The organism is Ruegeria sp. AD11(2025) (assembly GCF_056542405.1).
In genome coordinates this window covers 1-112977 of the sequence record NZ_JBQFZU010000010.1, presented here as the reverse complement: position 1 = coordinate 112977, position 112977 = coordinate 1, and the positions used below count along the sequence as shown (strand labels likewise).

Annotated in this window: 114 protein-coding genes (1 of these 114 only partly in view); 45 read left to right on the top strand and 69 right to left on the bottom strand. The window is 58.8% G+C overall.

Features of this window, described 5'->3' with window-relative positions; translation table 11 throughout:
• A protein-coding gene (locus ACR1XY_RS11930) for an FkbM family methyltransferase (protein WP_480593506.1) crosses the window boundary here: on the top strand, positions 1-869 show its 3' portion. Its footprint begins 31 nt before the window's first position; only the last 869 of its 900 coding nucleotides appear in the window; its start codon lies off the left edge, out of view; its stop codon occupies positions 867-869.
• A 157-nt stretch (positions 870-1026) separates the two neighbouring features.
• Here ACR1XY_RS11930 and ispG read toward each other — a convergent pair whose 3' ends face one another.
• The 3 genes from ispG to hemA form a co-directional block, all read right to left on the bottom strand.
• The gene (gene ispG / locus ACR1XY_RS11925) at positions 1027-2148 is read right to left on the bottom strand and encodes a flavodoxin-dependent (E)-4-hydroxy-3-methylbut-2-enyl-diphosphate synthase (protein ID WP_480593504.1); all 1122 of its coding nucleotides are present in this window, start codon (positions 2146-2148) and stop codon (positions 1027-1029) included.
• Positions 2149-2218: 70 nt separating this feature from the next.
• Complete coding sequence (locus tag ACR1XY_RS11920) at positions 2219-3427, bottom strand: helix-turn-helix domain-containing protein (protein WP_480593502.1); 1209 nt, start codon at positions 3425-3427, stop codon at positions 2219-2221.
• Between the two features lie 128 nt (positions 3428-3555).
• Positions 3556-4779, bottom strand: coding sequence for a 5-aminolevulinate synthase (gene hemA, locus ACR1XY_RS11915; RefSeq protein WP_480593499.1), 1224 nt, complete (start codon positions 4777-4779; stop codon positions 3556-3558).
• Between the two features lie 323 nt (positions 4780-5102).
• Between hemA and ACR1XY_RS11910 the strand changes: the two genes are divergently transcribed.
• Positions 5103-6488 (top strand): M20/M25/M40 family metallo-hydrolase, encoded by a 1386-nt coding sequence (locus ACR1XY_RS11910; RefSeq protein WP_480593497.1) that lies wholly within the window; start codon positions 5103-5105, stop codon positions 6486-6488.
• A 55-nt stretch (positions 6489-6543) separates the two neighbouring features.
• Here ACR1XY_RS11910 and lpdA read toward each other — a convergent pair whose 3' ends face one another.
• Positions 6544-7938, bottom strand: a complete 1395-nt coding sequence (gene lpdA / locus ACR1XY_RS11905; protein WP_480593494.1) for a dihydrolipoyl dehydrogenase — start codon at positions 7936-7938, stop codon at positions 6544-6546.
• A 215-nt stretch (positions 7939-8153) separates the two neighbouring features.
• Here lpdA and ACR1XY_RS11900 point away from each other — a divergent pair, with 215 nt between their 5' ends.
• A complete protein-coding gene (locus ACR1XY_RS11900; protein ID WP_480593491.1) occupies positions 8154-8588 on the top strand; it encodes a hypothetical protein in 435 nt (144 codons plus the stop codon).
• Here the strand turns inward: ACR1XY_RS11900 and ACR1XY_RS11895 are convergent.
• The 4 genes from ACR1XY_RS11895 to ACR1XY_RS11880 all read right to left on the bottom strand — a co-directional run bounded on the left by ACR1XY_RS11895 (position 8585) and on the right by ACR1XY_RS11880 (position 15117).
• Positions 8585-9163 (bottom strand): DUF924 family protein, encoded by a 579-nt coding sequence (locus tag ACR1XY_RS11895; RefSeq protein WP_480593488.1) that lies wholly within the window; start codon positions 9161-9163, stop codon positions 8585-8587. The two genes, ACR1XY_RS11900 and ACR1XY_RS11895, sit on opposite strands and share 4 nt — an antisense overlap.
• A 109-nt stretch (positions 9164-9272) precedes the next feature.
• On the bottom strand, positions 9273-10544 hold the full coding sequence (locus tag ACR1XY_RS11890) for an MFS transporter (RefSeq protein ID WP_480593486.1): 1272 nt from the start codon (positions 10542-10544) through the stop codon (positions 9273-9275).
• Positions 10545-10658: 114 nt separating this feature from the next.
• Positions 10659-11705, bottom strand: a complete 1047-nt coding sequence (queA, locus tag ACR1XY_RS11885; RefSeq protein WP_480593588.1) for a tRNA preQ1(34) S-adenosylmethionine ribosyltransferase-isomerase QueA — start codon at positions 11703-11705, stop codon at positions 10659-10661.
• A gap of 31 nt (positions 11706-11736) precedes the next feature.
• Positions 11737-15117 carry a YhdP family protein gene (locus tag ACR1XY_RS11880; protein WP_480593484.1) on the bottom strand — a complete coding sequence of 1127 codons (3381 nt, stop codon included), beginning with the start codon at positions 15115-15117 and terminating at the stop codon, positions 11737-11739.
• Positions 15118-15185: 68 nt separating this feature from the next.
• Between ACR1XY_RS11880 and ACR1XY_RS11875 the strand changes: the two genes are divergently transcribed.
• From ACR1XY_RS11875 to aqpZ, 8 genes are all read left to right on the top strand, one after another.
• The gene (locus tag ACR1XY_RS11875) at positions 15186-15647 is read left to right on the top strand and encodes a peroxiredoxin (RefSeq protein WP_480593482.1); all 462 of its coding nucleotides are present in this window, start codon (positions 15186-15188) and stop codon (positions 15645-15647) included.
• 85 nt (positions 15648-15732) lie between these two features.
• Positions 15733-16548: a ferritin-like domain-containing protein gene (locus tag ACR1XY_RS11870; protein ID WP_480593586.1), complete on the top strand. Its 816-nt coding sequence runs from the start codon at positions 15733-15735 to the stop codon at positions 16546-16548.
• A 179-nt stretch (positions 16549-16727) separates the two neighbouring features.
• Positions 16728-18053 carry a DUF5930 domain-containing protein gene (locus ACR1XY_RS11865; protein WP_480593478.1) on the top strand — a complete coding sequence of 442 codons (1326 nt, stop codon included), beginning with the start codon at positions 16728-16730 and terminating at the stop codon, positions 18051-18053.
• Between the two features lie 67 nt (positions 18054-18120).
• Positions 18121-18825, top strand: coding sequence for an integrase arm-type DNA-binding domain-containing protein (locus tag ACR1XY_RS11860; protein WP_480593475.1), 705 nt, complete (start codon positions 18121-18123; stop codon positions 18823-18825).
• A gap of 240 nt (positions 18826-19065) precedes the next feature.
• Complete coding sequence (locus ACR1XY_RS11855) at positions 19066-19551, top strand: HNH endonuclease (protein WP_480593473.1); 486 nt, start codon at positions 19066-19068, stop codon at positions 19549-19551.
• 82 nt (positions 19552-19633) lie between these two features.
• On the top strand, positions 19634-20134 hold the full coding sequence (locus tag ACR1XY_RS11850) for a bactofilin family protein (protein WP_475209009.1): 501 nt from the start codon (positions 19634-19636) through the stop codon (positions 20132-20134).
• A 97-nt stretch (positions 20135-20231) separates the two neighbouring features.
• Positions 20232-21041: a M90 family metallopeptidase gene (locus ACR1XY_RS11845; RefSeq protein ID WP_480593469.1), complete on the top strand. Its 810-nt coding sequence runs from the start codon at positions 20232-20234 to the stop codon at positions 21039-21041.
• Between the two features lie 123 nt (positions 21042-21164).
• Positions 21165-21851, top strand: coding sequence for an aquaporin Z (aqpZ, locus tag ACR1XY_RS11840; RefSeq protein ID WP_480593467.1), 687 nt, complete (start codon positions 21165-21167; stop codon positions 21849-21851).
• Between the two features lie 41 nt (positions 21852-21892).
• On the opposite strand, the gene ACR1XY_RS11835 is transcribed toward aqpZ, so the two are convergent.
• Both ACR1XY_RS11835 and ACR1XY_RS11830 read right to left on the bottom strand, forming a co-directional pair.
• Positions 21893-22441: a peptidylprolyl isomerase gene (locus ACR1XY_RS11835; protein WP_480593463.1), complete on the bottom strand. Its 549-nt coding sequence runs from the start codon at positions 22439-22441 to the stop codon at positions 21893-21895.
• Positions 22434-22940 carry a peptidylprolyl isomerase gene (locus tag ACR1XY_RS11830; RefSeq protein WP_480593461.1) on the bottom strand — a complete coding sequence of 169 codons (507 nt, stop codon included), beginning with the start codon at positions 22938-22940 and terminating at the stop codon, positions 22434-22436. Before ACR1XY_RS11830 ends, ACR1XY_RS11835 begins: the two co-directional genes overlap by 8 nt.
• A 135-nt stretch (positions 22941-23075) precedes the next feature.
• On the opposite strand from ACR1XY_RS11830, the gene ACR1XY_RS11825 reads away from it, so the two are divergent.
• The 6 genes from ACR1XY_RS11825 (at position 23076) to ACR1XY_RS11800 (ending at position 28973) form a co-directional block, all read left to right on the top strand.
• Entirely contained in the window at positions 23076-24266 is a 1191-nt protein-coding gene (locus ACR1XY_RS11825; protein ID WP_480593583.1) for a phosphoglycerate kinase, read from the top strand.
• Positions 24267-24452: 186 nt separating this feature from the next.
• The gene (locus ACR1XY_RS11820) at positions 24453-24623 is read left to right on the top strand and encodes a lysozyme inhibitor LprI family protein (RefSeq protein ID WP_480593581.1); all 171 of its coding nucleotides are present in this window, start codon (positions 24453-24455) and stop codon (positions 24621-24623) included.
• Positions 24624-24810: 187 nt separating this feature from the next.
• Positions 24811-25110, top strand: a complete 300-nt coding sequence (locus ACR1XY_RS11815; protein ID WP_480593459.1) for an FtsB family cell division protein — start codon at positions 24811-24813, stop codon at positions 25108-25110.
• Positions 25111-25287: 177 nt separating this feature from the next.
• Positions 25288-26277 (top strand): pyruvate dehydrogenase (acetyl-transferring) E1 component subunit alpha, encoded by a 990-nt coding sequence (gene pdhA / locus ACR1XY_RS11810; protein ID WP_480593457.1) that lies wholly within the window; start codon positions 25288-25290, stop codon positions 26275-26277.
• A gap of 15 nt (positions 26278-26292) precedes the next feature.
• Positions 26293-27663 carry a pyruvate dehydrogenase complex E1 component subunit beta gene (locus ACR1XY_RS11805; protein WP_480593455.1) on the top strand — a complete coding sequence of 457 codons (1371 nt, stop codon included), beginning with the start codon at positions 26293-26295 and terminating at the stop codon, positions 27661-27663.
• Positions 27664-27677: 14 nt separating this feature from the next.
• Positions 27678-28973, top strand: a complete 1296-nt coding sequence (locus tag ACR1XY_RS11800) for a pyruvate dehydrogenase complex dihydrolipoamide acetyltransferase (RefSeq protein ID WP_480593453.1) — start codon at positions 27678-27680, stop codon at positions 28971-28973.
• A 63-nt stretch (positions 28974-29036) separates the two neighbouring features.
• Here ACR1XY_RS11800 and cysE read toward each other — a convergent pair whose 3' ends face one another.
• Positions 29037-29846 carry a serine O-acetyltransferase gene (gene cysE, locus ACR1XY_RS11795; RefSeq protein WP_480593451.1) on the bottom strand — a complete coding sequence of 270 codons (810 nt, stop codon included), beginning with the start codon at positions 29844-29846 and terminating at the stop codon, positions 29037-29039.
• A gap of 84 nt (positions 29847-29930) precedes the next feature.
• On the opposite strand from cysE, the gene ACR1XY_RS11790 reads away from it, so the two are divergent.
• The gene (locus ACR1XY_RS11790; protein ID WP_480593449.1) at positions 29931-30269 is read left to right on the top strand and encodes a TraR/DksA family transcriptional regulator; all 339 of its coding nucleotides are present in this window, start codon (positions 29931-29933) and stop codon (positions 30267-30269) included.
• Here ACR1XY_RS11790 and ACR1XY_RS11785 read toward each other — a convergent pair.
• The 19 genes from ACR1XY_RS11785 to ACR1XY_RS11695 all read right to left on the bottom strand — a co-directional run bounded on the left by ACR1XY_RS11785 (position 30250) and on the right by ACR1XY_RS11695 (position 46607).
• Positions 30250-30546 carry a DUF7742 family protein gene (locus ACR1XY_RS11785; protein ID WP_480593447.1) on the bottom strand — a complete coding sequence of 99 codons (297 nt, stop codon included), beginning with the start codon at positions 30544-30546 and terminating at the stop codon, positions 30250-30252. The two genes, ACR1XY_RS11790 and ACR1XY_RS11785, sit on opposite strands and share 20 nt — an antisense overlap.
• 8 nt (positions 30547-30554) lie before the next feature.
• On the bottom strand, positions 30555-34526 hold the full coding sequence (locus tag ACR1XY_RS11780; RefSeq protein ID WP_480593445.1) for a baseplate multidomain protein megatron: 3972 nt from the start codon (positions 34524-34526) through the stop codon (positions 30555-30557).
• Positions 34527-34973: a C40 family peptidase gene (locus ACR1XY_RS11775; RefSeq protein ID WP_480593443.1), complete on the bottom strand. Its 447-nt coding sequence runs from the start codon at positions 34971-34973 to the stop codon at positions 34527-34529. It abuts the gene before it with no gap.
• Entirely contained in the window at positions 34970-35857 is an 888-nt protein-coding gene (locus ACR1XY_RS11770) for a DUF2163 domain-containing protein (protein WP_480593441.1), read from the bottom strand. Before ACR1XY_RS11770 ends, ACR1XY_RS11775 begins: the two co-directional genes overlap by 4 nt.
• A complete protein-coding gene (locus ACR1XY_RS11765) occupies positions 35857-36489 on the bottom strand; it encodes a phage distal tail protein, Rcc01695 family (RefSeq protein ID WP_480593438.1) in 633 nt (210 codons plus the stop codon). The genes ACR1XY_RS11770 and ACR1XY_RS11765 overlap by 1 nt, the downstream gene beginning before the upstream one ends.
• Before the next feature lie 16 nt (positions 36490-36505).
• On the bottom strand, positions 36506-37168 hold the full coding sequence (locus ACR1XY_RS11760) for a phage tail tape measure protein (RefSeq protein ID WP_480593436.1): 663 nt from the start codon (positions 37166-37168) through the stop codon (positions 36506-36508).
• Entirely contained in the window at positions 37155-37364 is a 210-nt protein-coding gene (locus ACR1XY_RS11755) for a rcc01693 family protein (RefSeq protein WP_480593434.1), read from the bottom strand. The genes ACR1XY_RS11760 and ACR1XY_RS11755 overlap by 14 nt, the downstream gene beginning before the upstream one ends.
• Positions 37361-37681 (bottom strand): gene transfer agent family protein, encoded by a 321-nt coding sequence (locus ACR1XY_RS11750; RefSeq protein WP_480593432.1) that lies wholly within the window; start codon positions 37679-37681, stop codon positions 37361-37363. Before ACR1XY_RS11750 ends, ACR1XY_RS11755 begins: the two co-directional genes overlap by 4 nt.
• Positions 37682-37685: 4 nt before the next feature.
• On the bottom strand, positions 37686-38099 hold the full coding sequence (locus ACR1XY_RS11745; protein ID WP_224889277.1) for a phage major tail protein, TP901-1 family: 414 nt from the start codon (positions 38097-38099) through the stop codon (positions 37686-37688).
• A gap of 20 nt (positions 38100-38119) precedes the next feature.
• On the bottom strand, positions 38120-38533 hold the full coding sequence (locus ACR1XY_RS11740) for a DUF3168 domain-containing protein (RefSeq protein ID WP_480593430.1): 414 nt from the start codon (positions 38531-38533) through the stop codon (positions 38120-38122).
• The gene (locus tag ACR1XY_RS11735; protein WP_480593427.1) at positions 38530-38868 is read right to left on the bottom strand and encodes a phage head closure protein; all 339 of its coding nucleotides are present in this window, start codon (positions 38866-38868) and stop codon (positions 38530-38532) included. Before ACR1XY_RS11735 ends, ACR1XY_RS11740 begins: the two co-directional genes overlap by 4 nt.
• Complete coding sequence (locus ACR1XY_RS11730; RefSeq protein WP_480593426.1) at positions 38865-39464, bottom strand: head-tail connector protein; 600 nt, start codon at positions 39462-39464, stop codon at positions 38865-38867. Before ACR1XY_RS11730 ends, ACR1XY_RS11735 begins: the two co-directional genes overlap by 4 nt.
• A 178-nt stretch (positions 39465-39642) precedes the next feature.
• Complete coding sequence (locus ACR1XY_RS11725) at positions 39643-40821, bottom strand: phage major capsid protein (protein WP_480593424.1); 1179 nt, start codon at positions 40819-40821, stop codon at positions 39643-39645.
• Between the two features lie 35 nt (positions 40822-40856).
• Positions 40857-41402: an HK97 family phage prohead protease gene (locus tag ACR1XY_RS11720; protein ID WP_480593422.1), complete on the bottom strand. Its 546-nt coding sequence runs from the start codon at positions 41400-41402 to the stop codon at positions 40857-40859.
• A gap of 26 nt (positions 41403-41428) precedes the next feature.
• Positions 41429-41647, bottom strand: coding sequence for a GTA head formation protein, RCAP_rcc01685 family (locus tag ACR1XY_RS11715; protein WP_480593420.1), 219 nt, complete (start codon positions 41645-41647; stop codon positions 41429-41431).
• A complete protein-coding gene (locus tag ACR1XY_RS11710) occupies positions 41640-42812 on the bottom strand; it encodes a phage portal protein (protein WP_480593418.1) in 1173 nt (390 codons plus the stop codon). Before ACR1XY_RS11710 ends, ACR1XY_RS11715 begins: the two co-directional genes overlap by 8 nt.
• A 181-nt stretch (positions 42813-42993) precedes the next feature.
• Positions 42994-43578: a hypothetical protein gene (locus tag ACR1XY_RS11705; RefSeq protein ID WP_480593417.1), complete on the bottom strand. Its 585-nt coding sequence runs from the start codon at positions 43576-43578 to the stop codon at positions 42994-42996.
• A 129-nt stretch (positions 43579-43707) separates the two neighbouring features.
• Positions 43708-45078 carry a DNA-packaging protein gene (locus ACR1XY_RS11700; protein WP_480593579.1) on the bottom strand — a complete coding sequence of 457 codons (1371 nt, stop codon included), beginning with the start codon at positions 45076-45078 and terminating at the stop codon, positions 43708-43710.
• Between the two features lie 488 nt (positions 45079-45566).
• On the bottom strand, positions 45567-46607 hold the full coding sequence (locus ACR1XY_RS11695) for a linear amide C-N hydrolase (protein ID WP_480593415.1): 1041 nt from the start codon (positions 46605-46607) through the stop codon (positions 45567-45569).
• Between the two features lie 447 nt (positions 46608-47054).
• On the opposite strand from ACR1XY_RS11695, the gene ACR1XY_RS11690 reads away from it, so the two are divergent.
• Positions 47055-48311 carry a DEAD/DEAH box helicase gene (locus tag ACR1XY_RS11690; RefSeq protein WP_480593414.1) on the top strand — a complete coding sequence of 419 codons (1257 nt, stop codon included), beginning with the start codon at positions 47055-47057 and terminating at the stop codon, positions 48309-48311.
• Positions 48312-48350: 39 nt separating this feature from the next.
• On the opposite strand, the gene mltG is transcribed toward ACR1XY_RS11690, so the two are convergent.
• The 7 genes from mltG to fabD all read right to left on the bottom strand — a co-directional run bounded on the left by mltG (position 48351) and on the right by fabD (position 54685).
• Positions 48351-49511, bottom strand: coding sequence for an endolytic transglycosylase MltG (gene mltG, locus ACR1XY_RS11685; RefSeq protein WP_480593412.1), 1161 nt, complete (start codon positions 49509-49511; stop codon positions 48351-48353).
• Positions 49512-50777 carry a beta-ketoacyl-ACP synthase II gene (gene fabF, locus ACR1XY_RS11680; RefSeq protein ID WP_480593410.1) on the bottom strand — a complete coding sequence of 422 codons (1266 nt, stop codon included), beginning with the start codon at positions 50775-50777 and terminating at the stop codon, positions 49512-49514. It abuts the gene before it with no gap.
• Positions 50778-50980: 203 nt separating this feature from the next.
• Complete coding sequence (locus tag ACR1XY_RS11675) at positions 50981-51724, bottom strand: 1-(5-phosphoribosyl)-5-[(5-phosphoribosylamino)methylideneamino]imidazole-4-carboxamide isomerase (RefSeq protein WP_480593408.1); 744 nt, start codon at positions 51722-51724, stop codon at positions 50981-50983.
• Positions 51725-51844: 120 nt separating this feature from the next.
• Positions 51845-52384 carry a GNAT family N-acetyltransferase gene (locus tag ACR1XY_RS11670; protein WP_480593406.1) on the bottom strand — a complete coding sequence of 180 codons (540 nt, stop codon included), beginning with the start codon at positions 52382-52384 and terminating at the stop codon, positions 51845-51847.
• A 140-nt stretch (positions 52385-52524) separates the two neighbouring features.
• Entirely contained in the window at positions 52525-52758 is a 234-nt protein-coding gene (locus ACR1XY_RS11665) for an acyl carrier protein (RefSeq protein ID WP_008756330.1), read from the bottom strand.
• A gap of 209 nt (positions 52759-52967) precedes the next feature.
• On the bottom strand, positions 52968-53705 hold the full coding sequence (gene fabG, locus ACR1XY_RS11660; protein WP_480593403.1) for a 3-oxoacyl-[acyl-carrier-protein] reductase: 738 nt from the start codon (positions 53703-53705) through the stop codon (positions 52968-52970).
• Positions 53706-53746: 41 nt separating this feature from the next.
• Positions 53747-54685, bottom strand: a complete 939-nt coding sequence (gene fabD / locus ACR1XY_RS11655) for an ACP S-malonyltransferase (protein WP_480593400.1) — start codon at positions 54683-54685, stop codon at positions 53747-53749.
• A 169-nt stretch (positions 54686-54854) separates the two neighbouring features.
• On the opposite strand from fabD, the gene ACR1XY_RS11650 reads away from it, so the two are divergent.
• Positions 54855-56081 (top strand): cytochrome b/b6 domain-containing protein, encoded by a 1227-nt coding sequence (locus tag ACR1XY_RS11650; protein ID WP_480593397.1) that lies wholly within the window; start codon positions 54855-54857, stop codon positions 56079-56081.
• 55 nt (positions 56082-56136) lie between these two features.
• Here the strand turns inward: ACR1XY_RS11650 and ACR1XY_RS11645 are convergent, their stop codons facing one another.
• Both ACR1XY_RS11645 and ACR1XY_RS11640 read right to left on the bottom strand, forming a co-directional pair.
• The gene (locus tag ACR1XY_RS11645) at positions 56137-56709 is read right to left on the bottom strand and encodes a YceI family protein (protein ID WP_480593394.1); all 573 of its coding nucleotides are present in this window, start codon (positions 56707-56709) and stop codon (positions 56137-56139) included.
• Positions 56710-56835: 126 nt separating this feature from the next.
• The gene (locus tag ACR1XY_RS11640; RefSeq protein WP_480593391.1) at positions 56836-57354 is read right to left on the bottom strand and encodes a hypothetical protein; all 519 of its coding nucleotides are present in this window, start codon (positions 57352-57354) and stop codon (positions 56836-56838) included.
• Between the two features lie 283 nt (positions 57355-57637).
• Between ACR1XY_RS11640 and rpsF the strand changes: the two genes are divergently transcribed.
• The 6 genes from rpsF to ACR1XY_RS11610 all read left to right on the top strand — a co-directional run bounded on the left by rpsF (position 57638) and on the right by ACR1XY_RS11610 (position 61394).
• Positions 57638-57991: a 30S ribosomal protein S6 gene (rpsF, locus tag ACR1XY_RS11635; RefSeq protein ID WP_039529890.1), complete on the top strand. Its 354-nt coding sequence runs from the start codon at positions 57638-57640 to the stop codon at positions 57989-57991.
• A gap of 27 nt (positions 57992-58018) precedes the next feature.
• Positions 58019-58246, top strand: coding sequence for a 30S ribosomal protein S18 (rpsR, locus tag ACR1XY_RS11630; RefSeq protein ID WP_005608650.1), 228 nt, complete (start codon positions 58019-58021; stop codon positions 58244-58246).
• 12 nt (positions 58247-58258) lie between these two features.
• Positions 58259-58879, top strand: coding sequence for a 50S ribosomal protein L9 (gene rplI / locus ACR1XY_RS11625; RefSeq protein WP_480593389.1), 621 nt, complete (start codon positions 58259-58261; stop codon positions 58877-58879).
• A gap of 153 nt (positions 58880-59032) precedes the next feature.
• Positions 59033-59509: a transglycosylase SLT domain-containing protein gene (locus ACR1XY_RS11620; RefSeq protein ID WP_480593386.1), complete on the top strand. Its 477-nt coding sequence runs from the start codon at positions 59033-59035 to the stop codon at positions 59507-59509.
• Positions 59510-59746: 237 nt separating this feature from the next.
• Positions 59747-60448 carry a helix-turn-helix transcriptional regulator gene (locus ACR1XY_RS11615; RefSeq protein WP_480593384.1) on the top strand — a complete coding sequence of 234 codons (702 nt, stop codon included), beginning with the start codon at positions 59747-59749 and terminating at the stop codon, positions 60446-60448.
• A 97-nt stretch (positions 60449-60545) separates the two neighbouring features.
• Entirely contained in the window at positions 60546-61394 is an 849-nt protein-coding gene (locus ACR1XY_RS11610) for an acyl-homoserine-lactone synthase (protein WP_480593382.1), read from the top strand.
• A gap of 99 nt (positions 61395-61493) precedes the next feature.
• Here the strand turns inward: ACR1XY_RS11610 and tig are convergent, their stop codons facing one another.
• The 3 genes from tig to ACR1XY_RS11595 all read right to left on the bottom strand — a co-directional run bounded on the left by tig (position 61494) and on the right by ACR1XY_RS11595 (position 65981).
• Positions 61494-62825, bottom strand: coding sequence for a trigger factor (tig, locus tag ACR1XY_RS11605; protein WP_480593380.1), 1332 nt, complete (start codon positions 62823-62825; stop codon positions 61494-61496).
• 182 nt (positions 62826-63007) lie between these two features.
• On the bottom strand, positions 63008-64132 hold the full coding sequence (locus tag ACR1XY_RS11600) for a porin (RefSeq protein WP_480593378.1): 1125 nt from the start codon (positions 64130-64132) through the stop codon (positions 63008-63010).
• A gap of 304 nt (positions 64133-64436) precedes the next feature.
• Positions 64437-65981 carry an NAD(P)H-hydrate dehydratase gene (locus ACR1XY_RS11595; protein WP_480593376.1) on the bottom strand — a complete coding sequence of 515 codons (1545 nt, stop codon included), beginning with the start codon at positions 65979-65981 and terminating at the stop codon, positions 64437-64439.
• Positions 65982-66150: 169 nt separating this feature from the next.
• On the opposite strand from ACR1XY_RS11595, the gene ACR1XY_RS11590 reads away from it, so the two are divergent.
• The 5 genes from ACR1XY_RS11590 (at position 66151) to ACR1XY_RS11570 (ending at position 70644) form a co-directional block, all read left to right on the top strand.
• Positions 66151-66489: a P-II family nitrogen regulator gene (locus tag ACR1XY_RS11590; RefSeq protein ID WP_170354532.1), complete on the top strand. Its 339-nt coding sequence runs from the start codon at positions 66151-66153 to the stop codon at positions 66487-66489.
• 32 nt (positions 66490-66521) lie between these two features.
• Complete coding sequence (glnA, locus tag ACR1XY_RS11585; protein ID WP_480593374.1) at positions 66522-67928, top strand: type I glutamate--ammonia ligase; 1407 nt, start codon at positions 66522-66524, stop codon at positions 67926-67928.
• 102 nt (positions 67929-68030) lie between these two features.
• Positions 68031-68675 (top strand): MSMEG_1061 family FMN-dependent PPOX-type flavoprotein, encoded by a 645-nt coding sequence (locus ACR1XY_RS11580; protein ID WP_480593372.1) that lies wholly within the window; start codon positions 68031-68033, stop codon positions 68673-68675.
• Positions 68676-68741: 66 nt separating this feature from the next.
• Complete coding sequence (locus tag ACR1XY_RS11575; RefSeq protein WP_480593370.1) at positions 68742-69530, top strand: lytic murein transglycosylase; 789 nt, start codon at positions 68742-68744, stop codon at positions 69528-69530.
• A 199-nt stretch (positions 69531-69729) separates the two neighbouring features.
• Positions 69730-70644: a hypothetical protein gene (locus ACR1XY_RS11570; protein WP_480593368.1), complete on the top strand. Its 915-nt coding sequence runs from the start codon at positions 69730-69732 to the stop codon at positions 70642-70644.
• A 36-nt stretch (positions 70645-70680) separates the two neighbouring features.
• Here the strand turns inward: ACR1XY_RS11570 and ACR1XY_RS11565 are convergent, their stop codons facing one another.
• Positions 70681-71421 carry a heme-dependent oxidative N-demethylase family protein gene (locus tag ACR1XY_RS11565; RefSeq protein WP_480593366.1) on the bottom strand — a complete coding sequence of 247 codons (741 nt, stop codon included), beginning with the start codon at positions 71419-71421 and terminating at the stop codon, positions 70681-70683.
• 122 nt (positions 71422-71543) lie between these two features.
• Here ACR1XY_RS11565 and dddP point away from each other — a divergent pair, with 122 nt between their 5' ends.
• Positions 71544-72887, top strand: coding sequence for a dimethylsulfonioproprionate lyase DddP (dddP, locus tag ACR1XY_RS11560; RefSeq protein WP_480593364.1), 1344 nt, complete (start codon positions 71544-71546; stop codon positions 72885-72887).
• A gap of 4 nt (positions 72888-72891) precedes the next feature.
• Here dddP and ACR1XY_RS11555 read toward each other — a convergent pair whose 3' ends face one another.
• Positions 72892-73080, bottom strand: coding sequence for a hypothetical protein (locus ACR1XY_RS11555; RefSeq protein WP_480593361.1), 189 nt, complete (start codon positions 73078-73080; stop codon positions 72892-72894).
• 236 nt (positions 73081-73316) lie between these two features.
• Here ACR1XY_RS11555 and ACR1XY_RS11550 point away from each other — a divergent pair, with 236 nt between their 5' ends.
• The gene (locus tag ACR1XY_RS11550) at positions 73317-74531 is read left to right on the top strand and encodes a bifunctional alpha/beta hydrolase/OsmC family protein (protein WP_480593359.1); all 1215 of its coding nucleotides are present in this window, start codon (positions 73317-73319) and stop codon (positions 74529-74531) included.
• A gap of 10 nt (positions 74532-74541) precedes the next feature.
• Here ACR1XY_RS11550 and ACR1XY_RS11545 read toward each other — a convergent pair whose 3' ends face one another.
• On the bottom strand, positions 74542-74865 hold the full coding sequence (locus tag ACR1XY_RS11545) for a hypothetical protein (RefSeq protein ID WP_480593357.1): 324 nt from the start codon (positions 74863-74865) through the stop codon (positions 74542-74544).
• A gap of 12 nt (positions 74866-74877) precedes the next feature.
• Positions 74878-75438, bottom strand: coding sequence for a hypothetical protein (locus ACR1XY_RS11540; protein ID WP_480593355.1), 561 nt, complete (start codon positions 75436-75438; stop codon positions 74878-74880).
• A gap of 350 nt (positions 75439-75788) precedes the next feature.
• Between ACR1XY_RS11540 and purB the strand changes: the two genes are divergently transcribed.
• The 4 genes from purB (at position 75789) to ACR1XY_RS11520 (ending at position 80191) form a co-directional block, all read left to right on the top strand.
• Positions 75789-77093: an adenylosuccinate lyase gene (gene purB, locus ACR1XY_RS11535; RefSeq protein WP_480593353.1), complete on the top strand. Its 1305-nt coding sequence runs from the start codon at positions 75789-75791 to the stop codon at positions 77091-77093.
• 379 nt (positions 77094-77472) lie between these two features.
• The gene (locus ACR1XY_RS11530; RefSeq protein ID WP_480593351.1) at positions 77473-78018 is read left to right on the top strand and encodes a tetratricopeptide repeat protein; all 546 of its coding nucleotides are present in this window, start codon (positions 77473-77475) and stop codon (positions 78016-78018) included.
• A 68-nt stretch (positions 78019-78086) separates the two neighbouring features.
• On the top strand, positions 78087-79175 hold the full coding sequence (locus ACR1XY_RS11525; RefSeq protein ID WP_480593349.1) for a flagellar motor switch protein FliG: 1089 nt from the start codon (positions 78087-78089) through the stop codon (positions 79173-79175).
• A gap of 92 nt (positions 79176-79267) precedes the next feature.
• The gene (locus tag ACR1XY_RS11520; RefSeq protein WP_480593347.1) at positions 79268-80191 is read left to right on the top strand and encodes a lysophospholipid acyltransferase family protein; all 924 of its coding nucleotides are present in this window, start codon (positions 79268-79270) and stop codon (positions 80189-80191) included.
• On the opposite strand, the gene ACR1XY_RS11515 is transcribed toward ACR1XY_RS11520, so the two are convergent.
• Positions 80192-80893, bottom strand: coding sequence for a DUF1223 domain-containing protein (locus ACR1XY_RS11515; RefSeq protein ID WP_480593345.1), 702 nt, complete (start codon positions 80891-80893; stop codon positions 80192-80194).
• 239 nt (positions 80894-81132) lie between these two features.
• Here ACR1XY_RS11515 and acnA point away from each other — a divergent pair, with 239 nt between their 5' ends.
• Positions 81133-83823, top strand: coding sequence for an aconitate hydratase AcnA (gene acnA / locus ACR1XY_RS11510; RefSeq protein WP_480593343.1), 2691 nt, complete (start codon positions 81133-81135; stop codon positions 83821-83823).
• Positions 83824-83938: 115 nt separating this feature from the next.
• Here acnA and ACR1XY_RS11505 read toward each other — a convergent pair whose 3' ends face one another.
• The 10 genes from ACR1XY_RS11505 to yajC all read right to left on the bottom strand — a co-directional run bounded on the left by ACR1XY_RS11505 (position 83939) and on the right by yajC (position 90846).
• On the bottom strand, positions 83939-84475 hold the full coding sequence (locus tag ACR1XY_RS11505) for a DsbE family thiol:disulfide interchange protein (protein ID WP_480593341.1): 537 nt from the start codon (positions 84473-84475) through the stop codon (positions 83939-83941).
• A complete protein-coding gene (gene ccmD / locus ACR1XY_RS11500) occupies positions 84468-84626 on the bottom strand; it encodes a heme exporter protein CcmD (RefSeq protein ID WP_480593339.1) in 159 nt (52 codons plus the stop codon). Before ccmD ends, ACR1XY_RS11505 begins: the two co-directional genes overlap by 8 nt.
• Positions 84623-85396 (bottom strand): heme ABC transporter permease, encoded by a 774-nt coding sequence (locus tag ACR1XY_RS11495; protein WP_480593337.1) that lies wholly within the window; start codon positions 85394-85396, stop codon positions 84623-84625. Before ACR1XY_RS11495 ends, ccmD begins: the two co-directional genes overlap by 4 nt.
• Before the next feature lie 61 nt (positions 85397-85457).
• Positions 85458-86114: a heme exporter protein CcmB gene (ccmB, locus tag ACR1XY_RS11490; RefSeq protein WP_170399925.1), complete on the bottom strand. Its 657-nt coding sequence runs from the start codon at positions 86112-86114 to the stop codon at positions 85458-85460.
• Complete coding sequence (gene ccmA / locus ACR1XY_RS11485; RefSeq protein WP_480593335.1) at positions 86111-86725, bottom strand: heme ABC exporter ATP-binding protein CcmA; 615 nt, start codon at positions 86723-86725, stop codon at positions 86111-86113. Before ccmA ends, ccmB begins: the two co-directional genes overlap by 4 nt.
• A gap of 66 nt (positions 86726-86791) precedes the next feature.
• Entirely contained in the window at positions 86792-87145 is a 354-nt protein-coding gene (locus ACR1XY_RS11480; RefSeq protein WP_480593333.1) for an Mth938-like domain-containing protein, read from the bottom strand.
• A 9-nt stretch (positions 87146-87154) separates the two neighbouring features.
• Entirely contained in the window at positions 87155-87913 is a 759-nt protein-coding gene (locus tag ACR1XY_RS11475) for a TSUP family transporter (protein WP_480593331.1), read from the bottom strand.
• Positions 87894-88862 (bottom strand): protein translocase subunit SecF, encoded by a 969-nt coding sequence (gene secF / locus ACR1XY_RS11470; RefSeq protein ID WP_480593329.1) that lies wholly within the window; start codon positions 88860-88862, stop codon positions 87894-87896. Before secF ends, ACR1XY_RS11475 begins: the two co-directional genes overlap by 20 nt.
• Before the next feature lies 1 nt (position 88863).
• Positions 88864-90525, bottom strand: coding sequence for a protein translocase subunit SecD (secD, locus tag ACR1XY_RS11465; protein WP_480593327.1), 1662 nt, complete (start codon positions 90523-90525; stop codon positions 88864-88866).
• A 33-nt stretch (positions 90526-90558) separates the two neighbouring features.
• On the bottom strand, positions 90559-90846 hold the full coding sequence (gene yajC, locus ACR1XY_RS11460; protein WP_170399935.1) for a preprotein translocase subunit YajC: 288 nt from the start codon (positions 90844-90846) through the stop codon (positions 90559-90561).
• 202 nt (positions 90847-91048) lie between these two features.
• On the opposite strand from yajC, the gene ACR1XY_RS11455 reads away from it, so the two are divergent.
• From ACR1XY_RS11455 to serS, 3 genes are all read left to right on the top strand, one after another.
• Positions 91049-91690: a hypothetical protein gene (locus ACR1XY_RS11455; protein WP_480593325.1), complete on the top strand. Its 642-nt coding sequence runs from the start codon at positions 91049-91051 to the stop codon at positions 91688-91690.
• A 42-nt stretch (positions 91691-91732) separates the two neighbouring features.
• Entirely contained in the window at positions 91733-92713 is a 981-nt protein-coding gene (locus tag ACR1XY_RS11450; protein WP_480593323.1) for a mechanosensitive ion channel family protein, read from the top strand.
• A 72-nt stretch (positions 92714-92785) separates the two neighbouring features.
• A complete protein-coding gene (gene serS, locus ACR1XY_RS11445; RefSeq protein WP_480593321.1) occupies positions 92786-94078 on the top strand; it encodes a serine--tRNA ligase in 1293 nt (430 codons plus the stop codon).
• A 54-nt stretch (positions 94079-94132) separates the two neighbouring features.
• Here serS and ACR1XY_RS11440 read toward each other — a convergent pair whose 3' ends face one another.
• The 5 genes from ACR1XY_RS11440 to ACR1XY_RS11420 all read right to left on the bottom strand — a co-directional run bounded on the left by ACR1XY_RS11440 (position 94133) and on the right by ACR1XY_RS11420 (position 99660).
• On the bottom strand, positions 94133-94870 hold the full coding sequence (locus tag ACR1XY_RS11440) for a helix-hairpin-helix domain-containing protein (protein ID WP_480593318.1): 738 nt from the start codon (positions 94868-94870) through the stop codon (positions 94133-94135).
• Between the two features lie 92 nt (positions 94871-94962).
• Positions 94963-95949: a fatty acid desaturase gene (locus tag ACR1XY_RS11435; protein WP_480593316.1), complete on the bottom strand. Its 987-nt coding sequence runs from the start codon at positions 95947-95949 to the stop codon at positions 94963-94965.
• 164 nt (positions 95950-96113) lie between these two features.
• A complete protein-coding gene (der, locus tag ACR1XY_RS11430; RefSeq protein ID WP_480593314.1) occupies positions 96114-97577 on the bottom strand; it encodes a ribosome biogenesis GTPase Der in 1464 nt (487 codons plus the stop codon).
• Between the two features lie 48 nt (positions 97578-97625).
• A complete protein-coding gene (locus ACR1XY_RS11425) occupies positions 97626-98948 on the bottom strand; it encodes a PQQ-like beta-propeller repeat protein (protein ID WP_480593312.1) in 1323 nt (440 codons plus the stop codon).
• A gap of 40 nt (positions 98949-98988) precedes the next feature.
• Positions 98989-99660 carry a hypothetical protein gene (locus tag ACR1XY_RS11420; protein ID WP_480593310.1) on the bottom strand — a complete coding sequence of 224 codons (672 nt, stop codon included), beginning with the start codon at positions 99658-99660 and terminating at the stop codon, positions 98989-98991.
• A 224-nt stretch (positions 99661-99884) separates the two neighbouring features.
• Between ACR1XY_RS11420 and ACR1XY_RS11415 the strand changes: the two genes are divergently transcribed.
• Together ACR1XY_RS11415 and ACR1XY_RS11410 are read left to right on the top strand one after the other, a co-directional pair.
• Positions 99885-101117 (top strand): efflux RND transporter periplasmic adaptor subunit, encoded by a 1233-nt coding sequence (locus ACR1XY_RS11415; protein WP_480593308.1) that lies wholly within the window; start codon positions 99885-99887, stop codon positions 101115-101117.
• Positions 101114-104959, top strand: a complete 3846-nt coding sequence (locus ACR1XY_RS11410; protein ID WP_480593307.1) for an efflux RND transporter permease subunit — start codon at positions 101114-101116, stop codon at positions 104957-104959. Before ACR1XY_RS11415 ends, ACR1XY_RS11410 begins: the two co-directional genes overlap by 4 nt.
• A 45-nt stretch (positions 104960-105004) precedes the next feature.
• On the opposite strand, the gene ACR1XY_RS11405 is transcribed toward ACR1XY_RS11410, so the two are convergent.
• From ACR1XY_RS11405 to ACR1XY_RS11390, 4 genes are all read right to left on the bottom strand, one after another.
• Entirely contained in the window at positions 105005-105328 is a 324-nt protein-coding gene (locus ACR1XY_RS11405) for a hypothetical protein (protein WP_480593305.1), read from the bottom strand.
• Positions 105329-105482: 154 nt separating this feature from the next.
• Positions 105483-105887 carry a DUF2147 domain-containing protein gene (locus ACR1XY_RS11400; RefSeq protein ID WP_480593303.1) on the bottom strand — a complete coding sequence of 135 codons (405 nt, stop codon included), beginning with the start codon at positions 105885-105887 and terminating at the stop codon, positions 105483-105485.
• Between the two features lie 54 nt (positions 105888-105941).
• Positions 105942-107747, bottom strand: a complete 1806-nt coding sequence (locus ACR1XY_RS11395; RefSeq protein WP_480593301.1) for an ABCB family ABC transporter ATP-binding protein/permease — start codon at positions 107745-107747, stop codon at positions 105942-105944.
• A gap of 79 nt (positions 107748-107826) precedes the next feature.
• On the bottom strand, positions 107827-109092 hold the full coding sequence (locus tag ACR1XY_RS11390) for a LysM peptidoglycan-binding domain-containing protein (RefSeq protein ID WP_480593297.1): 1266 nt from the start codon (positions 109090-109092) through the stop codon (positions 107827-107829).
• Positions 109093-109218: 126 nt separating this feature from the next.
• Here ACR1XY_RS11390 and ACR1XY_RS11385 point away from each other — a divergent pair, with 126 nt between their 5' ends.
• Positions 109219-109770: an LOG family protein gene (locus tag ACR1XY_RS11385; RefSeq protein WP_480593294.1), complete on the top strand. Its 552-nt coding sequence runs from the start codon at positions 109219-109221 to the stop codon at positions 109768-109770.
• 44 nt (positions 109771-109814) lie between these two features.
• Here the strand turns inward: ACR1XY_RS11385 and ACR1XY_RS11380 are convergent, their stop codons facing one another.
• From ACR1XY_RS11380 to ACR1XY_RS11370, 3 genes are all read right to left on the bottom strand, one after another.
• Complete coding sequence (locus ACR1XY_RS11380; protein WP_480593291.1) at positions 109815-110264, bottom strand: host attachment family protein; 450 nt, start codon at positions 110262-110264, stop codon at positions 109815-109817.
• Positions 110265-110473: 209 nt separating this feature from the next.
• Positions 110474-111352: a metallophosphoesterase gene (locus ACR1XY_RS11375; protein ID WP_480593288.1), complete on the bottom strand. Its 879-nt coding sequence runs from the start codon at positions 111350-111352 to the stop codon at positions 110474-110476.
• Between the two features lie 3 nt (positions 111353-111355).
• Positions 111356-111955 carry a superoxide dismutase gene (locus ACR1XY_RS11370; protein ID WP_480593284.1) on the bottom strand — a complete coding sequence of 200 codons (600 nt, stop codon included), beginning with the start codon at positions 111953-111955 and terminating at the stop codon, positions 111356-111358.
• Between the two features lie 100 nt (positions 111956-112055).
• On the opposite strand from ACR1XY_RS11370, the gene ACR1XY_RS11365 reads away from it, so the two are divergent.
• Entirely contained in the window at positions 112056-112817 is a 762-nt protein-coding gene (locus ACR1XY_RS11365) for an FkbM family methyltransferase (protein WP_480593281.1), read from the top strand.
• Positions 112818-112977 lie beyond the last annotated feature (160 nt).

Below are 112977 nucleotides of genomic sequence, written 5' to 3'. Positions count from 1 at the left end.
GAGCAGCCGCCAAAGTGCGTGAGGCTGGCCGTACTCTTCGCGGAAAAAACCAGACCTCTCGTAAAACCGCGCCCCTGAGCAAAGTACCCCAAGCCGAAACGGCCGCTGAAACGCCGTTTCCCGCCGCGGATCAGGGCATCATCGTCGATATCGGCATGAATGACGGGACGGATACGTTCTACTATCGCAAAAGGGGTTTCCACGTCATTGCCGTTGAAGCCATTCCCGATCTTTGCGCTGCCGTGTCGGAGAAATTTGAAGAGCTTGGCGTCGATGGCGTCGACATCAGAAACTTCGCGGTCACCGACGGCAGCACGGACGAGGTCACGTTCTATGTGAACAAATTCAACACGGCCTGGAGTTCCGTCGACGAAGAGATCGGAAGCCGGGCGGAAGGGTCCGAAAAGATCGTCGTTCCGGCGGTTGACCTTTCGAACGAACTTCGGGACGTTTCGAAACAGATCCGCTACGCCAAGATCGACATCGAAGGCTTTGACAGCGTTGCCCTTTCGCAGCTCATGTCGCTGGAAAACCTGCCGCCTTATATCTCGGTTGAGAACGGAAGCTCGGAGATGCTCCAGACGCTCTACGAGCACGGGTACGACAAGTTCAAGTTTTCCAATCAAAAATATGTGGAGTTTCAATCCATCCCGGCAAACTCGCAGCATGGGCAAGTGTCCGATCACCAGTTCGCATCAGGCGCGTCCGGTCTGTTCGGTGAAGACCTTCCGGGGGATTGGATTTCGTATGAGGATGCAATGAAGGTTCAAAAGGGCCTGAACTTTGCATCGCAGAGTGCACCGGACAACCTGTTTGCGGTTATCATCGGCTGGTTCGACCTGCACGCAAAGCACTCATCCGCCAAATAGCAAGGAATTCAGCCCTGCCCTTTGGGCGGGTGCTGCAGTCCCAGAGGTGTTGCGAAGTCTTTGGCGCCCAAGAAAAGATGCGCGATCCGCGGGTGAAACGGATCCACATCCACTGCAGATTTCGCAGCGAAGATGTTCCCTCAGACGCGCCAAGCACCTATTCGGCCGCTTCCTGCGCTGCGTCCAGTTCTGCCGCTTTTCTCTCGACCTCTTCGACGATGTGATCGATCATCTGGTCGTTGGACAACTTGTGGCTCGCCTTGCCCGCCAGATATACCATTCCCGACCCGGCCCCGCCGCCGGTAAAGCCGACATCGGTCATCAGAGCCTCACCCGGGCCGTTCACCACACAGCCGATGATGGAAAGGCTCATCGGCGTCTTGATGTGCTCAAGCCGTTGTTCAAGCGCCTCGACCGTCTTAATGACGTCGAATCCCTGCCGCGCGCAGGAGGGGCACGAGATGATGTTCACGCCGCGATGGCGCAAGCCCAGGGACTTCAGGATTTCATATCCGACCTTGACCTCTTCGACAGGATCGGCGGACAGGCTGACGCGGATCGTGTCGCCGATCCCCATCCACAGCAGGTTGCCCAAGCCGATGGACGATTTGATCGTACCTGACACCAGCCCTCCGGCCTCGGTGATGCCCAAATGGATGGGCGCGTCTGTGGCCTCGGCAATGCCCTGATAAGCGGCAGCCGACAGGAACACATCGCTGGCCTTCACGCTGATCTTGAAGTTGTGAAAGTCGTTGTCTTCCAGAATACGGATATGCTCCAACCCGCTTTCCACCATCGCTTCGGGGCACGGCTCACCGTATTTCTCAAGCAGGTGCTTTTCCAGAGAGCCCGCGTTCACGCCAATGCGGATCGAGCAGTTGTGGTCGCGTGCGGCCTTGATGACTTCTTTCACCCGCTTTTCATCACCGATATTGCCCGGATTGATCCGCAGACAGGCGGCACCGGCTTCGGCAGCCTCGATCCCTCGTTTGTAGTGAAAATGGATGTCGGCCACGATCGGCACCGGGCTTTCGCGCACGATGTCCTTCAAGGCTTTCGACGATGCCTCATCCGGGACCGAGACTCGCACGATATCTGCACCTGCCTCAGCGGCTGCCTGCACCTGCGCCACGGTCGCCGCCACATCGGTTGTCAGCGTGTTGGTCATCGTCTGGACCGCGATCGGGGCATCGCCCCCAATGGCAACGTCACCGACCATGACCTGACGGGATTTGCGGCGATAAATATTGCGCCACGGGCGAACGTGATTGAGCGACATGGGGACGGGTCCAAGACAGCCTGAGTTGGGTTTTAAATAGTCCGCCTACCGGGGCATCGCAATGGCTAGATCACTCGGCGGTGTCTTCGGTGCCCTGCGCCTGAAACTCGGCTACCAGCTGCGTGATGGTGCTGTTTTGATCGGCCGGAAGATCCGCGACGGCATAGGTCTCGGCCACGGCATCCTTGGAAAGGACCACGCCTTTGGCAACGGTCCCCGGCGCACCGGCCGGACCGAAATGTTCACCATTAATCGAGAAGAACACAGACCCCGACGCGCCCGCGCGCAGCAGCGGCGGCTCTTCGGTCAGAGGCACTTCATACACACTGCCCTGTTCGACTGTGCCAAGGGTGCCTTCGAAAATCACACTGCCATCAGCAGCGGTGACCCGCATCCAGGCAGGATTGACCGCGACGATCTTGAGCGTTGTGTCAATCTGTTCGACCACCTGCGGCAAGGCCGGGCGTTCAACGGTATGAACCTCGGCCACTTCAACCTTGGGCAGTTCCTGCGGCTGGAACGCGCCAACTGTGCGCGGATCAAGCGTGGATATCGGCGCGTCGCGGGCGACCAGAACCGGAACGTCCAAAGCCTGAGGGCGATACAGACGGTCCAGCGCCTCGGCACTGGGGGTATCGGCAACTGCAACCTCGGTATTCACCGTACCAGCGGTATCCAACGGATCGAGATCAGACAGAACCACCGGGGCTTGTTCAACCGGGCTGACCTGTACCTGTTGGATCTTGTTCAAAACCGACCAGCCACCATAGCCAATGCCGCAGATAACGGCGATCAGAACCAGAGAAGAACCAATCGCCCGCGGTTCAATCTGACTGACAAAAGATTCCTTGCCCGGAACGAAAGGCGTGTTGGGTGAGATGAAGGGATCGCGCCCCATCGGCCCCCGCGCGGGCAGGCCACCCGAAGGTTTGCGGACAACAGACGCCTCAGCAGACATGCCATGCGCAACCTCGAACCCGCTCTCCTTGCAGAAGGCGGCGAAAGTTTCATCCGGGTTCATCCCCAAGTAACGGGCATAAGAACGCACATACCCGGCGATGAAGCCGGGTGTGTCAAACGCCTCTGGGTTCGAGTCTTCGATGGCAGCGATGTAGTTGGCTTTGATCCGCAATTCCCGCTGCACATCCAGAAGAGACTTGCCCATGGTGGCGCGTTCGCCGCGCATCATGTCGCCAAGCCGTACCTCGTAATCGTCATAGCCCTTCGGCCTGACGTCGGTATCACCTTCGGAATCGCGCTGAGATCTGCGCCCAATCATCCCTGCTGCCCCATTCTGCCTGCGCGTGTTTCGCGCCAACGGCGAATCATCCCATTAACGATTCGTCCGCTAGTTTTGTTAGCCTAAGCTTAACACGCGGCAAACACGATGCACACTTTAGCGTGAGGTTAACCAGCAAGTTCGGCGCGATTTAGCGCACAATGTGACCAAAGTTCGTCCATAGCCTGCACCAGACGGTTCATTTCGTCAGGCCCATGAACCGGTGACGGGGTAAACCGCAGACGCTCGGTTCCGCGGGGTACGGTTGGGAAATTGATGGGCTGCACGTAAATACCGAAGTCATCTAGCAACCGATCGCTGAGGATTTTGGTGTGCACAGGGTTACCCACGATCACAGGAACAATGTGGCTGCCGTGGTCGATCAGTGGCAGACCCAGTCCCTTGAGCCGCAGCTTGAGGATCTTCGCCTGTGTCTGGTGCTGCTCGCGCAGTTCTGGCGAGACCTTGAGGTGAGCAACCGAGGCCACCGCCCCTGCAGCGACCGCCGGCGGCAGCGAGGTGGTAAAGATGAAGCCCGGCGCATAAGAGCGCACGGCGTCACACATTTTCTCGCTGGCAGCGATATAGCCCCCCATCACGCCAAAGGCTTTGGCCAGGGTGCCGTTGATGATGTCGATACGCTGCGCCAGACCATCACGCTCGGTCACGCCACCACCGCGCGGGCCGTACATGCCAACAGCATGAACCTCATCGATGTAAGTCAGAGCACCGAATTCATCCGCCAGATCGCAAATCGCTTCGATCGGACCGAAATCGCCATCCATCGAGTAAACGGATTCAAACGCGATCAGCTTGGGCGCCTTGGGATCGTCTGCCTCAAGCAGCTCACGCAGATGCTCAACGTCATTGTGACGGAAGATACGCTTGGCACCACCGTTGCGGCGCACACCTTCGATCATCGAGGCATGGTTCAGCGCGTCGGAATAAATGATCAGGCCGGGGAACAGTTTCGGCAGCGTGCTCAGCGTCGCGTCATTGGCGATATAGGCACTGGTGAACAGCAGCGCGGCCTCTTTGCCGTGCAGATCAGCCAGCTCGGCCTCAAGCTGTTTGTGGTAGACCGTAGTGCCCGAGATATTGCGCGTACCGCCCGAACCCGCACCGGCCGCATCAACAGCATCATGCATCGCGTTCAGTACAACCGGGTTTTGCCCCATGCCCAGATAATCATTGCCGCACCATACGGTGATGTTCTGCTGCGACCCGTCCGGGCGCGTCCGCACCGCGTGCGGGAAATGGCCATTCCGGCGTTCGATATCAATGAAAGTCCGGTAACGACCTTCATCATGCAGCCTGGCAATCGCTGTATCGAGCTGAGCAGTATAGTCCACCGGTATCTCCTTACGTGCCCGACCAATGCCTTCACCGGCCGGACGTCCTTTCTGACGCGTTGACCAGACGAATCCGGATTTGCGCCGATGCGTTCCCTTGTGCCCATCACGTATAAACGACATTGGGATCACACATTTGATTTGCATCAAATATCCCCTCACGGTCGTTCCGACAAGTAAAGTTACGGCCATCAGACGCGAGGAAACGACGCAGCCCCACGTAAGTGTTTCCGATATTATACCACATTCCCGACAATGCGCACTGGACGGCGCCGACGGCGCTGATAGGGTTCCGGCAAATCTCAAAAAAGCAGGAGAACCCCATGTCGCTGGACGCCGTTCTGAATCGCATCGACACTGATCTGCAAACCTCGATCGACCGCCTGATGGAACTGCTGCGCATTCCGTCCATTTCCACCGACCCCGCCTATAACGCGCAGGTAGATCAGGCCGCCGACTGGTTGGTTGCCGACTTGCAAAGTATTGGCATCGCAGCCGAAAAGCGCCAGACATCCGGCCACCCGATGGTTGTTGGCCATGTCGGAGAAGACGGCAACACGCCACATGTCCTGTTCTACGGGCATTATGACGTACAGCCGGTCGACCCGCTGGAACTGTGGAATCGCGACCCTTTCGACCCGGCCATCGAAGACACCGACAAAGGCCCCGTCATTCGCGGTCGCGGTTCATCGGATGACAAAGGCCAGTTGATGACTTTTGTCGAAGCCTGCCGGGCGTGGAAAGCGGTGCACGGCACCCTGCCTTGCCGCATCACCTTTTTCTTCGAAGGCGAAGAGGAGTCGGGCTCTCCGTCCCTGGTGCCGTTCCTGCGTGAAAACGCGGCCGAGCTAAAAGCTGACCTGGCTCTGGTCTGCGATACCTCGATGGTGTCGCGTGGCGTGCCGTCGATTGCCTCGCAACTGCGCGGGATGCTCAAGGACGAATTCACTGTAATTGGTCCGCGGATCGACCTGCACTCGGGCCATTATGGCGGCCCCGGCCTGAACCCGCTGCGGGAACTGTCCAAGATTGTCGCCTCGTTCTATGACGACGAAACCGGGCGCGTGGCGGTCGAAGGCTTCTATGAAGGTGTTCACGAAGTGCCCGCCGACCAGCTGCGCCAATGGGAAAGCTGCGGTTTCAACGAGACCGAATACCTGAACTCGGTCGGATACTCCCAGCCACATGGCGAAAGAGGTTATTCGACGCTGGAACAGCAATGGGCCCGCCCGACGCTTGAGGTCAACGGCCTGTGGGGCGGCTATAACGGCGCAGGCTCGAAGACCGTGATCCCGTCGCAGGCGCATTGCAAGATAACCTGCCGTCTGGTCGGTGACATGGACCCGGACGCCCTGCGCGACAAGGTCCGCAAACATGTTGAGGACCGCCTGTCGCCCGACGCAAAAGTCGAATGGGACAATGACTTGGAAGGGTCCCCTGCCTCGGTCATGAACCTCGATCGCCCCGAGTTCGAAGCCGCCCGTGGCGCGCTGTCCGACGAATGGGGTCGTGAGGCCGTGTTCACCGGTATGGGCGGCTCGATCCCTGTCGTGGGCTATTTCAACACAGAACTCGGACTGGATTCGATGCTGGTCGGCTTTGCCAATGACGACGACGCCATCCACTCGCCAAACGAGAAATACGACGTGAAGAGCTTTCACAAAGGCATCCGGTCCTGGGCCCGCATTCTGGAAGCTCTGACCCGCTAAAGAAAAAAGGCACCGCCGAAATGGCGGTGCCTTTTACTCGGGCAGTTGCCCCTGATCACATATGGATAACCTTCCCATATGCGTCCAGAACGCTTTCATGCATCATTTCCGATAGTGTCGGGTGCGGGAAGACCGTATTCATCAGGTCTTCTTCCGTGGTCTCCAACTGTCGGCCAACGATATAACCCTGAATCAGTTCGGTCACTTCCGCGCCAATCATATGCGCACCCAGCAGTTCGCCCGTTTTGGCATCAAAGACCGTCTTGATCAGCCCTTCGGGCTCACCCAGCGCGATGGCCTTGCCGTTTCCGATGAACGGAAAACGGCCCACTTTGATGTCAAAACCCAGTTCTTTGGCTTTCGCTTCGGTGTACCCAACCGACGCGACCTGCGGCTGGCAATAAGTGCAGCCTGCGATGCTTTCCGGTTTCACCGGATGCGCATGTTTGCCTGCGATCAATTCCGCCACCATGACACCTTCATGGCTTGCTTTGTGTGCCAGCCACGGCGCACCAGCGATGTCGCCGATGGCATACAGACCTTCAACGCCGGTACGGCAGAATTCATCTGTGACCACATGGGTGCGGTCGATTTTGACACCCAGAGCCTCAAGCCCCAGGTTTTCGACGTTGCCCACAATCCCGACGGCCGAGATCACGGTGTCAAAGTCGTGTTTCTCGACCTTCCCTTTTACCTCTATATGCGCGGTGACCCTGCCTTTGGCGCGGTCCAGTTGCTTGACCATCGCCTTTTCCATGATGGTCATGCCCTGCTTGGTAAACGCCTTCTTGGCCAAACCGCTGATCTCGGCGTCTTCGACCGGCAGCACGCGGTCCATGACCTCGACCACGGTCGTATCGGCGCCCAGCGTGTTGTAGAAGCTGGCGAATTCGATGCCGATCGCGCCCGAGCCGATGACCAGCAGTTTCTTGGGCATCCGCGGCGGTTGCAGCGCGTGCTTGTAGGTCCAGACCAGATCGCCATCCGCCTCTAGTCCCGGCAACTCGCGCGCCCGGGCACCAGTAGCCAGAACGATGTTCTTAGCGGTCAGCTCTTCGGTCCCCTTGTCGGTTTTGACCGAAACCTTTCCCTTGGCGGGGATTGTCGCCTCACCCATCACCACAGTGACTTTGTTTTTCTTCAGCAGATGACCGATACCACCTGAAAGCTGTGCCGCCACACCGCGCGAGCGCTTGACGACCGCGTCCAGATCGTAACCGATCTTGTCCGCCTTCAGGCCGAAATCCTTGGCGCGTTCCATCAGGTGGAATACTTCGGATGACCGCAGCAGCGCCTTGGTCGGGATGCAGCCCCAGTTCAGACAGATACCACCCAGATGCTCACGCTCAACCACGGCTGTTTTCAGGCCCAGCTGTGCAGCCCTGATTGCCGCGACATAGCCGCCCGGACCGGCGCCGATTACGATCAGATCAAAAGATTGTGCAGCCATGGTTTCCTCTCGGCACAGGTCGAATGAAATTTAGTTTACCATTAAACTAAATTTCACAACGCATCAACACACCATCCCCGCGACAAAAGCGACGCAGGGTCAACGGCATCTGTTTCTGCAGCTTTCAGCCTATACCGAGCACTTCTCAATGGCTAGAACATAGGTATCGGGCCCGCCCGCTCATTCCTTAACACAAGTCATTCGAAAGGCTTACCATGGCCAAAACACTCAAGGATCTGCTGCTTGCTCTGCTCAACGCCACCCTCATTCTGGTGGCGCTCTGCCTATTTCTGGGGTGGAAACTGGCATCGACCGTGGAAGGTATCACCACGGTCTTTGAAGAAAAAATAGAGATCGTCGCGCCTCTCAAGGATGAAATCCGCGGTGTTCGGGGTGAACTTGCCGCCCTGCGCAGCGATCTTACCAATCTTCAAACAGGCGGCAATGTGACAGACATCGCCGAGAAAGTGCGGATTTCCACGGCATTGGTAACGCTGGAAAATCTGGAAGCCAGAATGCAGGAATCGCAATCCCGCATCGCGGAAATCACCGAGTCTCCGGATGCACTGATCAACACTGCCATAGAAAAATCGGCCGACGTGATTGCCAACCGAATTATTGCTGTTCGGGGATGCGTGCCGTCGTCCTAGCCAGCGGACTGCAGTTCCCGCACGGTGGCACCGTACCCGCCCATATCGACATAGGCCGCTTCGTGCGCGGTCATCGGGCGTTCAAGCGCTTCGTTGCGATAAGGGAACCGCCCGAACTTGCGGATCACCTCGCGATGGGCCCGTGCGTGTAACAGGTTGCTTGGATCGCTGTCCTTCATATTCTGGCACATCAGACGGACACAACGTTCCTGATCGCACAGGTTTTCCGAGTGCATCATCGGCAGATAGAAGAACTGCCGCGCTGGTTCGTCAATCTTGAGGTCCCACCCCTTGTCCACCGCGCATTTGGCCGACGACAAGGCCGCGCGGTCCGTCGAGAATGCCTTGGCGCTGCCGCGGAACATGTTTCGCGGGAACTGATCCATCAGAATGATGTAAGCCAGTGACCCGCTGGGATATGTTAGCCAAAGAGAAAACTTGCCTTCACTCGCGGCTTCCCAGGTGGTCAAAAACCGTTCGCGAATGTCTGCATCCAAGGCGTCGTCTTGTAGATACCACCCCTCGGGGCCAACCTCATCTAACCAAAAACTCAATACGTCTTCAGGCCCTACCATTGCCCTAACTCCGTCGTGTTGCCCTCCCCAGGGACGTAAGGTTATTTAATGACGTTTTACAGATTTGTAACAGTAAAAAATTGCAACACTTGCGTCATAATCTTGTGTCCTAGGCAACATCTTGCGTTTCCTGCTCGGCTTCGGCCGCCTCGATGGCTACTTCTTGGGCTACTTCAAGAGCGACCGGAGAGGCCGTCGGATAGAACGTCGACATCGTTCCGGTCTCATAAACGGGGATCGCGGCACGCTGCGTCGTACGATAAAGCGCGTAGGCCGCCATCGTGACCAACAGGGTTGCGATGAACAGGAAAAAGCCCGAAGGGCCAAAGACCGCGTCCCCCATGAGCCAGCCAGTGATAAGCGGACCGGCGATGGCCCCAAGTCCGTTGATGAACAGCAGACCACCTGAGGCCGCGGCCATGTCTTCGTGGCTCAGAAAGTCATTCACGTGGGCGATCAGCAGCGAGTAGAGCGGGTTCGACATGCCGCCAATCACAAAGGCCGCACCCAGCAGGATCGGGAAAGTGACGCCGAACAGCATACCCGCTGCAGCAGCGCAGGCCCCTACCCCTGCAGCCAGCATGATCAGAAAACGACGATCCATTCGGTCTGACATCCAGCCCAGCGGGTACTGCAGCACCAATGCACCGACGTAGAAAGCAGCAATAAACGTGGAAATCTCAACAAGCGTCAGACCTGCGCGAGCGCCGTATACCGACGCCATACCGAACTGCGCCGAGAACACACCACCCAGAAGGAACATGCCCACGCAGCCCAGCGGCGAACTATTGAACAGTTCGCGCAGTGTCATCGGCTTGGTCGTGTCGAAGGCCGGCGTTGGTGAGATCGATAGCAGAATGGGCGCAAAGGACACTGAAACCAAAATGGACGCGACGACGAATGTGTCAAATCCAGCCGGGTCGCCCAACACGACCAACCCCTGTGCAGTGATGATGCCAATCATCTGAAAAATCATGTACAGCGACAGGGCCTGACCTCGGTTTTCGTTGCTGGCAGCGTTGTTCAACCAGCTTTCCGCGGTGACATACACACCAGAAAAACAGAACCCGATTACAAAGCGTCCAAAAATCCAAACAAGTGGATTGGTCATCAACGGATACAGGATCATGACAGCAGAAATGAACGAGGCCAGTGCCGCAAACACCCGTACATGCCCCACTCTTCGGATCATCTCGGGCGCAAAGCGTGAACCGCCTAGAAAACCCAAAAAATAGGCCGACATCACGAATGACATCTCAAGGGTTGAAAACCCCTCGATCTCGCCCCGAACACCCAGGATTGTACCCTGCAGGCCGTTGCCGACCATCAGAAGCCCCATACCAAGAAGAAGCGCCCACGCGCTGGAAAGGACCTGAAGCATTGGGGTCTCCGTATTATTTGCCGACCGGCATTAAGGATTCGTTTTGATATGAAAAACGGCTCAGAACCCGCTTGTCTACGACATTGCGGACGCGCGATCCCGCCATCGCGCCGTTTAGGGGATTAAAAGCGACGCATCCCCGTAGGAGAAGAACCGATATTTCCGTTCTATCGCATGGATATAGACATCGCGCATACGATCCCGCCCCATCAAGGCCGAAACCAGCATCAATAATGTGGATTTCGGCAGGTGGAAATTGGTCATCAGCGCATCCGCGACATGAAACTGGAAGCCGGGATAGATGAAAATGTCCGTTTCGCCTTCCCACGGCTCGATCTGACCCGAACGCGCTGCGCTTTCGATCAGCCGCAACGCCGTGGTGCCAATCGGAATGACCCGCCTGCCAGCTGCCTTGGTGGCGCGTATTTCTTCGGCTGCGGTGGCGCTGACCCGGCCCCATTCGGCGTGCATCTTATGCTTGGTTACGTCCTCGACCTTGACCGGCAGGAAGGTACCAGCGCCCACATGCAAGGTCACATGACTGAACGTGACGCCGCGCGCGTGAAGCGCTTGCATCAGCGCCTGATCGAAATGCAACGAGGCTGTGGGGGCCGCAACCGCGCCCGAGTTGCGCGCCCAGATCGTCTGGTAATCAGTTTTGTCCTGCTCATCCGCCGGGCGTTTGGCGGCGATATAGGGCGGCAGTGGCATAGCACCCGCCTGCTCCAGGGCGGTGTCGAAATCATCACCCGTCAGGTTAAACCGTAGAATAGCCTGCCCGTCCTCGACACGATCCAGCATGGCGCTAAGGTCGTCGGAAAATTGTATCTCTTCGCCCAGCTTGACCTTTTTCAGCGGTTTGATCAACGCTGCCCATGTGCCGTCGGCCTGCGGGTCCAGCAAGGTGGACTCAATTGCAGCAGACACCGGCCCTTGCGCGCTGTCGCGGTGACGGCGGCCATTCAGGCGAGCAGGGATGACGCGGGTGTCGTTCAACACCAGCCGGTCGCCGGGTTGTAGCCAGTCTGGCAGATCGAAGACACGCGCGTCCGACACCGCATCACCGTTGGCCACCAACATACGCGCCGAAGACCGTGGGTTGGCGGGCCGCGTGGCAATCAGGTCTTCGGGCAGGTGGAAATCAAAATCGCTGAGTTTCATGGCCGCGCCATACAGCGCCCGACTTCCCAGTTCAACGGTCTGATGCGGGTGCTCCGAAAGTTCGTTTCGGTTCATCCGGTTTGATCGGCAGCGCGTTTGGTCCGTCAGTGACTTTGGGTGCTGGTGGCCTCAGCAGGTTGCGCAGGAACAGCGGCGCCAATCCGGATAGCGGGTTGACCGACACTTTCGGCTGCCGCAGCGGCCCGGTCAGGGTATAGTTAAAGCCAATGATGCCCTCGCCCTTCTTGGTAAAGACGCTACCAATCGCATTGACCAGATAGATTGGAGAGATCGCACCGCGCAGGTTCAGCAATCCGTTAACCGTGTCGATGGTGCCGTCAAAGGACAAGCCCATCGACGGCCCGACCGCACTGCCGCTGAGAACCTTGACCTGCGTTGGCGTGATACGCATCCGGCTTTCGATGGTTCCGAAAAAGATTCCCTGCCCGGCCATTTCATCCAACAGACCAACAAGGCTGATGGCATTCAGCAGCGCGGCCATCGCAGGGGCGTCCTTGATACGCGTGTCGGAGATTTTCAGGTTTACATCGTAGTTGCCGGGGCCCGCGACCGGTTCCAGTTGCAGGTTCATCGATCCGCCGCGGGCCTGCGTGATCATACCGGCAGATCGCAAAACCGAACCCGCATCACCCGAAGTCAGCGTTACCGCACTGCGGCCTGCACGCGGCGAGACCTGTCCACGCACCGCAGCCCCGCCGTTGACATTGGCGGTGAAGGCACCGTTAACGCCCCCGGTGGTCTGAAACGCGCCTTTGAACCCGGTCAGGGCTATGGTCTCGGTGACCTGAAGTCGGTCCAGCGTCACATCCAGACGGGGGCCGGGTCCGGAGGCTCCGCCACTGCCGCCACCGCCAAATGTCGCGCGTCCAAGATTCATCACCCCGCCCAGCACACGGATATCCGGCACCACACCGCCGCTATTGACCAGTTCGGCCGGAACCGCCAGCCAATCGCCCAAGTCGAAGGAGCTGAACTGCACACGGTCGAAATCCCCGTCCCGGAACGAGATCGACGCGGTGGTGCGCAACCCGGCGGCGTCCAGCTTGAGTTCATCCACGCGCAGGTTGCTGCCCAGCGTCGCCGCAACGGTCATCGAACCGGTTGATCCCGCCCCCTTGCGCCAGCCCAGCTCTGGAACGGCCAGCACGACACCTGCCAGATTGGACGACGCCGTCAGTTTCGGCGGTGTTCCCGCGCCAATACCCAGCGCGATTTCTGCGGTACCCTGCCCGGTCAGCATCCCCTTCGGAAGACCGGCCTTCAACTCGGTCATCAGGCGGGGGGACAGTTCGATCTGCCCCGTCAACTCGCTGCGTTGCGGTTCGGTGCCACCGATGGGTTGCCGCCATGTGGCCCGAAGCGGAACATCGCCAAACAGCCCCTCGCCCGAAACCACGACCGCCGTCTGATCACCCTGAAGATCAAGCCGATCCGCACTGACCGAAAACCCCGGAACAAGCTTGTCGCTTTGCACGTCATCAATCTCGCCCAGGAAATGGAATTCGGTGTCTTCGAATTTCAAGCCCTTCTTCATCGGTAGAGAAAGCGTTCCGGTCAGGCTCACCTTGCCGTCCGTCAAATCAACCGGCAGGTTAGCCTTGGTGAGCAACTCCAACGGCGGCCGGTCAAGAAGTGACAGCGCCGCCGTGGCACTGCCTTTGGCGGCGATCCGCGTGATCGACGGCGATATCCCCTTGATGCCGGTATCAGGGATGATGAAAGACGTGCCGGTGGCATCAATCGCGCCGCCCTGATCGGCGATGACGTGACCTGATTCCGCCGTGGCAGTGAACCTGCGATTGATAAGGCTGGCCTGCCCCTGGGCGTCAACAAGTGGCGGCAAGGTTTTGGCAAATCTAATTTTTGCCTGATCGAACCCGAAATCCAGATAGATTTCCGGCTTGTTCTCGGGCTGCAGACGCAAGGCAAAATCAACGTCCGAGAACTGACCCTCATAGAGGTTCTCCGCAACCCATGTCCGCGGCTTCGGCGCCAGACGGTCTGGCCAGTAGTTCAACAGCTGATCCGCGTTCATGTGGTCCAGATGCGCATCCACTTGTACCGCCCAGCCTTCCGGCTCTCCGGTCAGCTTGCCCGAGCCCAACAGCCGGTAGTTGGCATCTTGGACCATGATCTGTCCCAGGCGCAGATCGAAAGGCGCTAGTTTCATCTGCATATCCAGTTCGGCCCGTGCCAGCTTCAGCGACTCGGGGAACAGATTGGCTGGGTTGATATTGATGCTGCTGAAACTCAGCTGCGAGGTCAGGCTTTCCAGCGCACCGTTTTCTATCCCGTTCAAAAAGGCCTTGCCCTCGCCCTGAAACGCCCCCCAGGCGGAAACCACCGACACCTCGTTGAAATCCAGTTCCTGACGGCTGGGGGTGTAGGTGAAATAAGTGCTGGCGGACTCGAACGGGATCGGGCGCGTTTCCTGTGTCGGCTGCACCGCACCTGCCCCCAGATTCAAAGTCGCGAATACTGGCCCCAGCGCCGAGTTACTATCGACGCTGCCGCGCAGCGCGCCTGAGATCGGAGCTTTGAGAACCTGCAGCCAGGACAACGCGAGTGTCTGGCCAGCAAGGTCTTCGGCGGGCAAATCAGTGATCGCAACGCCAAACCGTGCCTCTGGCGTGCCCAGGACGCTGGTGTAGTTCGCCTCGATCGAGCTGGCATAGTCCCTCCCGGTCAGGACTGAGAACCCGGTAGCCAAGTGCATTTCATCACCGTTGCGGGTGGCCGTAATGTGGCCGCCGTCAAACACCCAGGCGCGGCCCAATCGCAGGTCTTTGTAATCAAGCGTCAGGGATTCCAAATCGACCGAACGCAGCCCCGACAACAATGGCGAAAGAAACACATCGTCCGATTGCTCGATCAGTTGCGCCAGATCTGGTGCCTTCTGCACTGGGGCGCTTCCCGACCCGACGGTCAGCGATAGGGCGCCGTCCAGACCCCTGGTCAGGTCGAATTGCGCGCCCCGCACAGTAATGCGGCGCGGACGAATCTGCCCCCGCAGCAAACCGCGCATCGACAGCCGGGTCCGCAAATCCGAAACCCGCGCGATCTGCTGCCCGGCGGCGTCGCTGATCGTCACATCCGTCAGTTTCAGACGGGGGCGCCATTCTTCGTTGACGATGAAGCTGGCATCGCCAAAGCGGAACTTCAGACCGCCCAAGCTCTGTTCCAGCCGCTGCTCGACCTTTTTTCGCACCCATTCCGGCGCGTGCAGGTTCTGACCGAACAAAAAGAACCAGCCCGCGAACACCAGCAAACCCAGCGACAGACATGTCCAGATGGAAAAATGTGCAGCGATACGGCGGCGCGACCGGCGGCGCGGGGGTTTTCCGGGCTGCGTCGCACTATTGTCTTCGTGCTGCACCAATTTTCTATCCACGCCTTCCAACCCGCTTGCGTCGCCCTATGATCTCGGGCAGCCCTTAAAAAACTTTAGCGGAGTTTCCAATGCCCGACGTTTCAGACATCGCCCCTGATTTCACTTTGCCCCGCGACGGAGGCGGCGAGGTCACCTTGTCGGCCCTGCGCGGCGGCACCGTGGTTCTGTTCTTCTATCCCCGTGATGATACGCCGGGCTGCACCAAGGAATCCATCGGTTTCTCGGAACAACTTCAAGCCTTTGCCGATGCCGGTGCTCACGTTTTCGGCATCTCGCGCGACAGCGTCGCCAAGCACGACAAATTCGTCGCCAAGCACAACCTGACCACACCGCTTTTGTCGGATGAGGGCTCCTCGACGTGCGAGGATTATGGCGTTTGGGTGGAAAAGAACATGTACGGGCGAAAGTCGATGGGGATCGAGCGTTCGACCTTCATCGTCAACGCCGAGGGCGAAATCGCCCGTGTCTGGCGCAAGGTCAAAGTGCCCGGCCACGTGGACGAGGTGCTGGAGGCCGTGCGCGCCCTGTGACCCCTCTCGACCACGGTCGCCATCCGGTCTAAGACCCGCATACCTGACCAAGCGGAGAGGCCCGGTGTCGAAAACACTGACCCAGATGGCAACCGAAGTTCTGACCACGGCGGACGGGCGGGAAAAAACCGCCCTGTCCAAACGCCATGCGGCGGCGTGGTTCGCCTCGCGTAAGGAGGGCGTGCCCGCGATTGAGATCGGTACCGCGACACCTCCGCTGCAACCAGCGCGACCGGGCAGGCCGGAACTGCTGTCTCCGCGCGAGGTTCCGAAACGCAAGCCCGGAACCGAGGCGGGACGCATCGCCCTGCTGCACGCGGTCGCGCATATCGAACTGAACGCGGTGGACCTGCATTGGGACATCATCGCCCGCTTTGGTCATGTACCAATGCCGATTGGATTCTATGACGACTGGGTCAAATGCGCCGAGGAAGAATCGCGCCATTTCGAGATGATCTGCGATTGTCTGGAAGGCATGAGCAGCCACTATGGCGCCCTGCCCGCCCATACCGGCATGTGGCGCGCAGCCGAGGACACCGCCGAAGACCTGATGGGTCGACTGGCCGTAGTGCCCATGGTGCTTGAGGCGCGCGGGCTGGACGTCACCCCCGGCATGATCGACATCTTCCGCAAGGCAAAGGACAAGAGGGCCATCGCCGCGTTGGAAGTCATCTATGCCGAAGAGGTAGGCCATGTTGCCTATGGCTCGAAATGGTTCCATTTCTTGTGCGGGCGTCAAAATGCCGACCCCAAGGACGTGTTTCACAAATTGGTGCGGTGCTACTTCCACGGGGCGCTGAAACCCCCGTTCAACGAGGAGAAACGCGCCGAGGCCGGGCTGCCGCCCGACTTCTATTGGCCGCTGACTGAAGACCTGCCACCACCCGGTGCCGCGCAATAGGCCTGCTCAAGTTGACGTCATCGGCAATTTCCCGCCGAGAATTGGCGGGAATTACCTGCTTTGTTGTGTGAACTAGTTAACAAACTTGCCCAACGCACAAGTGCCCTCTATGCAGTTCGCCCAAGGGACGGACATCACTCACAACCGGTCCCGATCTTGGGGATGAGAGGTGAAGACGCGTGCGAACTCGTCTGGCAATCAAACTACACTCACTGCTCGAGCGGCAATTCCCGGAACGCCGGGTTTTCCTGAAATCTGACAACGACACGCGGTTCATCCGGCTCAGCTCGGAAACTCAGATCGCAGCCGTCGCCGGTGTGGCGGTGATCGTCGGCTGGACAGCGGTCGCCACGGCGATCCTGCTTATGGACAGCATCGGATCGGGCAACTTCCGCGAACAGGCCAAGCGGGATCAGGCAACTTATCAGGAACGCCTGAACATCCTGTCCGTCGAACGCGACGCGCGCGCTCAAGAAGCACTGGCCGCGCAGGATCGGTTCAACGCTGCGCTGAAACAAATTTCGGCAATGCAGTCTGAGCTGCTGGCCTCGGAAAACCGTCGTCGCGAGCTTGAGACCGGGATCGAAGTGATCCAGACCACTTTACGCGCTACGATGAAACAGCGCGAAGAAGCCCGTACCGAACTGGCCAGCGTCCAGGTCGAGGCAGATGACGGCGACATGTACGTGACCGCCGTGGCCACCCCCGAACAGATGACATTCATGACCACGGCACTGGCCCGCACCGCGCAAGAGCGCGACCAGATCGCGGCCGATGCCAAGGACGCGCTGCACCAGCGCGATGAACTTGAGCTGGAAATCCAGCTGATGCAGGAACGCAGCGACGAGATATTCCGCCAGCTGGAAGAGGCGATGGTGATCTCGGTCGAACCACTGGACAAGATGTTCCGTCAGGCCGGTATGCCTACCGACCGTATCATTGAAGAGGTCCGCCGCGGTTACAGCGGTATGGGCGGACCCCTGACCCCTATCTCTTTCAGCACGCGCGGCGAGGACCTGACCCCCGACGAGATTCGCGCAAATGTTTTGCTGCAACAGATGGATCAGTTGAACCTGTACCGCCTTGCCGCCGAGAAAGCGCCGTTCGCCAATCCGGTGAAGTCCGTGGTGCGGTTTACCAGCGGATTCGGCAGCCGCCGGGATCCTAAAACCGGCGGGCGGCGCATGCATAATGGTGTCGATTTCGCCGGCGCTCAGGGCACGGATATCTTTGCCACCGCAGATGGTGTCGTCACACATGCTGGCTGGCAATCCGGTTTCGGGCGGCTGGTCAAGATCCGTCACGCCTTCGGGATTGAGACACTTTATGCCCATAACACCAAGATCCGCGTCAAGGTTGGTCAAAGGGTCTCGCGCGGGGATCATATTGCTGATATGGGTAGCACCGGACGGTCTACCGGCACGCATCTGCACTATGAGGTGCGCGTAAACGGAAAACCTGTAAACCCAATGACTTACATCAAGGCTGCGAGAAATGTTTTCTAAGAGCCGTAGTATCTGATTTATAAGGACTTTTCAGGCTGATCTCCTAAGTTATTGGGAGTAAAGCCGAATGTCATTGAAGCACAAGTTCACTGTCTCGTTTGTGAAGACAGCCAAAATCCCCGCCAAAGGCGAGGTAACTTACACAGCGACAGACCAGCCGGGGCTAACTTTGAGGGTGCTCGCCTCCGGTCAGCGCACCTTCTACGCTCGTATCTGGGATAGCCGCACACAACGCACCAAGCGCATCAAGATCGGGGATGCTTCCCTTGTCACTCTGGCCCACGCAAAACGGACTGTGAGCGCCCTGAGGACCGACGTCGAGACCGGACGACACACTGTCACCCAGAGGATATTCCTCCTATCAGACGCCTTCTCTGCGTACTGTGCGACCCTGCGCGCCAAGAACGTGTCGAGGGGCTATGAGTACCAGAATGATCGGGCATGGGCGCAAGTGCCGAAGGAGATGCGAGCTACCCCGCTGGACGAGATCACGCACTCGGAACTCTCTTCGCTGATCCAAACTCTATACCAGAAGCAACCCGGCACCGCTTACAGCCTGAGACGCCTCCTGCGAGGCTGCTGGCGCACTGCCCTGCGCGACCGCATGTGCATCTATGATCCTACCGCCGACTTACCTAAGACCAAGATCGAACCCAGACGAAAAGTGCTGTCCGACGCAGACCTACAAACGATCCTCTCCACCGTCCGCTCTGATGCTGCTGAGTTCCCCGAGCGCTCTGCGTGCTTCCTCCTGCTCGCGGCCACAGGCTAGAGGACGAACGAGGTCCGCACCCTTGAGTGGCGTGACGTGCATCCTGACCGCATTGTATTCCCCGGCCACAGACGCAAGCAGGGAACCGAGCACACAGTCTACCGCAGTCCATTGGCCGATGAGGCGCTATCTTATTTGCCCAGAGGTATCGGGGCAACGAAGCTGTTCCCTGTCGGCGGTCGGGGCTGGATGGCCTCCTATGCTGCTCGGCTCACTGAAAGGACGGGCATACCGTTTCACATGCACTTATTGCGCAAGACGCTCATCAGCCAGATGCTACGGGATGGAGTGCCTGTGCATATCGTGGCGGGCAAGCGCATGGGAACCCGCGCTGCTGCCGGGACCGAGGCATTCACCACAGAGATGAACACTGGCTATCTAGGCAGTCGCATCGGCGGCAAGTTGTATCTGGCGCATCGCGTCATCTGGGCGCTGACCTATGGTGAGTGGCCACAGAACCATATCGACCACATCGACCTCAATCGGCAGAACAACGCGATTGAGAACCTGCGTGACGTAACGCAAGCAGAGAACAACCAGAACAAGTCGATCTACAAGAACGGCAAGCTGGGCATCCCCGGCGTCTGCCAGCGGGACAACGGCACGTTCAAGGCACAGATAAATATCAAGGATAAGCGCGTCTATGTTGGCACGTTCGGAACCTTGGTCGAAGCTATCGCTGCGCGAACTGCCGCTGAGACTGTCAAGGAACTCATGGCTGCTTGACCGGACCACAGACACAGGGCATACACAGGGTTGAGAGATCGGCCCTGAAAGCCCTTACTATTAAGTCAAAAGGCTGCGAGAAATGTTTTCTAAGAGCAAAATCAACGAGCCCGGATCCAATGCACCCGAGGCGGCGAAACCTGCCGCTCCGGCCACACCGGCGACCCCTGCACCGGCAGAAAACAAGGCCAGCACCGCGCCCAAGCCCAAGCCTCCGGCGTCGGTACTGTCCTCGGACCTGCACATCACTGGTAACCTGAAAACCACCGGCGACATTCAGGTCGAAGGCACAGTCGAAGGCGACATCCGCGCGCATCTGCTGACCATCGGTGAAACCGCCACCATCAAGGGCGAAGTCACCGCTGATGATGTCGTGATCAACGGCCGCATCGTGGGCCGGGTGCGTGGTCTGAAAGTCCGCCTGACTTCGACCGCGCGTGTCGAAGGCGACATCATCCACAAGACCATCGCCATCGAAAGCGGCGCCCATTTCGAAGGTTCGGTGCAGCGGCAGGACGACCCGCTGAACCCGGGCCGCAGCGCCAAGGCTGGCGCCAACCCGGCGGCCGAGGTCAAGCAGTAACGCTGATCCGACAACCGAATGATCAAACGCCGCAGGTCATCCTGCGGCGTTTTTCTTTTGCTCTTGCCGCCGGGACCGGTCGGTATAGGGTTCTGACATGCTGATCTTTTTCTCGATCCTTCTGCTGATCGCGGTTTTTTTCCTGTACCGCCACTGGTCCAAGTCGCAGGCGCGACAAGAGTTGCTGGCCACCCCCCTGACCGACCACCAGCGCAGGGTGATCGAACAGCAAGTGCCATTGATCCGCCGCTTGCCCTCTGATTTGCGGACCAAGCTGGACGGCAAGGTGAACCTGTTTCTGGATCAGGTGCAATTTCACGGGTGCGACGGGCTGGAGGTCACCGAAGAGATGGAACTGGCCATCGCCGCGCAGGCCAGCCTGCTGCTGGTGAACAGCGACCTCTGGTATGATCACCTGACGACGATCCTGATCTATCCAAGCGCCTTTAAGTCCCGCCAACGCAGGCAGGACGGCTATGTTGTCAGCGAGAAGGAAATCGTGCGCACCGGCGAAAGCTGGGATCGTGGGCCGGTAATCCTGTCGTGGTCGCACAGCCGGAAAGGCGCCGCAAACGACCATGACGGGCAAAATGTTGTCCTGCACGAGTTTGCGCACCAGATCGACGACCTTTCCGGCGGTACTAACGGCGTTCCGATCCTCAGCAACGGGCAGAGCTTTGCCGAGTGGGAGCGCGTCTTTCTAACCGCATACGACGCCCATGTGCGCGCCGTGGAACACGGCCAGCACACTGTTATTGATCCCTATGGCGCGGTGGGTCACGAAGAGTTTTTTGCAGTCTCGGTCGAGGTGTTCTTCGAACAGCCACGGCAATTGAAAGCCGCCGTACCTGAGGTATACGAACAATTGTCGAAACTGTTCCGGCTGGACCCGTTCAGTTGGGGATAGCCGCCCGGCCAACATCGCCAGTTCATTTCTGAACAGCCGGTTTGAAATTTCCCCGTTCCCTGACGTTTCACAAAATGCGATTTTTAAATTAACCTTAAATCAGTGTTTTCAGGAGGGATTTTCATGTCATCAAAACTCATGGCCGAGTTTTTCGGCACGTTCTGGCTGGTGCTGGGCGGGTGCGGCAGCGCCGTATTGGCGGCAGGAGTCGCGGATGTGGGCATCGGCTGGCTGGGCGTTTCCTTTGCCTTCGGCCTGACGGTTCTGACCATGGCTTATGCGGTCGGGCATATCTCGGGCGGGCATTTCAACCCGGCCGTCAGTCTTGGCCTGATGATGGGCGGTAGGTTTCCTGCCAGGGACTTGATCCCCTATTGGATCGCGCAGGTGATCGGCGCGATTGCCGCCGCGGCTGTCCTGTATCTGATCGTCAGCGGTGCTCCGGGATTCGAGGGTGTCGGCGGATTTGCCTCGAACGGGTATGGCGAAGCATCACCCGAGGGCTATTCATTGATGTCCGCATTGGTGATCGAGATCGTGATGACCGCATTCTTCATCATCGTCATTCTTGGCGCGACATCCAACTTTGCGCCCGACGGCTTCGCCCCGATCGCCATTGGTCTGTGCCTGACGCTGATCCACCTGATCTCGATCCCGGTGACAAACACGTCGGTCAACCCGGCGCGATCCACCGCTGTGGCCCTGTTTGCGGATGCGCCGGCCCTTGGTCAGCTTTGGCTGTTTTGGGTCGCCCCACTGATCGGCGCCGCCATCGGAGCGCTGATCTGGCAGGCGATGGGCGACGACTGATCCTGAAAAAGCCCCGACGCTAAGCGTCGGGGCTTTTTAACTTATTCGGTGACGGTGACTTTTTTCATCATGTCGGGCTGACCGATCACAGCACCGTTGGGGCCATCGCCCCGCTTGATAGCATCGACCACGTCCATGCCCTCGGTCACCTGACCAACAACCGTGTACTGGCCGTTCAGGAATGGGCCCGGTTCGAACATGATGAAGAACTGCGAATTCGCGCTGTCGGGGTCCTGCGCACGGGCCATGCCCACGACACCACGGTCATAGTTGTAATCCGAGAACTCGGCAGGCAGATCAGGGCGATCCGACCCGCCGGTACCGGCACGGCGCATATCGCCGCCAATACGACCGAATTCAACGTCACCGGTCTGAGCCATGAAGCCGTCAATCACGCGGTGAAACACCACGCCATCATATTTGCCTTCAGCGGCCAAAGCACTGATCTGTTCGACATGTTGGGGAGCCAGGTCTTCGAATAGGTCGACGTTGACGATGCCATTGGCGCCCTCACCTTCGATCTCGATCTGAAGCCCGGTGGCCAACACAGGGCTGGCCAAAAGGGTGAAAGCTGCGGCCAGTTTATACATCCGAAGCCACCTTGACGCTGATCATGCGATCCGGGTTCGCAGGCGGCTCACCACGTACGATTGCGTCCACATGCTCCATGCCGTCAATGACGCGGCCGTAAACGGTATACTGACCATTCAGGAAGTGGTTGTCCTTGAAGTTGATGAAGAACTGCGAGTTGGCCGAGTCCGGGTTCTGCGACCGCGCCGCGCCCAGCGTGCCACGGTCATGCGGCAGTTTCGAAAACTCAGCCGGAACGTTCGGCAGCGACGAGCCACCGGTGCCCGCCATACGCAGGTTGAACCCGTCTTCCATATCACCGTGCTGCACGTCGCCGGTCTGCGCCATGAAACCGTCGATCACACGGTGGAAGGCCACGTTGTCATACTCACCACCGCGCGCCAGTTCTTTCATCCGTGCGCTGTGCTGCGGTGCCACGTCCGGCAGCAGCTCGATGACGACATTGCCGCCCTTCAGTTCGATTATGATAGTGTTTTCGGGATCCTTGATCTCGGCCATGAGGCCCTCCTGTCGTTTGGTCTTGCGCAAATACCTATTCGCCACGCGCATGAATGCCAAGTGACGCATTGACCTGAGGGCAAAATGCAGGAAAAGAACCGCCTAAATCTGTTTCACATTTCCGAGGACTGCACGATGGGCTGGAAAACTCTCGACGACATGGACCTGAACGGCAAACGCGTGCTGGTGCGCGTCGATATCAACGTGCCCGTGGTGGACGGGGTCGTGACCGATGCAACCCGTATTCAGCGCATTGTGCCGACCGTCCGCGATATTCTGGCGGCCGGAGGTAAGCCCATCTTGCTGGCACATTTCGGGCGTCCGGGTGGTGAGCGCCGCGAGAACCTGTCGCTGAAGCAACTTATTCCCACGCTTCAGGATGCCTTTGGCACCACGGTTTTGTTCGCGGCCGATTGCGTCGGCACCGAGGCCGAACTGGCCGCTGAAGCACTGCAACCTGGTCAGGTTCTGCTGCTTGAAAACACACGCTTCCACGCAGCCGAAACCAAGAATGACACCGATTTGGCTGCGGGCATGGCCAAGCTGGGAGAGGTCTATTGCAACGATGCCTTCTCGGCCGCCCACCGCGCGCACAGCTCGACCGAGGCCATCGCGCGCCTGCTGCCCTCGTGCGCTGGCCGCCTGATGCAAGCCGAGTTGGAGGCACTGGAAGGTGCTCTGGGCGCGCCCAAGCGTCCTGTAACCGCCGTGGTCGGTGGTGCGAAGGTTTCGACCAAGCTGGAACTGCTGGGCAATCTGATCACCAAGGTGGACTATCTGGTGATCGGCGGTGGCATGGCAAACACGTTCCTTGTCGCTCAGGGCCTGAACGTGGGCAAATCGCTAGCCGAAACAGCGATGAAAGACACCGCGGCCGAAATCCTGGGCAAAGCCGAAAGCGCGGGCTGCACTATCGTTCTGCCCACGGACATCGTTGTTGCGGAAAAGTTCGAGGCCAACGCCCCGCATCAGATCCTGCCCGCCGATCAATGCACCGATGACGGCATGATCCTGGACGCAGGCCCCCAAAGCGTTGCAGCCATCAACGAGATTTTCGCCAAAAGCCAGACCCTGATCTGGAATGGCCCGCTGGGCGCGTTCGAGATCGAGCCCTTCGACGCCGCCACAAATGCCGCCGCTCTGAAGGCCGCCGCACTGACCCGCTCGGGCCAGTTGGTGTCAGTCGCGGGCGGTGGTGACACTGTCGCCGCGCTGAACGCCTCTGGTGCGGCCAAGGACTTTTCGTATATCTCGACCGCCGGTGGCGCCTTCCTTGAATGGATGGAAGGCAAAACCCTGCCCGGCGTCGCAGCTCTGGAAGGTTAAGCCTCGCGCAAATTGGCCGGTTGTCGGAACACGTGGTAATCTCTCCGCTTACCGGTGGAGAGTATTGCCATGAGAGTTTTTGCATGCCTGATCGTTGCCCTGTATCCCCTGCCCGCTGTTGCCCAATCCAGTTGCGGCGGGCGGACCCAGCTGGACGCAAATTTCTGCGCTAAGGAGAAATAGGAAATCGCCGACCGCGAGCTCAACCGGATCTGGAAAGAAGTCAAGCCGAGGGCGGACGCACGCGGAGACGGTCAGGCCCTGTTGAATGAACAGCGCGCTTGGCTGCAAACCCGCGATGCCACCTGCGAGCCCGAGTTGAAAAGCGACGGCAGTGCAGCACCGATGTTCTATTAGGCGTGCATGGAAGAGCAGACCCTGACACGCAATCAAGTCCTTGAGGCATTGCGCTGACAAAGGCTGTCCAACATTTCCAAAAAAAGTAGGAGCCAAGGGATTCACAACCCGAATCACCTGTGACATAGTGCATTCAGATGCTCGCAAAGGGCACATTATTGAGGCAATTCATACGGCGGTAAACAGAGTGTCCCGTTCCCACCGGCCCGGTTTGGGCGCAGTCGTTTTCTTCATGGTGGCATTTATGCTGGGTGTGTATTTCACCTTTGCCGCCGTGCAGGGCGACTATGGCCTGTTCCGACGGGTCGAGATTGCCGCGGAACGGGACGCCCTGTCACGCGACCTGGCCACACTCAAGGCCGAGATCGCCGAAATGGAAAATCTGACCCGTCGACTTTCGGACTCCTATCTGGATCTCGACTTGCTGGATCAGCAGGCACGCTCGGTTCTAGGCATGATCCGCTCGGACGAGATTGTCATTCGCTGATCCGGATCAGGTTTTTCGACAAGAAATCTCGGCCCGGCAGCATCTTACCCAACAAGTATTTGGCCTGTTTCCGCAGGATCGGACGCTGCGTCACATTTACCCTCGCCAGAAAGCCGCAAATGCTTTATGAGATAGTTTAACGCTAAACTATCTGTCCGGAAGGGGGAGATCGCCACGATGGCTGCGCGAAAAACCACAAAGAAACCAAATGTTTCTGCGGAAGAGCTTAAAACCTACTACCGCGAAATGCTTCTGATCCGCCGATTCGAGGAAAAGGCCGGTCAGCTTTATGGCATGGGTCTGATCGGTGGGTTCTGCCACCTTTACATCGGGCAGGAAGCCGTTGTTGTCGGCCTCGAGGCCGCGGCCAAGGAAGGCGACAAGCGTATCACTTCGTATCGCGATCACGGACACATGCTGGCCTGCGGGATGGAGCCGGGCGGCGTGATGGCCGAATTGACCGGACGCATCGGGGGTCTTTCTAAGGGTAAGGGCGGCTCGATGCACATGTTCTCGAAAGAGAAGCATTTCTACGGCGGCCACGGCATCGTTGGCGCGCAGGTTCCGCTGGGCGCCGGTCTGGCTTTTGCCGACAAGTACAAGGAAAACGGCGGTGTGACCTTCACATATTTCGGTGACGGCGCGGCGAACCAGGGTCAGGTCTACGAGACCTTCAACATGGCCGCCCTCTGGGATCTGCCGGTGGTCTTCGTGATCGAGAACAACCAATACGCCATGGGAACCGCTCAGGCGCGTTCGACCTCGACCAAGGACATCTACCATCGCGGCGAGGCCTTCGGCATCCCTGGCGAGATCGTCAACGGCATGGATGTTCTGGCAGTCAAGGAAGCCGGCGAGAAAGCCGTCGCCCACTGCCGCGCGGGCAAAGGCCCTTATATCCTGGAGATCAAGACCTACCGCTACCGCGGCCACTCGATGTCCGACCCGGCCAAGTACCGCACCCGCGAGGAGGTTCAGAAGGTTCGCGAACAAAGCGACCCGATCGAACACGTGCGCGAGTTGTTGCTGACCGGCAAACACGCCACTGAAGATGACCTGAAGGCGATCGACAAGGAAATCAAAGAGGTCGTCAATCAGGCCGCTGAATTCTCGAAAGAAAGCCCCGAGCCTTCGGTTGAAGAGCTTTGGACTGACATTTACGCCTGAGAGGACGAATAAGACATGGCAACCGAAATTCTCATGCCCGCCCTTTCACCCACGATGGAAGAAGGCACACTGGCCAAGTGGCTGGTAAAAGAAGGCGACACCGTATCCTCGGGCGATATCCTGGCCGAGATCGAAACCGACAAGGCAACGATGGAATTCGAAGCGGTCGATGAAGGTATCGTCGGCAAGATCCTGATCGTCGAGGGCACCGAAGGGGTCAAGGTCAACACCCCCATCGCGGTGATGGTCGAAGACGGTGAAGACGCCTCCGCTCTGCCTGCAGCTGCCCCCGCAACCGCTGCGGTGGCCGAGGCTGCCCCGGCGGCGGTTGAGGCCCCTGCTCCGGCTGCAACGCCCGCTGCTCCGGTCGTGGACCTGTCGCCCGATTGGCCCTCAGATGCCGAGATGAAATCCGAAACCGTCCGCGAAGCTCTGCGCGACGCGATGGCCGAAGAAATGCGTGGCGACGAAGATGTCTACCTTATGGGTGAAGAAGTCGCCGAATATCAGGGCGCCTACAAAATCTCGCAAGGCCTGCTGGACGAGTTTGGCCCTAAAAGGGTGATCGACACCCCGATCACCGAGCACGGTTTTGCCGGCATCGCGGTTGGCTCGGCCTTTGGTGGCCTGAAACCGATTGTCGAGTTCATGACCTTCAACTTCGCCATGCAGGCGATTGACCACATCATCAACTCCGCCGCCAAGACGCTTTATATGTCCGGCGGTCAGATGGGCTGCCCCATCGTGTTCCGTGGTCCCAACGGTGCTGCGGCCCGCGTGGCGGCACAGCACAGCCAGGACTACGCGGCTTGGTACATGCAAATCCCCGGCCTGAAAGTTGTGATGCCCTATTCGGCCGCCGACGCCAAAGGTCTGCTGAAATCGGCGATCCGCGACCCCAACCCGGTGATCTTCCTGGAAAATGAAATCCTCTACGGCCGCTCATTCGACGTACCGCAGGTGGACGACCTGACCATCCCGCTGGGCAAGGCCCGCATCTGGCGTGAAGGCTCGGACGTGACCATCGTCAGCTTCGGCATCGGTATGCAATACGCACTGGAAGCCGCCGACAAGCTGGCCGAGGAAGGTATCAGCGCCGAGGTGATCGACCTGCGCACCATCCGCCCGATGGACACCGGCGCGATCATCAACTCGGTGATGAAAACCAACCGTCTGGTGACCGTCGAAGAGGGCTGGCCGCAAGGCTCGGTCGGCAGCTACATCTCGTCCGTGGTGATGCAGGAGGCGTTCGATTATCTCGACGCGCCGGTCATCAACTGCACCGGCAAGGATGTTCCGATGCCCTACGCCGCGAACCTCGAAAAGCTGGCGCTGATCACCACCGAAGAGGTGATCGCCGCCGTCAAACAAGTGACCTACCGGTAAGGAGCGACAGACAGATGCCCACCGAAATTCTGATGCCCGCCCTTTCACCGACCATGGAGGAAGGCACGCTGGCCAAATGGCTGGTCAAGGAAGGCGACACTGTCTCCTCCGGAGACCTGCTGGCCGAGATTGAAACCGACAAGGCCACGATGGAGTTTGAGGCCGTCGACGAAGGCACCATCGGCAAGATCCTGATCCCCGAAGGATCGGAAGGGGTCAAGGTCAACACCGCCATCGCGGTTCTGCTGGAAGATGGAGAAAGCGCAGATGATATCGCGGCTGCACCTGCCTCGGCTCCCGCGGCTGCCCCCGCAGCCGCTGCGGGCAACGAGGTTGCCGCGCCAGCGGCGTCCGAGGCGCCCGCCCCTGCTCCGGTCAAGGCGGATGGCGGTCGTATCTTTGCCTCGCCTCTGGCCCGTCGGATCGCGGCGCAAAAAGGCCTCGACCTGTCGCAGATAACCGGCACAGGTCCGCATGGCCGCATTGTCAAAGCGGATGTTGAAGGCGCAACTGCGACTGCACCGGCAGCAGCACCTGCCTCGGCGGCTGCAGCACCTGCACCCGCAGCCGCTCCGTCGGGTCCATCAGCGGACGCGGTGGCCAAGATGTATGAAGGTCGGGAATTCGAGGAAATCAAGCTCGACGGTATGCGCAAGACCATTGCCGCGCGCCTCAGCGAAGCCAAGCAGACCATCCCGCATTTCTACCTGCGCCGCGACATCAAGTTGGACGCGCTGCTGAAATTCCGCAGCCAGTTGAACAAGCAACTGGAAGGCCGTGGCGTGAAGCTGAGCGTCAACGACTTCATCATCAAGGCCGTCGCCAACGCGCTGCAACAGGTCCCAGCCTGCAACGCGGTTTGGGCTGGGGATCGCGTTCTGCAACTGAAGCCGTCGGATGTGGCGGTCGCCGTAGCGATCGAAGGCGGTCTGTTCACACCAGTCCTGCAGGATGCCGACACAAAATCCCTGTCTGCACTGTCGACCGAGATGAAAGACCTCGCCTCCCGCGCCCGCGAGCGCAAGCTGGCACCGCACGAATATCAGGGCGGCACGTTTGCGATCTCGAACCTCGGCATGTTTGGCATCGACAATTTCGACGCCATCGTGAACCCGCCCCATGCCGGTATTCTGGCCGTGGGTTCCGGTGTCAAAAAGCCGCTTGTTGGCGATGACGGAGAGCTGACCGTGGCCACCGTCATGTCGGTTACCATGTCGGTCGATCACCGAGTGATTGACGGTGCGCTTGGTGCAGAGCTGCTGCAGGCCATCGTCGACAATCTGGAAAACCCGATGGTCATGCTGGCCTGATCCATCGCTAATAAAAAAAGCCGCCTCAATCCCGAGGCGGCTTTTTCATTCACAGGGATCGGATTACTTGTCTTTGCCCAGCATGTGATCCATCGAAATCGACGGCTGATCGCACCCGGCTTCGCCCACGATCTTGGCCGGTATACCGGCAACGGTCGTGCAGGCCGGAACCTCTTGCAGCACCACAGAACCTGCGGCGATGCGGCTGCAATGGCCCACCTCGATATTGCCAAGAACCTTGGCCCCGGCCCCGATCAGAACACCGTCGCCGATCGTGGGGTGGCGCTGCTCTTCTTCCTTGCCGGTTCCGCCCAGCGTAACCGAATGCAGCATCGAGACGTTATCGCCTACCACGGCCGTTTCACCGATCACGATAGAGTGGGCATGGTCGATCATGATGCCCTTGCCGATGCGGGCAGCGGGATGAATGTCGATCCCGAAAATCTCGGACGAGCGCATCTGGAAGAAATACGCCAGATCATGGCGGCCTTTGGTCCACAGCCAATGTGCCACACGATAGGCCTGCATCGCCTGATACCCTTTGAAGTATAGGATTGGCTGCAGCAAACGGTGGCATGCTGGGTCGCGCTCATAGACAGCCATCAGGTCCGCGCGCGCGGCCTCAATCAGCGACAGGTCATCTGCATAGGCTTCGTCCACGATTTCGCGCAGTACCATCATCGACATTTCGTTCGAGCACAGCTTGGCCGACACCCGATAGGACAGGGCCCGCTCGAGGCTGCGGTGGTGCAGGATACAGGCGTGTACCAGACCGCCCATCAACGGCTCATTCTCGACGGCTGCCTGAGCTTCGGTCGTGATACGGGTCCAGACCGGATCAACCGGTCTCACGTGACTGCGCTTTTCCAACATGGTTTTTGATCCTTTGCTGCGCCTAGAATGCCATTTAGTGGTAAAAACACCAAACGCAAACCCGTGATCTGCAGGGTAACGAAAATGAATGACACTGAATTGGCAGGCTTTACGGCAAGGATAAAGGCGCGATTGGCCGAGATTGCAGATCACTCGGCAACGGAAAAAGACGCGCAGGCCATTGTTGAACTGGACCAGCAGGCCGTCGGGCGCCTCAGCAGAATGGACGCGCTGCAGAATCAGGCGATGGCCAAGGCGCAGCAGGCCAATCGGGATATCGAAACGTGGCGTTTGCAGGCCGCGCTGATCCGCATTCAAGAAGGGGATTTTGGGTATTGCGAGGATTGCGGCGACGAGATTCCCAAAGGCCGGCTGAACCTCGATCTCGCCGCGACCAAGTGCGTCAGCTGTGCGTCCGGCTAATCTGAAACCGGATCAGATGGTGCAGAACCGTCTCAAAACACTGACAATATTGCAGGTCGTCAAAACCCGGCTCATCCGCCAACCGCCTGTTGCGCGCCGCTGCCATCAACGAGCCATTGCCGAACAATGGATGAAGCCGCCCGGTCTGGCCGACATGTTTGTCGGCCAGTTCCGCTTCGTGGATCATGCGGGTGCAGAGACGATCTCGGTCCAGCGGCGGCGTGGCCAGCAGGACACGCGCTGCGGCGCTGACATCTCCGTGCAAGACAGGGCGCATGACGTGGATTACCCGACTGTCAGGTTGGTGGTCAGCCCCGGTCCATAGCTGGCCGAGACCTGAGCCACCCGGACCTCATAGGCCCCGCTTACCCCATCCGCCGCTTGTTCCGCGGTCGAATAGAACCACAACGGTTCACTCACAACCTGTTCCCGCACAGGCGTGCCGTTGACGCGAATTTGAACAAGGTAGGATTCGCTCTCTTCCGCCAGTGGCACGTCCAGACCCGCCCAATCGTCCCCGTCCAGCCGGGTGCGGCGTATCCATGACACCTGGTCGCCTATGCCCGAGCGGACCGCCCCGAGATGCGCCGGTGCATAGGGGCGCAACCCGTTGCCATCGAAGGCGTCGACAATATGCACAAAGGACGGGTCGTCATACCCTCGCGTCGCAGGGCCGATTCGATAGTGTTTTGACACCCGCCGCTCCGACCGCAGCAGGCCGGTCTGATAGACCCGTTGATCCAGCAAAACGAACATCGATCCTACGGGCCAGTTATCGGGCATGGCTGCATCAGTTCCCAACTGGCCGCGCAATCGCCCGGACAAGGTATAGATGCCTGCATCCTGCAGGGTTGCGTCAGCGAACTGGAAAACCTCCCAGTTGCCTGAAGTGCCATCGCCGATTGCAGCCAGATTGGCGCCGTTCAACAGAGCGTTACGCGGGCGCGATTCCAGCAAGCCATCGACCAGATTGACACGCAGCGGCGCACCTTCGTCCCAGATACCGGCACTGGCCCGCATGAGCGGCGTTTCGGTGAACCCGATGACCGCCTGCCCCGAGATGACCTCTTGCAATGCATAGTCTTCGTCACTGGCTGCCGAGTAGACGGCAACGCTGCCGGGCCAGGGGTTTGCAGAGGCGGCCAGATAAGGGGCGTGCGGTGCTTCCGACCCGGTGATCAGAGGCAAGTCCATAAATACGGGCAAAACAGGAACCGGCGCGAAAAAGGGCTTTGCGGTTACCTCGTCGTCAGGCAGGTCAGACGGCGCATAGACACCGGGTTCGATCCGCACGGCCTCGGCCAGTTGCAGATCGGCTTGCTCAAGACGGTCGATTCGGTACCGCGCACCCTGTCCATCTTTGGTCAGAGTGACGACGTCACCCGCACCCAGATGCAACATTGACGGCGGTAACGCAATCCGGGCCGTCTCGCGTGAAACTCGCGCTTCGCTCAACCAGCGTTCGGCCGTCTGACGACCTTCGGCCCGCGTCATCGACAGAGGCACCTCATTCACCGACACGGAATGCGTGCGTGTATCCGGAAGAACGGCCTCTTCTGACACGACGTCATGGTCGGAATCCGATTGCACAAACCGCAATCGTACACGGCCCGTCAGTTCGGCCTCGGCCTCACGACGGTACTCGATACGGCCTTCAATGTCCGCGCTGTCGGCCAGCAGATCACTGTCCAGTTCAATCGCTCTGCGACCATCGCGCATTTGAAACAGCAACACACCGTCCCGTTCAATCGCGTCAAAACCATAGCGCAGCATCAGCGGCTGCAGCGCCGCACGCGCGCTGGACGCGTCTTCAATCGCGTATCCCCGCACCACGCCATACAGGCGCGATACATCGATATGAGTCACCCCAGCACCGTGGCAGATTTCCGTGACAACCGAAGCCAGCGTGCGCGTTCCAGAACGCCCGTTCAGCCAGTGCCCACGGGGGTAGTTCACACCATCGCTCCACTGGCTGCGGAGGTTGGGAAAGGTGGGAAAGGGACGCGCGTCCCAGGCCCAGACATAGGCGTTCGTCATGTCCACCATCGGGCCGCCATATTCGTCCGAAACCGGGTTGATCGCCGGATCCGACCAATAGCCCAACATCGCTTTCAGGTATTGCACCTGCATGAAATCATCGCGCATGCCGTTGGAGTATTTCGGCAGGCTGGATTCCGAGGATTTGGGGTCCAGAAACTTGTTCGGCTGGTTGGACCCTTTGTCGATGGCGGCGCAACCAAGTTCAGTGAACCAGATCGGTTTGGACCCGGGCGCCCAATCCGTCGGGTTTTCTTGCCGAACGCCTCCGATGCGCTCGTGGTGCCGGTTTGACCACCAGTTGCGCAGGTCCTTGTATCGCCATATCCACGGCTCACCGTGATCCTCATCTGTGATCGGCGCCCGGATCTGGGCTTCAGCCTCCTCCGGTGTGGCATAGTACCAGTCATAGCCCTCACCGCCTTCGATATTGCCACGAAGGTAATTGAGGTCATAGATCGCATCAGCCCTGGCCTTGGCGTCCAGATGGTCCACCCCATCGCGCCAGTCTGACAACGGAATGTAGTTATCGATGCCAACAAAATCGATGTTGCCGTCAGCCCACAGCGGATCGAGATGGAAGTAGCGGTCGCCCGAACCATCATTGGGTTGATAGCCGAAATATTCGCTCCAATCCGCCGCGTAGCCGATTTTGGTTTCTGAGCCCAAAATCGCGCGCACATCGGCGGCAAGCGCCCGCAATTGTGCCACGGCGGGGAAACCGGACGCGCCGCGGATCTGTGTCAAGCCGCGCATCTCGGACGAGATGCAGAAAGAGTCTACTCCACCGGCAGCTTTGCACAGGGCCGCATAGTGCAGAATGAACCGTCGTAAGCCCCATTCCTGCGGTCCCGTATAAGACACCTCACCGTCGCCAACGACAAAATCACTGGCCTGCGCGTAACCAAAGAACGCGGCGACCTGCGCGTCTGCTGCGGCGGTTTGATCCGGTGACCCGACGCGTCCGGGAGCCTCGCTCAGCGTGATCCGGCCGCGCCACGGCAGGTGCGGCTGGCTGCCGGCATCGGACCACGGGTCGGGCAGGACGTTGCCTTCAAGCTGATCCATCAGAATGAACGGATAGAACATGACACGTTTGCCGGAGCCCTTCAGGTGTCGGATCGCCTGTACCACGGATTGGTCTGCGGGCGTTGCGCCATAGACAGGCAAGCCATCCTTGTGCTGAACCTGCTGGGCAGTGCTGCGATACACCCCGGCCACTTGCCAGGGCATATTCTCGCCCTCGACGTCCTTGTGCAGAACCTTCGGCTGCAGCTGACAGGTTCCACACCGCAAATCATCACCAAACCAGGACACGATCAACGAGGCCGCATCGCAGGACCCCAACTCTGTTTGCAGGGATCGGGTGGCGGTTACCAGATCCGGCACCCCCGAGGCAGAATTGACATTTGCAGCCCAGCTTTGCCCCGCCCCTTTGGTGTAGTTAACCTGTTCGCTCGCCAACGCGTATTCGCCAGTGCCCGGCATAAGTGCAACGCCGCGGATCGTTCTGGACAAGGCGTCCGGCGTATCCGGTAAACCCGGCTGTTCCTGACGCACGACTTCAAAGGAAAACTGCGGCACGCGGTTTCCGAATTGCGCCAGTTGCAGGTTCTCGATCACCACATAGGCCGTACCACGATAGGCCGGAACATTGCCCGGGCCCTCAATGGCCTCGATCAAGGGGTCGGGCAATTGAAATTGATCGCCGGGGTACGCCCGCATGTGCAGGCTTGCGCGCTCAAGTTCTTCTCCGTCGGCCCAAATACGCGGAACATCCGAAATCTGACCGGAACCCACCGCGATGGCCAGAGAAATCGAGTAGCTGTAGCTGTGCGTGGTCGTCGTGACCTCGGGCGCTTTGGGAGAGCCCTTGCCGCCGCCTCCACCGCCACCGGATTGCGTGGTTGTGCTGGTACTTTTGGTTTCCAGAAAGTCCGACGCCCATATGACCTGACCGCCTACCCGCATACGTCCGAAAACCGTGGCGACGGGGGCGCCTTCCCCGGTTTCGGTCAGACGAAACCGGTCCAGACGTCCGGTTTCAACAACTTCGCTGCCGCCCCCCATGACTGACTGGCTCATCAGCCTTTGATCGATAACCCGTCCCAGCGTTGCACCCACAGCACGGCCGATAACAGCCGTTGAAAGCCCCGCAACGGTACCGCCAACCGCTCCGCCGATCGCGGCCCCTGCTGCGGACAGAACTATTGTAGCCATTCACTTATCCTCCAGCGGGAATTCAAAACAGGCGACCACCCGGCGACGCCAGGGGTCGCTCAGCGTATTTTCGACAACGCCATAGCCGGAATAGGCGTGAATGAATCGCGGTAAGTTCCCTGTCGCGCTGACGATGCCGACGTGTTTGGCCACGCTTCCAACGCGCATCCGGAACAACAGGACGTCACCCGCAGCCGCATCGTGTGGGATCTTTTCGATCAGGTGACGGCGGGCTGCGGACCACATGCGTTCCTCTCCCTGAGGTTCGGACCAGTCCATACTGTAGGTTGGAACCGCCTCTGGTTCATGCCCAAGCAGCGCGCGCCAAACACCCCGCAGCAAGCCCAGACAATCCGTCCCCGCCCCCTTGACCGACGCCTGATGCACATACGGAGTCCCCAGCCAGCTGCGTGCCTCATCCACAATATCCTGCCTGCTCGTACTCATCGTCTGCTTCCCCCGGTATTCGGATTGCCTTGTTTTGGCACCGCCATCATCCAGTCTTCACCCGGAAGATCAGGAAATCCTTGGAAATTCAGCACATTATTGAATTTCAAACGACAGGTAGACATGCTCTTGTCGCATCCGGCCGTCAACCTGACCCGATCTCCGACAGCCAGTCCTCCGGTGATCCCGGACCAAAGCGAAACACTGCGCCCACCAGTGATCTGCTCATCCTGTTTGATCGTGTCCCAAAGCCCGGCTGCCTGTCCTGACACCACGTCCAATCTGCCGCGTTTGAACCAACCCGTGTCCCATCCGCTGACGCCTTTCAGTTGCAGGGCGCTGCCAGCGATCAAACTCACGACTTCGGCCTCGGCTCTGAAACCTGAAATGCCGAGGTTGAACTTGCAGGCGTTGTCGCCAAGAACTGCTGTGCAAGGTTTCTGGTAGATCCTGCCCATGGGTTGGTTGAGCAAATCCGTAAGGCCCCGCAATTCGGCGTGAAACGCGCCCCCAGCGCGGCGCATCTCTCCGATCGATCCCCTGAACTGCAGCGCACGTTGTTCGGGCGCGGTCCAATTGACCAACCAAGCACGCACCTCCGCGCCGTCGAACCGACCAGATTCGATATCCTCTTCCATGATGGCGGCATCAGACAAAGCGCCCATTGCTTCGGAATTATCGATGGACAATCCGGTCGCCTGCTCGATTGCCGAGGCCGTCAGGCCAGTGCTGGCCTTGAAGGTCATGCCGTCAAAGCTCAGTTCCATGTCATGATCGGTAAAGCCATATTCCTGCCCGTCGGAACGGCGGATCAACCAGCACCGGCAGGTCGTGGTCAGCCCGCTTTGCAGATGGGCCTGCAGCCCTTGCTTATCGCCGCTCATCAGACACGTACCTCGACCACAGGGACATTGGGCACATCGCCGGCCTGAAAACTGGCGACGCTGGTCTGAATCCTGTCGGTATCGAAACGAACCGGAACGTCGAACTCGAACCCCGCGGTGATTTCTACCTGCTCGGGCGGCGGGGCGGAAAACAATATCCTGCCAGTGGAGAGGTTTGCCTCGAAATCGACACCCTCGCGCATTTGGTCCTGCTCGAGGCCGATCTTGATTGTACCGAGGACAGGTTTGATGATCGGGCGGACATAGCTGAAGCCGCCGGAACTGTAGGACTTGACCAATTGGAACTCGGTCGTCGTGCCATCGCCGCGGGCAATGACCTGATCGTCTTGGGACACGTTTGCCGTTGCCGCCCCGGATTTGTAATCGGACCAGTCTTTCCAGCGAAAGCCGAACATCTGACCCTGACGGGCCTCAAAGAACGCCACCAGCGTTTCGATATCGTCCAACGAACGCATCCCCAAACCGGCATCGTAGCGCCGCCGGGAATGCGCCCAGGGCGTGTTGCGCTCTTCAAACCCGTTGGCCAGCGTCACGATATCGGTGCGCCGTTCGGGGCCGCCAACCGAGCCAAAGCTCAGGCTGGCGGGAAATCTGACTTCGTGAAAATTCATGACCTGCTCCCTCGTATTACCTGTTTCGATTACCGCGGCCCAAGGCGCGGCTCATCTGGGCGGCGATCTGGCCCTGACTGCGCCGGAACCCCTGAACGTCTGGGGTTGTGATGTTCATCACCACATTCACCCCGCGCCCACCGCCAGAGGTGCGCACACCCAGTTTGCCATCCGGACCGCGCGCCAGGGGCATGATTGCCTCAGGGCCGGCCTCACCCATCAGTCCGGTGCCACCCCGCATTGGAAACGTGGTCGGCCCGCTGACCACACCGCCGTTGGCGAAAGGCATTACCCGCCCCTGAGAAAAACTGCCGCCATCGGCAAAGGGAAGAATACCCTGCACCAATCCTCCAACCGTGTTGGCAAGCATCCCGCCGAAATGATCTGTCACCGGCTTGATCGCAGCCGAATAGGCCGTCCGGATCATCGAGTTTTTCAGAATGTCCAACGCATCCGAAAGGTTCATCCCATCCAGAACCACACCGTCAAAGGCTTTGCGTAACCCGCCGGACATGCCGCGTTCCAGTGTGGCGACATCCTTGCCGGTCTCTTCAAACGCCGCGCTGATCCGTTTCATCTGGTTGTCGAAAGCCGCCGCCATCGACGCCGCATCCCCCAGCGAGTCGCCCAGCGCCTCGCCCCGTTCCTGCAGGTCGTCCAACCCGTCACGATCCGTCATCACGCTCTCCTTGTGTCTTGTCCGGGTAGGCCGCCAGCAAGGCATCCAAACCCGACCGGTTCATTGACGGCATCCCCGCGCCCTGCCCCAGCATCAGCTGCAGCTCTGCCGGAGTCAGACGCCAGAACTGATCCGGTGTCAGGCGCAGGCCGATAAACCCGGCCCGCATCAGTGCGGGCCAGTCAAACCCGCTCATGTCTGCTTCGGCATCATGAAGGCCCGTGCCAGCAGCTCTGCCGCTGCGCGCGCGCCCGCCATCGGGCCGCCCTGGATCTCGGCGCTCAACAGATCGGCCCGTGCCACATCGGCCCCACCGCCCCGCAGCCCCGCCACGATCAGCGCCAGAACGTCGCCGCTGGAATAGGCGCCAGCCTCGAACCGTTGCACCAGATCCACCAAGGAACCTGTCCCCAATTCCTGTTCCAACTCCGCCAAAGCGCCCAGCGTTAACTTGAGCACCCGCCGTTCCCCATCGATGGTCAAAGCCACCTCGCCCGTCCACGGATTGGCCATCGGATTACAACGCCGTAAAGGCCAGCGCGCCGGCACTGGCCAGGCTCATCTCATAGGTCGCCTCACCATTGTGCGAGCCCGCATATTCGATGCCCGTCACCTGAAACGCGCCCTCGACGATGCCGAAATCGGGTATGATCACCTGAAAATTCGGTGTTTCACCATCAAAGAACAGCTGTCGCGCGCGCTCATCGGTATCTGCATCCTTGAACACACCCGAACCCGAGATCGCAGCGGACTTCACCCCTGCCCCCGACAACAACTCGCGCCAGCCACCCTGGCTTTCAAGGCTGGTGACATCCACACTTTCCGCGTTGAAACTGACCCGCGTGGCCCGAAGCCCCGCGATGGTCTCGAACAGGCCCGAGCCGTTCATATCCACTTTGACCAACAGGTCTTTTCCGTTCTGGGCAGCCATATACTCTCTCCGTTGATTGTTTAGTCGTCTTCCACGCGGGCGCGGAATCTCAGGTCGATCTGGCGGATCGCACCGCCCGTTCCGGTTCGCCGGGCCGAGGCCCGTTCGAACCACAGCCCCACAAGGCGGCCCCGATCCATCGTCAACGCGGCCTCTTCCAGTGCGTCGCACACCGCGCCCGCCAGCATCTTGGCGGCACCGAACCCGGCGGCTTCGGACATCACCGACACCGTGAAGCGATGCACAGCACCTACGCCTGTCCGGTCCGAGGCGTCCTTCACCTCTTCCGGGCCCAGCGTCACATAGGTGTGGGGCACCGATCCGGTTGGAACCGCGTCATAAATTGCGCCACTGGAAAGCGTGCTGACCTTCGCATCGCCAGAAAGTTGTTGATACACCGCCGCCTGCAAAGCGGCTGAAACGCCATAGCTCATGCCGCCACCTCTTCATCTGCAAAACAGGTCAGGTACTGGCCGCGCGGGTCGCGTTCGGCGACGGCACGAATGACAAAACGCCGTGTGCCTTCCGCAAAACGCTGATCCGGCGAGGGGCGCATCACCGATCCTTCCGGCGCGCCGCGCACCACGATGCGGTATCCAACGCGCGAGACGGGTACTCCGGCCACCTGCCGCTCGGACCCGCTGCGCGCGGTGACCTCGGCCCAGACTGCTCCCAACGCCTGCCAGGTCTCGGTGTACCCACCTGCACCATCAGCGTTGCGCACCGGCGCCTCGAGCACCAGCTTTCGGTTCAGTCGCGGCGTCTTCATTGCGCTACTCCTGCGCCGAAACGCACGGTGCGGTAGCGCTGGATCAGGCTGGTCACGCCAAAGGGCATACAACCTGCACCCAGCGACGTTTCATCGCGGTATTCGTAATAATGCGCCGCCAACAGCAGCACCGCCTGCCCCAGATCAGCGGGCAAACCGCCCCAATCGGGCGACATGCCGGCGGTGAATGCGATCTTCACAGCGCCGCCCGTCGCAATCGCCGGCAGGTTTGAGCCCGCCGGGCGCAACCGGGGGCGCTGGCTGTCTTTTTCCAACTGGTACACGCCCGCGTCTACGATGTTTTTGCCACCCGCCGCATCCGTCACGGTCACCGCGTCAACCGACGCTACCGGAGCCACCGGAAGAACCTCGGCCGCCTGATCCCGCCAACTGTTCAGGCTCCACGAAAAACCGCGTTCGATCAGAACCTTGCCGGTGCGCGCTTCGATCGCCGCGATGGCGGCCCGCAAAAAGCCCTTCAACACCTCGTCCTGCACATTGTCCTCGGCAAGGCCAGTGCCCAACCGCAGATGCGCCTTGAACTGACCCACCGGCAGCGCCGCATCCGCGATGGCGGTTTCTTCGATCAACATCATCCATTCACTCCGCAATCTCGGCCCCCTCCGGGGGTCGTCACTTCAGGAATTTGGCGGGCACGCGCCGCCCCACGTTGCTCGGACGGAGGGGAGCAGCTAGACAACGCAAGGGATCTCACCCCGGCCCGTACCCGCCGCCCGGAGGGCCAGTTGCCCGGCTCCCCGGATTCGCCACCGCTTACGCGGTGCCGAATTTCACCAGCTTAATCGCGGCAAAGTCACTCACGTCGCCGCCAACGCGCTTGGTTGCGTAGAACAGGACATGCGGCTTGGCGCTGAAGGGGTCGCGCAGGACGCGCAGGTCGGGACGCTCGGCGATGGTGTAACCGGCCTGAAAGTCACCAAAGGCAATCGAGAAGCTGTCGGGCGCCGCATCCGGCATGTCCTCGGCGATAAGCACCGGATAACCCATCAGACGCGCAGGTTCACCTGCCGCCAGACCATCCGACCACAGGAAGCGGCCATCGCTGTCCTTCAGCTTGCGGATCAGACCCGCGGTTTTCGAGTTCATCACGAAGGTGCCATTCACCCGGTACTGCGCACCCAGCGCATAGACTACGTCGACAATCGCGTCCGCCTCGACACTACCATCGATACCGGTCGGCACATAACCGATATTGCCCCAGGCCCAGACATCATTATCGACCTTGGTGTGGTTCAGGATGCCCTTGGGCTTGTCTGCACCGTCGCCGTTGATAAAGGCCGACGCCTCGGCGCGGGCGAACTTGTCGGCGATACGACCGGCCAGCCAGCCTTCGACGTCAAACGCGCTGTCGTCCAGCAGACGCTGCGAGGCTTTGGGAAGGGCGCTCAGCTCGTGCAGTGCAATCGAGATGCGATCGATCGACGGGGTCGCGGTCTCAGTCGCGGCCGCAGTCTCTTCGGCCCAGCCTGCGCCCACATCAGTGTGGTCGATCAGCACGTCGAACGAGTTCGCCTCGACATTCACCACCGACGCAATCGAGCGGATCGAGGCAGTGGATTTCAGAACCGACTTGATGATCTCGGCGGTTTGCGGATCGACCAGATAGCCGCCATCACTGTTGACCGCGCTGGACAGCGATTTGGCCTCCATTTCCAGCCCGCGCAGCCCATCATCGTCACCCGAACGCACATAAGCGTCAAAGGCCTTCTGGTGCGGTGCGCCGTCTTCGATCGAGGTCGAAAGGTGCGGACGCGCCGCGATGGTTGATTTACGATCCAGCATAGTCAGTCGCTCTTCTGTCTGTTGCAATTTAGTTTCAACTTCATCCTTCAAGCCCTTAATTTCATTCACGAAGCCAGCCATCGCCTGCTTCACCTCCTGAACCAGGGGCGCACCCTCTCCGGTCAAGGCCGGCGTTTCGGTCTTGCTCATCAGCACTTCCATTTCTTGGGTGGGTTTGAGGCGCGCTAGGTCCGCGCCAGCTCCTGCCGGGCGGTTTTGAACACCTCGGCAATACTGCGCAGGGTCTCGTCGGTGTCGAGCTCATAGCCCTTTGCCGCTACCCGCGCACTGGACAGCATCGGGAAGGTTACCAACGACACCTCCCACAGCTCCAGTTCGGTCAAGAGCCGCTGGCCCTTGTCATTCTTCACAGCCCGCTTGGTGCGATAGCCAATCGACAGCCCGTCCATCGCACCTGCTCGGATCAATTCTGCCGCCTCACGGCCTTTCTGCGTGCTTTCCAACAGGCGTCCCTTTACCCAAAGACCCTTGTCGTCTTCGCGCACTTCATCCCAGACACCGATGGGTTGTGCCGGGTCATGCTGCCACAGCATCTTGACCCGCTGGCCCGCCTTTTCCAGCCCGGCCAGCGAGCCGCGATAGGCGCCTTTCTGCACCACATCGCTGCCCTGATCGACCTGCCCGAACAGGCTGGCATACCCTTCGATCACCGCATCCTCGGATACCGAGAGCCCGTCTCCGAACCGTGCGAACTTGTGCTCCAAATCCATGAACACCTCCTCGTAAGCCTCTGATTTCACGGCGATGCCGCAAGGAACGATTGAAACACTTGCGCCAGGATTACCGCCGCGACGCCGTAGACCGTCAGCCACAACCGCTTTTCCAACCGCTCCATCATCTCTTCGATCTGATCCAGCCGACGGCACAGATGCGCGTGCTGAATCTCGGCCACCCGCTCATGCGCGGCCAGGCGCAGGCCCGGCGCACAATCAAATGGCGGATATCCCTCACTCATCCGCACCCTCCGCCAGCGCCGGTAGGCCCAGCAGAGACCGTTTTTCCGCATCGGTCAGGAACTCGGCCCGGCTGACCCGCGCCCATTGCGCATCCCGCTCGGCAGCCAATGCGGGTACCTGATCCAAATCAGGTTTCAACATCAGGTCCTCACCGGTATAGCCCGAGAGCCATTCAGACACCGCCGCCGCCACCCGCGTCACCAGGGGCAGCACGGTCAGACGATAGAACGCCCGGTTGGCCTCTTGATAGTTCGAATAGGTCGCATCACCCTGAATCCCAAGCAGCATCGGCGGGACCCCAAAGGCCAGCGCGATCTCGCGGGCGGCGGCTTCCTTGGTCTTCTGAAACTCCATATCCGACGGGGAAAAGCCCATCGGCTTCCAATCCAGCCCTCCTTCCAGAACCATCGGCCGCCCGGCATTGCGCGCGCCCCGGTAATTCGCCTCGATCTCATCGCTCAGGCGGCGGAACTGCTCCTCGGCCATCACGCCATGACCATCGCCACCCTTCCAGACCAGCGCGCCCGAGGGTCGCGCCGCATTGTCCAGAAGCGATTTCGACCACCGCGATGCGCTGTTGTGCACGTCAATTGCCATCGCCGCCGCCTGCATCGGCGAAAACCCGTAATGATCGTCCTGCGGATGGAAAGACTTGATGTGGCAGATATTTTCCACCGCGAACCGGTGCTTCTTACCGCCGACCTCATAGTCATACGCCTTGGGCCAACCGTCCGCTCCCGGTACGACGCTCATCCGGTCGGATCGCAGTACATGCAGTTCTACCGGCAGGCCATCTTCGGCCTGCACAGCCTCAACATATGCATTGCCCGACAGCAGCAATTGCCCGAAAAGCGCCTCCATCAACTCCGCTCGCCCCTGTGCCGCATTCGGACGGCGCATCAGCGACAGCATCGGATGCACATCGAACCGATGCGCCTGATCCTGCAACACCAAGGGCAGTGCCGCCGCCGCCTCGGCAATCAGCTTGACGGATCGAAACCCCACCGGGTTTCCCGAAAACCCCGTCCGTGTCAGCGTTACCGTGTCCCGAGGGCTCCACGCCACGCGCCCGCCCGTCTGCCACGCCACCACAGGCCCCGCAGCGCTCGCCTTCGCCTCGGGCGCCTCGCCAGCCGATCCACGACGCAAGAAATCGAATACCATCTGTTCTCCTTTCTGCCGCCGCTCTGCCCGGCTTGTTGAAAGGAGTTATGACGGAAAGAAGTTTAGGGCTTGGGAATAGGGCGTACTGGGGATGGGCAACGGTGCTCTCGACCACTTGTTCCCGACCAACAAATTTGCAATCTAGTTTAGAGCGTCGTGAACAAAATACAGATTAGTCGCTCTATTGTTCAGAGAAGAATGCATTCCCACCGTTTGCATAGACCGGCATTCGTGGCGGAATGACAAGAATGTTATTAAAATAAATGTGGTGAGGAAGACTTTGAAAAGGCTTCAATTCTGACAGAAACCCTTGTGCGAGTTCAGGTATAGAATAGAAAAGGAACTCTCCAAAACCAAGCATCAGCCAAGTTTCGAAGTCGACGTCACCATCCGGGTCAAATTTGTTTTGCAACGTCCCCTTCGTGCAAAGTCGATAAAAATCATGATGGTCTGCAGAAGACCACCCCGAGAAAGATAACGTCGGCTTATCTCTGACAAATTGATCCCAGATGGATTTCTCCTGCTCGTCAGCAAGCACAAGTTCCGGGTTGCTTATGACGAATTCTGCGACCGCTCTGTCTGGGCATAATAGCACCAATCCGGGATGCTCTCCACTTCCGCCTCCCAAAACAAGCTGCTTAGATGTGCACTGAAAATCGCCGTCACGCGGGTCACTTGAACCAATAATATCCTCGAGTGGACGATACACTGGTAGATTACCGAACAAACCAACAACTTGGTGCCTATAGCAATCAATATAACTCACTGTCCCGCCAAGTTTCTTAGTCAACCGCCTCAGAATGATGGCGTTTTTCGATCAGCACAACTCAAAATTCAATGACGCCATCAAGGGCAGCTTGTTTGTTAGGATTCCGGGAGAAAACAAACTCAAACCTCACAAACTCCGCACCCTCGGTCGCCGATACGCCCCCGCAGGCCCCACCACCAACTCATGCAGCGCCCAGACCAGCGCGTCGACCCGGTCGGGTGAGCCCTGCCCCTCGAACCCGCGCGCGGTCATCTGACACATCTGCTCCTCCAGCGCGCCCAGCCCGCCAACATGCGACACCCGCCCCTGCTCATACAACGCCGCGACTGGCTCGGCCCGCGCGACCTTGCCGCGTGAGGCCCGCACCGCGCGAAAAGGAACCAGAGGGTCCACCTGCCGCATGACCTCCTCCACCAATTGTCCGCCCTGATTGACCTCGGCCACCAGCCGTTCGGCCCCGAACTCATCCATCGCGTCAATCGCTGCCTGCGCCCAGCCTGCCGGACCAACGCCCTGTACCGTCCGGTCAGCCAGCACATAGGCGCGCCACTCCTCGGGCGACCCCTGTAGCTGCGCGCCCACAACCACGATCCCGCAAGCATCCGCATCCGCCCCCGCCGTTACCGCCGGGTCCAATGCCACCACGATGCGATCCAACGCAGGCACTCGGCCCACCCGCGCGGCCTCCAGCATCGACCCCGTCCAAAGCGCGCCCTCGGCATCCGACAGCAGCACCCCGTCCAGCTCCTGCCGCCCCAGCCGCGTACCGGCATAGCGCGCGCGCACCTCGTCCAGAAACGAGTCCGCCAGATTGGCCCGGTTCGCCTCGGTCGGCGCGTGGGTCTGCACGGTGGACGGCGAGGCCAACAACTCCTTCAAAACCTTCACATTGCGCGGCGTCGTGGTCACACAGACCCGAGGCCACTCTCCCAACCGCAGCGCAAATTGCAGCATATCCCAGGTCTCCCCGGCCTTCTTCCACTTGGCCAACTCATCCACCCAGGCCGCATCGAACTGTGGCCCGCGCAACCCCTCAGGATCATGCGCCGAAAACGCCTGCGCCTCGGCCCCATTCGGCCAAATCAGTTTCCGCTCCGTAGCTTTCCAAACAGGCCGCCGATCCGGCGGCGAACACTGCAGAATCCCGCTATCGCCAAAAATCATCACATCGCGCACCTGATCAAAGGTCTCCCCGACCAAGGCCACCCGACTGGCCTCCCCGCGATCCAGCGGCAAAGACCCCTCGACCATCGACCGCACCCACTCGGCCCCGGCGCGCGTCTTACCGGCCCCGCGCCCGCCCATGATCACCCATGACCGCCAGTCCCCCTCGGGCGGCAACTGGTGCGGTAGCGCCCAGAATTCAAACAGGAAAGGGAGGGCGCACAGCCCCCCCTCCCCGATCTCACTCAGAAATCTGTCCCGCACCGCAGCATCTTCGGAGGCGAGCCAACCTGCACCCGATTTCAAATCGAGCGCGCTCAAGGTCGAGCGCATACCCCCCTTGGGCAATTCCGGCTTGTCTGTGATGTTGTTCGACAAAGCTTGTCTCCACTTTCTGACAACTTCGGATCAGCCCCTCTAACTGCCCAAGTTGCTTGCCTGCTCCGGCAAGGTCTGCATCCTCCCCGGCTCCGATCTGCCTGCGCAGTTCTTCCGCTGCCTGGCGCAAACCGCGAATGGATGTCTCAAGCGACTGCAAAAGTTCTGCCGTCTGGGACATCCGCTCTTCCGGGGTAATCAAAGTCATGTTTGCCTGTGACCTCATGCGTGAGTTTTTCCGCACGAGAGAAACGAAAAACGGCCACCGGGTCGCCCCGGGGCCGTTGCCCACTTCTTCTAGCATGACACAACTTATACGAGAATAAGAACGCAAAGTCAAGATTTCACGCAACACGGGCGCAACGGGCTACGCACGGAGATTGTTAAAAGACCTCGTGCGGGTTGGACCGAGCCGTCAGTGATCGTACCCCAACAAGAGTACCTTACGTATCACCGAGAAACCGAAATGGCTGGGAAGGCTCAAAGCTGGCTGAGACCTCACCGGCAAGGATAGGCTTTTCACCAAGCTCCAGCTTCAGTGTTGATGCCCCTTCTGAAAGATCAAGGTTTTCGATATCCACCCAAAACAGCGTCGGGCTGAACACGCTCTCGTAATAATACCGCCCCAGCTCATGGTCGGCGACCGTGCGCCATGTTGTTGACGCGATGTTAGGACGATCGGGGTCTGTCACACCAAACGGCACGGAAATAGAGCGAACCAAAGAAAAAACCGCCGCCGTTGCGTCGTTCTTGTCTTCGAATGAAGGCACCGCATTCAGGTTCCAGCTCAACCGTGCAAACCGATCGGAAGACCGATGCGTTCCCGGCAAAAACGAGAGGCCGTTGACTTCGCCCCAATAGGTCGTGATGGCAAGTTGTTCGTCAAACGTCGGAGAGTTCGTCATAACCGTAAACTCGCGGCCATGATGGATGACTAACTCGCCGTCGAGATATTCGAAAATTGCGCTGTCGCCGGACGCGTCGGATAGCGCCACATGCCCGCCTGCTTCATGTCCGCTTGGCAGCATCGGAGCCACAATCACGAACGGGTCCTGTTCCATTGCAGCCACGGCTTCTTCGACCGTTGCGAAATTATCAAAGAAGTACTGCAACCAGCCGCCAACAGACAGGCGTGGCTTATCCCCGGCAGTCTCGGTGCCGTAATCGGCTTCGGCAAGATAGAGTGCGTTGCCAACCAACCCGGCATCGTTCATTCCATCAACAGTTGCACCATCATAGATGGTCGCAACGACCGACCCGTATTTGGAAGTCCACTTTATCGAGTTTTCACCGGCACCGCCATTGCGCTCCATCCCGCGAGGAAAAGCCCAAAGGTCTGTCGCGGTATCTTCAAACCAATCAAGCGTCCGCCCCGTAAGGAAGGATCCATCTGCGGTTTCATAGACGATCCGGGAACACGCGATTGCAGAAGACGCGGCAAGTGCCACAGACAAAATGGAGGCCCCAAGTACCTTTACATTCATTGCAGGAAATCCTTTTGATAGTTTGCCCATGATGAACCAATGTCTCTGAAATTTGGTAGTTTTATAGGCAATTTGAAGCCAAAACCGTCTTGGAATTTCAAAGTTACGCTGCGTACAGGATTCTGAATTTCGTCGGCCAACCCCAGGTGGAAGCGGCCGAGCCTACCCCCTCATTTCAGACCAACCCTTGACATTCCCACACTAAACCAGCATGTGCCCCACAGGACAGCGCTGACGCGTGAGCATACACGGTCGACAATCCGGCCCCACAGCGCCCCACTATTTTCCAGTTCCCCTTCACGCAGGGTTCTTGATGCGACGACCGGATGCACAGGACTCGCCTGTGCGCCGCGAGGCTTCGCAAAAACCCTGCCGGTCGCGCAACTTGCGTGGCTAGTCTCACTTGTCCGTGGTGACCAGTCATCACGGGTTGTAAAGGAATGATACTTGTTCGATTTTGACATGCTGGGCCTTGCCCCGGCCCTGAATGACGCGCTGCAACGCGCAAACTTTACCCAACCCACGCCGATCCAGAATCAAGCAATCCCGCTGGCCCTGCAGGGCCACGACATACTTGGGCTGGCCCAAACCGGCACCGGCAAGACGCTGGCCTTCGGCCTGCCGCTGATTGACTACCTGCTGGCTCAGCCGGGTAAGCCTGCGCCTAAAACGGTAAAGGCCCTGATCCTGGCGCCGACCCGCGAATTGGTGAACCAGATCGCCGAAAGCCTGCGCAACCTGACCAAGAAAACAAAACTGCGCGTGGCCACCGTTGTCGGCGGGCAATCCATCGGCAAGCAAATCTCGTTCCTGTCGCGCGGCACCGATATTCTGGTCGCTACGCCGGGCCGCCTGATCGACCTGATGGAACGTGGCGCCGTCGACCTCAGCACAGTCCGCCATCTGGTGTTGGATGAGGCCGATCAGATGTTGGACATGGGCTTTATTCACGCATTGCGCAAAATCGAGCCCGCTTTAGGCACGCCGCGTCAGACCATGCTGTTTTCGGCGACAATGCCGAAGCTGATGGAGGAACTCAGCCAGTCCTATCTGACCAACCCGCAACGGGTGCAGGTTTCGCCCCCGGGCAAGGCCGCAGACAAGATCACGCAGTCTGTTCATTTCCTCGACAGGGCTGAAAAACCGCGGAAGCTGCGCGAAGTCCTTTCGGCAGACATGAACGCCCTGACGCTGGTCTTTGCCCGTACAAAACACGGGGCCGAGAAATTGATGAAAGGCCTTGTGGCGGACGGGTTCAACGCCGCCTCAATCCACGGGAACAAAAGTCAGGGCCAGCGCGACCGCGCGATCAAGGCGTTCCGCGCCGGAGAGATCAACGTGCTGGTCGCCACCGATGTCGCCGCGCGTGGCATCGACATTCCGGGTGTTGCCTATGTAATCAACTATGACCTGCCCGAGGTGCCAGACAACTATGTCCACCGCATTGGTCGCACGGCCCGCGCCGGTCGTGAAGGCGAAGCCATTGCCTTCTGCGCGCCGGATGAGTTGGACCAGCTACTGCAGATTCAAAAGCTGATGAAGATTGAAATTCCAGTCGCCAGCGGCACCATGCCTGAATACGCCGAACCCAAAAAACCGCGCAATCGCAGTGGGTTACGGGGGCGTAGACCGCACGGAGCGAATTCGACGTTGAAACCTGTGTCGTCAAAACGTCGTCGCCCACGCAGACGTCCCGCTGCATAAGAAAAAGAAAGGGCCGCGTTTTTCGACGCGACCCTTTTCTTAGTTGCTCGAGCTATTTCTCTCGGCTTCTATTTCTCGCCATTTGGCGACGTTGCGGTTGTGCTCATCCAGAGTTTCCGCAAACGCGTGCCCACCAGTTCCGTCCGCAACAAAGAACACATAGTCTGTATCCTCCGGTGCCACCGCGGCCTCAAGGCTTGCGAGGCCGGGGTTGGCGATTGGTGTGGGCGGCAAACCGTCAATCACATAGGTATTCCAAGGAGTTGCGCGGCGCAATTCACTGCGGCGCAGACCGCGGCCCAGAACGCCCTGACCTTTAGTGACACCGTAGATCACGGTCGGGTCCGTCTGCAGCTTCATACCTTTCTCAAGCCGGTTCACAAAGACACTGGCCACTTGGCCGCGCTCATGTGGAACACCGGTCTCCTTCTCGATGATTGAGGCCAGGATCAGCATCTCTTCGGGGCTGCTGATCGGCAAATCGTCCTGTCGACTTTCCCAAACCGCGTTGATCCGTAACTGTTGCTTCGCCTGCATGTCCTGCAGCACGGCAGCTCGGTCATCACCCGGGGTCAGTTCATAGCTGTCGGGTGCCAGCATGCCCTCGGCTGGAACTTCGGACACCTCACCGGTCAGAGCGTCAATGCCCCTAAGCGCCTCGACTACCTGCCACGAGGTCACGCCCTCGGCCACCGAAACGCGATATCGTGTGTCGGCATCTTGACGTTTTTCAGCATATTCTGCGGGGGCTTCCTCTTCACCGGCCTCGAAACTGGCAATCTCAACAAATTCCAGAGTGGCTGGGTTCAACTCACGCACCCGGGTTTGTACCCTAGTTACACCAACGCGATATTCAATCTCGGACCCGCAGGTGCTGGCACCGCTGCTGGTAATATCTTCGATGATCTGCGCCATCGACGCGCCTTCGCGAACCAGAAAACTGCCCGCTTTCAACTGCTGCGCCTTGTCGGTGTAATCCGCGCCCATCCGGAATATCATGGCGCTGCTGATGGCACCTTCATCTTCCAACTGCTGGCTGACGCGAGTCATGTTCGACCCGCTTTTCACCTGTAGGCATATGGCGGTTTCCAGCGGGCCTTCGGCCTTGTACTGTGATTGCCCCCAAAGGATCAGACCGCCGATAAGAAACAGGCCGACCACCAGGATGGTCAGCGCGTTTGATGCCAAAGCCCGCCACATTTAGCTAGCCTTTCCGAAAATCACGCTGGCATTGGTACCGCCAAAACCGAACGAATTCGACAAGGCAACGTTGATCACACGTTCGCGTTTGGCATTTGGCGCCAGATCAATCGGCGTTTCAACCGCCGGGTTGTCCAGATTGATCGTCGGCGGGGCCACCTGATCGCGGATCGCAAGGATTGAGAAGATCGCCTCTATCGCGCCAGCCGCGCCCAGCAGGTGGCCCGTGGCCGATTTGGTCGACGACATGGTGGCGTTGCCCGAATGATCGCCCAGCAGACGCTCCACCGCGCCCAGTTCGATCGTATCCGCCATGGTCGAAGTCCCATGCGCGTTGATATAATCCAGATCCTTTGGCTCTAACCCGGCACTGCGCAGGGCGGCCTTCATGGAACGCTCTGCCCCATCACCATCCTCAGACGGCGCGGTGATGTGATAGGCGTCACCGGACATGCCATAGCCCAGAACCTCTGCGTAAATCTTCGCGCCACGCGCCTTGGCATGCTCGTATTCTTCCAGCACAACAATGCCCGCACCCTCACCCATGACGAACCCGTCACGGTCGACATCATAAGGGCGGCTCGCTTTCTTCGGATCGTCGGCGTACTTGGTCGACAGCGCCTTGCACGCGTTAAAGCCCGCGATACCAATCTCGCAGATGCAACCCTCGCCGCCACCTGCAACCATCACGTCAGCGTCACCAGCACGGATGATACGGCTGGCGTCGCCAATGGCATGTGCGCCGGTCGAACAGGCGGTCACCACCGAATGGTTCGGACCTTTGAAACCATGTCGGATCGAGACCTGACCCGAGGCGAGGTTGATCAGCGCGCCGGGAATAAAGAAGGGCGAAACGCGGCGCGGACCCTTGTCGCGGATCAGATTGGCCGTGTTCGCGATGGAACCCAGACCACCGATACCCGAACCAATCAGAACGCCGGTGCGCAGGCGATCCTCTTCATCCTCGGGCAACCAGTTCGCATCCTGACAGGCCATATCTGCCGCTGCGATTGAATACAGGATAAAATCCTCGATCTTGCGCTGCTCTTTCGGCGGCATCCAATCGTCGGGGTTGAACGTTCCGTTCGTACCGTCTCCGCGCGGCACTTCGCAGGCATAGGTCGTGGTGACCCCGCTTGCCTCAGCGTCGAACTGAGTGATCGGGCCCGCACCGGATTCTCCGTCCAGCAGCCGCGACCAGGTTTCCTCGACCCCACTGGCCAACGGAGTGACCAATCCCAGACCGGTTACAACGACTCTGCGCATGAAATGCCTCTTGCCTGCTTCCTGTTTGAGAACCGCTCATACCCCGGCCCGGGGTCCGGGGGCAAGAGCCACGGTATATTCCCTTCCGGCATCAACCTGCCGAAACAGAATGAAACACTGCTCGCCATCACGAGAACGGTTCTAAATGCAAAAACCGCCTGCCGCCGCAGTGGACGACAGGCGGTTTCCTTCTTGTCAGCCCATTACTGGAATTGAGCAACCGGTTCGTGTGCTGCCTGAGCCGTTTCCAATGCCTCGGCCAGATCAATCGATTTGTGGAACAGTGCACGTCCGACAATTGCACCCGCAATGTTCGGAATATACGCCAAGCGAGAGATATCGTCAGCAGTACGCACCACACCGCTGGCGATAACCGGCGTACGGGACTTCTCAGCCAGCCCAGAGATCAGGCCCAATTGCGCCTCGACATCCTCCATGTCGCTGTCGATATCCGTCACCAGAATAGCGGCAAACGGAGTGTCGGCGAACGCCTCGATATATGCTTCCGGGGTGAACGCACTTTGGCTGCGCCAGCCTTCGGTCATCACCTGCCCTTGCCAGACATCCACAGCCAGAACGATCTGATCCGGATAAAGTTTGGCAAGTTCCTTGACCAGGATCGGATCCCAAGCTGCAAGCGTACCCAAGACAATACGCGCTACACCTTTGTCAATCCAATGTTCGACTTGCTCACGGGTACGCATGCCGCCCGCCAGTTGCACCGACATCTCAGACGAGCGGATGATCTCTTCAATCAACTCGGCATTGGTGTCCCGGCCTTCAATCGCGTCAAAGTCAGTCAACTGCATCCAATCCGCACCAGCGGCTGACCACCCACGCGCAGTTTCGACGGGGTCCACGTGCCAAATCATAGCTTCGTCCAGACGGCCTTTTTCCAGTGATACACACCGACCGTTCTGCAGTTCCATAGTGGGATAAATCCTCATGAGCACGCTCCTCCGCTCAATCGCATTGCAATTCAGTATATCATACAGACCTGCATAGTCTCTAATGCCGCCAGTTTCGGCAAACTGAGATCATTTTGCGGCATTGCACCCAAGTTGAGACTACATGCGAGCGGGTGGCCCGTTCCGGCGCAGCAGCACAACCGGAGCGCCATTGTATTCGCATTCACGCGTCACTGTGTAACCCAGCTTTTGGGCCAGCTTCTGCGAGACTGCATTCGCCGAATTTACCATTGCTACCAATGGACCGGGCATGATGCGATCAAACCAGTCATGCGCTGCTTGGGCCGCCTCAAACCCCAACCCCTGCCCCTGCGCCTCGGGCACCAGAATCCACCCGGCTTCGGGAAAACTGTCGAAATCTTCTCCCAGCGCACGGTTGCCATAGAAAAATCCCGCCTGACCGATCATCAGCCGATTCGATTGCTGCAACACGGCCCATTGCCCGAACCCGGCCATCTGCCAATGCCCCGCGTTGCGCAAAAACGAATCCCACGCCTCACCGCGCGAACGTGGCCTGCCGCCGATATGGCGCACGATGCAGGGGTTACGCCATATCTCGGCGAACCGGTTGAAATCCTCGGGCCGCATGCCGCAAAGCATCAGGCGCGATGTGTTTATCGTCGGGGTGGATCGTATCATGCCCTGCCCGCTCAAGTTTTTTTGCCTCAGAGTGATCGTTGCGAACGCAGCCTCACCCTGGCAAGTCCGAAATCCAGACAGGCACAAAAAAACGGCGCCTCCGTTGCCCGGAAGCGCCGTTTTTAAAGATTTCGAAGCGATTAGGACGCTTCAGAGATGAATTTGACGGCGTCGCCAAAGGTCTGGATGGTTTCGGCTGCGTCATCCGGGATTTCGATGCCAAACTCTTCTTCGAAGGCCATGACCAGTTCAACGGTGTCCAGGCTGTCTGCACCCAGATCGTCGATGAACGAAGCGTTCTCGGCTACTTTGTCTTCTTCAACACCCAGGTGCTCAACAACGATCTTTTTAACGCGATCTGCGACGTCGCTCATGTCTATTCCTCATTCCATTTCAGGGCTTAATGCCCGGTTCAGCCCTTGCCCGCTCAGGCTGGCTTTGATTTGCCCGGTCTGGGCGGTTTGGGTCCCCGATTACCGGGAAAGTAGAAGGCCGACCGTTTGGCCGACCCCTGCATACATGCGCCGCCTATAACACAGACAACGCCCGAGGCAAACGCTTTCGCGCCTGTCTCGGTCTGCGATCACAACATGGCCATACCGCCATTCACATGCAAGGTTGTTCCTGTGACATAACCCGCTTCGGGGCTGGCAAGGTACAGAACTGCCGCGGCAATTTCCGATGGATCGCCCATGCGGCCAGCTGGAACCTGCGTAAGGATGCCAGATTTCTGATCGTCGGTCAGCTTATCGGTCATGGCCGTAGTGATGAAACCCGGAGCCACCGCGTTGGCCGTGATTCCGCGGCTTGCGACCTCATAGGCCAGCGACTTGGTCATGCCGACCATGCCCGCCTTAGACGCGGCATAGTTGACCTGACCCGGGTTGCCGGTTGCACCCACCACAGACGAGATGTTTATGATCCGGCCCCAGCGCGCCTTCATCATGCCGCGCAGCACGCCTTTGCACAGCTTGGCGGTGGCGGTCAGGTTCACGTCGATCACGCTCTGCCATTCCTCGTCTGACATCCGCATGAACAGGTTGTCCCGCGTAATGCCCGCGTTGTTGACCAGAATGTCGACCGATCCCATCGCATCCGCCGCCTGTTTCGGCAGCGCTGCGACGGCTTCGGGGTCGCCCAGGTTACAAGGTAGGACATGGGCGCGTTCGCCCAACTCATCCGCCAGCGCCTGCAGTGGCTCGAACCGCGTACCAGACAGCCCGACAGTGGCCCCCGCCGCGTGCAGTGCGCGCGCGATATCGCCCCCGATACCGCCAGAAGCGCCGGTGATCAGCGCATTCTTACCTGTCAAATCAAACATTCGGTTTCCCTCTTGGTGCGTCCCAACGAGACGTTTTCAACTTACGATTTGGCCTGGGTGACCTTTTGCACGTCTTCCGGCGTGCCAACGGCCTTGCCTGCGATGTCGCGGTCAATTTTGCGGATCATGCCCGACAACGCTTTACCCGCGCCGATCTCCCACGCCTCGGTCACGCCCTGCGCGGCCATGTACTGCACGCTTTCGCGCCAGCGGACCGAGCCTGTGACCTGTTCGATCAGCAACTGACGGATCAGGTCTGGGTCGGTAACGGCTTCAGCACGCACGTTCGCAACCAGCGGCACGGCGGGTGCCTTGATTTCAACGGCGGCCAGAGCTTCAGCCATCACATCAGCTGCAGGTTGCATCAGCGCGCAATGGAACGGAGCGCTCACCGGCAGCATCACAGCGCGCTTGGCACCCTTTTCCTTGGCGATTTCTGCCGCACGCTCGACGGCAGCTCTGGAGCCCGAAACGACAACCTGGGTCGGGTCGTTGTCGTTTGCGGCCTGACAGACCTCTCCCTGGGCCGCCTCTTCGGCAACTGCGCGCACGGCGTCCAGATCAAGGCCGAGAATTGCGGCCATTGCGCCCTCGCCTACTGGCACGGCGCTTTGCATGGCCTGACCACGTGTGCGCAGCAGACGCGCCGTGTCAGCAACCGACAAAGCACCAGCAGAAGCCAATGCCGAGTATTCACCCAGCGAATGCCCCGCAACAAAGGCCGCATCGGTAACCGAAACGCCTTCGGCTTCCAGCGCGCGCATCGCGGCGATCGAGGTTGCCATCAGCGCCGGCTGCGCATTTTGCGTCAGCGTCAGGTCCGCGATGTCACCTTCCCAGATCAGGCTGCTCAGCTTTTCACCCAGCGCTTCGTCGACCTCGTCGAACACAGCCTGAGCTGCCGGGTAAGCCTCGGCCAGAGCTTTGCCCATCCCGATGGTTTGGGCGCCCTGCCCCGGAAAAACGAATGCGCGTGTCATTGCGACCTCTTGGATGACGTTAGGTTGCCGGGGGTGTAAACCGAGTGTGGACGCGGCACAAGCATTGCATGACCTCTGCACTGTGGCACTTTTGATGTGCGCATCCCGCTATTGAGTCCTGATCCCATGGCTTTAGGTTGAACCCAGCTACCCCAGCCCGGAGCAACAGATGCCCTCAACCAATACCTTTTCCAGCTATGGCAGCGTGACCAAGACGTTCCATTGGCTGACCGCCCTGCTGATCTTTACGGCGCTACCTTTGGGATGGATCGCCAATGATCTGGCCCACGCGATCTATGACCCCTCAATCCCGACCACCGAGGACGATATCGCTCGGGCAACGCGCCTGTTCTCGCTGCACAAGACCGTGGGTGTCACAGTTTTCTTTGTCGCCCTTGCACGTATCCTGTGGGCCGTGACGCAGACCAAGCCGGGCCTGCTGAACGCAGAGAATAAACCCGAAGCCTTCGCCGCCGAGACCGTTCACTGGATGCTCTATGCCTCGCTGGTTCTGGTGCCGCTGACGGGCTGGCTGCACCACGCTTCCTCAGAAGGGTTCGCGCCGATCCTGTGGCCCTTCGGGCAAAACCTGCCTTTCGTGCCCAAATCGCCCTTTGTTTCCGAGGTGACGTCCGGCCTGCACTGGCTGTTCATCTGGGTTTTGGCCGGGTCCTTGGTCCTGCATATTGCCGGGGCTCTTAAGCACCATGTGGTCGACAAGGACAGCACCCTGCGCCGCATGCTGCCCGGCAAATCGGACGCGCCCGAGCCTCCGGCTCAGCATCATTCAATGATCCCCGCCATTGCGGCGCTGGCGGTCTGGGTGGCGGTTTTGACCGGTGGTTGGTCCATCGGCGTCTTCTCGGACCACTCCGTCGCGGCGACCGATACCGCTGAACTGACCGAAGTGCAGTCGGACTGGCAAGTGCAGGACGGCGACCTGTCCATCACCATCACCCAGTTGGGCAGCCCGGTGACCGGCCGTTTCGCCGAATGGACCGCCGCAATCGCCTTTGAAGATCCGGCGGAACCGGGGCTGGCTGGATCCGTGGATGTAATAGTCTCCATCACGTCACTGACATTGGGAACGGTGACAGATCAGGCCATGGCCGCCGATTTCTTTGACAGCGCCCAGTTCCCGACCGCCCAATTCAAAGCTGAAATCTACAAGACAGACACCGGGTATGAGGCGCGTGGCCCTCTGACAATCCGTGACAAATCGGTGGACGTCGCGCTGCCATTCACCCTTGACCTGCAGGAGAACACCGCCGCGATGGCCGGAGAATTGGAACTGAACCGTCTGGATTTCGACGTTGGCACCTCTCAACCAACCGAAGAATCGCTGGGCTTTGGGGTCACAGTCTCAGTCAACCTGACAGCCGAGCGCGAGAGCTAAAAAAAACCGCCGGGGCAATACCCCGGCGGCTTCGTTTCAGAGGATCGAAATCGGTTTATTCAGCCTTCTGTGCCTCGATCGAAATCCGAACTTCAACTTCGTCGCCGACGAACGGTGCGAATTGACCCAGTTCGAAATCGCTGCGCACCAGCGTGGTGGTCGCATCGAAGCCCGCCCAAGGCTTGTTCGCCATCGGGTGCTCAGCTACCTGGTTAAGCTTGGCATCCAGCACGACCGATTTGGTTACACCGTTCATGGTCAGGTCGCCAGTAATGTTGGCGGTGCCTTCGCCGGTGACCTCGATACCGGTCGAGGTAAAGGTGATCATGTCACCTTCGGCCACACCGAAGAAATCTTCGGTCATGAAGTGATCTTCGCGCGGTTTCCAACCGGTGAAAATCTCGACCACGGGCATCGAAACGGAAACGCTGGATGCGGTGGGGTCTTCCTGATCGAACATGATCTCGCCTTCAAAGCCCGAGAACATGCCGGTTGTGGTCGAGAAACCGAGGTGGTTATAGCTGAAGACAACCTGACTGTGGCTGGGGTCCAGAGTGTATTTCTCGGCGCTTGCAAACGCCGAGGTCGCCGAAACGGCCAGTGCAGCAGCAATAAGGGTGGATTTCATGACAAACTCCGCAATTTTGTGAATGCAAACCTGTTGGGTTGCTCGATAACAAAAATGTGCTGCCTAAAGGCAGCACACAAGTATCATTCTCTCACAGTTTCTGTTCTTTAGTGAACAGAATAAATCTTAGGCGAAGATTGTTACACTTCCGCTCAATTGACCCTTTAGCGCTCGGCTGACATCCGCCGATTGCAGCGGCAGCTTCATCAGCAAGCTACCATCGACGTCGAACAACTCGACCTGTTCGTCGGCAAAGCGCGCGCCACCCAGCGTGTCATAGCTGCGGCGCAGAACGGTTTGCGGACGTCCGTTTTCATTCTTTTGCAGCACCCGAACTTCACGGCGGATTGGGTCAAAATAGGCGTCAGGACGGGCGTCGAGGATTTGGACCGTCAGCAGGCTGACCCCAACCAGCAGAAACAACAGCGATGCGGCCAGTTTGATCGGCCAGACCTCGGTCGCCATGGCGGAACTCTCCATCAGCCACATTGAAAACGCCATCACGATCAGAAACGCCCCCGCAACGCGCGCCAGAACCATTCGGACCTTCCAGTTCGGCTCGAACCCGATCAGCACTGGTACAGATTTCTCATAGTTCGCGGTGTTTGCGGACTCTTCGAATGTATTAGTATTCATCGCGGTCATATCTCTCACCCTGTTTTCAGGTTGCCGTCCTGGGTCCGGTTTCTCCGGATAATCCCCGGTATGAAAACAACTTTGAGCCGAAAAACGTCAGGATTTGGGCAGCGCAATGGAAATAGCGCGACTTCACCAAGGCACCTGTGGCAGGGCTTGCCCCTCAGGCTGAAACGTGTATATGGGGCCATCCTTCGCAAATCACATGAATCGCGCAGCCTCTCGTGGCAGGGTCGCGAAGGATAAAACGGCCCCGCCTATGAAATGCGCCTTGATAAAAACAGGAGTGCACATGCCACTGTATGAGCATGTAATGATCGCGCGTCAGGACCTGTCCAACGCGCAGGCGGAAAGCCTCGTCGAACATTTCGGCACAGTTCTGGCTGACAACGGCGGCAATGTCGTCGACAGCGAGTATTGGGGCGTCAAGACGATGGCCTACAAGATCAACAAGAACCGCAAGGGTCACTATTCCTTCCTGAAAACCGACGCCCCCGCTGGCGCCGTTCAGGAAATGGAGCGCCTGATGCGCCTGCATGAAGACGTCATGCGCGTTCTGACCATCAAGGTCGACGAGCATGCCGAGGGCCCCTCGGTCCAGATGCAGAAGCGCGATGAGCGCGAAGGCCGCCGCGAGCGCCGCTGATCAACGCCTGACGAAAGGACATAAACCATGGCCGCAAAACCATTTTTCCGCCGCCGCAAGGTCTGCCCGTTCTCGGGTGAGAACGCGCCGAAAATCGACTATAAAGACACCCGTCTGCTGCAGCGCTACATCTCTGAGCGTGGCAAGATCGTACCTTCGCGCATCACCGCCGTTTCGGCGAAAAAGCAGCGTGAACTGGCCCGTGCTATCAAGCGCGCCCGCTTCCTCGCCCTGCTGCCCTACGCCGTGAAGTAAGGAGAGACTGACATGCAAGTTATCCTTCTGGAACGCGTTGCGAAACTGGGTCAGATGGGCGACGTCGTTGACGTCAAGCCCGGCTACGCCCGCAACTTCCTGCTGCCCCAGGGCAAAGCGCTGAGCGCGTCCGAGTCGAACATCGCCTCGTTCGAAGCCCAGAAAGCGCAGCTTGAAGCGCGCAACCTGGAAACCAAGAAAGAAGCTGAAGCGCTGGCTGAAAAGCTGGACGGACAGCAGTTCATCGTGATTCGCTCGGCATCGGATGCTGGTGCTCTGTACGGCTCGGTCACCCCGCGTGACGCCGCAGACGCCGCAACCGAAGCTGGCTTCTCGGTCGACAAGAAACAGATCGCCCTGATCGCACCGATCAAGGAACTGGGTCTGCACTCGCTGGCAGTCAAACTGCACCCCGAGGTCGAAGTTGAGATCAAGATGAACGTCGCCCGATCGGAAGAAGAAGCCGAACTGCAGGCGTCGGGCAAATCGATCCAGGAACTGGCCGCTGAAGAAGAAGCCGCTGCCGAATTCGAGATCGCAGAACTGTTCGACGACATCGGTTCCGCCGCTTCGGAAGACGAAGAACTGGTCGCCGAAGAAGCCTCGGCTGAAGAAGACGAAGCCAAAGCCTGATCCGGCTGAAGTGAGATTTGCGAAGGCCGCACGAATTGTGCGGCCTTTTTTTGTACACACGCCCAACGGGCGAAATTCAGCCAGAAATTGGACCTGCGCTTGCATGCAGCTTCGTGTTTCCTATCATCGCAGCCTGAATTTCGGAGTACACAGATGACATCATTCTTGCGCCGCAGCGTCTTGGCCATTTTGTTGACAGCTCCCCTCGCTGCCTGCGGCGGGCCGGGCACGCAGACACAGGATACGTTCGATCCGCCGCTATACCCCAACGAGACGCCCGAGTTGCGCGCATCAATCAACCGTTGGGCGGACCACTACGAAGTTCCGCGCGAGCTGGTGCACAAGCTGGCGATCCGGGAAAGCACCCATCGCCCCTGGGCTGTGAACCGTCCCTATTACGGCCTGCTGCAGATTCTACCCGCCACCGCGCGCTCGATGGGCTATTCTGGGAATGCACAGGGGCTGCTGGACGCGGACACCAACCTCGAATTTGCGGGTAAGTACCTGCGCGGTGCGTGGTTGCTGTCGGACGGTGACCAGCAACGGGCGATATTTCTGTATGCCAAAGGGTATTATCCAGAGGCCAAAGCACAGGGCATGTTGGTCGAAACCGGACTGCGACCTCAATAGCAGCCATTGCCTCTTGGGCAATAATCATGGACATCCGACGCGAATTCGCGTCAAATTAGGTGGATTTCCTCTGAAATTGAGAGGATTCGCTGTTTTCTGTTGCGCGAAGCACGCATTAAGCCTGTGCGATACGAACATTACCCTTGCACTTAATGCATCGGTTGACGCAACGTGGACATGAATTCGGACGGACTTGGCACTTTGGGGGATGAGAAGTGCCGCACAAAGGTTGGACAGGTGAAACTCATAGACTTGGCCGCGCTCGACCATCAGGAGAAGTCGACCGCAGATATTATAAACTCTGTCTGCGAGGAACTCGGCTTCGACTATGCGTCTTATGCCACAATGAACCCTGTCAAAGGGGACGTTCAGGGGTATGCGAATTATCCTGACGAATGGAAGATTCATTATGGAAGCCACGGGTATCACCATTTCGATCCGACGATTTATCAGTCCGTTCTCAGCATCGCCCCGGTCGATTGGAATCGCTTCAACCACGATGAGAAATTCAACGCCGTCTTCCGTGACGCCCACGATTTTGGTATTACGCCGCGTGGACTGACGGTTCCGGTCCGTGGCCCTTATGGCGAATGCGGAATACTCAGCGTCACGCGCGACTGCTCTGACCATGAGTGGGAGTCACTCAAAAAGCACGTTATGGGCGATCTTCAAATGGCCGCCGTACATGCACATGACACGACTATGCAGTCAGGCGTGCTCGCCAAAGCGCTTTACTTGCCGTCTCTTTCCACGCGCGAAAAAGAGATCTTGCAATGGGTGGCCGAGGGTAAATCGCAGCAGGATATCGGCGATATTCTGTCGATTTCGCACCGAACCGTCGAGGTTCACATGCGCTCGGGTCGCGAAAAACTGGGTGCGTTGACCACGCCGCAGGCCATAGGCAGGGCCATAGGTCTGGGCCTAATTGCGCCTGGGTAAGCGAAAAAAACGCAAAAATACGGGAAATCCCCAATAGTTTCTGTCCACGACTTGGTTAACTCTGGAGTCACGGTAACCAGACTGTAGGGGGATGGAAATGATCATCGTAATTGATGGTATCAACCAACATAAGTTTAAAGACGTCCTGGACGATATGTTCAAACTGCGGGCACGCGTGTTCGGAGATCGCTTGGGCTGGGAAGTCAACATCGTGGATGGCCGCGAACGGGACATGTTCGACGACCTGAATCCCGCACACGTGGTCAGCATCAACGACGAGGGGGACGTCGTTGGGTGCATGCGCCTGTTGCAAACCACAGGGCCGCACATGTTGTCGGACGTATTCAATTCGATCCTGGATGGAGAACCGCCGTTGCGCAGCTCGCAGGTTTGGGAAGCCACACGGTTTTGCGTCGACACCAAGAAACTTGGCCGCGGACGCGGCAAGAACTCAGTTTCTTATGTCACCAGCGAAGTCATGATCGGTTCGTTCGAATACGCAAAAACAGCTGGTGTGCTGGATTCAATCGCCGTGATTGATCCGGTCATGAACCGCGTCCTGCAGCGATCGGGCAACGCACCCTATGACTACCTCGGCACCGCCAAACCGATGGGCAAGGTGGTTGCAATGGCTGCGATGATGGATTGTTCGGACGAGCGTATCACGGGTATTCGCGATTATGCGGGGATCGAACATGATGTCTTTCTGACGGAAGAACAGGCCCTTGCACTTTTTGCCCGCAGCCGGACCGAATCTCCTGCCAATGTTGATCACCAGCCGCTGACCGAGCTTGAAAAGTACTTTGTCGAACAGATGCATTCGGCAAGGACGAAAGATGAGGTCAACGATGTACTGAAATTGATCGAGGCCCTTTCGGACCGTTTCACGCCAGAGCAGAAAAGCGCTCTGCTAAGTACCCCCCGTGCTTTTGCTCATGAGGCTTGACCCCCTCACCTCATAGTACAAAAGCCATCCACCGGAGCCGTCTGATTACCAGGCGGCTCCGCTTTTTTGGTGCCCATGTTGTAGATGGGCGGAAGAGGGTTACTCCTCTTCCAGTGCCTCAACGGCTTTCTGCAGGTCGTCTTTGCTGACTTCCTTGTCAGCGACCTGAGCCAGTTCGACGATGTAGTCGATGACCTTGTCTTCGAAGATAGGGGCGCGCAGTTGCTGCTGCATCTGAGCGTTCTGCTGCACGAACTCAAAGAACTGACGTTCCTGGCCAGGGTACTGACGCGCCTGGTTCATGATCGCTTGGGTCATTTCAGCATCAGTAACCTCGACCTCGGCCTTCTGACCCAGTTCGGCCAGCAGCAGGCCCAAACGCACGCGGCGCTCGGCCAGCTTGTTGTGCTCGTCAGTCGGCTCGATCTCACCGTGGTCGTGGCCTTCCACATCCGGGTTTTCCTCGTGGAACAGCTGATGCGCAATCTGCTTGGCTTCTGCTTCAACCAGCGAGGGCGGCAGGTCGAAAGAAACCTTCTCGTCCAGAATATCCAGCAGAGCGCGCTTCATAACCGCGCGCGATGCACCCGCGTATTCGGCTTCCAGACGCTCTGCAATTTGGCCTTTCAGCGCTTCCAGATCTTCGGCACCGAATTTGGTGGCCAACTCGTCATTGATCTCGGCCGCGACAGGCTCTTTCACCTCTTTCACGGTGCAGGTGAAGACGGCGTCTTTACCGGCCAGATGCTCGGCACCATATTCTTCCGGGAATTTGACGTTGACGTTTTTTTCTTCCTCGGCCTTCACACCAACCAGCTGCTCTTCGAAGCCGGGGATGAAGCTGTTGGAACCCAGAACCAGCGGGTAGTCTTCGGCCGACCCACCTTCGAACTCTTCGCCGTCCACTTTGCCAACGAAGTCGATCACGACCTGATCGCCGTCCTTGGCTTTGGAACCTTTGCGACGCGCTTTGAAGTTCTGAGCGGTTTCGGCCAGGTTGTTCAGCGCTTCATCGACGGCCGCGTCATCGGCTTTGACGACCAGCTTTTCAAGCTCGACCGACTTCAGGTCAACTTCTGGAATTTCGGGCAGCGCCTCATAGGACATTTCGACGTGAACGTCGTCGCCCTCTTTCCAGTCCTCGTTGGTCATTTTGACCTCGGGCTGCAGCGCAGGACGGTCACCGCTGGCTTCAAAATGCTTATTCATGGCGCCGTCGATGCTTTCCTGCATCGCTTCACCCAGCAGGCGCTGACCGAACTGCTTTTTCAGCAGTGCCATCGGCACCTTGCCTTTGCGGAAACCCTTCATCTCGACTTCAGGCTGCGCTTCGACCAGCTTTTCATTCACTTTGTCGTCCAGCTCAGCCGCGGATACGACGATGTTGTAACCGCGTTTCAGACCTTCGTTCAGCGTCTCGGTAACCTGCATTATGGTAGTCCCCATAGGATTCGGGGCGCGCAAAACGGCGCGCCGGGCAAATTTGACGCCTTCTATTTGCCCAGCCGCCCACGTGCAAGGGGGCAATGCCCAATCGGCCTTGTTTTACCGCCGATTTGAACAAAAAAACGCCCCGGACAGAACCGGGGCGCTTGTTTGTCATATGTGCTGGATCAGAATTTCCAGAGCGCGCCCAAAACCCATGCTTCGTTGTTGTCAAAGTCGACCGTGTCGTCGAAATCGTGGTTGCGGTATTTCAGGAACGCATCGGTATTGATGCTGTCGATGCGCTGCACGACAGCGATGCCCCAGGATTTGGTGCTGGACCCGGAGTTTTCGAAGTCCGACCCATCAAAGTAATCGATACCGACACCGGTTTTGCCCCAGGACACCCAGTCTCCTTCATAGGCCAGTTTGGTGTACCAATAGTCAGGATCGCTGGCCCCTGTCGCCGTGTCGTCACGCGTGCCCAATGCGGCCGTAAAGCTGAACCCGCTGGGCAACAGAACCGAAGCGGACCCGATTGTATCCTTCCGCTCACCCGAGCTATCATCGAAATCGCGGACCGCATATGCCACACTGGCGGCAAACTCGACGCCATTGGCGAATGTGTTTCCGTAGGAAATCGCGATATCGTAATAGTCGTCGTCATCGCTGCTGGACAGGATGTTCTGACCATAGGCAATCGCGGCCGAGAACCCGTTGAAATCGGGCGTGTCATAGCGAATACGCCCGCGACGCGCGCCATCAAAGTTGCTGGACGAGTCACCCACTGTGATATCGCTCAGGACACCGTCTGTCCCGCGATAGAAGAAGGCACCGTTTTCATCGTTAGTGAACGAGTACAAAGCCGTTCCGACATAGGACAGGTCAACCTCGGCGGCCCCGTCCGAGGCCATGCTACCTTGACCGGCCGAGAACTTGCCGAAACCACCCTTCAAAGAGAAATCGACGTGACGGATGTCTTCACGGGTCCAACCATTGGTATTGGTACCATCTTGGTTGGCCGTTCCGGTGCTTGGCAGACCCAGCCCGGTTTCAAAGCGGAACATGAACTCGTTGCTTCCGTAGGGCTGCATCAGCCGCAGGCCGACACGGCTGTTGGAAAGGTCGTTGTCCAGCAAACGAGTTTCTGTTTCTTCGCCGTCATCAACGGACACGATCGCCGGATCGAGTTGACCGTACAACAGCACATAGCCGCCGCTGCTATTTTCGTACTTCAATTCGGCTGCGGCAGGAATTGCCGTTGTCGCGGCCAGCACAGCCGCCATTGAGGACAGTTTTAGTTTCTGCGTCATTTCATTCACCTTCAAAATTCCGGCTTCCGTTGCCCCTGAATCGCGTAGTTATCGCGGACGTTCCAGCAGTTGAAACCGATACTTTCAAAGTATTGCAAACCTGCCACTCAGATCGCGAAAGCCGGACGCAATTTCTATTTTAATCAACAATTTATCTGCCACAACACCGCAGCCAGAGATCCACGCCTAAGGAATTCTGACGCCCGGCCATGCGACTGGCAAACACTCGCTTTGATCGCAGCACAAACCCATCGGCCAGTTGCCGCCGATCATCGGGTAGATCGGCCAATTACCGCTCAAGCAATCAAGTATTCAGTTCTTTAAGAATCTTAGGCAGTTGTTCGGGCAAGTCTTCGGCAATCAAACCCGGGCCAAATGCACGCGCGCACTCCACATGCAGCCATGCTGCCGTCTCCGCCGCTTGCATCGGGCTGAAACCACGGGCCAACAATCCCGCAATGAACCCAGCCAGCACATCGCCCGATCCTGCGGTTGCCAACCACGGAGCGGCGCGTTCGTAGAAAGCCGCATTGATCGAACATTGCCCGTTCGGCGCGGCGATCACCGTGTCCGGCCCTTTGAACAGCACCACACACCCTGCCCTTATTGCGGCCTCACGCGTAGCATCCACCTTGGAGTAGGCCGGACCTTTGGTTGGTATTGCTGCCAGCTTTTCGGCAATGTCCGGGAACAGCCGCGAGAATTCTCCGCCATGTGGCGTCAGAACACAGTTTTCGTGGAGTAGCGAAAGAAACTCCGTCGGATCATCCGCAAACGCCGTCAACGCGTCGGCATCCAGAACCGTCGCACGTCTGGCCGCAAGGGCGACAGGCACCAACTCCTGCGCGCGTTCTAAGCCCAATCCCGGACCGAAACACAAAGCATTCAGCCGCTCATCCTTAAGCACGTCAATCAGGCCATCCTTGCCTTCAACCCGCTGCAACATGATCGCCGTCACCTGCGCCGCGACCTCCATCTGAGCGGCCGGAGGCACCGCCAAAGTCACCAAGCCCGCCCCGATGCGCAAAGCCCCCCGTGCCGCCAGCCGCGCAGCCCCGGTTTTCGCGGAGCCGCCTGAGAGGATGAGGGCGTGACCATGCGCGTATTTGTGAGTCTGAGGAAGTTTTTTTAAACGTTTTGGTACGCCCTCAACCAAACCTAAGATCGCCCCGTCCGCCTTCTCATTCCAAACTTCATTTATGCCAATTGATTTCACGACCAGCCGACCCGATTGATTTGGTCCGCGATCTAAATAATGACCCCGCTTGGCCCGGTGAAACGCGACTGTCAGATCAGCGACCGCGAACACACCAAGCGACTTGCCACTATCTGAGCAAAGCCCAGACGGAGCATCGATGGCGGCAACTTTGATCCCCCTTGCTTCGATCAAGGCGTCGAAAGACTGCAAAACTTGCGCAAGCTCCCCTTCAATACGGCGAGCTAGCCCGGTTCCAAAAACAGCGTCAATGATTAGGTCTGGTTCCTTAGTTTTTGAAAGTGGCCCCTTACTTCGAAGATCGCCGACAGCGCCCAACACGCGCCAGCGCTCGTAGTTGGCTCGCGCATCTTCAGGAAGCTTCTCAGGGTTGCCATACAGAAAGGCTTCGACCTCCCAACCCTGTTCTTTCAACAGCCGCGCGACAACAAATCCGTCACCGCCATTGTTCCCCGGCCCGCACAGAACCACAGCCCGGCCAGGCGATTTTGCCAGTTCCGGCCACTCTTCAAAAATCGCCTCGACAACGCCCTGCCCGGCCCGCTCCATCAACTCCAGCCCAGTCACTTCACCGGACTCAATTGCGGCCTGTTCGATGGTCCGCATTTGCGCTGCAGTCAGCAATTCCGTCATCTCAAATCCCTCAGCGATTCAATTCTGATTACTTTTTGTGCAAGTCGATCAAAATTTCACCTGCCGCCTATTTTCTCGGCAAGCGCGCGCCGCCATTTTCGCAATCAGATTGCCGACCGATCTTAGACGTGATCAGTGCCATCCTGACAAGTGTTATAGGGAGCCCGGGATGAAGAAGATCGAAGCGATCATCAAGCCGTTCAAACTGGACGAAGTGAAAGAGGCGCTGCAGGACGTGGGTGTCCAGGGCCTCAGCGTGATCGAGGTCAAAGGTTTTGGCCGCCAGAAAGGCCACACCGAACTCTATCGTGGCGCGGAATACGTCGTGGACTTTCTGCCCAAGGTGAAAGTCGAGGTCGTTTTGGATGACGATCAGGTCGATGCCGCCATCGACGCTATCGTCTCTGCGGCTAAGACGGACAAAATCGGCGACGGCAAGATCTTTGTCTCGCCCGTTGAACAAGCCATTCGCATCCGTACCGGCGAGACCGGTTCGGAAGCTCTGTAATCGAACGCACTCAAATCAGAGGAATAGAGAGTATGAGCAAGGACGCAGTTCTTCAGCTGATCAAGGACGAAGGCGCCGAATACGTCGATGTTCGCTTTACCGATCCGCGCGGCAAGTTGCAGCACGTGACCCTGATGGCCGACCAGGTTGACGAAGACTTCCTGGAAGAAGGCTTCATGTTCGACGGTTCGTCCATCGCGGGCTGGAAGTCGATTGAAGCATCGGACATGAAACTGATGGTCGATACCGACAGTGCCTATGTTGATCCGTTCTACGCGGAAAAAACCATCTGTGTGCACTGCTCGGTTGTCGAGCCCGACACCGGCGAAGCCTATGAGCGTGACCCGCGCGGCACTGCCCAGAAGGCCGAAGCGTACCTGAAAGCATCGGGCATCGGCGACGTCGCCTATATGGGCCCCGAAGCGGAATTCTTCCTGTTCGACGACGTCCGTTTCTCGAACACTATCAACAAAGTATCCTACGAAGTTGATGCAACAGACGCGTCGTGGAACACCGACACCGAGTACGAAATGGGCAACATGGGCCACCGTCCGGGCGTCAAGGGTGGTTACTTCCCGGTCAACCCGATCGACGAAGCACAGGACCTGCGTTCGGAAATGCTGTCGACCATGAAGCGTTTGGGCATGAAGGTCGACAAGCACCACCACGAGGTTGCATCGTGCCAGCACGAACTGGGTCTGATCTTTGACAGCCTGACCAAGCAAGCCGACGAACTACAGAAGTACAAGTACGTCATCCACAACGTTGCACACGCCTACGGCAAATCGGCCACCTTCATGCCGAAGCCGATCGCGGGCGACAACGGCACCGGTATGCACGTGAACATGTCGATCTGGAAAGACGGAAAGCCTCTGTTCGCCGGCGACAAATACGCCGACCTGTCGGACGAAGCGCTGTACTTCATCGGCGGCATCCTGAAGCACGCCAAGACCCTGAACGCCTTCACCAACCCGGCGACCAACAGCTACAAGCGTCTGATCCCCGGCTTCGAAGCCCCTGTTCTGCGCGCCTACTCCGCCCGTAACCGTTCGGGTTGTGTCCGTATTCCGTGGACCGAAAGCCCGAAAGCCAAGCGCGTCGAAGCCCGCTTCCCCGATCCGGCTGCGAACCCCTACCTGGCGTTTGCCGCTCTGCTGATGGCCGGTCTGGACGGCATCAAGAACAAGATCGACCCGGGCGAAGCCATGGACAAGAACCTGTACGATCTGCCTGCCGAAGAATTGGCCGGCATCCCGACCGTATGCGGCTCGCTGCGCGAGGCTCTGGAAGCGCTGGCTTCGGATCACGACTTCCTGCTGCAGGGCGACGTGTTCACCAAAGACCAGATCGACGGCTACATAGCACTGAAGATGGAAGAGGTTGAAACCTACGAGCACACCCCACACCCGGTTGAATACGGCATGTACTACAGCTGCTAATCCGGTTCCGGGTTTTCATCTGCAAGGGCGTCCAATCGGGCGCCCTTGTTTCGTTTGGCACAATCTTACACATTTGTGACCATTCCGGTCAGGAGAGATTCAATGCGAACTGACGACCCCTTCTCGCAATTCTCGAACTTCGTGACTTCGGCAGAAGAACTCGAGCGAATAACCGGTGCCCCTCTGCCCCAGATCCTCGCCAAGGAAATATCGGCGCTGGATCAGATGTGCCGCGACTTTATCGCGGCCTCACCATTTTGCCTGATCGCTTCGGCCAATCCGGGCGGGCATCTGGATATTTCGCCGCGCGGAGACCCGGCAGGTTTCGTTCAGGTCATTTCGGATACGCTGATCGCCATCCCGGACCGCCCAGGCAACAAGCGCGTGGACACCTTTCATAACGTCCTGCTGGACCCGCGCGTCAGCCTGATCTTTTTTGTCCCCGGCAAGATGGAAACATTGCGCATTCGCGGCGTCGCCCGGATCTGCGCCGATCCTGAGTTGTTGAACGGGATGGCAGTGAAGGATCATGCGCCCAAGCTGGCCCTGCTTATCCTTGTCAAAACGGTGTTCGCCCATTGCCCCAAATGCGTCGTCCGTTCGAACCTGTGGCAGCCGGAAAAATGGCCGGATTCGTCGAACCTACCGAATATGAACGCGATGATGGTCAAACACGCCAAAATCGACAAAACGCCCGAGGAGTGGTTCGAGTCTATGAAAAATACCGGAGAGCTGGACCTGTATTAACTGCTTTGCGGATCGCAAGATGCAGCTTACCCTTAATCTTAGCCATTGTTTGACCGGATTTCGCTGATGTTTCGATTTGCCTTGATTTTCGCCCTGTCCTTACCAACGCTTGCTACCGCTGCCCCCTGCGGCAACACCAGCAGCGGCTTCGAGTCCTGGAAGCAGGATTTCGCAAGGCAAGCCAAGCGGGCCGGTGTGAAAAAGAAGGGGCTGCAAGCCTTGGCGCAAACCCAATATGCCACGCGCACTATCGCGGCGGACCGCAACCAAAAAAGCTTCAAGTATTCCCTGGACAAATTCATGCGAGTGCGCGGTGCCGATACTATCGTGGCGCAGGGGCGCAAGCGCAAGGCGCGCAACCCGCAATTCTACGCCGCTCTGGAACGACAATACGGTGTCCCCAGCGGTGTGCTGATCGCCATTCACGGAATGGAAACCGGATTCGGGAACTTTATGGGCGACAGTCAGGTTGTTTCCGCAATTACGACACTGGCCTATGATTGTCGCCGATCCGAGTTCTTTATCCCCCATGCCATCGGGGCACTGAAACTGGTCGATCAAGGCAGCATTACGACGGCCACCAAGGGGGCGAAGCACGGCGAATTGGGGCACACTCAGTTTCTACCAGGCAATGCACTAGCCTATGGGGTTGATGCCACCGGCGACGGCCGCGTGGATTTCTACAACATGACCGATGCGTTAGCCTCAACAGCGAATTTTCTTCGTCAAAAAGGTTGGAAACCGGGGCGCGGCTATCAACTGGGGCAACCCAATTTCAAGGTGATTCAGGAATGGAACGCAGCCTCGGTCTATCAGCAATCCATTGCAATCATGGCTGCCCGAATCGACGGGTGAGACGCACCATTTTCCAACGCCAAGCCACCGCAATCCGGCCACATTATTGCCACAGATCTTAAGTGGCCGCTAAAATGTCTAGGTTTCCAATGAGTAATCAATCCTTCTGATTTTTCTTTTTTTTCCATTTTCGCCAAATTCTGCCCCAGATCCGTTGTTAACCTGTTTCTCAGGACAAGATACGACAAAGGAATGCGTGGTGACTTCGCAGCACAGCTATCACGGCGGTCTTCAGTTCAACGGGGAAACCGAGGGCGCGATTGAGCGTTTCGGCGCCATCGTTGCAACGACTTTGGGAGACTATGGCCACTTGGTCGAACGCAAAAACGTGCTGAGCGAGACCGAGGCCAGCATCGTATCCAGCCAGTATTTGGTTCGCCTCACGTTGGACACTCAGGTGGTCGCCGCAGAAGACCGGTTCGGGCGCTTGGACCGTGCTGCGGGGCTAAAGACAGTGAACAGACCAGTCGTGACACTGCCGAAGAACCGGCTGACGATCACGCTTTCACCGGTATCTCCGTTGTTGGATGACAGCGAAATCTCCGAGCTCATGCTGGTGGTCGTCCTGTATCGGATGGTTGACATCTGCGCGACGCAGCGTGTCGAGTGGCTGTCGCCCAACACCATTCTGACCGTTGAACAATTCATGAGCGCTTTCGACACTTTGGCGCCTTCAAAACAACGAAACAGAAAACAGATTTTCGAGGCAGTGACAGGCCCGTTCGCGGGGCTGAACATATCTGACGAAGAGAACCTGGAAGAGCCACAAAAAAAGGCGCTGACACCAGCAGCCCGGCCGATCCAGCTGTCTGATGAGCAGTTGCTCAGCATCGCTTTTCGGACAGATACTAACGAGCAGCCTACTGATGGGGACAAGGACACGCGACCCCTCAACTACGAAAAACCCAGTGATATCCTTCGACTATCCAGTTGGGGATTGACCGGGGCCGTGGCCAGCGTGTCAGTACCCATTGCGGTCTCTGTGGCCGCGGTGAACCTGATCAGGGGCGAAGATTTTCGCCTGAACACTCAGGTTCTTGCCTACACCGTCGCAATCTCCGCTCTCAGCACAAGCGGAGCTTTCGCTGGTGTCGCCAATGCGTTGGGCATGTAGAACTCAACTTCAATACCCTCCTAGGAGGCCCCGCCATCAGGCGGGGTTTTCCGTTTTGTACAGGCGCTGCGCCTCCAACACGTAGGTATGGATCGTAAATACCACCGCCCGCGTTTCCGGCAGGCGCAACAATGTCTGACGTTCGCTGCGCAGGAACCGGGCAGCCCCCGGATCGCCAACCTCGCGCCGGTCATTGGCGCTGCGGGGTTGGTGCAGTTCGGCATCTTCATACCACAAAGCATTGAACCGCCAGAGCGGCCGCCCCGGTTGTATCCCGTCAAACAGGCGCTGCACCCGCCGCGCAATATTGGCGTCGTAGCCGGACACCGGGATGTGAATATCGATTAATGGTCGCATGAACTTTTCCGACAAGCACCAACTGGCGGGAAAACACAGAATGGCACCGGTCAGGACGTGTTCATCCCGGTGCTTTTGCAGGATGCAGAAATCCTCCTGAACCAGACGACACAACGTATCCAGCGGGCGTGTGTGGTCGATTTCGACGACCTGCCCGTCCGGACGGAAAACCTGATCTGTACTGCCAGGATAGGCGTGCTCCAGAACCAGGTCCAAAAGTTCCTGCGCCGCAGGTTCAGTTGCGGGGTCCAGCGCAAGAACATCCGGTCGCCGCTTCTTCAAAAGCGCCTCGCGCCGCTGCATCTGCCCGGCAAACGCATCATCGCAATGCAGCCAGTCGTCCATGCTTGCCGGTTGGATTCCCGGCAACGGGCGCGGCATTAACGGGTCATAAGGGATTGAGGTCTGCAGGATCGTCATGACATCGACCTAACACCTGTTCACCCGATTGTCGGCCCAAAAGCGACGGATGCGCCGTCGCAAACCTTCAAGACGCTTGGGAAATGATTCTTCACGCTAAAACTCAGGCAGGGAGACCCACCATGAACCGGCATTACCGCGACAACCGCAAAATCGACCCGACCAAGGGCACAACACTGGGCGACGGGACCCCAAACGACAACGACCGGATCGAGATCGGTCCGACACAGTTGGCCTTTGCGGAATGGGAGGCCGCCGGGCTGGCTCTGCCCGACCTGGCCCGGATGCGGGAACACCGGTGGAAACGCCTGACCAGGGCCATCGTTGACCGGGGCTTTGGCGGGTTGTTGATGTTTGATCCTCTCAACATCCGTTACGCCACCGACAGTACAAACATGCAGCTGTGGAACACTCATAACCCGTTCCGCGCAGTGTTGCTGTGTGCTGATGGCTATATGGTCATCTGGGACTATAAGAACTCACCCTTCCTGTCCAAATTCAACCCGTTGGTCCGCGAACAGCGGTCAGGCGCGGATCTGTTTTACTTCGACAGGGGCGACAAGGTGGATGTGGCAGCCGATGCGTTCTCGAACGAAGTGCGGCTGCTGATCGAGGAACATGGCGGCGACAACAAACGTCTGGCCGTCGACAAGATCATGCTGCACGGCTTGCGCGCATTGGAGGCGCAGGGATTCGAGATCATGGAGGGCGAAGAGGTCACCGAAAAAACCCGCGCTGTCAAAGGCCCGGATGAGATTCTGGCGATGCGCTGCGCAAATCACGCCTGCGAAACCGCCGTGGCCGAGATGGAGAAGTTTGCCCGCGCCAAAGTGGGCGACGGCAAGACCTCGGAAGATGATATTTGGGCAGTTCTTCATGCCGAGAACATCCGCCGCGGCGGAGAATGGATCGAAACCCGCCTGCTGGCCTCGGGGCAGCGCACCAACCCGTGGTTTCAAGAATGCGGGCCACGGATCACGCAGAAGAATGAGATCATCGCTTTTGATACCGACCTGATCGGATCTTACGGCATCTGTATCGACATCTCTCGCACATGGTGGATCGGGGATCAGAAACCTCGCCCCGACATGGTCTATGCCATGCAGCACGCCCATGAACACATCATGACCAATATGGAGATGTTGAAACCCGGCGTGATGATCCCTGAACTGACCGCCAACGCACATAAACTGGACGACAAGTTTCAGGCGCAGAAATATGGCTGCCTGATGCACGGCGTCGGCCTGTGTGATGAATGGCCGCTGGTCGCTTATCCGGATAAGGCGGTGGCGGGCTCTTACGATTATCCGCTCGAGCCCGGCATGGTCCTGTGTGTCGAAGCCGCCGTCGGAGAGGTTGGCGGCGACTTCTCGATCAAGCTTGAGGATCAGGTTTTGATCACCGAGGACGGGTATGAGAACCTCACGACCTATCCGTTCGATCCGCAGCTGATGGGACAGGTGTAAAGCCTCAATCCGGCCAGGTTGAGCGGCGCACGTTTCCGTGCCAGTCCTCAGACGGGATGGTGGCTTCGGCTGTGGTTGATACCGTCGGCCAGTTCTGACCCAGCGTGAATCCCAGGACTCCGGTCAGGACGATGACGATCAAAAGGTCGGGGCGAAAAACTGCGCCACGCGGGGCAGATGCGGTATGTGCCATGTTAGCCTCCTTGGCTGAAAACCTGCGGTGGCTAATACATGCGGGTTCATGATGAATAGTTAAAACGAATATTTGATGGATCTTTCATCACAAACATTGAACCCCCTCAGCGAAGCGTCAAATCCACTAATTCATATACTCCTCACTCACCTTCCCGTGACGCGTCTTACATTGGGGTTGAGCCGCCAGATCGAAGTACACAGTATTGGATTCATCCCGACACGTAAGGAATAACCATGCCCACCGAACGCATTACCTTTGCCGGTCACGACGGCAACCAGTTGGCTGCACGCCTTGATCTGCCCGATGGGCCGGTGCTGGCAACCGCGTTGTTTGCGCATTGCTTTACCTGCTCCAAGGACATCCCGGCCGCTCGTCGCATCGCCGCCCGGCTTGCCGCGATGGGTATTGCCGTTTTACGTTTTGATTTCACCGGGCTCGGGCATTCGGGCGGAGAGTTCGCCAACACCACCTTTACCTCGAATGTCGAAGACCTGATTGCCGCCGCGCATTATCTGGCCGGGCGCGACATGGCCCCGGCCCTGCTGATCGGCCATTCCCTGGGCGGCGCTGCGGTTCTGCGAGCGCGGGCAGGTATACCCAGCGTCAAGGCGGTGGTCACGCTCGGCGCGCCCGCCGATCCCGGCCATGTCGCCCATCATTTCGAGGGCGCCCTGCCCCAGATCGAACAGGATGGATCGGCCGAGGTCATGCTGGGGGGCCGCCCCTTTCGCATTGGCAAGGCCTTTGTCGACGACATTTCGGAATCCGCTCTGACCCAGGCGATTGCCGACCTGAAAGCGGCGCTGCTGATCCTGCACGCACCGCGCGACGAAACCGTCAGCATCGACAATGCCAGCACCATCTTTCTGGCCGCCAAACACCCCAAGAGCTTTGTCACCTTGGACGATGCCGATCACCTGATCACCCGCGCCTCGGACGCTGAATACGCAGCCGATGTGATTGCAGCATGGGTGACGCGCTATATTCCCCTCAGCCCACCCGCACCGCCCCCCGGCGCGCCCGAGGGCGTAGTACGCGTGACCGAGGTTGATCCTTCGGGGTTCCTGCAGGACATCCAGTCCGGCCCGCGACACCACGCGGTGGCGGATGAGCCTGCCTCGTATGGCGGAACCGACAAAGGTATGTCGCCTTACGGGTTCGTATCTTCGGGTTTGGGGGCTTGTACGTCGATGACGATCCGCATGTATGCGCGGCGCAAGCAGTGGCCTCTGACGGGCATCACTGTCGATGTCTGCCACAACAAGGTACACGGGCAGGATGCCGGATTGGCCGGAGACGGCAAGATCGACCAATTCCGCCGCAAAATCCGGCTTGAAGGCCCGTTGGATCAGGCACAGCGCGCGCGGCTGCTGGAAATCGCAGACAAATGCCCCGTTCACAGAACGCTGGAAGGATCAGCCCATATCACAACGGAATTGCTGGCCTGACCCGAAAACGCTATCGACGCGGCGACGGGCGATGAATGGGCGGCCGAGCAACGGGCGGTCGCGCCACAGGGGGGCGCGGTCGGGCTGGAGGTTTGGCGATCGGCGGTTTAGGCCGCACCGGTGGCTTAGCCCCGGGCGGGTTCGGTCGTACCGGTCTGTCGATATCAATATCCACATCTACATCGTGGTAATAGTCGTTCCACAGCATCGAGTCATAGAACGGGTCATAACCATACCCGACCCCAACCGTGACACCATCACAGGCCGACAGGGAAAAACTCGCGGCTCCAAGACCCAGCGCAAGAAACAGGCGTTTGATCGGTTTGGTGGTCATCAGCGCCTCTCCTTACTGCAATGCACGGAACGACGCGAAAACATCGTTCAGAACGTCGGCATAGGCTGGATCGGCACCGTCGCGCAGGATCGCCACGACAACGGCCACGCGCCCCTTTGGCAGGTCGATCACAGTAGCCGTGAAGTTGATGCCGCGCCCGTCCCGGATGCCGGTGCCGCGGATCACACGCGCAGGCAACCCGCCAATCCGAGTGTCGGTGGTGCTTGAGACCGTCGGCTCATTGACCAGAAACTTGTCGATGTCCTCCAGATACCGCAAACCGCCCTCAATCGAAGCGACGCCCGCCGGAGAGACGAACCCCATCCAGACATTGTCATCTGTCACCGGCCGCAAACCCATAACGCGCGCTACGGCACGCGGGTCCCCCAGTTCGGTGTCCTCGATCTCGCGCGGGCCGCCAGTGCGCACAGCCCAGAAGTCGGGTACCGCTAAACTGAACAACGCGCGCCCAGCATCGGTATAGGTGATCGGGGTGTCCGCCGAGGCCGGTGCCGCAACCCCAAGCCAAAGGGCGGCGCACGCAGCCAAGGAAGAGCCAGAAAAAAAACGCATATCTCAATAACCTGATGATTTCATTGACATCAGATTGCCCGCTTCTGGCCGGGCTTGTCCAGCCTCTCATACTCGGACCTGAATCCCTCGGTGTCTCGGGAAGAGAGCCGAAACTCATCTGGCACCCACAGCCGCGCAAAACGACCTGCCTTAATACCAGTTTTTCTACCAGCTCTCTGGAATTCTATTTTTGGTCAGTTGACGTCCCCGGACGGCCAAAAGCTCGATTGAAAGCGTCAAAATCAGGGCAAACCGTCTCATCTGCGCACTCGTGTCTTGTTCCCTTGTGCGGGTGCGTTTAAACCCCGCGGCATCGCCTCCTGCCAAATTACGATAAGGTGCAGCCGCCAATGATCCCACGTTATTCCCGCCCTGATATGGTCGCCATCTGGTCGCCCGAATCCAAGTTCCGCATCTGGTACGAGATCGAAGCCCACGCCTGCGACGCCATGGCCGATCTGGGCGTGATCCCGCGTGAAAATGCCGAGGCCGTGTGGAAAGCCAAGGACGTGGAATTCGACGTGGCGCGTATTGATGAAATCGAAGCCGTCACCAAACACGACGTCATCGCCTTCCTCACTCACTTGGCCGAACATGTCGGCAGTGAAGAGGCCCGTTTTGTCCACCAGGGCATGACCAGCTCGGACGTTTTGGACACCTGCTTCAATGTGCAGCTCACCCGTGCCGCAGACCTGCTGATCGCCGATCTTGAAGGTCTGCTGGCCGCTCTGAAGCGCCGCGCGATTGAACACAAGGACACCGTCCGCATCGGTCGCAGCCACGGCATCCACGCCGAGCCAACCACAATGGGCCTGACCTTTGCCCGCTTCTACGCCGAGATGGACCGCAACCTGTCCCGGATGCGCGATGCGCGTGCCGAGATCGCCACCGGCGCGATCAGCGGCGCGGTCGGCACCTTTGCCAATATCGACCCTCAGGTCGAGGAACATGTCTGCGACAAGCTGGGTCTGGTGCCCGAGCCGATCAGCACGCAGGTCATCCCGCGCGACCGCCACGCCGCGTTTTTCGCCACGCTGGGCGTCATCGCCAGCAGCATCGAAAACGTCGCCATCGAAATCCGCCACATGCAGCGGACCGAGGTGCTGGAAGGGGCCGAGTTCTTCTCGATGGGTCAAAAGGGCTCCTCGGCGATGCCGCACAAGAAAAACCCGGTGCTGACCGAGAACCTGACCGGTCTGGCACGTATGGTGCGTGCAGCGGTGATCCCGGCGATGGAGAATGTAGCTCTCTGGCACGAGCGCGATATCTCGCATTCCTCGGTCGAACGCATGATCGGGCCGGATGCCACGATCACGCTGGATTTTGCGCTGGCCCGTCTGACCGGTGTGATCGACAAGATGCTGATCTTCCCCGAGAACATGATCGAGAACATGAACAAGTTCCCCGGTTTGGTCATGAGCCAGCGGGTGCTTCTGGCGCTGACCCAAGCTGGTGTCAGCCGCGAAGATGCCTATGCCATGGTTCAGCGCAACGCGCTGAAGGTTTGGGAACACCGCACCGATTTCAAAGAGGAATTGCTGGCGGACGCCGACGTAACTGCTGCGCTGAGCCCCGAAGAGATCGAAGAGAAATTCGACCTCGGCTATCACACCAAGCACGTCGACACGATTTTCGCCCGCGTCTTCGGCGAATAATTCCTGACCGACCAAGCGGTTCAAAGAGGCCCGGGTTGCACGATGCGATCCGGGCCTTTGTCTTTTGCCAACACGGGCAAAATCGTCTATAGTGCGCGGGTATTTCCGAACAGGAGAAACAACATGATCCGCACGCTTATCTGCGCTTTGGTCCTTGGATGTTCCGCATCCGTCGCTCTGGCCTGCAGTGGCCATTCCAAACAAACCCAATCCTGCGCACCGGGCACTTATTGGGACGCAGATTCTCAGAACTGCGAAGAAATCGTCAATAGCTGAGAAATTCTTTCCTACCTGTGAATAAAAGCGAGCAGCCGATTGTTAGCTTTTTATCAGATCGCGCTATGCTTGATCAGAGCAGCTTTAAGAACGGAGTAGGAAAATGCGCCTCGTATTAGTTTCAGCTATTGCCCTTCAGACCTTTGCCTTCACACCGGCCCTGTATGCGGCCGGCGGTGGCGGTGCCACCACCCCGCCAAAACCGACCAACACGACAAAGAAATGCCTGTTCGGCCGCGTCTATGACAAAGATGCAGGGCGCTGCGTCAAACCGAACAAGACCAACTTCACCCAGGATGAGCTGTACGACGCGGTACGCGAGTTGGCCTATGATGGACAGTTCGAGAATGCGCAGGACATTCTGCGTATCATGGATCAGGACGACGATCGTGTACTGACCTATTGGGGTTTCACCTACCGCAAGATGGGCGAGCTTGAGCTGGCCAATATCTTCTACACCAACGCCATCGAGTCTAACCCCGACAACATCCTTGCCCGCAGCTATATGGGTCAGGGATTTGTGACCGAGGGGAAGACCGATCTGGCCATCGAGCAGTGGCGCGAGATTAAGGCGCGTGGTGGTGAAGGCACCTGGGCCGAGGCGTCCCTACGCGAGGCGATCCGAACCGGGCTGACTTATAACTACTAAACTTCAGTCTTTCTTTACCCGACTCTCCGTACTCTGCCTGTAGAACGCAACTTTGGCACCGCAGGCAGATGCAGGATACGAACACTTTAGTACAGGTGGCACCGGGGGCGGCTTCGGTAGCAGATCAGAAGGACGGAGCGCCGCGTGTCGTTCCCCGTGCCCTCAGCAACCGGCAGAAGGCCGCCATCGTTGTGAGACTTTTGCTGAATGAAGGTGCTGACATCCCGCTGGAAGAGCTTCCCGATGATCTGCAGGAGAAACTGACTCATCAACTGGGTCGGATGGGTCTTGTCGATCGCATCACTCTGGATGCCGTGGCACAGGAATTTGCCGAGGCGCTGGACAGCGTCGGCCTGTCCTTCCCGCATGGTCTGGCGGGGGCGCTAGATGCGGTGGATGGTAAGATTGGTTCGGCCACGGCGGCGCGGCTGCGCAAAGTTGCCGGGGTGCGCCAAATCGGTGATCCGTGGCAGCGCCTGCGTGAAATCCCTACCGAGGAACTCGCAGTGATAGCGCAGGCGGAAAGCACCGAGATTGCCGCCGTGATGCTGTCCAAACTGGAGACCGCGAAGGCCGCACAACTATTGGGTCACCTACCCGGCCCGGTCGCACGACGGATCACCTATGCAATCTCGAAAACCGCTAATGTCACCCCCGAAGCGGTCGAGCGGATCGGCTGGTCGCTGGCGGCGCAATTGGATCAGCGCCCGTCTCAGGCCTTTTCGGATGGTCCTGGCGCAAGGGTGGGTGCGATCCTGAACCAATCGGCGGCATCCACCCGGGACGGTCTGCTCACCGCGCTGGACGAGGAGGATTCGGATTTCGCCAGCGTCGTGCGCCGTTCGATCTTTACTTTTGCGCATATTCCATCCCGGATCCTACCCCGCGACGTCCCCGCGATTCTGCGCGGAGTTGATCAGGTCGATCTGGTCACCGCACTGGCAGGCGCTGTGGTGGATGACGACAAGACCGCGGCCGAATTCATGTTGTCCAACATGTCCACGCGGATGGCAGATAACCTGCGTGAAGAGGTCTCGGAAGGTGGAAAGGTCAAGCAATCCGACGCCGAAGAAGCGATGGCGAAGATCGTGGGCGCAATCCGTGCCCTTGTGGATGGAGGGACAATAACGCTGATCGAAGAAGAAAGTGAAGACTAGGCGAACGGCTCAAGCCATTGGAACGCTTGTGGTCAGGGAATGTGCCTTGTATGTCTGACCCGGCAATTCGCAACAGCCGGTGAGACCAGATTATGCCCGTCGAAAAGTCGGAACTAAGCCGCGGGGCACTTCGAAAGTATTATGTCACCGGTCTGTTTCTGAAAGGCGTGATCGGCGCGATGCGCTTGCTGCCCTATGAATTGCGCATCGCAACGATGGGGACCATCGTACGCGGCCTCGCTCCGCTGGTCGGGTTTACCGAGCGCGTGCGCAGGAACCTTAAACTGACTTGCCCCGACCTGTCGGACGCCGAGGTAAAGCGCATCTGCCGCGCCGTTCCCGACAATGCGGGCCGCGCGATCATGGAGCATTTCTCGCCCGAAGGATTCACCGAGCGTCAGAGCACTGCCAAAATCTCTGGCCCCGGTGTTGCCGCCTTTGACGCGGCCGTGGCCGAGGGACGCCCGGTGATGATGATTACGGCGCATTTCGGCCACTACCTGGCCGCCCGCATTGCCCTTCAGGCCCGCAGCGGCAAGCCGATCGGGTGCCTGTATCGCCGTATGGCAAACCCGTATTTCAACGAAGCTTATGTGGATGCGTTCTATAAAACCGGCGCACCCATGTTCGAACAGGGCCGTCGCGGCATGGTTGAAATGGTACGTTCGCTAAAGAAAAGCGGCATCATCGCCATCGTCTCGGACCTTCATGCCCATGGCGGAGAGGAACTGACGTTTTTCGGAAAACCCGCAGTCACTTCGGTTCTGAACGCAGAGCTAGCGATGAAATACAAGGCCGAGCTGATCCCCTGCTACGCTATTCGCCAGCCCAATGGCATTGATTTTGAGATCGTGCTGCACGATCCCGTTCCGCATACCGATCCGAAAACCATGACCCAGTTCACCAATGATGACCTAGAGGCTGTGGTCCGGCAGCATATGGGTCAGTGGTTCTGGATTCACAGGCGCTGGAAAGCCTGGAACGGGCTGGGCGTGCAGCCCGAGGACATGCCCTGATCATTTGACCCTGGCGGCAGCAACGATCGGGCCGTGTTCGATCCTCTGCACCAGAACAACCGTCGGAAGGTCCGAGGGCAACTCAGCGGAAAACTGTTGCGGCGCGGCCCCGTCCCACTGCCCGGCCAACTGCCAGGACTCCACGACATTGGCATAGTCCAGCTCATGCCCGGCCAGTTCTCCTCGCCGGATCGAAGCGTGGCGCATCGGGGAGTATTGTACGACCCTAACATCAAACGCCTCACCTGCGGACAACTCGACCGGGGTGACATTGATGGTCACCTCATCGCCGGACCGGGTTGCCACAACTTCTGCCTCGGGTGCGGCCGTCAGATGCGCCTTGATCAAACGCTCCAGCTCGCGCGATTGCGCGCCGACCACGTCATGCTGGCCGTTTATCACCATCTGCGGCGTATAGATCATCGAGCGCCCGCCCTGACGCGCATAAGCTCGCTGGCGTTGGGTGTGATTGGGGTTGGCGTATTCGTCCTCCCAACCGATGTAATCCCAATAGTCCACATGCAAGGCCAGACCGATCACATCATCGCGTTTGGCAAGGTCATGCATCAGCCGGTCGGCCGGAGGACAGGACGAACAGCCCTGCGAAGTAAACAACTCGACCACCACGGGGTTGTTGTCAGCCGCCGCTGGCACAGAAAGAGCAAGAGAAAGCGCGGTGGCAATGACGGCGGATCTAAGCATGTTTGACCTCAGGCTGATTATTTTTCTGTTTGCGACCGATAAGGCACCTGAATGGTTTAAACTCTTTGGGCCTCACCCTCCAATCAAGGTTTCTTGAAACCGCCCCTTCCTTCACCGGTGCATGAAGCGGTGGCACCAAACCGCATTTGCGCACCTTGGTCCTTGAACCGGGGCGAAAGGTAATAAAGATTGCTATTAGCGAACCCCGTTACCCAAGTCATTTGAGAGGGAGCCAACACATGCCCATAACAGTCGGACAGGACACCGCCAAGACACGCCGCAACCTGAACGTGAATGGCAAATCCATTTCTTTTTATTCGATTCCCGCCGCGCAAGAAGCCGGATTGGGCGATTTTTCGAAACTCCCTGCCGCGTTGAAAGTAGTGCTGGAAAATATGCTCCGGTTTGAGGATGACGGCTTTTCCGTCTCGGTCGATGACATCAAGGCGTTCGGCGAATGGGCAGTCAATGGTGGCAAGAACCCGCGCGAGATCGCCTATCGACCAGCACGCGTGTTGATGCAGGATTTTACCGGCGTTCCCGCAGTGGTCGATCTGGCTGCAATGCGGGATGGGATCAAGGGGTTGGGTGGTGACGCGCAAAAGATTAATCCGTTGAACCCGGTGGATCTGGTCATCGACCACTCGGTTATGATCGACGAATTTGGTAATCCGCGCGCCTTCCAGATGAATGTGGATCGGGAATATGAGCGGAACATGGAGCGGTACCAGTTCCTGAAATGGGGCCAGTCGGCGTTCAACAACTTCCGCGTTGTCCCCCCCGGCACCGGTATCTGCCACCAAGTTAACCTTGAATATCTAGCCCAGACAGTCTGGACCGACACTGATCAGAACGGCGAAGAGGTCGCCTACCCCGACACGCTGGTCGGCACCGACAGCCATACCACCATGGTCAACGGCATGGCCGTTCTGGGCTGGGGCGTGGGCGGGATCGAGGCTGAAGCCGCAATGCTGGGTCAGCCGATCTCGATGCTTATCCCCGAGGTCGTGGGCTTTGAGCTGACCGGCTCTATGGTCGAAGGAACCACCGGAACTGATCTGGTTCTAAAAGTGGTCGAGATGCTGCGCGAAAAGGGTGTAGTTGGGAAGTTCGTCGAGTTTTTCGGCGAAGGTCTGGACCGCCTGCCGCTCGCCGACCGCGCGACCATCGCCAACATGGCCCCCGAATACGGCGCGACATGTGGCTTCTTCCCGATCGACGGTGAGACACTGCGCTACATGCGCAATACCGGACGTGATGAGGATCGTCTGGCATTGGTCGAAGTTTATGCCAAGGAGAACGGCTTCTGGCGCGATGAGAACTATGCGCCCATCTACACCGACACACTGTCGCTGGACATGGGCACCATCGTGCCCGCGATCTCGGGTCCGAAACGCCCTCAGGACTATGTTGCCCTGACTGACGCAAAGGCGGCCTTCCTGAACGAAATGGAAAAAACCTTCAAACGCCCGATGGGTAAGCAGGTCGAAGTCAAAGGTGAAGAATACGGCATGGAGTCGGGCAAGGTCGTGATCGCGTCGATCACTTCTTGCACCAACACCTCGAACCCTTACGTGATGATCGGCGCCGGTCTGGTGGCGAAAAAAGCGCATGAGCTGGGCCTGAACCGTCAGCCCTGGGTTAAAACATCTCTGGCCCCTGGCTCGCAGGTCGTGTCGGAGTACCTCGAGGCGGCTGGCCTGCAGCAACATCTGGATGCCATTGGGTTTAACCTTGTCGGCTATGGTTGCACCACCTGTATCGGCAATTCGGGCCCGCTTCAGAAAGAAATCAGCGAAGCCATTGCCGAGGGCGATCTGGTTGCCACATCGGTCCTGTCAGGCAACCGCAACTTCGAAGGCCGGATTTCCCCGGACGTGCGCGCAAACTATCTGGCGTCGCCACCGCTGGTGGTCGTCTACGCGCTGGCCGGCACCATGGACATTGACCTGACATCCGAACCGATTGGTCAAGACAAGAATGGCAATGACGTCTTCATGAAGGACATCTGGCCGACCCAAAGCGAGATTGCGGAACTGGTCGAACAGACCGTCACCCGTGACGCCTTCCAGTCGAAATATGCCGATGTCTTCAAGGGCGACGAGAAATGGCGAGAGGTCGAGGTTCCGCAACAGGAAACTTATGACTGGCCGCCTACTTCTACCTACATCCAGAATCCGCCCTATTTTCAGGGCATGGGGCCTGAGCCGGGCACGATCTCGAATATCGAAGGCGCCAAGGTTCTTGCCATTCTGGGCGATATGGTCACCACCGACCACATCTCGCCCGCCGGGTCCTTTGCGACCACCTCGCCTGCGGGCAAGTATCTGATGGACCGTCAGGTGCAACCACGTGAATTCAACTCCTACGGTTCGCGCCGGGGCAACCACGAGGTCATGATGCGCGGCACCTTCGCCAATATCCGCATCAAGAACGAGATGCTGGATGGCGTCGAGGGTGGCTATACCAAGGGGCCGGATGGCGAGCAGACCTCGATATATGACGCGTCGATGGACTATCAGGCGCAGGGCACGCCGCTGGTGGTCTTTGGCGGCGAGCAATACGGCGCAGGCTCGTCCCGTGACTGGGCCGCCAAAGGCACCGCGTTGCTGGGCGTGAAGGCCGTGATCGCCGAGAGCTTTGAGCGTATCCATCGCTCGAACCTGGTCGGCATGGGGGTGATCCCGTTTGAATTCACTGGTGGCGACAATCGCAAATCGCTGGGGCTAAAGGGGGATGAGACCGTCTCAATCCACGGCCTCGACTCGGTCGAACCGCTGCAAGAGGTGCCCTGCACCATCACCTATGCCGACGGCGCCGAGACGACTATCCTCCTCAAGTGCCGCATCGATACCGCACCCGAGATCGAATACATCGAGAACGGCGGCGTACTGCAATACGTGCTGAGAAACCTGGCAAAAGCTGGTTAAAAAAACATAGCCCCGGCCGATGAGCCGGGGCTTTTGATCGGTTCGTATCGATCCTTGCTACCGTCCAGAAACAATGCGCGTGCAGCAGGCACGCTCAGCTTAGTAACGGTCCGATTTACTGACCTGCTTTTTCTAGCGCGGGCCGGATGGTGCTTTCGATCACGCGCTGGGTGATCGGCCCGGCAAATCGCAAGATGATCGTGCCTTCACCATCGATCACGTAGGTTTCGGGCACTCCATACAGACCCCAGTCCAGCGCCATGCGCCCTTGCTCATCCCGTCCGATGGCTTCGTAGGGGTCGCCAAGATCAGTAAGGAACGCTTCGGCATTGTCCAGTGAATCCTTGTAGTTAATGCCGTAGACGGGAATGCCCTCCTGGGACAACGTCTCTAGGTTCGGATGTTCAGCGCGGCAGGGCGCGCACCAGCTGGCCCAATAGTTGACCAGCTTGACCTCGCCATCGCGCAGGGTCGCATCATCGAACATAGTCTTGCCCGGAAACTCGGTCAAAACAACAGGCGGCGCAGGCTGGCCCTGACGGGCCGATGGCAGAGTATCATCTGACCCATCTTGCAATTGCACCAATGCCGCGACCGCAAACAGGCCGAAAATCACCGGAGGCGCAATCATCAGGGGCGAGATCTTAGCCATTGCGCGTCATCCTTTGTTCGACCTTCTCCATTTCGGCCCGAACCTTGCGCCCGCGCGCAATGCTGAACACGATCAGCAGCGCCAGCAGTGCAATCGAGGCTGCATAGGACCACAGAACCGTATCTGCATACTTTCCAAGATCAGGGATCATCCGTTTACCCTCTCCCGCGCCAAAAGCGCCTTGATCCGGCGCGCCCGGATTTCCGTGCCGGTGCGATACAGAACCAGCGCGATGAACAGAAGCACGAACCCGACGATGCACAGCAGCAGCGGGTAGAAATAGATGTTGCTGACTTTCTCTTCGGTATCAGCCCCGGTCACAGCCGCCGCGCGCATTACCGACGCGCCTTGATGCAGGCCCTGATTCCAGAAATTCACCGCATAGCGGCTGAGGAGCGCAAAGACCGAGCCAACAAGACAAAGGACCGAGGTCAGATCAGCAGCTGTATCGGGGTCTTCGATGGCTTCCCACAGCGCAACGTAGCCCAGATAAAACAGGAACAGGATCAGGAACGAGGTCAGGCGCGGATCCCAGGCCCACCATGTGCCCCACATCGGCTGGCCCCAGATTGCCCCGGTCGCCAGTGCGATCAGCGTCATGACAATGCCAATGGGGGCCGCCGCACGGGCCGCCAGCGCGCTGACATGGTGACGCCGCACCAACCAGACCAGAGAGGTTGCCAGCATCATCAGCCAGCAATTGATCGCCATCAGCGCCGCGGGCACGTGCAGGTAAATGATCTTGACGGTAGACCCCTGCTTGTAATCATCCGGCGTGAAGAAGAACCCCCAGACCAGTCCGACCACGATGCACGCAAGCGAGGTCACCCAGAAAAACGGCATCACCCGTTCGCTGGTGGCAAGGAACTTGCGCGGGTTGGCGTATTCCCAGAGGGCGTTGGCTTTGGCTGCGATAGACATGGGCCTTATCTAGTCCGAGTCGGGTGCGTTCTCAATTGACATTGGTCAAAGTTTGAACGCGTCACCGAAGGTTGATGCGCAAGACGGCTGCGCTGGCAAAGGGCAAAAGGGCAATCGTGGCCGCCGTGATCCCCGCCAGCATCAGCAGTGGCGTTTGAGTCTCCATCCCCGTTGCCCCACGGCGCGCGACCTCGGCACCGAAGATCAGGGTCGGCACGTAAAGTGGCAATACCAGCAGTGACAGCAGCAGCCCGCCGCGTTTCAAGCCCACGGTCAGGGCCGCGCCGAAGGTGCCGATGACGCTCATGGCCGGAGTGCCTATCAGGAGAGAAATCACCAGCCAGAAGAACCCCGGCACCGGTAGGTTCAGCAGCACGCCCAAAAACGGCGCGGCCAGAACCAACGGCAGGCCGGTGGTCAGCCAATGGGCCAGTGCCTTGATCGAAACCACCGATTCCAGCGGCAGCGGCGCGGTGGCCAACAGGTCCAGCGAACCGTCTTCCCAATCCAGCGCCAGCAGGCGATCCAGCGACAGCAAACAGGCCAGCAGCGCGCCCAACCACAAGATGCCTGGGGCGATAGTAGACAACAGCGAAGACTGCGGCCCCACCGAAAACGGCACCAGAACAGTCACGATCAGAAAGAACGCCAGACCAAGACCAAAGCCCCCGCCCGCGCGGAAGGCCAGTTTCAGGTCACGCAGCAACAGAGCGATCACAGGAAGCCTCCGTCGAAATCTTCGATGGGTTTGGGTTTCGCCTTGTTGGGGCCGACGTCCAAAACCTCGCCATCCAGGCCGAGGTCGATATGAGTGGCGATCAGGGCCGAGCCCCCCTGCCCCAGATGCGCCCGCACGGCATCGGCGAACATCTGCACGGCGTTTTTGTCTAGCGACACGGTGGGTTCGTCCAGCATCCAGATCGGTCGCCCGGTAACCAGCATCCGCGCCAGCCCCAACCGCCGTTTCTGCCCTGCCGACAGGTTGCCTGCGTGGCGATCCGACAGTTCGTTCAGCGCAAAGGCGTCCAGCGCAGGTTGAATCTCAGGGGTACCAAAAACCGAAGCCCAGAAGGTCAGGTTTTCCACCACCGTCAGGGTCGGCTTCAGCCCGTCGGAATGCGAGGCGTAGGCGATCTGATCTTCGGCCCCGTCAATCTGCCCGGCCAGCGGCGGCTGCAACCCGGCCAGCGTGCGCAGCAATGTTGTTTTGCCGATTCCGTTCGGCCCGCGCAGAATCAGCGCCTTGCCCGGTTGCAGCGCAAAGCTCACCCCCTCAAGGACAGGAACGCCGCCGCGGGCGATGGCCAGATCGGTCACAGTCAGTGTCATGGGTTCCGCTTATCTGATTGCTGACAGAGGCAAAAGGCAAGATTTGCCGCAGGCTCTGCGGCAGGGTCAGACCGGCAACAACGCCAATGCAACACGCCGGCCTTCGGACAGCAGCACGTTGTAAGTGCGGCAAGCGGCCGGGGAGTTCATGATCTCCACCCCCATTCCCGCGTCCTCAAGCGCCGCACGCAGGCTGGACGGGATATGCGTCAGCGTTTCTCCGGTGCCGATGAACAGAACGTCCACCGCCTCTGACAACGCCAGCAGCGGCGCATCATCCGTGTATCCGCCCCAGTCTGCGGTGCCGGCCGGCCCCGTCAGAACAGATCCATTGTAAACCTGCCCGTCAATGCGGAAAAAGCCGGGGCCATAGCCATCAACCGGAACAGCGTTGTTATAGGTGATCTCATTCAGGCGCATGGGCACCTTCTAGCCCCAAAGCGGCAGCCCCGACAAGGCCGCAACCGCGATCGCCAAATAGGCCGCAGCGCGATAGAGTTTTTCATAGGCGGGTCGGAACAACCAACCGCCCAGCCAATTGCCAAACAGATTCGGCACCGCCAACACAAGCCCCAGTGCAACTGCCGCCCAGGTCACGCGCTCCATCCCAGTCAGAAAACCTAGTATGAGAAAGTCGAACCCAAACAGGAACAATAGGATCGTGGCGCGTATCACCTCGACGGGAACGGGGCGCGACATGTAGAACAGGATCACCGCCGGGCCGGGCAAGCCCGCCACACCACCCAGAAACCCGGCCGCTGCGCCGATTCCCGTGACCATGCCCCTACCGACATGGCCGTGGTACCGCAAACCGAGAATCAACACAGCCAGCATGAAAAGCGCCAACAGGCTGACGGTATAGCGAAACACCTCGGGCTCGACCTTGGTCAACAGCCATAACCCCACAGGAAGCATAAGCGCGCACCCCGCCAACAATCGCACCAGATCCATGCGATGTACGGTTTTCCATGCTCTGCGCAGGTTCGGCAACGGGCCAAAAATATCCATGATGGTCAAGCCTATCAGGGCGCCAAATGGACCAAGAAAAGGCGTAGCGACAGGTAAGAAAATAAGCGCGGTGCCAAAGCCCGAGAATCCGCGCACGACCCCGCTGAGGAAGGCGGCGCAAAGGATGATGGCCAGCCCCGTTGGGGACTGGCCGAAAAGTTCAGGCGTCGATGTTGGCAAATTGATTGCCCGCCGTACTGGAAGGCTTGGACCAGTCGCGTTTAACCCCCAGCCACAGCAGGATGGTCGAGGCCACGAAGACCGAGGAATAGGTCCCCACGATCACACCCCAGATCATCGCGAAGACAAAGCCGCGGATCACGTCTCCGCCCAGCACATACAGAGAGATCAGCGCCAGCAGCGTGGTAACCGAGGTCATGACCGTCCGGCTGAGCGTTTCGTTGATCGAGATATTCAGAACCTCTTTGAGGTCTTTCTTCTTGTATTTCCGCAGGTTCTCACGCACCCGGTCGAACACGACCACGGTGTCGTTCAGCGAATAACCCACGATGGTCAGAAGCGCTGCGATAATGGCAAGATCGAAGCGGATCTGCAGCTCTGAGAAGATCCCGATGGTTAGAATCACGTCATGCACCAGCGCGGCCACGGCCCCCAACGCAAACTGCCATTCAAAGCGCAGCCAGATGTAGACCAACACCGCCCCGATGGCGAGCATAACCGCGATCACGGCGGTTTGGATCAACTCGCCCGAGACTTTAGGACCCACGGATTCGACGGAAACGAATTCGATATCCGGCACAGCGACCTTCAGCGCTTCTTCAACGGCGGTAACGGTGGCGGCCGAGACCGCCTCGGCATCCGCCTGCGCCTGAATTCGGATCATGGCGACGTTTTCGTCCGCCCCGAAGGTTGGATCGAAAATCTCGGTGATCGTCACATCGCCCAGTTCCAGCGGCGCGATGGCGTCACGGTAGGCGCCGATGTCGATCTCTTGCGTGGACTGGGTCCGGATCGTGGTCCCGCCGCGGAAGTCGATGCCAAAGTTCAGTCCCTGCAGCATGAAGGATGTGAACGCGACAACCATCATCAGGGCCGAAATACCCAACCAGACTTTCCAGCGGCTGAAGAAATCGAACGAGGTGTTCTGGGGTACCAGTTTCAGTCTCATGTCAAACCTCGATCATTTTCGGACGGCGGCGCTCGAACCACATCACGACAATCAGGCGGGTTACGAAGATCGCGGTGAAGGCCGAGGTTAGGATACCCAGACCCAGCGTGATCGCGAAACCGCGCACCGGTCCGCTGCCCATGGCAAACAGGATCACGGCGGTAATGAACGTCGTCACGTTGGCGTCGACAATAGCCGACAGCGCCTTTTCATAACCCAGCTCGATGGCACGCGCCGGACCTCGGGCGGATTTTAGTTCCTCGCGAATACGTTCAAAGATCAGCACATTGGCGTCCACCGCCATACCCACCGTCAGAACGATGCCTGCGATACCCGGCAAGGTCAGCGTCGCCCCGATCAGCGACAGCAGGCCAAAGATCAGCCCGACGTTGATGATCAGCGCAATGTTGGCGAACACGCCGAAAAGACCATAGCTGAGTGCCATGAAGCTCAGAACCGCGACAAAGGCCACTATGGTTGCGGTCTTGCCCGCGTCGATACTGTCCTGCCCCAGCTCGGGGCCGATGGTGCGTTCTTCAAGGAACTCCAGCCCGGCGGGAAGTGCGCCAGCACGCAGCAGCACTGCCAGATTGGTGCTTTCCTCGACGGTGAAGTTACCGGTGATGATCCCCGATCCGCCAGCAATATGTGCCTGAATCACAGGGGCCGAGATCACCTCGTCATCCAACACGATGGCGAAAGGCGCGCCAATATTGTCACGGGTGTAGTCGCCGAACTTCCGCGCGCCTGACGTGTTGAAGCGGAAGCTGACAGCTGGGCGGCCGTTCTGGTCGAACGAAGGCTGTGCATCCACCAGTTCCTCACCAGTTACAACCGGAGCGGATTCGATGATGTAGTACACGCCGTTTTCATCTATTGACGGAACCACTTCTTGCCCGATGCCCGGAACGGCGTCCGGGTCAGTGCCACGCCCGACAACCGGATTGAAGGTCAGCTGCGCCGTGGTGCCGATGATCCCCTTCAACTCACCCGCGCTACCGATACCCGGAACCTGGATCAGGATACGGTCCGCGCCCTGGCGTTGAATGGTGGGCTCCCGGGTGCCAACCTCGTCGATCCGGCGGCGGATGATTTCCAGGGCTTGCCGCACGGTGCGGTCGTCCGAGGCCAGCTTCTCGGCTTCTGACAGTTGCACGACAAGAGTGTCACCTTCGGCGCGCACCTCGATATCGGTGGCACCGACGCCAGTCAGCGTCTGAACCTGACGGGCCAGACCACGCACAACCTCCAGCGCGCGGGACATCCCCTCGGGCTGGCTGATGCGAACGCGAATCTCATCGGGGGCCGATTCCTGTTTGCGGATCGTGCCGACGGTTGCGCGCTCGTCCCGCAGCGCGTCGCGCACCTCGGGCCACATCGCCTCCATCCGGGATTCGTAGACATCTTCGACCTTCACTTCGGCCAGCAGATGCGCCCCGCCGCGCAGGTCGAGGCCAAGATTGACCAGCGACGACGGCAGCCAGTTCGGCCACTGCGCCGCCTGCGCCTGCATTTCAGGGGTGTCGATGCCAAGCTCAATCGCGGCCTTGGCATCGTTGGATTGCTCGACGCGCGTATAAAACGCATTCGGCAGGGCCATCAGCAGACCGGTCACACAGACCAGCCAGATCAGAACCCGCTTCCAGGTATCAATTTGCAGCATTACCCTGCCTTTTCAAGGAATTGTCGCGCGAAGTTACTTTGCCGGTTCGGTCTTGTTCAGAACCTGAGCGATGGTCGACTTGACCACACGAACCTTGACGTTCTCGGCCAGTTCGACCTCGATTTCGTTCTCGCCTTCCTTGACCTTCGACACCTTGCCGATCAATCCACCTTGAGTGACGACCTGATCACCTCGGCGCACGGCCTCGACCATGGCCTGATGTTGCTTCATCTTCTTCTGCTGCGGACGGATCAGCAGGAAATACATGATCGCAAAGATCAGGATAAGCGGGAGAAACTGGGCGATTGCGCCACCTTCCATGGGATATTCCTTTTGGTTTGGAGATGCGGAGGGGCTCCGCGAATTTGGCGAGAACCTATGCTTTGAACCCGCCGTTTGCAAGCAAAGGCGGTACCGGAACGTATCGGTTCTGTGCAGCCGGTGCCAAGGATGTTCTAAAGCGTTGCAGATATGTCCTAGGAACGCCCGCCGACATGGATATAGTCAGAGGCAAGGAGGCCGAATGACTAGAAACATCAAACCCTTCCAGTTGTTGATGCATCTGTTGCTTTCGACCGTTGTCATTGTCCTTCTGTCCAATCCAATCGCTGCGCAGAACGCACCGGCTGAACCACAGGACACCGAGATAAGCGACACCGAAGTTTTCAAGGCGCCGGTAATTGTCGACGGCGACACGCTGTTCTTTCTTCGCGGCTCCAGCGCACTTCCCGCTCCGGAACGCGCGGTAACCGTTCAGAACAACATCATAGAGGTCGCCGAATCCTCAAAAAGCTCCGACGTCGTTGTGACGTATGAGGATACGGATCTCGGCACGCATATTCTTGTCGACGGTGTTTCGGTTTCGATAGTCACCACCGCCGACGCTGATTTGGAACAGATGGAACTGGATGTCCTCAGTTTTCTGCATGGGCGCGCCATTGAAACGGCCATCATCTCCTATCGCGCAAACCGAAGTGAACAAGCGCGGGTATCAGGCGCTATAGAGGCCGCGGCCTGGACGGTCGGATTTGCCGTCTTTGTCATAACGATCCTGTGGCTGCATCGCAGGATCAGGCGGCGCACGCTAAAATTCGTCAAACGCCACCTGAAAGACGTGGAAACCGCCACCGCCAAAAGCGTTCAGGCCGAGGCGATAGCTGCTTAGGTCCGGTATGGGCTGAACTTCGTCCTGCTGGTGATCTTCTTCTTGGGCTTTTACTACTACCTGTCCTTCGTTCTTCTGGCTTTTGCAGAAACTCGCTATTTCGCGCAATTGCTGCTGACCTATCTGACCGAGCCGGTCCTGCTGATTTTCAGGGGAATCATCAGCTATTTCCCCAATCTGATCATGCTGGGTCTGATCGCGTGGGTCACAACGTATATCATCAGGGGTATGCGCGTATTCTTTGATGCGGTCGAGGCAGGCTCGTTCGATCTGGGTGATTTCGAGAAACACTGGGTCAGCCCTACTTTCAATATCGCCCGCGTCGTTGTCATCCTGATCGCGTTGGTTTTTGCCGTCCCCTACATCCCCGGCTCGGATTCGGCCGCGTTTCAAGGTTTGACCATTCTTGTCGGCGCAATGCTGTCGCTGGGTGCAAACTCAGTCGTGTCGAACATGCTGGCAGGGCTATTCGTGATCTATCGCCGCTCGACCTCTATTGGGGACCGTATCCAGATCGGGGATCATATCGGCGATGTGGTTCAAATCAAGCTGATGGAGACGCATCTGAAATCAATCAAGAACGAGTTGATCTCAATCCCCAATGCACAATTGATGAACTCGGATGTGGTGAACTTCTCAAAGAAGACCGATGGCAACGGGTTGCTGTTGCACACCACTGTCGGCATCGGCTATGAAGAGCCCCCGGAAAAGGTCGAGGCCATGCTAATAGAGGCCGCCCATCGCACCAAAGGGATCAAGGTAAAACCTGAACCCTTTGTTTTGTGGACCGCTCTGGCAGATTACGCGATCAACTACCAGATCAACGGCTACACGACTCGCGGTAGTATCATCCCGAAAATTCGATCGGACCTGCATCGCAATATCGTGGCCGTGTTCAACGAGAACGGGGTGCAGATCATGACGCCCTCTTACATGGCCGATCCGCCCGAGCCAAAAATCCCAACCGGGGAATGGGATGGGCAGCTGGCGCATGAATCGCTCGCGGGTGCGGATAAGTCGTAACCGGTGCTACACCCTGCCTTTTAGATGGTGCATAAGCGGTTTCAGTGATTCACGCATTTAAGGATCTGAACCATGCACGACATCCGCGCCATTCGCGAAAACCCAGCCGCCTTCGACGCCGCTCTTGCGCGCCGTGGGGACGCGCCGGTGTCGTCAGATTTGCTGAGGCTGGACGAAAGCCGCCGCGCCAAGATTCTTGCCGCTGAAACGGCGCAGGCCGAACAGAACAAGGCCAGCAAAGAGGTTGGAGCTGCCAAGGGCCGCGGCGATGAGGCCGAGTTCGAACGGCTGCGCGCTCTGGTAGCCGAGAAAAAGGCCGAGATTGCCCGGATGCAAACCGAGGCCAAGGACCTGGACGCTCTGCTGACGGACCAGCTGATCCGCATTGCCAACCTGCCCGCCGAGGACGTGCCCGCAGGCGCGGATGAGAACGACAATGTCGAGATCAACCGCTGGGGCACCCCGCGCGAGCTGGGTTTTGCCCCAAAAGAGCATTTCGAGATCGAAGCCGTGCAGAACGGTATGGACTTTGAGACCGCTGCCAAACTCTCGGGCTCGCGCTTTGTACTGCTGTCCGGTGGCGTCGCCCGCATTCACCGGGCGCTGGCCCAATTCATGCTGGACACGCATATCAACGAAAACGAACTGACCGAGGTTAATGGACCGGTTCTGGTTCTGTCCGAGATGATGCAGGGCACCGGCCAACTGCCAAAATTCGGCGAGGACAGCTATCAGACCCGTGAAGGCTGGTGGTTGATCCCGACCTCCGAAGTTTCGCTGACCAATATCGTCAACGATACGATGATCGAGGAAAGCTACCTGCCCCGCCGCTACACCGCGCATTCGCTGTGCTTCCGCTCCGAAGCCGGATCTGCGGGCAAGGACACCCGCGGGATGCTGCGCCAACACCAGTTCGAAAAGGTCGAGATGGTTTCGGTCACTCATCCGGATAAATCGGATGAGGAACAAAAGCGTATGCTGCGCTGTGCCGAGGGTATTCTGGAAAAGTTGGGCGTTCCCTATCGCACAATGATCCTGTGCACCGGTGACATGGGCTTTGGCGCGCGCCGGACCTATGACATCGAGGCGTGGCTGCCGGGTCAGGACACCTATCGCGAGATCAGCTCGGTCTCGACCTGCGGTGACTTTCAGGCCCGTCGCATGAATGCGCGATTCCGCCCCGAGGGCGGCGGCAAGCCGGAATATGTCCATACACTGAACGGCTCAGGTCTAGCCGTTGGGCGCTGCTTGATCGCCGTGCTGGAAAACGGCCAGAATGCCGACGGCACCGTGACCCTGCCCGAGGTTCTGGCCCCCTATCTGGGTGGCAAGCTGACGCTGCAACTGGACGGCTCGCTGGCCTAGAAATACCGGCGCCGAAAGCAGCGCCGGTTCGATAATCCAAAGGGCGGAGAGGGCTTACTTCTTCGCCTTTTTCTTATCCTTCTTTTTGTTTTTGTTTTTTTCTTTCTTCTTGTCGTCTTTTTTCTTCTGATCTTTTTTCTTGCCGTCCTTCTTGGACTTTTTGTCCTTTTTCGACTTGGCTTTCACCTTGTCCTTGGCCTTCGAGAACACGGCTTCCATCTCTTGCAGCTTTTTGGCGGCCTTTTCGGCTTTGGCTTTTGCCTTGGCCTTCTTGCGGGCTTTTGCTTCGGCGGCCTCGGCAGCGGCTTTTTCTTCGGCGGCCTTACGCGCGGCGTCTTCTGCAGCTTTGCGCGCGGCCTCTTCTGCGCGTTTGTCGGCGGCTGCAGCTGCTACAGTTTTGCGCGGCGCAGCGCGGCGCGTGGCCGGTTTGCGCGCCGGGCTGCGGCGAGTGGTAGTTTTTGCAGCGGCTTGCTTTGTTGCTGCGGGTTTTCTGGCTGCAGTTTTGGCAGCAGCTGTTTTGACCGCTGCGGGCTTTCTGGCCGGAGTCCTGGCTGCAGCTGGTTTGGCCGCCGCAGGTTTTCTGGCCGGAGTTTTGGCTGCAGCTGGTTTGGCCGCAATCGCTTCTTTCGCAGCAGCAATCAGAAGCGGAGCCCGCGCCGCCCCAATTCGGGGGACTTTGGTAAGGTCAGCTGGGCTGGCTTTGGCTATGGCTTCGGCGGTTTTAAAACCATTGGCGCTCAGCGCCTGTGCCATAGCCTCACCCACACCCTTAACTTCTGTCACTGCGGTCATTTTTTGTCCTTTCTTTCTCCCTGTAAACAACTATATATACACCGTATATACACAACAGCAAGCCGATGGGCGATCAAAGCCGCCGCAAAGTATCAACTGCTGTGCGCCAGCGTACCGGTTGTGTCCTTTTTCGGAAATGGCACGAGGCGTTTGGCATCCTCGTCCCAGAGTTTCAAATTCAGCGCCGCCACGGCCTCGGGGAATTTGATCCGGCGCGGCGTGTATTCGGGCGGCAGGTTATAGTGGCACGCCCGCAACCGGTAAGACGGAATGCGAGCGTTGAAGTGATGAATATCGTGTAACGTAATACACGCTACGGCGTTGTCGAACCACCAGCCGAAATCCAATGCGGACGAGCCCTGCAGCGCCGCCAGTTGCGGATCGAGGTCCGGACGGCGGTCCCAATAGGTGTCCTCGAAATTATGCTGCAGATAGACGAGGAACACGCCCAGCATCCCACCCAGCAGAGAGAAGACCAGCCAGACCAGAATGCCCGTCGTGCCTGCGATCAGGTATAGCAGGCCCAGAAACACCACGATGGACAGGTTGTGCAACACCACGCCCTTGACCCCGAACCGCACCGTGTTCTTGGGCCAGCGATAGCGGATGAAATAGGTAAACAGTGCACCGACCGGGACCAGAACGAACGGGTTGCGATAAAGACGATAGAACAATCGGGTTTTCCAATCCGCCTCGTTCCATTCGCGCAGGGTCATGGTGTGAATCTCACCGGTTTCGCGATGTTCCAGATTGCCGATGCCCGCATGGTGCAGGTTGTGGTTCTGCTTCATTACCTCGAACGGCGCGAAGGTGAACGGAGACAGCCCGTGCCCGGCCCATTCGTTCTGTTCACGAGTTTCGAACAGAGAATGGTGACCGCAGTCGTGCTGCAGCACATAGAGGCGCACAGCGGAAAAGGCGAACACAACCCCAGCGGGGATCATGACATACCAGCGGTCGACATACGCGATGGCCAGCGCCAGCGACGAGAAATAAACCGCGAATGTTCCAAAATAGCTTAGGGCGGCCAGCCGGTTATCCTGCACCGCATATTGTCGTGTATATTCCCGCAAGTTCATTCAGCCTGTCCCCACGATTGGCCAAGTTAAATTCACATCGAAACTATTTGCGTCTTCCTCGAATTCAAGTCACGCGCACAGAAACACATGCACACAGGCGAATGCTAGCCTGCGGCAACGGGACTGTCACGCCCTTCAACCAAAAATGCTGAAAATTGGCGCAGTTACGCGCGACCCTTGAGATGTTTGGCCAACGCGCCCGCGTTTTTCTTTCGCCGCCCCTTATAGGGGTTCTTGTCACCCTGCCCGCGCAACGTCAGGCGGATCGGCGTTCCCGGCATGTCGAAATCCTCGCGCAGGCCGTTGACCAGATAGCGCGTATAGCTGTCCGGCATCTTGTCCGGGTGCGAGCACATGACCACGAACCCGGGGGGACGGGTCTTGGCCTGAGTCATATAGCGCAGCTTTATCCGGCGGCCTTGAGGGGCTGGCGGCGGGTGCTGTTCGAGCATGGCCGTCAGCCAACGGTTCAGCGCCGCAGTGGGAACACGGCGATTCCAAACGTCATGAGCGCGCAGGATTGCAGCGCGCAGTCGCTCCAACCCGCGGCCGGTCTTGGCCGACACGGTGACCAGGGGCGCGCCGCGCAGTTGCGGCAACAGGCGCTCGAAGGACTCTTTCAGATCGCGCAGCTTTTCCTGCTTGTCCTCTTCAATGTCCCACTTGTTCACTGCAACGACCACGGCGCGGCCTTCGCGTTCCGCCAGATCGGCGATGCGCAGGTCTTGCTGTTCGAACGGAATGGCTGCGTCCAGCAGTACCACCACAACTTCGGCAAATTTCACGGCACGCAAGCCATCGGACACCGAGAGCTTTTCCAGCTTTTCCTGCACCTTGGCCTTTTTGCGCATCCCGGCGGTGTCGAAAATCCGCATCGGGGTGCTGTCACCATCCGGGTCGGCCCAGTCGAACCGCAGGCTGATCGCGTCGCGAGTGATCCCGGCCTCGGGGCCGGTCAGCAGACGGTCTTCGCCAACGATCTTGTTGATCAGGGTCGATTTTCCGGCGTTCGGACGCCCCACGACCGCGACCTGCAGTGGCTTGGCCGCAGTGATCAAAGGGGTTTCACCCTCTCCATCCTCATCCAGTTGGATATCAGTTTCCGGAGCGTCATCCTCGGCCTTCTCCGCCGCTGCATCGGCCAGAGGCATCAACTGCGCATAAAGGTCGGTCATCCCCTCGCCATGTTCCCCCGACAGGCGAACGGGTTCACCAAGGCCAAGGTTATAGGCCTCAAGCACACCGGCATCCGCCGCGTTGCCCTCAGCCTTGTTGGCGGCAAGGATCACGTGCTTGGATCGTTTGCGCAGAATCTCGGCGAACATCTCATCGGTGGGCGTCAGGCCCACGCGGGCGTCAATCATGAACAGGCAGACATCGGCCATGTCCACCGCGCGCTCGGTCAGACGGCGCATCCTGCCCTGCAGGCTGTCGTCGGTCGCGTCCTCAAGACCCGCCGTGTCGATCACAGTAAAACGCAGATCGCCCAGACGCCCCTCGCCTTCGCGCAGGTCACGCGTTACCCCGGGCTGGTCGTCGACCAAGGCCAGTCGTTTGCCCACAAGGCGGTTGAACAGGGTGGATTTGCCCACATTCGGGCGCCCCACGATGGCGAGGGTCAGTGACATGATACTCAACTTTCAAGACTCAGACGCGCCCTTTAACGCATCTTTCGGTCAACGGAAAGCGTGTAGATCACCTTTGGACGACACGACATAAAGCGTCTGCCCGGCCACAACCGGGGCCGTGGTGGCACCGCCTGGCACCTCTACTCTGTTGACCAGCGTGCCGTCGACCGGGTTGTAGAACCTTAGGAACCCGTCATTAGAGGCGATGACTATCCGCCCACCTGCCAGAATCGGGCCGTAATGGGCGACGATCGGGCCGCGCCGTCCCCGCTTATCTTTGACGAAACCCGGCAGGTCCTGCGCCCAGACGATGGAACCGTCCGCGATGTTCAGCCGAACCAGCTGGCTGCGATCACTGATCAGAAACAGACTGTTGCCCGCTGGCCAGACCGTATCAACCGCGCCTTCATCCGCAGTCCAGACCCGCTCGCCCGAGCCCGTGTCGAACGCCACGGTCCGACCCGAGTGGTTACCGATATAGATCTTGTCGCCAACGACCATGGGTCCACCGGTCACATCCACGATCTGCGCCGCAGCACGTCCCCGGCGTCCACCCGCAACCGAAGCGTTCCAGCGACGGATGCCGCCCTTGCGGAAGGTCGCGGCCACGTCACCCGAGCCAAAGGCAAAGACCGCAAACTCAGACGCAATGACCGGAGCCGGGGCACCAAGTACATTGCCGACGCTCGGTGTGCCCTGAATCTGCCAGGCGATGCGGCCATCCTTGGTGTTCACGGCCCAGCCAGTTTCGTCGCCCGCAACCAGATACAGCAGGCCCTCATTGACCAGAGGCGCACCGCTGCCAGTAGCATTCAGGCGTTTCTGCCACTTGATCGCGCCGGATTTCGCATCCAGAGCCGTCAGCCGTCCAAACCCCGACGACACGTAGAGCGCACCATTGGCATACGCCAGCCCGCCCCCCGTCGCATCTGAATCCCCGTCGGTTGGCGGGATCAGGTTCTTGCTCCACGCCACCTGCCCCTGCAGTGTCACTGCGGATACGGTTGCGCCGGAATCCAGCGTATAGATCAAACCGCCAGCAACGACGGGCTCAGCGGTGATGCGCCGTTTCCGCGAATCTCCATCACCAATCGAGGTGGACCAAACGCGCTGTGGCGTGGCACGCAAGGCAGCATTGGTGGTGCGATAGGCAGGCGTTCCGGCGCTTTGCGACCAGTTCGCGTTCGCCTTTTGCGCCGGAAGGCTGATCGGCTTCGAGCCTCGTGTTTCGGTGGCTTCGGAATCCGAGGCCGGGCGGATATCCTCACGCGGGCCGGGCAGTATGACCTCGGGCTCTTCACAGGCAGCAAGCGCCGTCAGCGATAATGCCGCAACCGACAATCCAATGCGGGAGAAAAGACTTGTCACCATGATGCTCCGAACTCGCCTGTCATTCATTATTGCCGCTGTATCAGCCCTGTTGGGCCACCAGCGGTTCCGGTTCGCCGCCAAGCGCGACAATCAACTGTGCAGCACGCTGCTGAAGGTCAACACCGATCTCTGCGTCCTGACGCATCGCCTGCAGCCGCTCGATCGCCGCATCGGCGTTGCCCTCGGAGATGTCGATCAGAGCCAGCTGCTCCTCGGCTAGCAACCGTAATGGTGCCCCCGGAGCAGCGAGTGCTTCGAACTGCTGGCGCCGGTCGGCCACCGGCAGGGTGTCGCTTTGCAGCAGCAGCGCCTTGAAAGCAGCAATGGCACGGTAGATTTCCGGCAGATCGCCCTGCACCGCGACGGCATTCAGGCTGTTCACAGCCTCTTCGCGTGATCCAGCCTCGATCTGCGACGAGGACAACAGCAAGTTCAGGACGGCGTCGCCACCGGGCGTGACCGCATCGATGCTGGCCAAGCTGGCCGCACGTTCAGCCGAGTCATTCTGCGTCAACGCGCCCAGAATCTCATCACCGAGCTTTTCTGCCTGACTGGTGGTCCGGGCCTTGCGGATCTCATTGAAGGCGGCACCGCCCACGATCAGGATCACGGCCAGAACGCCGACCCACCCCCAGCGGCGCAGCAGCAGGAACAGGCGGTCGCGGCGGACCTCTTCGGTCACCTCATCAATAAAACTGTCGGTGTCGCTCATCCTGCTCCCCGGGCTGTAACCAGTTCATATGGCGCCATGTCATACCCCGCCGTCTTTGCCAAGCCAAGGGCCGGAATTCGCACATTTTCACCGCGACACGCCGTCCTTGCGCAAAAAAATAATCCGAACTATCCAGTTTAGTGTAGAAATGGTACGCGCCTGACCCCATTTTCAGGCATACACGCCGTAGGACAATCGGCGGCGAATTCTGGGAGAGTATTTGTATGCGTTTGATTTCATTCGTGAATGCAATTTTGGTTATTGCAGCGCTGTTCTTTCTGGTCTTCGAACGGGACGCGCTGTTTGCCTTCGCCGGTCGCGGCGACGCTGAGGCAGACACGGCATCCAACACGGAATCAGCAGACGACGTGACGTCAGACCAGAACGCCATTGGCGTTGTTGTCCTGCGATCCGCAGCACGGGAAATTGACAGCGCCGTGCTGTTGCGCGGGCAAACAAAGGCCAACCGTCAGGTTGAAGTTCTGGCCGAAACGACCTCGACGGTGATTTCGGAACCCAAGCGCAAGGGAACCTTCGTCGAAGCGGGCGACCTACTGTGCGAGCTGGACCCCGGCACCCGCCCCGCCAGCTTGGCCGAGGCTGAAGCTGCCCGACTTGAGGCGGAAAGCCGAATCCCCGAGGCCGAGGCCCGCCTGGAAGAGGCCCATGCCTTAGTCGCCGAGGCACAGATCAATCTGACGGCAGCCCAGAAACTGTCGGAAACCGGGTTCGGATCGGAAACCCGCCGGATTTCCAGCGAGGCCGCGATGCGCTCGGCCGAAGCCGGTGTAAAGACTGCCGAGGCCGGTCTGGAAGCCACGCGAGCCGGCATCGAAGCCGCCATCGCCGAGGTCAAGGCCGCCCAGCGCGAGATTGACCGCCAGACCATCGAAGCCCCGTTCAAAGGGCTGCTGGAGAGCGACACAGCGGAACTGGGCAGCCTGATGCAACCCGGCTCGCTCTGTGCCACGGTCATTCAGTTAGACCCGATCAAACTGGTCGGTTTCGTGCCCGAGGTCGACGTGAACAAGATCCTTGTCGGCTCAGAAGCCTCGGCGCAGCTTGTTACCGGTCTTCAGGTCGCTGGTCGTGTCACGTTCCTGAGCCGGTCGGCGGATGAAACCACCCGCACATTCGAGGTTGAGATCACTGTCCCCAATCCAGAGCTCAACATTCGCGACGGTCAAACTGCCGATATCCGCATTTCGGCCGAAGGGGCAAAGGCGCATCTTCTGCCGCAATCTGCCCTGACACTGAACAACGAAGGTCAGGTTGGCGTCCGCACCGTAGGCGTTGAAAACGTAGTCGGTTTCATGCCGATCCGCCTGCTGCGCGACACCGCCGAAGGCGTCTGGGTCGACGGGCTGCCGGAAACCGCAGATGTCATCGTTGTCGGGCAGGAGTTCGTGACGCAGGGCGTCACCGTCAAGCCCACCTATCGGGAAGCTGCACAATGACAGGTTTAGTAGGATGGGCCGCTGACAGGGCCCGCATGGTTCTGGCCTTCATCGCGATCTCGCTGGTTGTCGGCGGGTTTGCCTATGTCAGCCTGCCAAAGGAAGGTGAACCGGATATCGAAATCCCGGCCCTGTTCGTCTCGGTCCAGTTTCCCGGCATTTCCGCCGAGGACTCGGAGAATCTGCTGATCAAGCCGATGGAAACCGAGCTGGCGGATCTGGACGGTCTGAAGGAAATGACCGCCACCGCGGCAGAAGGATACGCCGGTATCGCGCTCGAGTTCGACTTTGGTTGGGACAAAACCGCCATCATGGCGGATGTGCGCGACGCAATGAACAGCGCGCAGGCTGATTTCCCGGAAGGGGCCGAGCAGTATTCGTTGTTCGAAATCAACTTTTCCGAGTTCCCCATCGTTATCGTCAACCTTACCGGTGCCGTACCCGAACGCACGATGGCGCGCATTGCAAAAGACTTGCAGGACGATCTGGAAGCACTGGATTCGGTGCTTGAGGCCGGGATCGCAGGCAATCGCGATGAGTTGCTAGAGGTCATCATCGACCCTCTGCGGCTCGAGGCTTATGACGTGTCGGCGGATGAACTGATCAGCGTCGTACAAAACAACAACCAACTGATCGCCGCAGGAGAGGTCGATACCGCGCAGGGCACATTCTCGGTCAAAATCCCGTCGTCGTTCAAAACCGCCGAGGATGTCTACAGCCTGCCCGTCAAGGTCAATGGTGACCGCGTCGTGACGATGGGTGAGTTGGCCCAGATCAACTATACCTTCGAAGACCGCGAAGGAACCGCCCGGTTCGACGGCGAATCCACTGTGGCCCTGCAGGTGGTCAAACGCAAAGGCTTTAACCTGATCGACACCGTGGCGCAGGTGCAAGAAGCCCTCGCCGCCGCACAGGAGAAATGGCCCGCCGAACTGCGTGCAGCCGTCGATGTCGGCACTTCGAACGACCAGAGCCGTATCGTCGACTCGATGGTGCGCCAGCTTGAGGGCTCGGTTCTGACCGCCATTGCGCTGGTTATGATCGTGGTTCTGGCCTCTCTGGGTACGCGCGCCGCGCTGCTGGTGGGTTTTGCGATCCCGACATCGTTCCTGCTGAGCTTTGCGTTTCTGGCCATCATGGGTGTGAGCATATCGAACATGGTGATGTTCGGGCTGATCCTGGCTGTCGGTATGCTGGTCGACGGGGCCATCGTGGTCGTGGAATACGCCGACAAGCGCATCAGCGAAGGCATCGGCCCTATGCACGCCTATGTCGAGGCGGCACAGCGGATGTTCTGGCCCATCGTGTCGTCCACTGCGACGACGCTGTGTGCCTTCCTGCCGATGCTGTTCTGGCCCGGTGTGCCCGGTGAATTCATGAAGATGCTGCCGATCACTTTGATCTTTGTGCTGTCCTCGTCACTGATCGTCGCGCTGATCTACCTGCCGGTCGTCGGCGGTGTGTCCGGACGGATGAGCCGCACCTTCGACCGCACCTCCAACTGGCTGCGCGGTGTAGCCCCCTGGTGGGTGCGCGCAGTGCTGGTGCCGCCGTCGCTCTACATGATCTTCCTTGGCGCAATGCAGATGCTGAACCCGGATTACCTGTTGCCCGGAGGCGTGGTGGCGGGTGCGCTGATGTTCATCGCAGGCGGCTTTGCCGGTTCGGTGACCCTGAGCGCCGCCAAGATCGAACGCCATCACGAAGAACGCGTCCATACCGCGCGCGAGCACACGCCATTCGGCTACGTGGTCAAATTCCTGGTCGGTAACCCGATCATGCCTGTGGTTTCGATTGCCGTCATCGCCCTCAGCGTCGTGGGGGTGATGACCTATTTCATGAACAACAACCGTGGCGTGGAGTTCTTCGTCGAAACCGAACCGGAACAGGCCACCGCCTATGTCCGCGCGCGGGGCAACCTGTCGCTGCAGGAAAAAGACGCATTGGTACTGGCCGCCGAAGAAGTGATCAGTGCGCACCCGGCCGTGACCAACGTGTTCGCCTTTGCCGGTGAAGGGGGGCTGAATCAGAACAACGGCGGCGCGCAGGCGCCGGCCGATACCGTAGGTCGCGTACAGTTCGAAATCACCCCGTGGGAAGACCGGCCCAAGCAAACCGAGCCCGCCTTTTTCGGGCTGTTCGACCGCGAAATCATCGCTCCGGAATATGATGGTGACTTCGTTTTGGACGAGCTGAACATGGAACTCGCCAAACTGCCCGGTTTCATCGTGGAAATCCTGCCGCTGGAACAGGGGCCGGCCTCGGCCAAGCCTGTACATTTGCGCATCAAGGCTGACGGTTGGGAAGAATTGACCACCGCCACCGAAGCCGCGCGGGCTGTGTTCGACGAAACACCGGGCCTGATCAAGATCGAAGACACCATGCCCCTGCCCGGCATCGACTGGCAGATCGACGTGGACGTTGCCAAGGCGGGTCGGTTCGGAGCCGACGTCGCCACCGTCGGCGCCATGGTGCAATTGGTGACCCGCGGTATCCTGCTGGGCGAAATGCGCCCCGACAGCACCGATGAAGAGGTCGAAATCCGCGTCCGCCTACCCGAGGAAGACCGGGTGCTGTCTACGCTGGACTCGCTCAAGGTACGTACCCCCGACGGGCTGGTGCCGCTGTCGAACTTCGTCACTCGCCAACCAGTGGCCAAACTGGCCGAGATCAACCGGATCGACCAGCAGCGGTATTACGACGTGAAGGCGGATATTTTTGAGGGTATAGAAATACTTCAAATGGTTCCTCTTGATGACGAAGGAAATCCGGTCAAAGAAGGTCTGGTTGATGTTGGTTTCGGGTATAGTGTTTCGCAAGAAGAAGCTGAAAACGGCGATCCAGTCAACGTAACACTGATAAGCGAACAAAGCTTCCCATTCTCTCTGTTTTGGGGACCGGAAATCTCGCGATACAATGTGCCGCAAGTAGCGCAGTCTATCGACCTCGGCACGGTGCAAAGCCAGATTGATGCGGGCAAAGCGACGGTCCAGCTAGTCCCTATGACCGCAAACGAACGAATCGAGAAATTGACTCAATGGCTGAACACCGAACCGTTCTCGACCGCGGTCAGCTGGGAATGGACCGGCGATCAGGAGGATCAGGAAGAATCCGGCGCCTTCCTGCAAAGCGCGTTCCTGGGCGCGCTGGGTCTGATGTTCGTGATCCTGCTGGCTCAGTTCAACTCGCTTTATAACTCGGTGCTGGTGCTGCTGGCGGTCGTGCTGTCGACCACAGGGGTTCTGATCGGGATGATCGTCATGCAGCAACCGTTCTCGATCATCATGACCGGTACGGGCATCGTGGCGCTGGCGGGAATCGTGGTGAACAACAACATCGTTCTGATCGACACCTATCAGGAATACAGCCGCTATATGCCCCGGATCGAGGCGATTGTTCGCACAGCCGAGGCACGCATTCGCCCGGTTCTGCTGACCACCCTCACCACGATGGCCGGTCTGACACCAATGATGTTTGGCCTGTCGCTGGACTTCATCAATGGCGGCTATTCGATCAACAGCCCGACTGCGCTGTGGTGGAAACAGCTGGCGACTGCGGTGGTGTTCGGGCTGGGAATCGCGACGGTTCTGACGCTGATCGTGACGCCTTCCCTGCTGGCGCTACGGGTATGGGTGACGACCTATACGGTATGGTTGGGCCGGGTGCTTGCCCGCGCGACATCTGGCAAGTCCAGCCAGATCGCGCAGGATATGGCAATTGGCAAAGCCGTCCGTCAGGCACAAGCGACCGAAGTTGTTTGGGACGACGAAACACCTCCTGCAACCAAGGATGCTCAAAAAAACGAGCATCCGCCGGGTCCGCCCCTGAAAGCAGCAGAATAAAATATGGCGAGCCCGACGGCTCGCCATACTTCGTTTCAAATCGGCTTAGTCCGTAAAGACGTATTCACCCAGATCGCACAGGTCCAAGCCATACTCTTCGGCTGTGGACCCATCTGAGAACGCCCCGCGAATGTCGTAAACACAGGTGGTCAGGCCGTCAGCAATCAGTACGTCCGCCTCGTATCCCGGCGCGATGAAATCGCCCTGCAGCAGGTTCGACTCCCAATTGTCCGACGCACTTGACGAGACGTTGAATTCGACCAGATCAACGCTGCTTTCATTGCCTAGCAGAAAAACCAGATCCTCGGCGGACGCAGTCGACGCGAAAACTGACGCCAAGATGATCGGCGCAGCAAAAAACTTCTTCATTAGGTGTTTCCCTGATTTACTGTCCAACACCACTCTGTTGGTACGGCTCGTCATACCCTTCCAACACCGTTGATCAAATGACAATCAGCCACGATCAGACTGGTAACCGAAATGTTGTACATTCGTGCAACAGAACCCTGCCGGAACAAGTGTATCACTTAGACAAACGAGTCCACTTCTGATGCCCGCAGACGGCGTGCTCGCATCCGCGCACGGTCAGGGTGTCCCCACTCAGCGTCATCTGCGGCACGACGTCCACATTGACCATGGGAATCCAGAAATCCCCGCCACCGTATTTACCGCCGCCTTCGCTGGCCACATCCCAGAAAAGCTTCTTACCGATGTTGGGGGTCTGCACCTCTTTGCCGGATGTGTCATAGGCCGACTGAATCTGGCCGCAGAACTTGTCTCCGCAGGCTGAAATCTTGATATGAGAGATCAGCTTCTTCCGGTCCGGCTCGGTTTTCCAGACGCCGACGATGGGATCAGCGGCTGCAAAAGCCGGCGTCAAAATGGCGAGCGCGGTTGCTATAGCTACAAATCGAACGAGTTTTCGCATCACACCACCTCCTCCTATATGCGGTTATCATAGCACATCCCCGCGCCGCGCAGGTCACGCGGCCTGAGCGTCCGATTGCTGGCGGCTCCACAACTGCGCATAGCGGCCTTCGCGTTGCAGCAGTTCGTCATGGGTGCCCTGTTCAAGGATTTCGCCCTGCTCCAGCACGACGATGCGATCAGCCTCTGCGATGGTGCTGAGACGGTGCGCGATGGTCAGCACGGTTCGCCCTTCCCCGGCCCGGGCCAGTGCGTCCTTGATGTCCTGCTCGGTATCGGTATCCAGCGCCGAGGTCGCCTCGTCCAGCAACAGGATCGGAGGGTTCTTGAGCAGCGTGCGGGCGATGCCAACCCGCTGTTTTTCACCACCCGACAGTTTCAACCCACGTTCGCCCACCTTGGTGTCATACCCTTCGGGCAGCGTAACGACGAAATCGTGGATCTGGGCGGCTTTGGCGGCGGCCTCGACCTCTTCCTGCGAGGCACCGTCGCGGCCATAGGCGATGTTATAGCGGATGGTGTCGTTGAACAGCACCGTGTCCTGCGGCACCACACCGATGGCGGAATGCAGGCTGTTCTGCGTCACGTCACGCACGTCCTGGCCGTCGATCTTCAGCGCACCGCCGGTCACGTCGTAGAACCTGAACAGCAGCCGCCCGATGGTGGACTTGCCCGAGCCCGTCGCCCCGACGATAGCCACCGTCTGACCCGCCGGTACCGTCAGCGAGATGCCCTTGAGAATTTCCCGATCCGCGTCATAGCCGAAATGGACATTGTCCAGCGTAACCGCACCGCCATTGACCACTAGGTCCGGCGCGTCGGGTTTGTCGGTAACTTCGGCGGGTTGCTCCAAGAGGTCAAACATCTGCCCCATGTCCACCAAAGACTGACGAATTTCCCGGTACACCGTGCCCAGAAAGTTCAGCGGCACGGTGATCTGGATCATGTAGGCGTTGACCATGACGAAATCGCCCACGGTCAACGAGCCGTTCTGAACCCCAACAGCCGCCAGAACCATCACCCCGATCAGCCCGCATGTAATCAGGAAAGACTGACCAAAATTCAGGAAGGCCAGCGAGTAAGCCGTTTTCAGCGCCGCCCCGGCATAAGCCTTCATCGACACGTCATAGCGTTCAGCTTCGCGCTGTTCCGCATTGAAATACTTGACGGTTTCAAAGTTCAGCAGACTGTCGATGGCGCGTTGGTTGGCCTCGGTGTCCTGATCATTCATCTCGCGTCGCAGCTTCACGCGCCATTCGGTGACGGCGAAGGTGAACCAGATATAGAAGCCGATGGTCACGGCCACGACGACCAGATACCAGACATCGAACAGCCACATCAAAATGATCGCCACCAGCAGCAGTTCCAGGATCAGCGGTCCGATGGAGAACAGCAGGAAGCGCAGCAGAAACTCTACGCCTTTGACACCGCGCTCAATGATCCGGCTGAGGCCCCCGGTGCGGCGCGTCACGTGATAGCGCATCGATAGTTGGTGAATGTGCTGGAACGTCTCCAAGGCCAGTGCACGCAAGGCGCGCTGCCCCACCGGGGCAAAGGCCGCGTCGCGCAACTGTTGAAAACCAACGGTCATCATCCGCGCCACACCATAGGCAACAGTCAGGCCCACGGCCCCCAATGCCAGCGGCGGCACGCCCTCACCGGCCAGCGCGTCGACTGCGCCCTTGTACAGGATCGGGGTGTAGACTGCGATCAGCTTGGCCAGCACCAGCATCGAAAGTGCGATCACGACCCGACGTTTAACCCAGGTCTCATCCTCGGGCCATAGATATGGCGCGACCTTGCGGATCGTGCGCCAACCGGACTGGCGCTCGTCAGTTTGGGGCATGTCGTCGGAGTGCATTGGAGCTGTTCGTCTCATCACTTACCTGATCTGCGGTCAGAGATAGTCCCTGCCCTGGAAAGGGCCAGAGGCAAAGGGTTCATTCAGGGATCGTGAATATCTGACCGGGATAAATCAGGTCAGGATCGCGGATCGCATCCCGGTTGGCTTCGAACAGCCGCACATACAGAACACCATCGCCGAACCGTTCGCGCGAAATGGCCCAGAGCGTGTCGCCCTTCTGCACGGTCACTGAACGAATTGACGGTGTGTCTGGAGCAAGTGCCGCCTCATCGGCCGCCTCAGCCGCGCGAAGGACCTCTTGCGGCTCGCGTTTGAACGGGGTTTCAAGGCGGCTGACCACCGTGCCGTCCGCGCCGACCTCATCCACGCGCAGGGTGTAGACGCCGGGCTCGACACCATCCAGTTCACTGCGCCATTTGCCGTCTTCAGCGGGGGTCAGGTCATCCACCAGCCGGTTGTCCAGATACAGACGTACAACCGAACCGTCCGGCACCCGGCCCGTCAGCTCGACATCACCGGTATTGGAATAGCCAATCGTGTCCAGAGCGACCTGATCCGGCGCCTGCGATTGTACCCTGGGCGCCTGCACCAGTTCGACGCCGTCTTCGCCGGATCGCAATACGGCGACCCCCTGGGGCTGAGCATCTTCTTCGGCGGCTTGCGTCGTCTGTTCGGCCTCAGCTTCTGGCGCGGGTGCATTGCCTGTTTCGGTTGGCGCGGGTGCAGCGACTGTATCTGATGCTGCGACGTCTTCGGTTTCCGTACTCTCCGGTCCGGCAGTTGCATTTTCCGCGGTTTCAACAGGCGCTGTGGGTTCGTCCCCCGGTTCAGACGCTGGCAGGGCCGCGATGACATAGTCATCCGAGCGTACCGGCTGTTCACCCTGCGTTTCCAGCGTCAGCCCGCGCGCGGTGTCGGAAAACGGGATCGACAGGAATTCGGCAAACTGGCCGCTGGGGTCGACCGTGAAACTGTGGACCGGCTCACCATCCAACAGCACGTTAACCTCAGCGCCAGGCTCGGCCGTGCCGGACAGAACCGTATTTCCGTCCGGTTCGACAAATATCTGGTCCAGAGAAGGGGTGACCTGTGACGTAGCCTCTGCCGCGCCGTCTTCCTCGCCTGCAGGTGCCTCGGCTTCGAGTTCTTGTTCGGCGGGCTCAGACAAGGTGTTGTCTTCGGTGCTCGGAACCGCAACCTCGACCTGCGGTGCGGTCTCTTCGGGCGCGTCACCACGCATGCCGGACAGCAACAACCCGCCTGCTCCGACCACAACCACGATACCGGCGATCACACCCCAGACGACGGTGCCAGAGCTTGTCTCTCCCGACTCGGCGTTCATGTTTTTCCTTTCACTCCGCAGCGCAAGTGCTTTGTCTAAAACACGTTCTGCCTGACGGTTGAGCCAATCTATCAATCCCGCTATCAGGGGTCAAAACCTCAGGCACAACCCCGGAGAGTGTTCACGATGACTCAGAAATCTGTTTGTGTGTATTGCGGGTCACGTAATGGCGCAAATTCCGCCTATTCCGACGCCGCGAAGACCTTCGGCACCCTGCTGGCGCAGGAAGGCTGGCGGCTGGTCTACGGCGCCGGGGATGTCGGCCTGATGGGCGAGGTCGCGCGCGCTGCTCAATCCGCCGGAGGCGATACGTTCGGCGTGATCCCGGTTCACCTGCTGCGGCGCGAAGTCGGCAAGACCGACCTGACCCGTTTCGTGATCACCGAAACGATGCACGAACGCAAAAAGGTCATGATCATGAATGCGGATGCGGTAGTGGTTCTGCCCGGTGGTCCGGGGTCGTTGGACGAGCTGTTCGAGGCCCTGACATGGCGACAACTTGGCCTGCACGAAAAACCCATTCTGGTGATGAATGTGGATGGCTACTGGGATGCACTGCGCGATCTGTTGCAGCAGGTTATCGGTCAGGGATTTGCCGACGGATCGCTGGCGGACTTCATCACCTGGGTCAGTGATCCGGCAGACGCAATGTCCACCCTGCGTGGTTTCCTGACCTGATCTGGGAACGGGCGGATTCAAACCGCCCGTTGCACTTGCATTGTCTATGCTGCCGGGCTCAGGCGGCGGGTCAACAGCTTTTCAACCTTGTGAATAGGATGGTTGGTCAGGGTCTTGTCGACCTCGGCCACAACCTTGGCCAGAACCTCGCTGTGAAGGCGACGGCGCAGCAAGCCCAGAACATGCGGGCTGGCAACCAGCACCAGACGGTTGAATGCCCCCTTCAGCCCCTTGCGGTTCAACAGATTGGCAACATCCTGAACAAACAGGGATTTTGCATGGGTTTTCCAGTTTGGTTCTTCAACTGCCGATTTCTGGTTCGGTCCGGTATCAAAACGCCGCCCTGCCCGGTCGGTCGGGCGTGAGGACACGTCCTGCTCCTCAACCGAAACAACGACCAGATTGGGGTCTTCGGCATCGGTGATGTTTTCAACAAACAAAGCCTTTTCCCCGTCGGCAATGACAACCCAAGTTCCCTGTTCAAGTGCGACCATCGTGCTCTCCTTGTTTTGGCTGTTACGGCCGTCCCTCATCCATCAGGCAAAGGTTCACCTTTACGCGACCAGATTGATCCGGTGCGTCGCCTGAATTTGTTTCAAATGGTTAGCGGTCTCTCCCTCCGCCTAACCTAAGGTAAGTACTGCGGGGCGTTGTGCAATCCCGTCTCAGGATGAAACTTTCTTCATCGGCGGGTTTTCTCCGGTCAGGCCGATAGTTCGATCAAAGTGATCTCGGGTGTCACACCAAAACGCACCGGAAGGATCGAACACCCGATCCCCCCCGAAACAACCAGATCACGATTGCCTTCGCGGACATGCCCATACGCGTAGCGGTTACCAAATCTCGAGGGCACCACGGGCGACCAACCAAACAAACGCACCTGACCGCCATGCGTGTGCCCGGACAGGGTCAGCGCCACGTTTTCGGGCATTTTGGGGAAGATGTCGGGTTCATGAGCCATCATCACAACGGGCGCGTCATCGGTGACCTGCGCCATCGTTCCGGGCAAGTCATCCAACCCTTTGCCTTTTCCGTTGTGTCTGAATGCAAGCTGATCTTCCAGACCAGCCAGCCAGATGCCCAAATCGTCCAGCCGAACCGCTTCGTTGGACAGAACCCTGATGCCCTGATGCTGAAACGCCTCGGCAAATTTGTTCGGTCCTGCGCCGCGTCGCTGGGCATCCAGATCAGCCCACCAGTCGTGATTGCCCAGAACGGCGTAGACTCCGTTTCGCGCCTCCAGTTTCGCAAGCTCTGGGGCCAGATCTTTGGCGTCAACTTGTTCAGAAATAAACTTGTGATGGCCAGCATAGTCGCCCAGCAACAAGATCAGATCAGGCGCCAGAGCGTTGGTCCGCCGCACTACCTGCCGAACCCGGGCCAGCCCGACATAGGGTTCTCCGACATGCAGATCGGCAAGAACTGCGATCCTCAGAGGCTTGGCGGGCCAATCCGCGCGCTTTACACGCCATTTGCGCACGCGCAGCCGCACTAGAGGTTCAACGAAAAACCCCCAGGCGGCAATAAAAAGGCCTGCCAGCGTGGCCGCCAGCAAGCCCTTTATGAACCCTCGTCGGGTCAAGTATTACATCCGCGATGCAACGTTTTCCCAGTTCACCAGATTGTCGAGGAAGTTCGTCAGGTAAGCCGGACGCTTGTTGCGGAAGTCGATGTAGTAGGAATGCTCCCACACGTCACAACCCAGCAGCGCGGTCTGACCAAAGCACAGCGGGTTCACACCATTTTCGGTTTTGGTCACGGCCAGCGAGCCGTCGGCGTTCTTGACCAGCCACGCCCAGCCCGAGCCGAACTGACCGGCACCAGCGGCGCTGAACTGCGATTTGAATTCGTCAACCGAGCCGAAGCTTTCGGTCAGTGCCTTTTCCAGCTCACCGGGCATGGCGTTGCCACCGGGGCCCATCATCTCCCAGAACTGATTGTGGTTCCACAGCTGGCTGATGTTGTTGAAGATACCGTTCTGCGCAACAGCGTTTGCGTCATAGGTGCCAACGATGATCTCTTCCAGCGACTTGCCGTCCCACTCGGTGCCGGCGATCAGCTTGTTGCCGTTGTCGACATAGGCCTTGTGGTGCAGGTCGTGGTGATATTCCAACGTTTCCGCGGACATACCCTTGGCTGCCAGCGCGTCATGTGCATAAGGAAGATCAGGAAGTTCAAAAGCCATGTCGGCCCCCTGTGAAATAAAAGTTGCGGTTCCCAAGGGTTAAATGCTTTGGCAGCCGCCGCAGGTCAAGAGCCGAGACAAGAAAACCCGGAGGCAGGCAATGCTTACACAGGCGCGCAAGATGTTCTACCGCGCCCGCGGATACTATGCGGGCAATCTGAACGGAGAGCCGTTTCGCCTTGACCCCTATCATTCGAAATTCTGGCGCAAGGCCTCCGCTGGTGCTTGGGAGCCGGAAACTTTCGCTGTGCTGGACAAGTTCCTGTCATCGGGCAGTGATTTCCTGGACATCGGCGCCTGGATCGGCCCTACGGTCCTGTACGGTGCCCGCAAGGCACGGCATGTCTGGTGTTTCGAACCTGATCCCACCGCCTACCGGTATCTGGCTTGGAATCTTGATCTGAACGACATTCGCAACGTCTCGGCCTTTGGGGTGGCGCTGTCAGACCGGTTCAGCGTGGCCCGCATGGCTTCGGTGCGCGGAGAGCCGGGCGACTCCACCAGTTCCCTCCTGTATGAAGGCCCGCATGGGTCTGATGCGTTGACCATTGCGTGGGATCAGTTCGAAGCTGCGAACGATCTGTCTAATGTATCACTTGTCAAGATGGATATCGAAGGGGCCGAGTTTTTCGTACTGCCCACCCTGACCAAATGGCTGGAAAAGCAGCGCCCCACCCTGTTCCTGTCACTACATTCACCGATGTTGCCGGAACAAGACCGGCTGAAACGTACATCCGAACTGCTGCAAAGCCTTTCCTTTTACAGAGACGTCTTTGACGAGTCCGGGCAGCCGGTGAGTATTGGGGACATGCTGGAACCTCAGCAGTTGTTGCGGTATCGCGCAATTGTGCTGCAAGGGTAGACCGCGACATTTCGCCTTCGCGTCAAACCTGTGAAGCCCCTTGTTTTCCAGACCTTTTTATACAATCCAGTTAGGCTCAGGACCCATTGATTTCCGTATAGCGGCGTGATTCACGGTTCGAAAACGAGCGGTGAACATGTCTGATCTTTTCTGGCTTACA

Excerpts from the sequence above, each read along its gene's own strand:
- ispG (WP_480593504.1), bottom strand. The coding sequence starts at position 2,148 with ATGTCGCTCAATCACGTTCGCCCGTGGCGCAATATTTATCGCCGCAAA.
- ACR1XY_RS11920 (WP_480593502.1), bottom strand. The coding sequence starts at position 3,427 with ATGATTGGGCGCAGATCTCAGCGCGATTCCGAAGGTGATACCGACGTC.
- ACR1XY_RS11910 (WP_480593497.1), top strand. The coding sequence starts at position 5,103 with ATGTCGCTGGACGCCGTTCTGAATCGCATCGACACTGATCTGCAAACC.
- lpdA (WP_480593494.1), bottom strand. The coding sequence starts at position 7,938 with ATGGCTGCACAATCTTTTGATCTGATCGTAATCGGCGCCGGTCCGGGC.
- ACR1XY_RS11900 (WP_480593491.1), top strand. The coding sequence starts at position 8,154 with ATGGCCAAAACACTCAAGGATCTGCTGCTTGCTCTGCTCAACGCCACC.
- ACR1XY_RS11895 (WP_480593488.1), bottom strand. The coding sequence starts at position 9,163 with ATGGTAGGGCCTGAAGACGTATTGAGTTTTTGGTTAGATGAGGTTGGC.
- ACR1XY_RS11890 (WP_480593486.1), bottom strand. The coding sequence starts at position 10,544 with ATGCTTCAGGTCCTTTCCAGCGCGTGGGCGCTTCTTCTTGGTATGGGG.
- queA (WP_480593588.1), bottom strand. The coding sequence starts at position 11,705 with ATGAAACTCAGCGATTTTGATTTCCACCTGCCCGAAGACCTGATTGCC.
- ACR1XY_RS11875 (WP_480593482.1), top strand. The coding sequence starts at position 15,186 with ATGCCCGACGTTTCAGACATCGCCCCTGATTTCACTTTGCCCCGCGAC.
- ACR1XY_RS11870 (WP_480593586.1), top strand. The coding sequence starts at position 15,733 with ATGGCAACCGAAGTTCTGACCACGGCGGACGGGCGGGAAAAAACCGCC.
- ACR1XY_RS11860 (WP_480593475.1), top strand. The coding sequence starts at position 18,121 with ATGTCATTGAAGCACAAGTTCACTGTCTCGTTTGTGAAGACAGCCAAA.
- ACR1XY_RS11855 (WP_480593473.1), top strand. The coding sequence starts at position 19,066 with ATGCACTTATTGCGCAAGACGCTCATCAGCCAGATGCTACGGGATGGA.
- ACR1XY_RS11850 (WP_475209009.1), top strand. The coding sequence starts at position 19,634 with ATGTTTTCTAAGAGCAAAATCAACGAGCCCGGATCCAATGCACCCGAG.
- ACR1XY_RS11845 (WP_480593469.1), top strand. The coding sequence starts at position 20,232 with ATGCTGATCTTTTTCTCGATCCTTCTGCTGATCGCGGTTTTTTTCCTG.
- aqpZ (WP_480593467.1), top strand. The coding sequence starts at position 21,165 with ATGTCATCAAAACTCATGGCCGAGTTTTTCGGCACGTTCTGGCTGGTG.
- ACR1XY_RS11835 (WP_480593463.1), bottom strand. The coding sequence starts at position 22,441 with ATGTATAAACTGGCCGCAGCTTTCACCCTTTTGGCCAGCCCTGTGTTG.
- ACR1XY_RS11830 (WP_480593461.1), bottom strand. The coding sequence starts at position 22,940 with ATGGCCGAGATCAAGGATCCCGAAAACACTATCATAATCGAACTGAAG.
- ACR1XY_RS11825 (WP_480593583.1), top strand. The coding sequence starts at position 23,076 with ATGGGCTGGAAAACTCTCGACGACATGGACCTGAACGGCAAACGCGTG.
- pdhA (WP_480593457.1), top strand. The coding sequence starts at position 25,288 with ATGGCTGCGCGAAAAACCACAAAGAAACCAAATGTTTCTGCGGAAGAG.
- ACR1XY_RS11805 (WP_480593455.1), top strand. The coding sequence starts at position 26,293 with ATGGCAACCGAAATTCTCATGCCCGCCCTTTCACCCACGATGGAAGAA.
- ACR1XY_RS11800 (WP_480593453.1), top strand. The coding sequence starts at position 27,678 with ATGCCCACCGAAATTCTGATGCCCGCCCTTTCACCGACCATGGAGGAA.
- cysE (WP_480593451.1), bottom strand. The coding sequence starts at position 29,846 with ATGTTGGAAAAGCGCAGTCACGTGAGACCGGTTGATCCGGTCTGGACC.
- ACR1XY_RS11790 (WP_480593449.1), top strand. The coding sequence starts at position 29,931 with ATGAATGACACTGAATTGGCAGGCTTTACGGCAAGGATAAAGGCGCGA.
- ACR1XY_RS11785 (WP_480593447.1), bottom strand. The coding sequence starts at position 30,546 with ATGCGCCCTGTCTTGCACGGAGATGTCAGCGCCGCAGCGCGTGTCCTG.
- ACR1XY_RS11780 (WP_480593445.1), bottom strand. The coding sequence starts at position 34,526 with ATGGCTACAATAGTTCTGTCCGCAGCAGGGGCCGCGATCGGCGGAGCG.
- ACR1XY_RS11775 (WP_480593443.1), bottom strand. The coding sequence starts at position 34,973 with ATGAGTACGAGCAGGCAGGATATTGTGGATGAGGCACGCAGCTGGCTG.
- ACR1XY_RS11770 (WP_480593441.1), bottom strand. The coding sequence starts at position 35,857 with ATGAGCGGCGATAAGCAAGGGCTGCAGGCCCATCTGCAAAGCGGGCTG.
- ACR1XY_RS11765 (WP_480593438.1), bottom strand. The coding sequence starts at position 36,489 with ATGAATTTTCACGAAGTCAGATTTCCCGCCAGCCTGAGCTTTGGCTCG.
- ACR1XY_RS11760 (WP_480593436.1), bottom strand. The coding sequence starts at position 37,168 with ATGACGGATCGTGACGGGTTGGACGACCTGCAGGAACGGGGCGAGGCG.
- ACR1XY_RS11755 (WP_480593434.1), bottom strand. The coding sequence starts at position 37,364 with ATGAGCGGGTTTGACTGGCCCGCACTGATGCGGGCCGGGTTTATCGGC.
- ACR1XY_RS11750 (WP_480593432.1), bottom strand. The coding sequence starts at position 37,681 with ATGGCCAATCCGTGGACGGGCGAGGTGGCTTTGACCATCGATGGGGAA.
- ACR1XY_RS11745 (WP_224889277.1), bottom strand. The coding sequence starts at position 38,099 with ATGGCTGCCCAGAACGGAAAAGACCTGTTGGTCAAAGTGGATATGAAC.
- ACR1XY_RS11740 (WP_480593430.1), bottom strand. The coding sequence starts at position 38,533 with ATGAGCTATGGCGTTTCAGCCGCTTTGCAGGCGGCGGTGTATCAACAA.
- ACR1XY_RS11735 (WP_480593427.1), bottom strand. The coding sequence starts at position 38,868 with ATGAAGACGCCGCGACTGAACCGAAAGCTGGTGCTCGAGGCGCCGGTG.
- ACR1XY_RS11730 (WP_480593426.1), bottom strand. The coding sequence starts at position 39,464 with ATGATGTTGATCGAAGAAACCGCCATCGCGGATGCGGCGCTGCCGGTG.
- ACR1XY_RS11725 (WP_480593424.1), bottom strand. The coding sequence starts at position 40,821 with ATGAGCAAGACCGAAACGCCGGCCTTGACCGGAGAGGGTGCGCCCCTG.
- ACR1XY_RS11720 (WP_480593422.1), bottom strand. The coding sequence starts at position 41,402 with ATGGATTTGGAGCACAAGTTCGCACGGTTCGGAGACGGGCTCTCGGTA.
- ACR1XY_RS11715 (WP_480593420.1), bottom strand. The coding sequence starts at position 41,647 with ATGAGTGAGGGATATCCGCCATTTGATTGTGCGCCGGGCCTGCGCCTG.
- ACR1XY_RS11710 (WP_480593418.1), bottom strand. The coding sequence starts at position 42,812 with ATGGTATTCGATTTCTTGCGTCGTGGATCGGCTGGCGAGGCGCCCGAG.
- ACR1XY_RS11700 (WP_480593579.1), bottom strand. The coding sequence starts at position 45,078 with ATGCGCTCGACCTTGAGCGCGCTCGATTTGAAATCGGGTGCAGGTTGG.
- ACR1XY_RS11695 (WP_480593415.1), bottom strand. The coding sequence starts at position 46,607 with ATGAATGTAAAGGTACTTGGGGCCTCCATTTTGTCTGTGGCACTTGCC.
- mltG (WP_480593412.1), bottom strand. The coding sequence starts at position 49,511 with ATGTGGCGGGCTTTGGCATCAAACGCGCTGACCATCCTGGTGGTCGGC.
- fabF (WP_480593410.1), bottom strand. The coding sequence starts at position 50,777 with ATGCGCAGAGTCGTTGTAACCGGTCTGGGATTGGTCACTCCGTTGGCC.
- ACR1XY_RS11675 (WP_480593408.1), bottom strand. The coding sequence starts at position 51,724 with ATGAGGATTTATCCCACTATGGAACTGCAGAACGGTCGGTGTGTATCA.
- ACR1XY_RS11670 (WP_480593406.1), bottom strand. The coding sequence starts at position 52,384 with ATGATACGATCCACCCCGACGATAAACACATCGCGCCTGATGCTTTGC.
- ACR1XY_RS11665 (WP_008756330.1), bottom strand. The coding sequence starts at position 52,758 with ATGAGCGACGTCGCAGATCGCGTTAAAAAGATCGTTGTTGAGCACCTG.
- fabG (WP_480593403.1), bottom strand. The coding sequence starts at position 53,705 with ATGTTTGATTTGACAGGTAAGAATGCGCTGATCACCGGCGCTTCTGGC.
- fabD (WP_480593400.1), bottom strand. The coding sequence starts at position 54,685 with ATGACACGCGCATTCGTTTTTCCGGGGCAGGGCGCCCAAACCATCGGG.
- ACR1XY_RS11650 (WP_480593397.1), top strand. The coding sequence starts at position 54,855 with ATGCCCTCAACCAATACCTTTTCCAGCTATGGCAGCGTGACCAAGACG.
- ACR1XY_RS11645 (WP_480593394.1), bottom strand. The coding sequence starts at position 56,709 with ATGAAATCCACCCTTATTGCTGCTGCACTGGCCGTTTCGGCGACCTCG.
- ACR1XY_RS11640 (WP_480593391.1), bottom strand. The coding sequence starts at position 57,354 with ATGACCGCGATGAATACTAATACATTCGAAGAGTCCGCAAACACCGCG.
- rpsF (WP_039529890.1), top strand. The coding sequence starts at position 57,638 with ATGCCACTGTATGAGCATGTAATGATCGCGCGTCAGGACCTGTCCAAC.
- rpsR (WP_005608650.1), top strand. The coding sequence starts at position 58,019 with ATGGCCGCAAAACCATTTTTCCGCCGCCGCAAGGTCTGCCCGTTCTCG.
- rplI (WP_480593389.1), top strand. The coding sequence starts at position 58,259 with ATGCAAGTTATCCTTCTGGAACGCGTTGCGAAACTGGGTCAGATGGGC.
- ACR1XY_RS11620 (WP_480593386.1), top strand. The coding sequence starts at position 59,033 with ATGACATCATTCTTGCGCCGCAGCGTCTTGGCCATTTTGTTGACAGCT.
- ACR1XY_RS11610 (WP_480593382.1), top strand. The coding sequence starts at position 60,546 with ATGATCATCGTAATTGATGGTATCAACCAACATAAGTTTAAAGACGTC.
- tig (WP_480593380.1), bottom strand. The coding sequence starts at position 62,825 with ATGCAGGTTACCGAGACGCTGAACGAAGGTCTGAAACGCGGTTACAAC.
- ACR1XY_RS11600 (WP_480593378.1), bottom strand. The coding sequence starts at position 64,132 with ATGACGCAGAAACTAAAACTGTCCTCAATGGCGGCTGTGCTGGCCGCG.
- ACR1XY_RS11595 (WP_480593376.1), bottom strand. The coding sequence starts at position 65,981 with ATGACGGAATTGCTGACTGCAGCGCAAATGCGGACCATCGAACAGGCC.
- ACR1XY_RS11590 (WP_170354532.1), top strand. The coding sequence starts at position 66,151 with ATGAAGAAGATCGAAGCGATCATCAAGCCGTTCAAACTGGACGAAGTG.
- glnA (WP_480593374.1), top strand. The coding sequence starts at position 66,522 with ATGAGCAAGGACGCAGTTCTTCAGCTGATCAAGGACGAAGGCGCCGAA.
- ACR1XY_RS11580 (WP_480593372.1), top strand. The coding sequence starts at position 68,031 with ATGCGAACTGACGACCCCTTCTCGCAATTCTCGAACTTCGTGACTTCG.
- ACR1XY_RS11575 (WP_480593370.1), top strand. The coding sequence starts at position 68,742 with ATGTTTCGATTTGCCTTGATTTTCGCCCTGTCCTTACCAACGCTTGCT.
- ACR1XY_RS11565 (WP_480593366.1), bottom strand. The coding sequence starts at position 71,421 with ATGACGATCCTGCAGACCTCAATCCCTTATGACCCGTTAATGCCGCGC.
- dddP (WP_480593364.1), top strand. The coding sequence starts at position 71,544 with ATGAACCGGCATTACCGCGACAACCGCAAAATCGACCCGACCAAGGGC.
- ACR1XY_RS11555 (WP_480593361.1), bottom strand. The coding sequence starts at position 73,080 with ATGGCACATACCGCATCTGCCCCGCGTGGCGCAGTTTTTCGCCCCGAC.
- ACR1XY_RS11550 (WP_480593359.1), top strand. The coding sequence starts at position 73,317 with ATGCCCACCGAACGCATTACCTTTGCCGGTCACGACGGCAACCAGTTG.
- ACR1XY_RS11545 (WP_480593357.1), bottom strand. The coding sequence starts at position 74,865 with ATGACCACCAAACCGATCAAACGCCTGTTTCTTGCGCTGGGTCTTGGA.
- ACR1XY_RS11540 (WP_480593355.1), bottom strand. The coding sequence starts at position 75,438 with ATGCGTTTTTTTTCTGGCTCTTCCTTGGCTGCGTGCGCCGCCCTTTGG.
- purB (WP_480593353.1), top strand. The coding sequence starts at position 75,789 with ATGATCCCACGTTATTCCCGCCCTGATATGGTCGCCATCTGGTCGCCC.
- ACR1XY_RS11530 (WP_480593351.1), top strand. The coding sequence starts at position 77,473 with ATGCGCCTCGTATTAGTTTCAGCTATTGCCCTTCAGACCTTTGCCTTC.
- ACR1XY_RS11525 (WP_480593349.1), top strand. The coding sequence starts at position 78,087 with ATGCAGGATACGAACACTTTAGTACAGGTGGCACCGGGGGCGGCTTCG.
- ACR1XY_RS11520 (WP_480593347.1), top strand. The coding sequence starts at position 79,268 with ATGCCCGTCGAAAAGTCGGAACTAAGCCGCGGGGCACTTCGAAAGTAT.
- ACR1XY_RS11515 (WP_480593345.1), bottom strand. The coding sequence starts at position 80,893 with ATGCTTAGATCCGCCGTCATTGCCACCGCGCTTTCTCTTGCTCTTTCT.
- acnA (WP_480593343.1), top strand. The coding sequence starts at position 81,133 with ATGCCCATAACAGTCGGACAGGACACCGCCAAGACACGCCGCAACCTG.
- ACR1XY_RS11505 (WP_480593341.1), bottom strand. The coding sequence starts at position 84,475 with ATGGCTAAGATCTCGCCCCTGATGATTGCGCCTCCGGTGATTTTCGGC.
- ccmD (WP_480593339.1), bottom strand. The coding sequence starts at position 84,626 with ATGATCCCTGATCTTGGAAAGTATGCAGATACGGTTCTGTGGTCCTAT.
- ACR1XY_RS11495 (WP_480593337.1), bottom strand. The coding sequence starts at position 85,396 with ATGTCTATCGCAGCCAAAGCCAACGCCCTCTGGGAATACGCCAACCCG.
- ccmA (WP_480593335.1), bottom strand. The coding sequence starts at position 86,725 with ATGACACTGACTGTGACCGATCTGGCCATCGCCCGCGGCGGCGTTCCT.
- ACR1XY_RS11480 (WP_480593333.1), bottom strand. The coding sequence starts at position 87,145 with ATGCGCCTGAATGAGATCACCTATAACAACGCTGTTCCGGTTGATGGC.
- secF (WP_480593329.1), bottom strand. The coding sequence starts at position 88,862 with ATGAGACTGAAACTGGTACCCCAGAACACCTCGTTCGATTTCTTCAGC.
- secD (WP_480593327.1), bottom strand. The coding sequence starts at position 90,525 with ATGCTGCAAATTGATACCTGGAAGCGGGTTCTGATCTGGCTGGTCTGT.
- yajC (WP_170399935.1), bottom strand. The coding sequence starts at position 90,846 with ATGGAAGGTGGCGCAATCGCCCAGTTTCTCCCGCTTATCCTGATCTTT.
- ACR1XY_RS11455 (WP_480593325.1), top strand. The coding sequence starts at position 91,049 with ATGACTAGAAACATCAAACCCTTCCAGTTGTTGATGCATCTGTTGCTT.
- serS (WP_480593321.1), top strand. The coding sequence starts at position 92,786 with ATGCACGACATCCGCGCCATTCGCGAAAACCCAGCCGCCTTCGACGCC.
- ACR1XY_RS11440 (WP_480593318.1), bottom strand. The coding sequence starts at position 94,870 with ATGACCGCAGTGACAGAAGTTAAGGGTGTGGGTGAGGCTATGGCACAG.
- ACR1XY_RS11435 (WP_480593316.1), bottom strand. The coding sequence starts at position 95,949 with ATGAACTTGCGGGAATATACACGACAATATGCGGTGCAGGATAACCGG.
- der (WP_480593314.1), bottom strand. The coding sequence starts at position 97,577 with ATGTCACTGACCCTCGCCATCGTGGGGCGCCCGAATGTGGGCAAATCC.
- ACR1XY_RS11425 (WP_480593312.1), bottom strand. The coding sequence starts at position 98,948 with ATGGTGACAAGTCTTTTCTCCCGCATTGGATTGTCGGTTGCGGCATTA.
- ACR1XY_RS11420 (WP_480593310.1), bottom strand. The coding sequence starts at position 99,660 with ATGAGCGACACCGACAGTTTTATTGATGAGGTGACCGAAGAGGTCCGC.
- ACR1XY_RS11415 (WP_480593308.1), top strand. The coding sequence starts at position 99,885 with ATGCGTTTGATTTCATTCGTGAATGCAATTTTGGTTATTGCAGCGCTG.
- ACR1XY_RS11410 (WP_480593307.1), top strand. The coding sequence starts at position 101,114 with ATGACAGGTTTAGTAGGATGGGCCGCTGACAGGGCCCGCATGGTTCTG.
- ACR1XY_RS11405 (WP_480593305.1), bottom strand. The coding sequence starts at position 105,328 with ATGAAGAAGTTTTTTGCTGCGCCGATCATCTTGGCGTCAGTTTTCGCG.
- ACR1XY_RS11400 (WP_480593303.1), bottom strand. The coding sequence starts at position 105,887 with ATGCGAAAACTCGTTCGATTTGTAGCTATAGCAACCGCGCTCGCCATT.
- ACR1XY_RS11395 (WP_480593301.1), bottom strand. The coding sequence starts at position 107,747 with ATGCACTCCGACGACATGCCCCAAACTGACGAGCGCCAGTCCGGTTGG.
- ACR1XY_RS11390 (WP_480593297.1), bottom strand. The coding sequence starts at position 109,092 with ATGAACGCCGAGTCGGGAGAGACAAGCTCTGGCACCGTCGTCTGGGGT.
- ACR1XY_RS11385 (WP_480593294.1), top strand. The coding sequence starts at position 109,219 with ATGACTCAGAAATCTGTTTGTGTGTATTGCGGGTCACGTAATGGCGCA.
- ACR1XY_RS11380 (WP_480593291.1), bottom strand. The coding sequence starts at position 110,264 with ATGGTCGCACTTGAACAGGGAACTTGGGTTGTCATTGCCGACGGGGAA.
- ACR1XY_RS11370 (WP_480593284.1), bottom strand. The coding sequence starts at position 111,955 with ATGGCTTTTGAACTTCCTGATCTTCCTTATGCACATGACGCGCTGGCA.
- ACR1XY_RS11365 (WP_480593281.1), top strand. The coding sequence starts at position 112,056 with ATGCTTACACAGGCGCGCAAGATGTTCTACCGCGCCCGCGGATACTAT.